Below are 115,343 nucleotides of genomic sequence, written 5' to 3' on the forward strand. Positions count from 1 at the left end.
TCTCAAAGGCTTGAAGTCACTGGATCCCCGCCTTCGCGGGGATGACAGCAGTTATTCAAACCCTCCCTAGAAGGATTGCAAAGGCAGAGCCGCATAACGGGCGTCGTGTATCGTCTGCCCTCGTCCGGAAAGGCCGCGCACGCCGCGATGAGTACCTACGCACTGCAGTCTGTCTTCCATCCCGCGTCAGTTGCGGTCGTCGGCGCGAGTCCGCGCGCTCGGTCCTTGGGGCGACTGGTGCTGCAGCAGTTGCGTGCAGGTGGTTTCGCGGGGCCGATCGGCCTGGTCAATCCGCGTTACGCATCGATCGACGGCATTGAAGCGTCGCCATCGCTGGCGGCGCTGCCGTTCGTGCCGGAGCTTGTTGTGATCGCCGTCCCGCCGACGGACGTGGCGGGCGCTGCGGAAGCCGCAGCACGCGCGGGGGCAAAAGCCGCGATCGTGCTGACGCGCGACATGGGTACCGGCGTGGGTTCCCACAACGCCGCGCTGGCCGAAGTCGCGCGTGCCCGCGGGCTGCGTATCGTCGGTCCGAACTGTCTCGGTGTGATTGCGCCGCACGCGAAGTTGTTCGCGAGCTTCGCAGCGCACGCGCCGATCCCCGGCGACCTTGCGTTGATCTCGCAGTCCGGCGCGGTCGCTGCGGGCATGATCGAGTGGAGCCGGCCGCGTGGGATCGGTTTCTCAGCCGTGGCCTCGCTGGGCGATGCGCTCGATGTCGATTTCGCCGATCTGCTCGACTACTTCGCGACCGACCGGCACACCCGCGCCATCCTGCTATATGTCGAACGCGTGCGCGATGCGCGCAAGTTCCTGTCCGCAGCCCGCGCGGCCGCACGCGCGAAGCCGGTCGTCGTCGTCAAGCCGGGCCGCCATGCGCGACGAGACACGGCGGCGATCACCCACGCTGCAGCACTGGCAGCGCCGGATGCTGTCTACGACGCCGCGTTCCGGCGCGCGGGGCTGCTGCGCGTGTACGCGCTCGACGAGCTGTTCGCCGCCGCAGAGACGCTGTCGCATCTCGGCAGCCTGGCGGGCAACCGCCTCGCGGTGATGACCAACGGCATCGGGGTGGGCATGCTCGCGCTCGATCGCCTGGTCGATCTGGGCGGTACCCGCGCCTCGCTGTCCGAGGCGACGGTCGGTACGCTCGATGGCGCATTCCCACGTGGCTGGTCGCGTCGCAACGCAGTGGACATGCTCGGCGATGCGGACGGCAGCCGATATACGGCCGCGCTGGATGCGCTGCTCGAGGACCGCGAGAACGATGCGGTGCTGGTGATGCAGGTCCCCACCGTACTGTCGAATCCCGACGAGGTGGCGGATGCGGTCGTACGCACCGTGCAGGCCCGTCCGCGCACCAGCACGCGCAAGCCGGTGCTTGCGGTCTGGCATGGCGATCAGCCCGATGCCCGCAAGAAGCTCGGGGATGCCGGCATTCCGGTCTACGACAGCGAAGCCGACGCCGTGCGCGGCTTTATGTATCTCGCGCGTCATCACGAAGCGCAACGTGCATTGATGGAAACGCCGCCGAGCCTGCCGGATGACTTCATCGTCGACCTGCCGGCGGCGCGCGCGGTCGTCGAGGCGGCCCTGGCATCGGGCAGACGTCTGCTCGACCCAGTCGCCACTGCACGCCTGCTCGGGGCCTACGGCATTCCGTTGGCCGAGGTCTCGCGTGCTGCCGACGCAGACGAAGCGGTTACCGCCGCGGACCTGCTCTTCGCGCGCGGCGAAGCGGTCGCAGTGAAGATCGATGCGGCCGACATCGCACACAAATCCGATGTCGACGGCGTGCGCTTGAATCTGACGACGCCGCAGGCCGTACGCCAGGCCGCCGAGGATATCCTGCAGCGCGCACGCACCCTGCAGCCCGATGCGCAGATCGACGGTGTGACGGTGCATGCAATGGTGGTGCGGCCCAAGGCGCGGGAGCTCATCGCCGGCATCGCCGACGATCCGACCTTCGGTCCGGTGATCGTGTTCGGCCGCGGTGGCACGGCGGTCGATGTCATCGACGACAAGGCGTTGATGCTGCCGCCCCTCGACCTGCGCCTCGCACACGAACTGATCGGGCGCACACGCGCGTCGCGCATTCTCAAGGCGTACCGCGATGTGCCGGCTGCCGACGAACGTGCGGTCGCGCTATTGCTGGTCAAGCTCGCGCAAATGGCAGCCGACATTCCGGAGCTTCTGGAACTCGACATCAACCCGCTGCTCGCCGACCGCGACGGGGTGATCGCAGTCGATGCGCGCATCGCGCTCGCGCCGGTCAAGCGTCTGCACAAGGGCCGGGGCCATCCACGCTTCGCGATCTTTCCCTATCCGGTGGAGTGGGAACGCACGATCACGCTGTCGAACGGCAACACGGCCTTCGTACGACCGGTGCGCCCGGAAGACGAGGCGATGTTCCGGCGCTTCTTCGAACAGGTCAGCACCGAGGATCTACGGCTGCGGTTCTTCAGCGCGGTACGGCATTTCAGTCACGAGTTCATCGCACGTCTGACCCAGCTCGACTACGCGCGTTCGATCGCATTGGCGGCGATCGATCCCGCCACGGGCGAGATGCTAGGCGCAGTGCGTCTGCTCGCCGATGCGAACTACGACACCGGCGAATACGGGATCATGGTGCGTTCCGATCTCAAGGGCGCCGGCCTCGGCTGGCGGCTCATGGGCATCATGATCGAGTACGCCCGCTGGCAAGGGCTGCACGTCGTCGAGGGCCAGGTGCTGCGCGAGAACACGACGATGCTGACGATGTGCCGCCAGCTGGGGTTCTCGGTGACCACCGACCCCGACGACGCCACGGTCGCGATCGTGCGCCTGCCTGTCGAGAACCACGACGCCTGAATCGCGTCAGCTGCCCTCGCGGCCGGAACCGGACTGCTTGCCGCCGCCATCCTGCTTGTTGACCGTGGCCGCGATCCGCTCGGCGTCTTCCTACGACCGACCCTTGTCGCGTTCCGACGCTTCCACGTGTTCAGCCTGTCGCTTCTGCTTGTCCGTGTAGGACGATTTTGTCACCGCGGCTCATGACGCTGCTCCTATCGATGGGAGCGGAAAGCCTGCGCCCGCGACCGTGAGCGACGGGTCGAATCCGCGTGCAGACAGCGTGGATCGGGCGCAGTCACTGCGACGGAAGCGACGATAATGCAGCAGTGCGCAAGATCCTTCACATCGACATGGACGCGTTCTACGCTTCGGTCGAGCAGCGCGACGATCCCGCGCTGCGCGGGCGACCGGTGGTCGTCGCCTGGCGCGGCGCGCGTTCGGTGGTCTGCGCGGCGTCCTATGAGGCGCGTCCGTTCGGCGTGCGCTCGGCGATGCCCGCCGTCACCGCCGAACGGCTGTGTCCGGATGCGGTGTTCGTGCCGCCGGATTTCGCCCGCTACAAGGCCGTGTCGCGACAGGTGCGCGAGATATTCCACGCGCATACCGATCTGGTGCAGCCGTTGTCGCTGGACGAGGCCTATCTCGACGTCACCGACCCGAAGATTCCCTCGCCCAGTGCGACGGCGACCGCGCAGGCGATCCGCGCGCAGATCCGCGAGGCGACGCAGCTGACCGCCTCGGCCGGCGTGGCGCCGAACAAGTTCATCGCCAAGATCGCCTCGGACTGGAACAAGCCCGATGGCCTGTACGTGGTGAAGCCCACGCAGATCGATGCGTTCCTGCTGCCGCTCAAGGTCGGCCTGATTCCCGGCGTCGGCAAGGTCATGGAGAAGAAGCTGGCCGAGCTCGGCGTGGCGACGGTGGGCGATCTGCGCGGGCTGTCGCGCGAGACGCTCGAACGGCGCTTCGGCACGTTCGGCGTGCGTCTGCACCAGCGCGCACTCGGCATCGACGATCGACCGGTGGAGCCGGACCAGCCGGTGCAGTCGATCTCGTCGGAGGACACGTTCGAGAGCGACCTGCCGCTCGAAGCGCTCGCACCAATGATCGAGCGTCTCGCGGAAAAGACATGGGCGGCGACGCGCAAGACCGCGCGCGTGGGCCGCACCGTGGTGCTGAAGCTCAAGACCTCGCAGTTCCGCATCCTCACGCGCAGCTTCACGCCGGATGCGCCGCCTGCATCGCAGGCGGAGCTGACGCGGATCGCACTGGCGCTGCGTGAGCGCGTGGAACTGCCTTCGTCGACGCGGTATCGGCTGGTCGGCGTGGGTATCGGCGGGTTTCGCGAGCCGGATGAGTTGCCGGTGCAGGCGGGGTTGTTCGAGGGGTGAGCGCGATTAGTTTTGAATTGTCAGCGACCTTCCGCCCTCACCCGACGCGCTTTGCGCGTCGACCCCGGATCGAGTCCGGGGCAGGCTCTCTCCCGGAGGGAGAGGTGCCAATCAAAGGCGGGTCCCGCGCGCTGCCTCGCATACGCCGACGCCCTGGCCTCTTCTGCGATGCCTCTAGCTGCGCTCAGCCGATCACACGCTTGAACGGCGGCAGCGCATCGAGAATGCGTTTGCCGTAGCGGCGGTTGAGCAGGCGCGAGTCGAGGATCACCACGCGGCCGGTATCGGTCGAGGTGCGGATCAGGCGGCCGGCGAACTGGGTCAGCGTGCGCAGCGCGTGCGGGATCGCGATCAGGTTGAACGGGTTCTGTCCGCGCGCTTCCAGCCATTCGCCGAGCGTCGCGGTCTGCGGATCGGTCGGCACCGCGAACGGGACCTGGGTGATCACGACCGTCGTGCAGGCCTCGCCCGGCAGATCGAGACCTTCGCCGAACGAGTTGAGGCCGAACAGCACCGAGCCCTTGCCGGCGGCGACGCGTTCGAGATGCGCGGCGACGACCTGCGACTTGTTGCCGCTGCTCTGCACCTGGATCGCCTCGCGGCGCGAAGCCGGCATCAGTTCGGCGACCTTCTCCATCTTCCAGCGTGACGTGAAGAGCACCATGCTGCCCTTCTTCCAGTCGAGCTCGCGCGCCAGCCATTCGGCGACGGCCTTCGGATGCCCTTCGCGGTCATCGGGCGCCACGGGGAACTGCGGCACCACCAGCTGCGCCTGATTTGGCAGGTCGAACGGGGACGGCAACGACGCCGTCTCGGCATGGTGGGGCAGACCGGTGTCGATCGCGAACGACTGGAAATCGCCGCCACCAGTCAGCGTCGCCGAGGTCATGACGACGGAATCGATCTCCTTCCACAGCAGCGAGCGCAGCACGTGCGCAGCCGAGACCGGCGAGCAGTGCAGGGCGAGATCGCCATCGCGCGTGGCGGTCACCCAGCGCGCCATCGGCGGCGCGCCCTCGCGGTCCTCGCGGCGCCAGCCGGCCCACAGCTCATGCTGCTGCTCAACCATCTCCAGCGCCATGCCGAGGCTGCGCTGCAGTTTCTCGCGCGCAGGATCCTCCTGCTTGGTGCGTGCCACCGCCTGCTGCGCGGCGTGCACCCAGTTGAACAGTGCGCGCGTGTCTTCGCCCAGGGTCTCGATCGCAGGCGCCCAGTCGTCGGGCAGACGGCCGAGCGGTGCGCGCCACATCGGGTCGCGATCGCCGGGCTCGGGTTGCCAGGTGCGATCGACATCCAGCTGGAAGGCCTTGAGTCCCTTCGACACGCGCGCGGCGAGTTCGATCGCTTCGTTCGGCAGCAAGGTGCCGATACGTTCCTTGTCGACCAGCCGGTAGCTGCCCGCGATCAGGATCTGCATGCGGCTGGTGCGCTTGGCCATATCGGCCAACGGCAGGCGCGCCGCGCCCTGGTCGATCGCGACATTCGCCACGTGGTGGCCTTCGTCGAGCACCAGCAGCATCTCGCCGGGCGGCGCCAGCAACGGCTGGCCGTTCTCGATGTCGCCCATCGCCAGCGACGACAGCAGCAGCGCGTGATTGGTCACCACGATCTGCGCCTCGCGCACGGTCGTGCGCACCTTCAGCACCGGGCATTGCTGGGCGAAGCTGCAACGGCGCCCGGCGCAACTCGAGGCGGGCGTCGTGATGCGCGTGCGCAGCGCAGGCGAGACCGGCTCGGGTGCGGTGTCGAGATCGCCGTCCCATTGCCGGTCCGCATGCGCTTCGAGCAGACGCCGCGCGGCGTCGACCTCGTGTGGCGCGAGCGGGCGGTCGTAGAGCTGGCGCTCGTAGTCGCCACCTTCGTCCGGCCCTGCACCGTCGAGCAGCATCGTGCCCTGGCTGTGCTCGGCGTGGAGCTCGGCGGCGTTGCGCGTGCACAGATACCGCGTGCGGCCCTTGGCCAGCGCGACCCGGGCTTCGAGTCCGGTCGCGGCAAGAAATGCGGGGATGTCGCGTTCGAACAGCTGTGACTGCAGCGCCACGGTGCCGGTGCTGATCACCAGCTTCTTCTTCGTCGCCAGCGCGATCGGCACGCCGGCGGTCAGATACGCGAGCGACTTGCCGACGCCGGTCGGCGCTTCGGCGATGCCGATGCCGCCCGAAGTTGCGAGCGCGCGCGAGACGAGCCCGATCATCGCGCTCTGCGATCGGCGCGTGCTGAAGCCCGGCGTGTTCGCCTGCAGCTTCGCGTACGCGGCGCGGATGTCGGCCTTGAGCGCGTCGTTCAACGCGCGCGGCGGCGCGTCGGCCGCGGTCGTGGCCGGCGAGTTGGAGTCGGAATCGCCCATGCGCCCATTGTCCCACGCCGCGTCGCGCGGACCGCGATCGGGATGCTGAACGCCGCGGGCGTGTTGGTCGGCGCCGCGCTTACGCAAACGTGTCGCGCCTGTGCGATCAGGGCTTTAACGACGTCCTGGACACCGAAGCATCGCCGTCGCTGCGCGGCGCATCCTCCAGCATCACCAGCCGCTGGCCCGCCAGGCGGTACTCGAGCGCCGCCTGGATCGACTGCAGTTCGCGCACATGGGTGCACAGAACATCGGCCTGCGCTTGGAGCGCGGCGCTGCGGGCCTCGATCTTGCGGTCGAGATCGGCTTCCATGCGTTCCGCGCGTGCGTCCATGCGGCCGGCGCGACCGGTAAAGACCTGCCACATGACGCTGCGGCCGAGGCTGCCGGTCATGCGTTCGGCCGCGTCCTCGATGCGCGATTCAAAGCCCTCGCCGAACACGTCCTGGTCCCAGCGCCCGGTGCCGAGCGTGGTGTCGATGTAACCGAGCGTGGCGGCGCGATGGCGCTCGACCTGGCGCACCTTGCGCGCGCTGCCGGTCATCACTTCCACAACGCCGGCGAGTGCATCGAATGCGAGGTCCGTGCTCTCGCGTGCGACCGACGTGACCTGCGGCATCAGCGTGCGCGCCCCCGATTCCAGCTTGCGCAGCCGCGCCGCATCGGCAGTGCTGACGGTCTGCACGGCGCGGTCCACGCTGAGCGTCCCGTCGTGGAAGAAAATCTCCTTCGGCGTGCCGCTGTCGCGATAGAGCCACACGCCGCCGGTATCGACGAGCACGTTGTACGGCGTGGAGATCTCGCACTGGTCGGAGGACAGCCGCGTTGCGGTTTCGTCGTCGGCAGCGAGGACCGGCATCGATGCAATGAGAAGGCAGGCGGCAAGCGCGGCGTCAGAGAAGCGCATGGGCATTGGTCCGGATTGCATGGGCGGGAGCATCGGGCCAACCGCAGATGGAATCGCGTGCTTGAAGTCACGATTGCCCGCCCGTGCCCGCCAACGATGCCGACGGGTCATTCGATGCCGCGAACGTCGTGGATCGGATGCGTCTCGATGCGACCGTAGCGGTCGATCACGGCCTGCACGTCCGGGCGTGCCAGAAAGCGCGCCCGATGCTGGCGCGGGATCACCTCGCCCGGCGATGGTGGCAGGACCCGGTAGGTCTGCGCCCAGTCGAGCAATGCCTGGCGGCTGGCGGGCGCCTCGAGCAGACCCGGCAGCGCGGCGGCGGCCGGGTCGAGATCGCCACTCACGAGCAATGCGTCGAGATACACCTGCGGTGCGTCCGTTTGACCCAGCGCCAACTGCGCCAGGGCGATATCTGCCATGTCGCTATCGCCCTGCTGGATGGCGGCACGGAACCGGACGCTCTCCTCCACCATCCGACCGTAGCCGGTGATGTCGTGGCCCACGCGTTCGATGGCCTCCAATGCCTCGTCAGGCTGGCCCAGCATCGTATGTAGCGCTCCCAGATTGAGGACCTGGCTGACGTTGAGGCCACCTCCTTCGCGCAGCTCAGACGCGACGGTCAGGGCGGCCACGGCTTCTTCGTCGCGGCCCAGTCGCCGAAGCGCGATCGCGCGGTTGTTGTGGACCCAGACCGCGTCTTTGGAATCGCTGAACGTGCCGAGATCCGCCAGCACGGCATCGGCGGTCGCCAGGGCGTCTTCCGCGCGCCCGGTCATCAGCAGGGCGGTGATGAGCGTGGTTTGCAGCTCGAGACGGTCCGGTTGCTCGAGAGTGCTGTGTCGAGCGGCTTCCACATAGGCCTCGGCGGCGGACGCGACGTCGAACCGTGGATCGTCGCGGTCCACGATGGCATCGAATCGACGGTCGGTCCGCAACCGGACGATGTCCATCGGCTGACGAACGCGCGCAATGGCGGCGCGCGCGCCAGGCGCGTCCTGACGTTCCAGCCGCAGCAGCGCAAGCTCGGTCCACGCGGGGTCCGCACCGAGCCCGCCGTATGTCCAGTTCGCGTCGAACAGCGCATCGAGCAGGGCCAGACGTGCATCGTCGTTCGCACGCTCGAGGAAGATCGGATGGACGATCAGGCTTTGCGGCAGGTCGTCGGCCATGTCCGGCCATGCCGTGAGCAGATGTCGCAGCGCCTCAGCAGATGCATCCGCATTGCCGAGATTGCTCTGGAGCGACGCGAGTCGATACCAGTCGTCGATCTCGTCCTGGCGCAGGCGCAGTGCCGCCTGCGTCTGACGCAGCGCAGTCTGCAACTGTCCCGATTCGATCGCGACACCGGCGGCCTGATGCAGGATGGCGTGACGCACCTCCGGCGCCAGCGCCTCGAATTCCGGTCGTTCGATCGCGCGCGTGAACGCCTGGCTCGCGGCGAAGACATCGCCGGCGTTCTGGTCTTCCAGGCCCTTTTCCAGAAGCGATTCGAAACTGCGGGCATGCAGCTCGGCCTCGCCCTGTATCGCGGATCCCGCAGGTTCGACGCTTGCGCGCGTGGGCACCGATGCCGGCACCGAGAATGCGAGAGCGGCGAGCAGCAGACATGCAGCAGAGCGCTTGATCATTGGACATTCCGTGTCGTGTGCGCCGAGCATCGTGCAGCGGGACACGGGACGCAAGTCAACGTAGGCCGCGTCGCCGTCCGCCGGCCTTCAGGCGCTTCTGGAAGTCGTCCGCGATGTCGGCCAGCGTCACTGATGCCAGCCGCGCGCGCAGCAGGGCTTCGGCGTCGGCCATCGCGTCGGTGAGGTGGGCGTTGACGGCTTTTTCCACCAGACAGTCCGGATCGTCGTTGGCCAGGCCGAACGCGAACGGGGCCGGGGACCCCAGCGCCGTGTGGATGTCGAGCAGGCTGATCCCGGCGAGCGGAGTCGCCAGCGACCAGCCACCGCCGTGGCCCTTGTCGGAGCGCACGTAGCCATGGTCACGCAGCCCGGCCATCGTCCGGCGCACGACGACGGGATTGGTGCCCAGCATCACCGCGATCTCATCCGAGGTCGCGCGGCCGTCGGCCTCCGCCAGATGGATCAGGACGTGGAGCATGCGGCTGAGGCGGCTGTCGGGGCGCATGGGATGGACGGCGGAACGGGCCGCCACGATAACGCAGACGCATCTCGACACTTATGCAGTTGCATGATGCCGCTCGCCGGGCCATCATGAAACAATTGAAGTGGCGTGAGGTGGATGATGCGATATGACGCAGTGATCGTCGGTGGCGGCAGCGCCGGTCTGTCGACGGCGCAGGCATTGGCGCGTGCCCGGCGCCGGGTGCTGGTCGTCGACGCCGGGCAGCCGCGCAACCGGTTCGCGGCCGCGGTGCACAACGTGTTCGGCCATGACGACACGCCGCCGGCAACGCTGCTGGCAAAGGGGCGCGCGGAACTGCTGCGCTATCCCACTGCGTCAGTCATCGCGGGCGAGGCCATCGACGCTGACGCGGATGCGGACGGGTTCTCGCTTGCACTTGCGGATGGACAGACGCTCCAGACCCGCATGCAGATCCTGGCGGGCGGCGTGCGCGATGTGCTGCCACCGCTCGACGGTCTGCAGCCGCGCTGGGGGCGCAGCGCGCTGCATTGCCCTTACTGCCATGGGTTCGAGGTGGCCGGGCGTGCGCTCGGCGTGTTCGCAGGCGATGCGATGGGTCTGCATCGCGCGTTGATGCTGCCCGACTGGGGGCCGACGACCTGTTTCCTCGAAGACGGATTCGAGCCCGATGCCGACGATGCGCGCAAGCTCGCGAACCGTGGCGTGACCCTGGAACGCGTGCCGGTCGTCGAACTGCTCGGTACCGCGCCCGCGCTCGACGGCGTGCGTCTGGCCGACGGCCGCCGTATCGCGATCGAGGCGCTGTTCGTCGGCGGGCGTGTCGAACTGCTCGACGGTCTGGCCGACAGGCTCGGCTGCGCACAAGACATCGGCCCGCTTGGGCCGCATCTGCGCGTGGATGCGTTCAAGCAGACGAGCGTGCCGGGTGTGTTCGCGGCCGGTGATCTGAGCCAGGCGATGCACAGCGTGCCGTTCGCGGTGGCCTCGGGCCTGCTCGCCGGCGTGGGCGCACACCAGGCCTTGATCGCGGCCGACGCGGCCTGAGCGCGGATTTCATCGCGGGTTGCAGCGCCGCGTCGATACTCGAACGATGCATCGCATCCTCTGCCTGTTATTCGCTTCGCTGCTTGCCTGCGCCGCTTCCGTCGCGCCGGCGTCCGCGCAAACGCCGGACCCCGCACGCGACAACGCGCTTGAAGCCGTCCTCGAAGACGCCTCCTCGATGGCACCGCTGCGCACGGTACTGGTCGCGCGAGACGGGGCGCTGATCGCCGAGCGGGGCTATCGCGGCGCGTCGACCACGCGCCCGGCGAACATCAAGTCGGCTTCGAAGACGGTGATGTCGGCGCTTGTCGGCATCGCGATCGAGCGCGGTCTGCTCGACGGCGTGGACCAGCCGATCGCACCGTTGCTGGCCGATCGGCTGCCGCCCGATCCCGATCCGCGGCTGGCCCAGGTCACCATCGGCCATCTGTTGTCGATGCAGGCCGGCCTGCAGTCCACGTCGGGCCGCAGCTACGGGCGCTGGGTCGCACAACGCGACTGGGTACGCGCCGCGCTTGCGCAGCCGTTCGTCGATGCGCCGGGCGGCGGCATGATCTATTCGACCGGCTCGACGCATTTGCTGTCGGCGGTGCTCGCCAAGGTCGGCGGCAAGCCGGTGCGCACGCTCGCACGCGAGTGGCTCGGTCCGCAGGCGGGTTTTTCGATCGCGTCCTGGGATACCGATCCGCAGGGTCTGCATTTTGGTGGCAACCAGATGGCGATGACGCCGCGTTCGCTGCTCACGTTCGGCGAGCTCTATCGCAACCACGGACGCGCGGCATCGGGCGCGCAGTTGATTCCGGCCACCTGGATCGCGCAATCGTGGGTGACGCGCACGCGCTCGGTCTACACCGGCGACGGCTATGGCTACGGCTGGTTCGCGCGGCGGATCGGCGGGCACGATGTGCGCTTCGCCTGGGGCCACGGCGGACAGATGCTCTACATCGTGCCGTCGTTGAACCTCACGGTGGCGATGACCTCGGACGAAACCACCGTCGCCGGCTCGGGCCACCTCGCGCAGCTGCATGCGCTGCTGGGCCGGATCATCGAAAGCCAGACGGCCTAGCGCCTGCGGGTCGTCGAAGCAGGCGCATGGCAACGGCTTGTCACCCATGCGGTGCGGTCGGCATGGCACGTGGCATAGCGTTGACGCAGATGCCGGCTGATGCAGCTCGACAGGCCGCGACCCGCGCGCGCCGCGGCGCAGGCGGCGGTGAACAGTCGCGGGCCGATGTCCTGCCGGCGATAGTCGTAGACCGCGCCGTCCACGAACTCGACCGACAGCGTGTCGCCGGTGATCGCCCATGCGCGTACGCCGCTGCCGCCGTGGCGGTTGCGGTAAGGCTGCAGGCGGCACACAGGATTGGCCATCGTGACGGCGGACCGGCGACAGTCGCCGCGGCGATCAGGCCGCGGTCTGGATCGCGGCGTTCGCCGACTCCACGCTCGCCGCGAGCTCGTGCTGGCGGAACGGCTTGCTGAGGATCGTCAGGCCCGGATCGAAGTCGGCCATGCTGGTGTAACCGGACACGATCACGATCGCCGTCTCCGGCAGCCGCGCGCGCACGTTACGCGCGAGCTCGGCGCCGGTCATGCCGGGCATGAGGTGGTCGGTGACCAGCACGGCGGGCATCAGGCCGTCGTCGAGCGCACGCAGCGCTTCTTCGGCGGAACTGGCCTCGACGATGCGGTAGCCCATGTCCTCGAGCGCATCGGAGGTGCACATGCGCACCGAGTCCTCGTCGTCGACCACGAGCGCTGTGCCGCGGTTGTCCCCTGTGATCTCCACTGTCGTGTCCTCGTCGTCGGCTGTGGCGCCGGCGCGTGCGCCCACCGGCAGCCAGAGATGGATGGTGGTGCCCGTGCCGGGTGTGCTGTCGATCGTCAGGCAGCCGCCGAGCTGCGAGGCCAGGCCATGCGCCATCGACAATCCCAGCCCGGTGCCCTTGCCGATCCCCTTGGTGGAGAAAAACGGCTCCACCGCGCGCTGGCGCGTCTGCTCGTCCATGCCGCATCCGGTGTCGGCGACCGACACCACAACGTAAGGGCCCGGCGCGATGCGATCGTCGTCGTAGACACGTGCATTGCGTGCGGCGAGCGTCAGCGTGCCGCCTTCTGGCATGGCGTCGCAGGCGTTGACGCTGAGATTGAGGATCGCCATTTCCAGCTGGTTCGGATCCGCGACCGCGGGCAACAGATCGTCGGCGATGTCGAGCACCAGCCGCACCCGCGGACTGCTCGAGCTGTCGACCAGTTCGGCCATGCCCGAAACCAGCGTGGCGACGTCGACATCCAGCGTCTGCAGCGGCTGGCGGCGCGCGAACGACAGCAGGCGTTGCACGAGGGTCGCGGCGCGGTCGGCGGACTGGCGAGCGATCCCGATCATGCGCGCACGGCGCTCGGCGCGTGCGTCGGGATCGGCGGCCAGATCGAGCGCGGTAACGATGGGTGTGAGCAGGTTGTTGAAGTCGTGGGCGACGCCGCCGGTGAGCTGGCCGATCGCTTCGAGCTTCTGCGACTGGCGCAGCGCCTCCTCGGCGTTGCGGCGCTCGGTGGTGTCGATCGCCTCGGGCACCACGGCGATGATGCGGCCGTCCTCATGGATCGGCCGCAGCGACAGATCGTGACAACGTCGTCCGCCGGGCAGCGTCAGCTGGATCTCGTCGCGCACCGTTTCGCCGGCCGCTGCCCGGGCGAACATCGCCCGGATCCGCGCAGGCATGCCGGGCGTCGCGCTGAACCACGGCGTATCCCACAGGAACATGCCGATCAGGTCATCGAAGCGCGCGCCGACCGCGTCCAGCACCGGCCGGTTGGCGTCGGTAACGATGCCGTCGGGCGTGCACATGCCCTGCAGCTGGTAGCTGGTTTCGAACAGCGTGCGCAGTTGCGCCTGCGAGCGCGCGAGCGCGTCGGCGGCGGCATTGATGTCGGTGACGTCGCGCGCGCTGCAGTAGTAGCGCCCGCCTTCCGGCGTCGCGACCCAGGACAGGGTGCGCAGCCCGCCGGCGCGCGTGCGCCAGCGGTTCTCGAAGCGCAGCACCGGCTTGCCGTCGCGCAGCGTTTCGAGCACCGAGCGGGTCACGGCATGGTCGTCCGCGCTGACATGTTCCAGCCAGCCGTGCCCGATGAGCGCATCGGTTGGCCAGCCCAGCACGTGTTCCCAAGCCGGGTTGACGGTCTCGATGATGCCGTCCGGATCCACGACCGCGAGCAGATCGGGCGTGACCTGCCAGGTCAGCGAGCGTTCGCGCGCGCGTTCGATGACCTGCCGCTCCAGGTCACTGTTGAGGCTGCGCAGTTCGGCTTCGCGCGCCTGCAATGCCAGGTCCGAAAGATGACGCGCGGTCACGTCGACGCCCTGGACGAAAATGCCCACGACCTCGTGGCCGTCGTTGATCGGCTGGAAGACGAAATCGACATAGCGCTCGGCCGACGCGGCGCCGGGCGTGGTCTGCACGATGTACTGCGCGCTGTCGGCGGAGAACGCCTGCCCGCTGCGATAGACCTGGTCGAGCAACGTCAGATAGCCCTGGCGCACCGCATCAGGCAGCACATCCACCACCCGTTTTCCCACCACGTTGCCGCGGTCGCCGATCAGGCTCATGTAGGCCGGGTTGACGTGGGCGAACACGTGCTCGGGGCCGGTCAGCATCGCCATGAAGGTCGGCGCCTGGTCGAACATGCGGCCCAGTTGGGCCACGTCGGCCTTGAGCCGGCGCTCGTTCTTGACCTTGCGGGTGACGTCGGTGGTGATGTTGAGCAGGCCGACGATCCGGTCGTGCTCGTCGCGCACCGGCGAGTACGAGAAGGTCCAGTAGGTCTCTTCGGGAAACCCGTTGCGCTGCATCGTCAGCGGCATGTCTTCGTGGAGCGTGGGCGTGCCGGCGAAGACGCTGTCGACGAGCGGACGGATCTCGTCCCAGACATCGGACCAGACCACCCGCAGTGGCCGGCCGAGGGCGAACGGTTCCTTGGCGCCCAGATGCGGCGCATAGGCATCGTTGTAGAACAGCGTCAGCTCAGGCCCCCAGCACAGGCACATCGCGAAGCGCGACTCCAGCATCAGCCCCAGCGCGGTGCGCAGTGACTGCGGCCAGCCGGCGATCGGCCCCAACGGCGTGGCAGACCAGTCGTGGGCCGCGATGCGGTGCGCGATCGCGCTCGCGCCGGGCAGAAATTCGAGCTGGGCGGGGTGCGCGTGGGACGTCACAACGGGCGCGGGCGGGTTCGGGACGGCGCATCCTGCCACAGGGGGTCGTGGTGGAGGCATGAGGACATCAGGCCAGGCGTGTCTGCAGCGCGGCGGCATTGCGCACCGCATGTCCCGCAGCCGTGTTGTCGAACACGACCCAGGCCTCGGCAGGTCCGGCGCGCACGGCGGCGGCGATCGCATCGAGTGCATCGGCGTCGTAGTCGCTGTAGTAGATCTTCGGATGGCCGTGCCAGCGCCAGTAGGCGAACCGGGCACTGCCGCCGGGCCGCGCATCGTCACCGTGGCGCGCCGGATCCGCCGCGACGCGGGCAACGCCATGGCGCGCCAGCAACGCATCGGCCTGCGCTGCGAGCCAGCTGGCGTGCCGCGCTTCACAGGCCACGCGTCCGGGCCAGCGCCGCGCCAGCATCGCGAAGAACGTGGCTGCAGTCCGGGCGTCGAAGGCGAGGCTCGGTGGCAACTGCACCAGCACGCACGCCAGCCGGTCGCCGAGACCGCCGGCTGCCTCGAAGAAGGTGTCCAGCAACGCGCCGCAGCCGGCGAGGCGTGCCTCGTGGGTGATCGCCCTCGGCAGCTTGATCGAGAAGCGGAAGTCCGGCGGCACGCTGTCGGCCCATCGCGCATAGGTCGCCGCGCGGTGGGGTCTGTAGAACGAGGAGTTGATCTCGACCGTGTCGAAACGTGTTGCGTAGCGGGCGAGCATGCTGTCGCCCGCGCCGAACAGTGATGCATCACGTGACGCGATCGACCAGCCCGCGCAGCCGATCCGGATCATCTCTCGCCACGCTTGGGCTTCGGGTATGGCTGGGCCTGCAGCACGCGCGCCAGATGCACGGCGTTGGACGCGATCGTCGCGATGGTGTCGGCCACCTTGTCCGGCGTCTTCTTCAGATCCTTGTAGTCGACCGACCCCATGGCCTCGCCTACCCAGTACGGCGGGCTGGCGCCGGGAATCGTGAAGCCGACATCGGTCAGGCCCTGATAGAGCTGGGCGCAGACGTGATGGGCGCCGTCCTCGTTGCCGACCACAGCGGCCACCGCGACCTTGCCGAAGGTCGGATACACACCGTCGTCGTCGATCTCGCCCAGCACCGCGTCCAGCCGTTCGAGCACGCGCTGGGCCATGCTCGACGCCTGGCCCATCCAGATCGGCGTGGCGACGACCAGGATCTCCGCGTCCATGATCCGTCTGCGCAGCGCCGGCCACTGGTCGCCATTCCCCTCGTCGGCGCTGACCCCCGGCCTGACGTCGTAATCGGCAACACGGGCGCTGCTGGTCCTTGCGCCATGTCCTGCCATCGCCTCGAGCAACTGGCCGAGCAGCTTCTGGGTCGAGGACGGGGTATCGTCGGATTTGAGGGTGCAGTTCAGGCCGAAAGCAGTGATGGACATGCGCAGGCTCGTCACGACAGGAAGTTGCGCACTGTCAAAGCCACTGCGTCCAGCGCCCGTCATCGCCGCGCGTTCAGTTCTCGGTCGCTGAACCGTCCACATGCCCCGCAACGCTGTGATCGACGGGTGGCGGTGACGCCAATGCTGCAATGCACAATAATTCGGGGTCCTGTTCCGGAGACCGGCCATGGCCACCGCACCGGCGCTTCCCGATCGCCGCACCCGCACCCTGATCCTGTTCGCGCTGGCGATGGGCGGTTTCGCGATCGGCACCAGCGAATTCGCGATGATGGGGCTGATGCCGAATCTGACGCGCGGCTTCGGTGTCGACGAACCGGCGGTCGGTCATCTGATCAGCAGCTACGCGATCGGCGTCGTCGTCGGCGCACCGCTGCTTGCGATTCTCGGCGCGCGTCTGCCGCGTCGTCGCCTGCTGCTGGCGCTGATGGGCTTCTACGCGCTCGGCAATCTGGCCACGGCGCTTGCGCCCAATTACGCGACGATGCTGGTCGCGCGTTTCGTCGCCGGTCTGCCGCATGGTGCGTATTTCGGCGTGGCGATGCTCGTGGCCGCATCGATCAGCCCGCCCGCGCAGCGCGGCGCCGCGGTCAGTCGCGTGCTGCTGGGCCTGTCGATCGCGATCCTCGTCGGCAATCCGATGGCAACCTGGCTCGGCCAGCAACTGAGCTGGCGCTGGACGTTCGCGCTGGTGTCGGTGCTGTCGCTGCTGACCGTGGTGCTGGTCGCGCGCTTCCTCGCCGCCGATCCCGCCGAGCCGGCGCAGACGCCGATGCGCGAACTGCGCGCGTTCAATACCTCCCAGGTCTGGTATGCATTGCTGATCGGCGCGGTCGGTTTCGCCGGCATGTTCTGTGTTTTCAGTTATCTGGCCCCGACGCTGATCAACGTCACCCGCGTGGCCGAATCCTGGATCCCAGTGGCGCTGGCGGCGTTCGGCGTTGGCGCGATCCTCGGCAACATCGCCGGTGGCTGGCTGGTCGATCGCCTGCAGTTCCGCGCGGTCCCGGTGATCCTCGGCTGGTCGCTGCTGGTACTGCTGCTGTTCCCGCTGGCGACCGCGGCGCCGTGGTCGATCCTGCCGGCGATCGTCGCGGTCGGCACGATGGGCGCGCTCGCCCCGGTGCTGCAGACGCGACTGATGGATGTCGCCGGCGATGCGCAGACACTCGCCGCCGCGTCCAACCATGCGGCATTCAATACCGCCAACGCACTCGGCCCATGGCTCGGCGGCATCGCGATCAGCGCCGGACTGGGCTGGACGTCGACCGGTTATGTCGGCGCCGCGACCGCCGCTGCGGGGCTGATGATCTACGCATGGGCGCGTCGCGCCGAACGTCGCCGTCGATGCGCAGCACCGTCGGCCTGTTGACGCGCGAACGCAACACCTTCACGTCGGTCCATCGCCGCGCTGTCGACACTGCGCGCTGATTCCTGACGGGAGTGCGACATGGCCACACGCAGCAGCAAGGGCGCGAAGGACGCGCAGACGATCGCGAAACTGATCGAGGACATCGACATCACGATGTTCACCACCGTGGGTCCGGGCGGCTATCTGGTCAGCCGGCCGCTGTCGACGCAGAAGGCGCAGTTCGACGGCGAGCGGGTGTGGTTCTTCGTTGCCTCCGACAGCCCGAAGGTCGCCGAGATCGCGCGCAATTCCAAGGTCAACCTCGCGTACGCGTCCAAGGGCCGCAACACCTACGTGTCGGTCACCGGCGACGCCTATGTCAACGAGGATCCGGCGAAGATCGAAGCGTTCTGGAACGATGCGCTCAAGGCCTACTTTCCGCGCGGCGTCAACGATCCCAAGCTCACCCTGATCGAAGTGCAGGCGCACACCGCCGAGTACTGGGACGGCCCGGGCTCGCTGATCGGCAAGGCCATCGCATTCGCGGTCGCGCGCGTGACCAAGCGCGAAGAAGTCATGGGCGAGAACCGCATCGTCAAGCTGCGCGGCCCGAACAAGACCTCGAAGCTGCCGCCGTCGCACGCCGATGCACGTGGCGGTGCGAAGAAAGCCGCGAAGAAGACTACGCAGAAGGCGGCCAGCAAGACCGCGGCCGCGAAGCCGGCTGCGAAGCAGGCGACGGCCGCGAAGAAGGCCGCGACCCAGCGCACCGCAAAGACCGGCAAGCGCGCAGTGAAGAAGACCGCCGCGCGAAGCTGAGTCGCAGACCCGCTCCGATCGCGATCCGGTGTGCCGCGGCCCTGCCGCCGCGGCACACTACGCCGCCCGATCTTCGAGTCCTGTCATGGCCGCGCACGAGCACGAATTCGATCCTGACGACAACTTTTCCTTCGGCGCACCCGAGCGCGACGACGGCGAAGAAGAAGCGCATGACGGCGATCTGGAAGCGATCGCGTGGCAGTGGCTGCTGCGCATCAATCCGGGTGATGAAGACGCCGCGACCCAGCAATTCCAGGCCTTCCGCGAGACGCTGGGCGACGACGATGCACAGGATGCCGTGCAGGCCGCGCTCGAGTCGGCGACCGACTGGCGCGCGAGTTTCCGCGTGCCCGAGGACGAGCGCGCGACCCTGATCGACGCAATCGACACACTGGCCGAGCGCTTCCGCGTCGAACTCGATTGGGGCGTTGAAGACCCGACCGACGAAGTCGCACTGGCCGGCGCGTCTACCCACGCCCTGCTCGACACCGCCTACGACCAGCTGCGCGTGGCCGGCTACACACTGTGGACCTGGGATACGGGCGACGACACCGTCGCCGGTGTCATGGCCCCGCGCGACGATGACGAAGGCATGCGTGTCATCGGCCACGCACTCGGACTGGACGTGCGTCCCGGCGCTGGCTGAACGAATGGCTGAACGCGCGGCTTGAACACGCCGTTCGCAGATTCCCTGCTACGGTGCGGCTGTCCGTCGCCGCATGGGAGGGTGCCATGGACAGCCGAACCGTCTACACCACGTGGGGCTGCGCCTTGTCGCTGGCCGCCGCATGCATGGCGCCGGCCTGGGCCACGAGCCCGGATGCGAGCGCCGAACCGCCGCGTGCGGTGCTCGATGGAGATCAACGGGCCGCATGGCTGGAGCCGATCCCCACCGACCGCCCGATCCGTCGCATGTCGGCGCTGAAGACCGAATACCGCCGTATCCGCGAACTCCGCCGCGAACAGATGCAGCCGGAGTACGAACGTCGCATGGCGATGTCGGGCGAAGAAGCGGCGGAGGCGTGGCGGGAAGAAACGCTGAAGAACGTCGCCCAGCGCGACCTGCGCGATCTGCGGGCGCGATTGGAACGCTGAAGCGTCAAGCGTCTCGAGAGCGCTGGGACACGGACGGCCCTTGCATCACCCGGTGGTCAGCGCTGGATATCCGGCGCCCCATCCGTAGCACCTGACTGCGCGACCGCCGCATTCGCATCCGCGTGATCCTTCGCATCGGCATCGAGGCCGGCGTCGGCATCGTTCTTGCCGGGTGACAGCGCCAGTTCGACGAGGATCGGAAAGTGATCCGAGCCGATGTCCGGCAGCCGCTGCATGCCGACCAGGGTGAAGTGCTGGCTGTGGAACAGGTGATCCAGCGGCCAGCGCAGGCCGGGCAGCTTGGCGTGGAAAGTGTTGTACATGCCGCGACCGATGCGCGGATCGAGCAGGCCGCTGAGCTTGCGGAACAGGCGCGTAGTGCGTGACCACGCCACGTCGTTGAGATCACCTGCGACGATCACCGGTAGCGTGGCGTCGTGGGCGGCGCGGCCGACGATCACGAGTTCCGCATCGCGGTCCACCGAACTGTCGGACTCGGTCGGGCTCGGCGGCCGTGGATGCAGCGCGTGCAGCGTGATGCGGCGGCCCCCATCGAGTTCCAGCGTGGCGTGAATCGACGGGATGTCGTCCTCGACCAGATAGCGGATCTCGGCGTCGTGCAGCGACAGCCGCGAGTACACGTGCATGCCGTACAGATTATCGAGCGGGCAGCGCATCACGTGCGGCAGCGCGTCGGTCAATACGTCCAGCCGCGCTTCCCACCATTCGTCGGTCTCGACTGCGATCAGCACGTCCGGCCGCTGCGCGCGTACCACGTTGATCAGCGGATCCGCATTACGGTTGGTGGTCAGCACGTTGCTGGCCATCAGCCGGATCCGGGTCTGCGCGTCCGCCGGCGCATCCTCCACCTCGACGCGCGCCATGCGCGTATACGGAATGATCCACCACGCCTGCCACAGCATGCAGGCCGCATTGATGACGACGATGGCGGTCGTCCAGGGATCGTCGATCGGATGGAAGACGAGCTGCAGCACCAGGATCAGCGCCGAAAGCAGCAGCAGCTGCAGGCGCGGGAAATCGAATCCGCGGATCCACCAGGCGCCGCTGCGGATGGTCGGCATCAGGGTCGCGACAACCAGCAACGCGGTGACTGCGGCGAACGTGAGGGTCAGCATCGTGGATTTGGGGTCGGCGGGAGGCGCACTATGAACACGCGCGCGCCGCAATCGTGTGAACCCGGGACGCGGCGTTGCACTGTGGCCGCTGGCTGCGTCCGCTTGTGGCTGCGACCATAGGCAACCGCCATCCGCAGCCGTCGGTACCCACTGGCGGCATTCTCCGCATGTCCCTGCGCTCGCGAATCGATCCTTTCACGCTGTTGCTGCTGGCCACCGTCGCGCTGGCGTCGCTGTTGCCGGTGCAGGGCCGTGCTGCGGCGGTCATGGACGTGGTGACGAATGTCGCGATCGCCGCGCTGTTCTTCCTGCACGGCGCGCGTCTGTCGCGTGCAGCGATCGTCGCCGGCGCGCTGCACTGGCGCCTGCACCTGACGATTCTCGCGTGCACGTTCGCGCTGTTTCCGCTGATCGGCCTGCTGGGCAAGCCGCTGTCGGGCTGGCTGCTGACCCCCGAGCTCTACGTCGGCGTGCTGTTTTTGTGCGCGCTGCCGTCGACGGTGCAGTCGTCGATCGCGTTCACCTCGATGGCTGGCGGGAATGTGCCCGCCGCAGTCTGCAGCGCATCGCTTTCGAGCCTGCTCGGCGTGGCGATGACGCCGCTGCTGATGGCGTTGCTGGTCGGCAGCGCGGGCGGTGGGATGGCGCATCCGCTCACCGCCGTCGGCAAGATCATGCTGCTCCTGCTGCTGCCGTTCGTGGCCGGACACCTGCTGCGTCCCTACGTGGGCGGCTGGGTCGAACGCCGGCGGGCGGTGCTGCGCTGGACCGACCAGGGCACGATCCTGCTGGTGGTCTACACCGCCTTCAGCGCCTCCGTGGTCGAAGGCCTGTGGCGCGACACGCCGGTGTGGACGCTGCTCGCGGTCGCTGCGGTGTGCGCCGTGCTGCTCGGGATCGCGATGCCGCTGATCGCATGGATCGCGCGACGTCTCGGATTCGACCGGGCCGACGAGATCGCGATCGTGTTCTGCGGCTCGAAGAAAAGCCTGGCCACCGGCCTGCCCATGGCCAAGGTGATGTTCGCCAGTGGCGGGCTGGGTGCGATCGTGTTGCCGGTGATGATCTACCACCAGATCCAGCTGATCGTCTGCGCGGTGGTCGCGCGACGCTACGCTGAAGGCGCACCGCCGGACGCGGATGCGCGATGAGCTGAAGCCTTCGCGCACTGCGTTCGAAGCCCGCCCCCGCCTGCGGGGGAGGGTTGGGTGGGGGCGAACGACTCGATCGAGCAAGCAATGGGCGCGTGCGCCGAGCTTCGTGCCTGACGGTGCGTCCACTTGGACGTACGGTTTGCCCCCTTCCCGATTTCCACCCGTATGGGGCGCAATGCCCCCGCGCGCGGAGGAAGGAGCGGCTTACCGCAGACGTATGTATTCGGCGTGTTCCCGCACTCAGCGGTTCAGCGCACCCATGCCCGCCGCCGGGTAGCGCGTGCCCGACGCCGCGTCGGGCGGGAAGATCGCATCGATGCGCGCCAGATCGTCTTCGGTGAGATGAATGTCGAGCGCGGCGATGTTTTCGTCGAGGAAGCCGATGCGCTTGGTGCCCGGAATCGGCACCAGATCGTCGCCCTGCGACAGCACCCAGGCGAGTGCGAGCTGACCCGGCGTGACGCCGTAGTCCTGCGCGATCGCCTGTACCGATTCGACCAGCGCCAGATTGCGGTCGAAGTTCTCGCCCTGGAAACGTGGCGAATGGCGGCGGTAGTCGTCCTCGTCGAAGTCCTCGATGTTGCGGATGGTGCCGGTCAGGAAGCCGCGGCCCAGCGGCGAATACGGCACGAAGCCCACGCCGAGTTCGCGACAGGCGGTGAGGGTGTCGTTGGTTTCCGGATCGCGCGACCACAGCGAGTACTCGCTCTGCAGCGCGGCGATCGCGTGCACCTTGGCCGCGCGTCGCAACGTGTCGGCCGAGGCTTCCGACAGGCCCAGATGCCGCACCTTGCCCTGTTCGACCAGTCGCGCCATCGCGCCCACGGTGTCCTCGATCGGCACCTCGGGATCCACGCGATGCTGGTAGTACAGATCGATGGTCTCGATGTTGAGCCGCTTGAGGCTCGCCTCGCAGGCCTGCTGGACGTACGCGGGCGAGCCGTTGATGCCGCGTGCGTGCGGATCGGACGGATCGAGCTGGATGCCGAACTTGGTCGCGATGAACACATCATCGCGGCGACCGTCGATCGCGCGGCCGACCAGCGTTTCGTTGGTGTGCGGGCCGTACATGTCGGCGGTGTCGAGCAGGGTGATGCCCTGGTCGAGCGCGTGCTTGATGACGGCAATCGCGTCGGCATCGCTGCCGCGGCCGCCATAGAACGCGCTCATGCCCATGCAGCCGAGTCCGATCGCCGAGACGGTGGGGCCGCCGAGGCCGAGGGTGCGGGTCTTCATCGCGGTACTCCGTCGTGAATGCGAGGGCTCACTGTGCATGGCCCGATGGCAAGCCGGTGTCGAGGTCCGCTTCGACAGTCGTCTCCGAGTCTGTTTCAGCACCCGGCGACTGCGTGCTCGCGTGGGCCACCGGCGCGACCGCATGGATGGCGGCGCGGCGCGCGTCGCCGTCGGTGACCTCGTTGCGCACGCGCGGCAGTGCCTGCGGATGGTGCGCGTCGAGGAAGGCCAGCATGCCTTCGCGTACCGCGCAGCGCAGGTCGAAGAGTTCGCCGGAATTGCGCGCGCTGACCAGCAGGCGCACTTCGATGGTGTGCTTGTCGGTCTCGGTGATCTGGGTCACGCAGACGCGGCGGTCCCAGCGTGGATCGGCCTCGCAGATGCGCTGCAGTTCTTCGCGGATCGCCGGGATCGGCGCGCGGTGGTCGAGCCACAGGAACACCGTGCCCAGCAGCTGCGCACTGGTGCGGGTCCAGTTCTGGAAGGGGTTCGAGATGAACCACTGCAGCGGCACCACCAGGCGCCGTTCGTCCCAGATGCGGACGACGACATAGGTCGAGGTGATCTCCTCGATGCGGCCCCATTCGCCTTCGACGATCACCACATCGTCGAGACGGATCGGCTGCGCCAGCGCGATCTGCAGGCCGGCGATCAGGTTGCCGAATACCGGCTGCGCGGCGACGCCGGCGATCAGCCCGATGATGCCGGCCGAGGCCAGCAGGCCCGCACCGATCTGGCGCACCTGCGGGAAGGTCATCAGTGCTAATGCCACGCCCACCAGGACCACGCCGGCCTGGATCACGCGGCTGATCACCCGTGCCTGGGTCTGGATGCGGCGCGCGGCAAGGTTGTCCTCCACGTCCACCGGATGCTCGAGCAGGATGCGTTCCTCGACCGCGCCGACCGCACGCGCGGCCAGCCAGGTCAGGCACAACATGCCGCCGATCGCGATCCAGTGGCGCAGCTGGCCGAGCAGGTCCGGATCGATCGGCGTGGCGTTGAGCGCCAGCGACAGGAACAACAGCGGAAGGGCGACCGCCGCGGGCACCGCGACCACATGCGCGATGCGCGCGCGCATTTGCTCACGTGCGCGGCGACTTGCCGCCCGGGCAAGAGCACGCAGACTCCAGTGGACAGCGATGCCGAGGATCAGCGCGACCAGCAACGGCCACGCGATGGCAGCGAGATGGGTCCATTCAGAGCGCATGGCAGTCTCGTCGACGGCGGGTCAGTGTGCGACCGGACCGGTCCACACACTGTTAATCCGCGCGGCGCAGCGTGTGTATGTAGGAGCGCGCTTGCGCGCGATGGGATCGCGATGCAGCCAGATCGCGCGCAAGCGCGCTCCTACATACCCGGCGATGTCTATAGGCGGCTCTTACAAAACGCTCAGCGCAGCCAGGCTGCCGCGAGTGCAATGCAGACCAGAGTGATCGCAGCAATCACGCCGGCGCGGCGCAGGTGGCGGTGCATCATCGGGTCGAGTCTCCGCGTGCGCTCATACGAGATTGAACCGCTCCGAGTACAGGCGGTCCGACGGCACGCCGCGTGCGACGAGTTCGGGTTCGACCGCGTTGGCCAGCGCGTCCGGGCCGCAGACATAGACCGGCAGCGCGGCGAGGTCGGCCGGCAACCGCCGGTCGATGAGGTCGCCATCGACATGCCCGGTCTCCCCGTCCCAGCCATCGGGCGCATCTTCGAGCACGTGGATCACGGTCAGCGGCAGTTCTTCTGCAAGCACGGTCAGCTCGTCGCGGTACAGCACCTCGTCCCACTCCGGATTACCGTAGACCAGCCACAGCGGCGCGGTCGCGCCGCGATCGCGCGCGGTGCGCAGCATGCTCATGATCGGGGTGATGCCGACACCGCCGGCAATGAAGATCGCGCCGTCCGGACACAGCGCCGGCTGGTAAACGAACTCGCCGTACGGTCCTTCGACGAAGGCCCGTGTGCCCGGCGACAACGTGCCCACGCGCTGGGTGAAATCACCGAGCGGCTTGATCGTGAATTCGAGCGTCGTGTCGTCGGCGCTGGAACTGATCGAGAACGGATGCTGCTGCAGTCGCCATGGCGTGTCGCCGATCGTGATCCACGCGTACTGGCCCGGGCGGAAGTCTAGCCCGTCGTGCCCAGCCGGCAGCAGGCGGAGCATGTGGCTGCCGTCGCGCGCGGTCTCGACCGACTGCACCGTCCACGGACGTCGCGCGAGGCGCCACGGGCGCAGCACGCGTTGTTCGAGCACGACGTAGATCGACGCGCCGACGGCCAGCAGCAGTCCAGCCTTTTTCCATAGTGGCGCGGTGTAGTGGTCGACCATCAACGCATGGCCCAGGCCGATTGCCACGACCATCAACGCGAGCGCGCCGTGCAGTGCCCGCCAGTGTTCGTACTGCAGGCCGAACGACAGTCGCCACAACGAGGTCATTGCCAGCCACGTCACCGCGAGCAGCGCGCCCCACAGCGGTGTTGCGCGCACCCAGTCCTCGCGTGGATCCAGATAGTCGAGGAGCCGCGCATCGCCGAGGAACATCGTCAGTGGATGCGCCAGCACCAGCGCCCAGCCGAGCAGGCCGGTCTGGCGATGGAACTGCAGCACGTCGTCTTGGCCGAGGCCCTTGGCGAACCAGCGCTGGCGGCCCGAAGTCAGCGCCTGCGCCGACAGCACGCCGAGTCCCAGCAGGCCGAGCATCGCGCCGGTTTCGACAATACGGTCGCGCACCGCGGGTGGATTGCCCGACAGCGCGATCGCCATCGGCAGCAAGGCCATCGCCATCCAAGCGAGCAGCCACAGCAGCAGACGCCGCCAGCGGGTGTTCATACTGCCGGTCCATCGGTCGCGCCGTGCTGCACGTTGCGCAGCAGTGCCACGACGAGGCACATGCCGACGACCAGGTACGGCAGTCCGCTCGGCACCCACATCAGCAGACCCGCGAGCTGCTGGTCGCGTAGCGCATCCAGGCCGGCCAGCAGCGCGCGGTCGGTGTAGGCCGGATACAGCAGCCGCGGCGAGAACGTCAGCATCGCGCCGAGAAACCCCATCAGCACCATCGCCGTGACCAGCGCGACGAACCCGCCGGCCGCGCCGCCGTCGCGCGTGCGCAGCCGATGCAGCACCGCACTCCAGAACCACAGGCCGGCCAGCAGCGCGCTCGCGAGCATCGCCCGGTGCAGTGATTCGCTGGCCAGCGTCGCCGCGGTCGCGGCCGGCAGATGCCACAGCCACATCGTCGTGACATGCACGAGCGTCGCCGCGCCGAGCTGGCGGTGTGCAAGCCTGACGGCGGGCGCGAAGACGCGGCCGAGCGTTGAAGCGACCGCCGAAGGCAGCGCGTGGGACGCCACCGCCCAGGGCCGCGCGATCAGCAGCAGTGGCGGTGCCCAGGCGAGCAGGGTCATGTGCTGGGCGACATGCGCCGACAGCGCATAGGCCGCGTACGTGTCCAGCGGCCAGACGAGGGCCAGGCCCAGCGCACTCATGCCGGCGGCGAAGGCGAGCGGCCCTCGCACGCCATGCGCGGGGCCGGAGGATGCTTCGCGCAGGCGGACCAGGCCGGCGAGGTACAGCCCCACTGCAGCTGACATGGGCAGCAGGGACCACACCGACAACGTCCATGCGTAGCCGAGCGGTGGCGGGGGGCCTTCCGGCATTGCCGCAGCGGCCGTCGATGCGGCCAGCAGGGACGCCAGGCCGGCGGTGATCTGGACCAGGGAAGCGACGCGCGACATGCAGCCGACCCTAGCAGCCGGGGGCTGGATATCGCGTCGAGGTGGCCAAGGCCCCACACGGATTTGATGCGTGCCCGCGTACGCTGCGCGATTCGACGATTCGTGGAGCGCCGGTGTACTTCTGGCTCAAGGTCCTGCACATCCTGGCGATGACGATCTGGTTCGCCGGCCTGTTCTTCCTGCCGCGCCTGTTCGTCGCGCGGCATCGTCGCGAGATCGATTCCGATCCCGCCTACTGGAACCCGGTCACCAACACCCTGTTCTTCCGGATCATGACCCCGGCCGCGCTGGTGACGATCACTCTGGGCGGCATCCTGATCGCCTGGAATCCGAGTGGCGCGTGGCTGGTGCTCAAGCTCGTCGTCGTCGCCGGCGCGGTGCTGCTGCATCTGTACATGGGCCTGCTGCTCTACGAACTGGGCCACGACCGCTGCCGGCATGGGCCGACGTTCTTCCGGGTGATCGGATGGATCCCGCTGGTGTTGCTGCTGCTGATCGCCGGGCTGACGGGAGCCAAGCCGCAGACGCTGGGCGATCTGCCGGCGCCGCCGTCGCGCAATGTGGATGTGGAGGATGTGGTGCCGGGGCTGGAGGATGGCGCCGCGAGGCCGTAGTGCTTTGCTCCGCCTTTGCTCCGCCTTGGCTCTGCTTTGCTTGTGATTCGCTCTGGTACTTCTTAAAACGGAAGGCGCTACACAGCTGCCTACCCGGAGGGCACCGCCCATGGATGGGCGGCGTTTTCCGACTGAGGCAGGATGCCGAGTCGGAAAATCGTGCGCACTTACAAGCCGCGGGCTTCGGACGTGTCGGGGAGACGTTTTTCTTTGGTTCCGTTTCTTTGACTCGCATCTTCGATGCTCCCCCTTCGGGTCGGCTGCGCCGTTCGCGCTGCGCGCGTGGGCGTCCACCAAAAGAAATGAACTCGGCCGCGTCAGCGGACGAAAGCGTGTGATCTTGGTCTTACGCCTGCGGCGAGCGGCAACGTCAAACGCTTCCACTCGCCTTGCGGCGAGCGGGTTCATTTCTTTTGCTGGCCCAAAAGAAACGGAACCAAAGAAAAGGGCCAGCCCCGACAAAGCTAATCCGGCGATTCACTCGTTCCGGGATTTTTCGACTCGCCATCCTGGCTCGGTCGAAAAACGCCGCACATCCATGTGCGGCGCCCGATGGGTCTGCGCACATGTGCGATTTCGTTACGCACTTCAAATGCGGAAAGCGAACGGCAGACGCAAACGCAAGCCCTACTCCGCCGGCGGCTTCTCCACCGCATCGCGCCCATTCTGCGCGTCGGTTTCCCCGTCCCCATACACACCCACGCCATGCCGGAAGCTCAGCGTGCCGCCGAGCCAGCCGGCCACGCCCACGAGTACCGCCATCGTCGCCGACGACAGCAGCCCCCACGGCCACACGGCTTCGGCGTGGCCGGGCAGGCGCAACCAGACGCCGAGTGCGGCCATCGCCAGCACCATCACCGCGACGATGAAGTGGTTCCAGGCCGAGACATGCCGGCGCACGACGCGGATCGACATCATGTCGATCGTGCCGACGATGCCGGCGAGCACGCCGAAGCCGAGCCCGCCGACGTTGAGCCAGAACGAAAGTTCTGCCCAGAACGGCGCCCCCAGCCACAGAAAGAGCACGTCGGTGATCACGACCATCGACAGGAAGGCGATGGGGAACGTCACCAGCATCGGGTGGATGGGGTGCTTGGCGATCGCCAGCACGCTCTCCACGGTGTGGCTCTGGGTGTCGGGAACCGGTTGTTTGAGATCGTCGCGCATGGATGTCTGGCGCCTCAGGCGCAGGTCGGGAGCATCGCCAGCGGCGAAGCGGTGAACACGACGCCGAGCGCGGACACCGCCGCGCCCAGAAGGGTCAGTGTCACCAGGAAAGAGCGTCGTTCGTGGTCGGCGCGGCCTGTCTCGTCACTGACCTGCAAGGCGCGACGGATATGCCAAGCACGCCGGGCTTCGAACGCGATCGCGGCGAGGATGACCGCAGTCAGCGCCCACAGCACCCACGTCATGAGTTCCAGCCCGCCCAGGCGCTCACGCCACAGCTGCTGCGCGCAGGCCAGGCCCTGCAGGCTGTAGAGGGCGACAAAGTGCAGCGCCCACAGGGCGTAGGGCACGCTCATGCGGGTCAGGGTCATACGCGCTGGCTGGTTCATACCCACCTCGGGAACAGGTGCAGCACCGCCCAGGTGACCACGCCGATGCCGACGGTGTAGCGCCAGAAGCCGGCGGCGATCCGTGACTCGAGGCTGCGGACCGCGTCGACGTAACCGTGATGGATACGCAGTGCGGCGAAGCCGCCGATCAGCAGTGCCACGCACACATGCACCGCGTGGAAACCCGCCAGCGTCCACGCCACCGACGCATAGGCATGCACCTGGGGCGCGCCGACCGCGGTCCACATCGCCGGCAGATGCACCGCGAGGAACGCGGCGCCGCCAACGAGCGCCACGCCCTGCCACATGATCGCCGTGCGCAGCCGGCCGGCCGCCAGCGCTGCAGGCCCGCGCCAGGCCGCGATCAGCGGCAGCGCCAGCAGGGAAAGCGCAGTCAGGGCCGGCGTCCACGCCATCACTGTCGCACCGCCCGCCGGCCAGGCCGGCGCGTTGAGCCATAGATAGAAATAGGCGAACGCCAGGGAGGCGAACAGCGAGCCGTCGATCAGCAACGTGCCGACCAGCGCCCACCAGCCCGGCGCATTGCGCGCCGATGCCTGTGTGGGCAGGCGCAGGCCCGGCGCGATTTCGATCTCGGTCGGCGCATGGCGGTCACCGGTGGTCCAGGCCCAGTGCAGGAACAGACCGAGCAGCGGGACCAGCATCAGGATCGACAGCCAGTACTGTGAACTGATGAAGCCGGCCAGCAGCACGGCGATCGTGGCCGCGGCCAGGATCGGCAGCCAGGTGGACGTGGAGATGCGGATCACCTGTTCCGGGCGGCCGGACTGGATGCCGGTGCCGAGCATTTCGCGGCGGTCGTCGTGTGCTTCGCCCAGCAGGCCATCGGTGCGCCGTGTGGCCTCGACCACCTCCGGGTTGTCCCACAGCGGATAGCGGCTCTCGATCTGCGGCACCGAAGCGAAGTTGTAGGTCGGCACCGGCGTCGGCACCGCCCATTCCAGCGTGCCGGCCTGCCACGGATTCTCGACGCCGCGGCGACCGAGCAGGAAACACAGCGCCACGTCGATCAGGATCGCGATCACACCGACCGCCATCACGAAGCCCGCCGCGGTCGACAGCAGGTTGAGCCAGTGCACGCCGAGTTCCATCGCATAGGTGTCCACGCGGCGCGGCATGCCGACCATGCCGGTCACGTGCATCGGCAGGAACGCGAGGTTGAAGCCGATGAACACCAGCCAGAACCCGCTGCGGCTCAGCGATTCGCTCGGCATGCGACCGCTGGCCAGCGGCAGCCAGTAATACAGGCCGGCGAACAGCGGGAACATCAGCCCGCCGATCAGCACGTAGTGCAGGTGGGCGACGACGAAATGGGTGTCGTGCACCTGCCAGTTGAACGGCACGAAGGCCAGCATCACGCCGGTGAGGCCGCCACAGACGAACACCACGAAGAAGCCGATGATGTAGAGCATCGGCACGCGCAGCCACGGCTTGCCGGCCCACAGTGTGGCCAGCCACGCGAAGATCTGGATGCCGGTCGGGATCGCCACCATCATGCTGGCGGCGCTGAAGAACGCCAGCGCGAGCAGCGGAATGCCGACCGCGAACATGTGGTGGACCCACAGCCCGAAACTGAGGAAGCCTGTCGCCACCAGCGCCAGCACGATCCAGGTGTAGCCGACGATCGGCCGACGCGCGAACGTCGACACCACCATCGACACCACGCCGGCGGCGGGCAGGAAGATGATGTAGACCTCGGGGTGGCCGAACAGCCAGAACAGGTGCTGCCACAGCAATGGATCGCCGCCGCGTGCGACCTCGAAGAATGCGAAGTCGAACGCGCGCTGGATCTCGAGCAGGATGCTGGCCAGGATCAGCGGCGGGAAGCCGAAGGCGATCATAAGGGCGGTGACCAGCATCGCCCAGACGAACAGCGGCATCCGCCGCAGGTCCATGCCCGGCGCGCGGGTGATCAGCACCGCGGTGATCATCTCCACCGACGCGACCACGGCCGCGATCTCGGCGAAGGTCACGCCGATCAGCCAGAAATCCGCGCCCTTGCCCGGGGAATAGGTCGAATCGCTCAGCGGCGTGTACATGAACCAGCCGGTGTCGGGCACGCTGCCGAAGATGAAACTCGAATACAGGAACAGGCCGCCGAACAGGTAGCACCAGTAGCCGAACGCCGACAGCCGCGGGAACGGCAGGTCGCGCGCGCCGATCATCTTCGGCACCAGATACATGCCGAAGCCGCCCATGATCGGCACCGCGAACAGGAACATCATCGTCGTGCCATGCATGGTCACGAACTGCGCGTAGCGCTGCGGATCCAGCACTTCCAGCCCCGGCCAGGCGAGTTGCAGGCGCATGAACATCGACAGCAGGCCACCGACCAGCAGGAAGGCGAAACCGGTGACGATGAAGCGCATCGACACCGTGGAGTGGTTGACCGCGGTCAGCTGGCCGACAATGCCCGGGCCGTTGGCCCACACACGTGTCAGTCGTGCGAGGCGGTCTGCATGGCGCAGGTGATCGCCGGGCGTGGGGATGGTGTGGTCGGGTGTTGCGGGGCTCACAGCACATCCTCCGAAGCACCATGGCGCGGCGGCGCGCGGCCGGCGGGCGCATGCGCAGATGGCGGTTCGTCCGCAGGCCGGGCGTCACGCTCGGCGAGCCAACCGGGCAGCGCTGCTGGATTGATCACGCGGACCGGAAACAGCATGCGTGCGTGTTCCAGCCCACAGAATTCCGCGCACTGGCCGCGCATCGGCGTGTCGCGGTCGGCGCGCAGCCGCAGCGTGTTGATACGGCCGGGAATCGCATCGACCTTGCCGCCCAGCCGCGGAATCCAGAAGCTGTGGATCACGTCTTCGCTGGTGATGCGGAACTCGATCATCTGCCCCAGCGGCATCGCCAGTTCGTCGATGCTCTCGCCGATCACCTGGTCGTTGCCGTCGCGGTAGCGGAAGTGCCATTGCCACTGGCGCGCGGTGACTTCGATCACCGCATCGGGTTCGCTGCCCACGCCGGTCACGCGCGCGCTGGTCAGCGTGCCGTAGATCAGTAGCGCCGCGACGACGACCAGCGGCAGTGCTACGCCGCCCCACAGGATCAGGCGCTCGGGACGTCGCGGCCCCGCGCCCGCATCGCGCCGGCGCAGGGTGTGCCACAGCAACAGGAGCACACCCACCCAGACCACGGTGAACAGGCCCGTCATCAACCAGCTTCCGCGGGCGATCTCGGCGGCGGCGGGACCCGCGGGATCGAGCATGGATTGCGGACCGGCGCAGGCGCTGAACAGCACCGCGAATGCGGCGGCAAGCAGGGCGCCGGAGCGTCGGCGATCTCGTATCGGCATGTCGATTGGTGCGGCCCCAGTGTCCATGTACACGGGCGGCCGGTCGGCGAGCCCTCGAAATACGCTACCGATGGACGCGGCCACATTCTGTGAATGCGCCGGCACGACGTGGGCCTCGCGCCGTGCTCACACAGCGCGGATCAGCGCGTCCGGCAGTCTCAGGGCCTGAGACGTTTGACAGGCACAGTAGGCGCGTGAATCTGACCGACAAGCTCGCGATCCTCGCCGACGCCGCCAAGTACGACGCCTCCTGCGCGTCGAGCGGCGCGAACAAGCGCGACTCGTCGAAGACCGGCGGAATCGGCAGTACCGAGGGTATGGGCATCTGCCATTCGTATACGCCCGACGGCCGTTGTGTGTCGTTGCTGAAGATCCTGCTCACGAACTTCTGCGTGTTCGACTGCGCGTACTGCGTCAACCGCGTTTCGAGCAACGTACGCCGCGCGCGCTTCACGCCTGAGGAGGTCGTGACGCTGACGCTGGATTTCTACAAGCGCAACTACATCGAAGGCCTGTTCCTCTCCAGCGGCATCATCCGCAGCGGCGATTACACGATGGAGCAGATGGTCGAAGTCGCGCGCAGCCTGCGCGAGGACCACCGCTTCGCCGGCTACATCCATCTCAAGACGATTCCCGACGCCGCGCCGGAACTGCTGGCCGCAGCCGGTCGCTATGCCGATCGCCTGAGCATCAACATCGAACTGCCCACCGAGGCCGGCATGTCGGCGCTGGCGCCGGAGAAGACCCACGCCGGCATCCACGGCGCGATGGGCGAACTCAAATGGCGTATCGACGAGGACAAGGACGCGCGTCGGGTGAAACGGCAGGGCGTCACCGTGCGCCGCGCCAAGGCCCCGCGGTTCGCGCCGGCGGGGCAGAGCACGCAAATGATCGTCGGCGCCGACGATGCCAATGACCGCAGCATCCTGGAAACCAGCAACCGCATGTACGGCACCTACCGGATGCGGCGGGTGTACTACTCGGCTTTCAGCCCGATTCCGGATGCGTCTAAAAACCTGCCGCTGCAGTCGCCGCCGCTGCTGCGCGAGCATCGCCTCTACCAGGCCGACTGGCTGCTGCGCTTCTACGGCTTCGACGTCGACGAGATCACGCCCGATGCGGCGAATGCGGAGGACGTGGACGCCGAAACGCCGGGCATGCTCGATCTCGACGTCGATCCCAAGCTGGCCTGGGCGCTGCGCAATCCGACACGCTTCCCCGTCGACATCAACCGCGCGCCGCGGGAGATGCTGCTGCGCGTACCGGGTCTGGGCACGCGCAACGTCGAGCGCATCATTTCCGCGCGCCCGCACGGCGCGCTGCGCCTCGACGATCTCGCCCGTCTGCGTGTGCCGCTGAAAAAGATCATGCCGTTCGTGATCACGCCGGGCCATCACCCACGCCAGCGCCTCGACGATCCCGCGCGCCTGCGCAGCGAACTCGCACCGCAGCCGCGGCAGGCGAGTCTGTTCTGATGACAGAGCGGCTTTGTGTAGGAGCGCGCTTGCGCGCGACGGAGCGTTCCTGGTGACGCCGCATCGCGCGCAAGCGCGCTCCTACACGTACGCGGTGCCGATGACGTGCCCGGCATGAATCGCCACACCGTCGACCCGCTGGTCGCCGCCCACGTCGACCCGCCTTGGGATCCAGCCGTCTGGCGCGCCGCCTCGCGTGCGGCGTTGCGCGCCGGTGTCGCACCAGAGCGCATCGACTGGAGTGGCGGCATTCAGGGCTCGCTGCTCGGTGGCAGCGATCTCGCCTTGTTGCCGGCGGAGCGTCCCGCGCCCCGCGTGCCGGCAGAATTCCTTGCCCTCGCCAACGCCGTGCTCTGCCACCGCGCGGAAGACCGCCACGGCCTGCTCTATCGCATGCTCTGGCGCATTGCCGAAGGCGAGCGCGCATTGCTGCAGCGCGCGTCCGATCCCGACGTGCACCGCGCCAACACAATGGCGCAGGCGGTGCGCCGCGACAGCCACAAGATGAAGGCCTTCGTGCGCTTCCGCGAGGTGCCTGGCGACGACGAGCACTACATCGCCTGGTTCGAGCCCGACCACCACATCGTCGACCGCGTGGCGCCGTTCTTCGCGCGCCGGTTTGCCGGCATGCGCTGGGCGATCGTGACCCCCTACCGCACGGCGATGTGGGACGGCGAGGCGCTCGCGTTCGCCGATGGTGGCGCACGCGCCGATGCGCCCACCGAAGACGCGCGCGAGGATCTCTGGCGCACCTATTACGCGAACATCTTCAATCCGGCGCGGCTCAACACCACGATGATGCGCAGCGAGATGCCGCAGAAATACTGGAAGCATCTGCCGGAAGCCGCGCTGCTGCCCGGACTCGTCCGCGACGCCGGCCTGCGCGTACGCGAGATGGCCGAGCGCGAGCATCAAGCGCCGCGTCGCCGCATTCCCGCAGCGCCGACGCCCGCGCCTGTGGTGGCCGGCACGCTTGAAGCGCTGCGCGACTCGGCGCGCGATTGCCGGCGGTGCCCGTTGTGGCAACCGTCGACGCAGACCGTGTTCGGCGAAGGACCTTCGACCGCGCGCACGATGATCGTCGGCGAGCAGCCGGGCGATGAGGAAGACCTGTCCGGACGCCCGTTCGTCGGCCCGGCGGGGCGCCTGTTCTCGCGCGCGCTGGATGAGCTCGGCATCGACCGCAACACGCTCTACCTGACCAATGCGGTCAAGCATTTCCGCTTCGAGCCGCGCGGCAAGCGTCGTCTGCACAAGCGGCCGGACGTGGCGCATATCGACGCCTGCAACGGCTGGTTGCGCGCGGAGATCGCGCAAGTGCAGCCCGAGCGCATCGTCTGTCTCGGCGCGAGCGCGGCGCGGGCGGTGCTGGGTCCCGGCGTGCGCCTGACCGAAGAACGCGGCATCTGGCGCACGCGCGAGGATGGCGTGCGTGCGTTCGCGACCGTGCATCCGTCATGGGTGCTGCGACAGGGCGAACCCGCTGCCCAGGACGCGGCCTACACGGGGTTCGTCGACGATCTGCGCCGGTTGGTCGAGACCTGACACGTTGTGTGCGCCGCGCGGCTGAACAGGGCGCGTCGGTGTTCACTTCTGCTTCGCGGCAGGCGACCAAGACTCGCCGCACACCCATGCGAGGAGTTTCCCCGATGAAGCAGTCGACTGCTGTCCGTGGCCTGGTTCTGGCCCTGTCCCTGGCTGCGGGCGCCGCCGTCGCGCAGGACGCGATGACCAGCACCCAGGTGCGCGCCGCGCTGACCGAAGGCGGGTACACCGAGATCACCGATGTCGAGTTCAAGGACGGCGTGTGGAAAGCCGACGTCAAGGACGCCAACGGCAGCAAGATCGATGTGCGTCTGGACCCGGCGACCGGCCGCATTTATCCGGAGAATGCCGGTGCGACCAGCCTCGGCGAAGCGGATATCCGCGCCAAGCTGACGGCGGCGGGCTATACCCGCATCGATGACGTCAAGTTCGATGACGGCATGTGGGAGGCCGAGGCCGACAACGCCCAGGGCGTGCGTATGGATCTCAAGCTCGATCCGGAGGACGGCCGCGTCGTCAGCGAATCGCGCGACTGATCTCTGCGCGCCTCGTGATATCGGAACGCCCGGCTTCGGCCGGGCGTTCTGCTGTCTGGATCCCGCAGGTGACGCCTCAGTCGCGTGCGTGGTCCGGAATCGGCACGTCGTGCGGCATCTCGTCGCGCACGCAGTTCGCCGCGTCCTTGGGCGCTTCGGCATTCGTGTCCACGCAGCGCGCGGCGATCATCGCCCAGCGCGAAACCGCATCTTCGCGCGCGGTCAGCGCATCGGTTTCGACCATCCAGCGCGCGATCCCGACCAGCTGTGCGCGTTCGTCGAGCGAGGACACCGCATCGATCGCCGCGGTGCTGACGATGAAGCTGTGGGCGAAGGCCGCGGTCGTGCGTTCGGTCGACGTGTCCGGCTCGGCGATGCCACCGGGCGCCTCCAGCAACGCATGCAGGCGGATCGCCTCGCGCGCCTTCAGATCGCCGGCCGACCCGATGCTCATGCGCAGCAGTACGGTGGCGCTCAGTGCGCCGATGAAGATGCCGATCATCAACACGAACACCGCGCCGACCAGCAGCGGGCCGCGCGGACGCGGGGCATCGATGTCGTCATGGGAATTCTGGTGCACGCGAACACTCCGTCGCCGACCGGTTGCCGGGGGCGGCATAGGCTAGCGCAGCGCGGACGCGATGCGGCGCCCGAGGGTGCGACCGATCAGCGCAGCCAGCCCGCCAGTTCCTCGCGGCTCAGGCGGCCGTCGCGGTTGCTGTCGATCGCGTTGAATTCCGCGTCGAGCGCCGGATGCGTCTTGGCTTCGGTGCGGCTGATGTAGCCGTCGCCGTCCACGTCGAGTGCGGCGAAGTCGACGCGGTACTGGTCGCCCAGCGCCGAACGCGGCTCGTAGGAGCGGACGATGATCTGCGGGCCGTCGTCGCGATCCATCGTGACCACGCCGGTCTGGCGGCCGGACTGCGACGACAGTTCGGGTTGCGCGTCGACCTGCTGCAGCGGCGAGGTCGTGACCTGGGCGAAGGCGGGCAGCGCCGCGGCGAGCGCGAGCAGGCCGGCAGCCGTGGATGTGCGGATCATGGAACCCCCTGTCATGTGTCTGAGGCCACAGGGTCGCAACGCGCCCCCGCACGACGCATGAACGCAGCGGCGCCGGCTTCAGCGCTGGCGCAGGCGCAGCAGGGCGGTCTGGATCGTCAGCACCACACCGATACCGAGCGCGACCCACGCGGAGGTCACCGCGCCCGTCAGTGGCCATTCGGTCTGCTTGAACCAGACCGCGAACAGGCCCCACAGCGCGATCGCCAGATAGGCGATGTTGCCGCGCATGCGCAGGTTGAGCACCAGCAGCACGACGGCCGAGATCGCCCACAGCGCGAGGCTCCAGCCGAGCATGCGGCTGGTCGACAGCAGCTCGTAGGCGACGATCGTCTGCGCGACGTTGAGGAACGCCGCCAGCGACAGCCAGCCGGCGTGGATCGACAGCGCCAGCCACGCCAGACGGTAGCGCCTCGCATTGCCCGCGGTCGACAGCTGCACCGCGCACCAGGCCAGCGCCATCAGCGCGCCGAAGATCACCACAACGCAGGCCCAGAACAGTCCAGCGGAGAACAGCGGCATCCAGATCGCGGTGAGGAAGAATCCGAGCGCGGTGGCGGGCGCGATGCGGCCCAGCAGCGGTTCGGTACGGCGTGCGCCTGTGGTCTGCCAGATCGCGTAGAGGAGATCGAGCAAGAAGATCAGTCCCCAGACCGAGAACGCATACCCAGCCGCGACGAGCAGGGTGGGATAGCGGTCGGAAATCGTGCCCTGGTCGGGACCGAACGCGCCGGTCTGCGACAGCCAGGCGATGACCGGCATCGCGATCGAACACAGCAGGACGAGCAGGCGCATGGCGGTGTTTTCCGGCGGGGAACCGGCGCGGATGCTCGCACCGGGGGCGTGAGGGTGTCGTGGGAGGTCCTCGCAAGCCCCTCTCCCGCTCGGGTCAGGAGGGACGCTTGCGAGCCACTGGCTCGCGTGTCTACGAACGCCCTCGCGCTGGCGCGAGGGCCGGGGTGAGGGCGCTTTGGGCGCGGCGCGATCAGCGTGCGCAAATCGAGCGCGCACCGCGTTGGTCAGCAGCGCGTCTGCAATCTTCAGGATCAAATCCGCCGAGACCTGCAAGCGATGCTTCGCCAACACGTGCCGCGAACGTCATTCCCTCACCCCACCACCTGCTTTGCAGGTGGTCCTCCCCTCTCCCAACGGGAGAGGGACGTCGGTGCTTTCCGCCGAAGGCGGAAAGAGATTTACATGCCGCTATGCCGCAACAGGGCCGCGATATCCGGATCGCGCCCGCGGAACGCGCGGAAGTTCTCGATCGCATCACGGCTGCCGCCGCGCGACAGCACTTCGTCGCGGAAGCGTCCGCCGGTCACCGACAGCTGATCGGTGGACTCCTCGAACGCCGCATACGCATCCGCGCTCAACACTTCGGCCCACTTGTAGCTGTAGTAGCCGGCCGCGTAACCGCCGGCGAAGATGTGGCTGAACTGGTTGGGGAAGCGGTGCCAGTCGGGGATGCGGGTCACCGCGACCTCGTCGCGTACGCGCGTAAGCAGGGCCTGCACGTCGTCCCGGCTGGCGTCGAAGTCCGAATGCAGCAGCATGTCGAACAGCGAGAACTCGATCTGCCGCAGCGTCTGCAGGCCGCTCTGGAAATTGCGCGCGGCCAGCATGCGGTCGAAGAGTTCGCGCGGCAGCGGCTCTCCGGTGTCGACATGCGCGGTCATCGCCTGCACGCGCTCCCATTCCCAGCAGAAGTTCTCCATGAACTGGCTGGGCAGTTCCACCGCGTCCCATTCCACGCCGTTGATGCCGGCGATCGGCAGCGAGTCCACCTGGGTCAGCAGTTGATGCAGGCCGTGGCCCATCTCGTGGAACAGCGTGGTGACTTCACCGTGGGTGAAGGTCGCCGGGCGGCCGCCGGTGCCGCGGCCGAAATTGCAGACCAGATAGACCACCGGCGTCTGCACACCGTCGGCGGTCGCGCGCCGGTTGCGGCAATCGTCCATCCAAGCCCCGCCGCGCTTGCCTTCGCGGGCGTAGAGATCGAGATAGAACTGGCCCACCAGCGTGCCGTCGGCATCGGTCAGGCGGTAGAAGCGCGCGTCTTCGTGCCAGACCGGCGCCTGGTCGCGTTCGACACGCAGCCCGTACAGCGACTGGATCACGTCGAACAGGCCGGCCAGCACGCGGTCTTCGGTGAAGTAGCGCTTCACCGTCTGCGCCGAGTAGTCATAGCGCGCCTGGCGCAGACGGTCGCTGGCGAACGACATGTCCCAGGGCTCGAGCGTGGGGATGCCGAGCTGCTCGCGTGCGAACGCTGCGAGTGCTTCGAGATCCTCTTCGGCATGCGGTCGGGCGCGCGCGGCGAGATCACGCAGGAAGGCCAGCACCGCGTCGGGGGCGGTGGCCATCTTGGTGGCCAGCGACAGCTCGGCGTAGTTCGCGTGGCCCAGCAGGCGCGCCTGCTCGTCGCGCAGCGTGAGGATGCGGCCGATCAGCGGTCCGTTATCGAGCGCTTCAGGGCCGGACTCCGACGCGCGCAGGCCGTAGGCACGATAGAAGCGCTCGCGCAACGCGCGGTTGGTCGCGTAGGTCTGGATCGGCAGATAGGACGGCATCTGCAGGGTGAGCTTCCAGCCCGGCCGCTCGTCGCGTTCGGCCGCCGCGCGTGCGGCCGCCAGGGTTTCTTCGGGCAGCCCGTCGAGTTCGGCCAGGTCCTCCACGTACACCGCGAACGCGTCCGTCGCATCCAGCACGTGCTCGGAAAACTCGGACGACAGCTTCGCCAGTGCCTGCTGGATCTCCGAAAACCGCGCGCGCTCGGCATCTGCCAGCGCGGCGCCGCCAAGCCGGAAATCGCGCAACGCATGGGCGAGCACGCGGCGCTGCAGCACATCCAGCCCCAGTGCGTCGGCCTGGTCGGACAGCGCCTGGTAGGCGGTGAACAACGCCTGGTCCTGCCCCAGCGCGCTGAAGAACCCCGTCACCTTGGGCAGCGCGGTGTTGTAGGCCTCACGCATCGCCGGCGTGTTGACCACGGCATTGAGATGGCCCACCTGGTTCCAGGCGCGGCCCAGGCGCTGGGTCGCGTCTTCCAGTGGTGCGATCACGTTGTCCCAGGTGACCGGCTGCGCCCGGCCGGCCAGGGCCAGTGCTGTTTCGGCTTCGACGACGAGCGCGTCGATCGCGGGCTGCACGTGGGCCGGCTCGATCTCATCGAAGCGCGGCAGGCCGGATTGATCCAGCAGCGGGTTGTCCATCGAACGATCCATCAGCATGCGAAGGGGGCCGATTCTAGGCGGGGGGCTGCATGGCCGGTGTCGATGCGCCACGCCGCCGCTTCGGCGCTATCGTGGCGGCCTCGCTCCGGCGCCGCGCCGTTCCGCAATGCATTCGATCGAAGTCGTCCTGGTAATGCTGCTGGCCGTGGTGGCGGGCGGTTACCTGACCCGCGTGATGCCGCGTTGGCTGCCGCTGCCATTGCCCCTGGTGCAGATCGCGCTGGGCGCGACGATCGCCGGTGTGTTCGGCCGCGGCGTGACCCTTGATCCGCACCTGTTCTTCGTGCTGTTCCTGCCGCCGCTGCTGTTCCTCGACGGCTGGCGCATTCCCAAGAGCGGCCTGTTCCGCGACCGCGGGCTGATCCTGCAACTGGCGCTGGGGCTGGTGGTGTTCACGGTGATCGGCGCGGGCCTGCTGATCCACTGGATGATCCCGGTGATGCCGCTGGCGGTCGCGTTCGCGCTGGCGGCGATCCTGTCGCCGACAGATCCGGTCGCGGTGTCGTCGATCGCCGCACGCGCGCCGATTCCCAAGCGCGTGATGCACATCCTGGAAGGCGAATCGTTGCTCAACGACGCGTCCGGTCTGGTGTGTTTCCGCTTCGCCGTCGCCGCGGCGCTGACCGGCACGTTCTCGCTGATGTCGGCCTCGCTGACCTTCCTGTGGCTGGCGCTGGCGGGCGTCGCGGTCGGCGCGCTGCTGACGATCGGCGTCAACCGCGGCCACGCGCTGGTCTCGCGCGTGTTCGGCGAGGAGGCCGGCACGCCGATCCTGATCAGCCTGCTGACCCCGTTCGGCGCCTATCTGCTGGCCGAGCAGATCGGCGCCTCGGGCATCCTCGCCGCAGTCGCGGCCGGCGTGACGATGAGCTACGTCGAACTCAGCGGTCGCGCGCTGGCGACCACGCGCGTGCAGCGCGCCGCGGTCTGGGACACGGTGCAGTTCTCGCTCAACGGCATCATCTTCGTGCTGCTGGGCGAGCAGTTGCCGTGGATCGTCGAGCGCGCGGTGCAATCGGTGCGCGAGGCCGGGCATGTCGATCCGTGGTGGCTGGCGGTGTTCGTCTTCGTGATCTACGGCGGCCTGTTCGCGCTGCGCTTCGCCTGGGTCTGGGTGTCGCTGAGGATCGGGCTGTATCGCAGCGGACGCCACGACACCCGACCGCGCATCCGACTGGTCGCGGCGATGTCGCTGGCCGGCGTGCGCGGCGCGATCACCCTGGCCGGCGTACTGACCCTGCCGCTGTTGCTCGACGACGGCACGCCGTTCCCGACCCGGGATCTGGCGATCTTCCTCGCCGCCGCGGTGATCATCCTGTCGCTGCTGCTGGGCAGCTTCGTGCTGCCGCGCCTGCTGCGCGGATTGGAAGTGCCCGAGGAAGACGAGGATGACCGCGAGCTCGATCGGGCCCGCCACGAAGCGGCGGTCGCGGCGGTGGCCGCGGTCGAACGCGCCCAGCACGCCCTGCCGGCGGCACAGGCCAATCCCGACCTCTACGCCAGTGCCGCGGTCCGGGTGATGGCGCTATACGAGGAGCGGCTGCGCCGTGACGGCGCGCTGGGCGTGGACGCCGCCGAACTGCGCCGCGCCGACGAGGCCGAGCGCGCGCTGCGCCTGGCCGGCGTGCACGCCGAGCGCGAACGCATCTATGCGCTCGCACGGCACCGCGAAATCTCCGACGAGGTCGCCCGCAAGCTGGTGCGTGATCTGGATCTGATGGAAGCGCGGTATCGCTAGGTCGAGCCCGCACGTGTACCGGGGCGGGTTGGGTGGTGGCGAACCGTCAGATAGGAGCGTGCGCGGGCGCTGTCCTGCTTGAATCAGATGTTTCGGCGGTCCTGTGGTGCGCCCCCATCCAACCTTCCCCCGCATGCGGGGACAGGCTTCAAAGCACACTCAACCCGGCTGCCAGTCGAACGCCAAGGTCTCGTCGCGCGCGAAGCGCTGCAGATGGTTCTCGATGACCTGCTGGTAGCGCTCGCTGTCGTCGGCCGTGGGCTGGGTCAGCACGATCCGCAGCGTGTCGTCCTCGACAAAGAAGTCGGCGCCGTTTTCTTCGCCCTGGAAGGGGATGAACGCGTGACCGCCTTCGTCGTCGCGGGTGATCTCGAACTTGTGCCGCCAGTGATTGCACAGCGTGCGCAGCAGGCGCGGGGCGTCGTTGGACGTGGTGGTCGCGGTGGTGGTGATCGACATGGGGGGACTCCTGCGGGCGGCGCGTCGCCGCGCTCGCGAGCATAGGCGCGCGGCCGCGCGTCGTGAACCCCGGCGCGCCGACGCAGTGTTGCAAGCGGAATGCCGCACACTGGGCGACCCGTTTTCACGCAGGTGATCCATGGCCGATTCCGCCGCGCCGCGCGCGTTCCCCTGGCCGGTCGTGCTGTTCGATCTAGACGGCACCCTGGTCGACAGCGCGTCCGACATTGCCGAGGCAGTTAACCGCCTGCTGGCCGAGCTCGGCCATGCGCAGGTCGACGAAGCCACGGTACGCAGCTGGATCGGCGACGGCGCCCGCCAGCTGATCACCTCGGCGCTGCAGCACGCCGGCGAGACGCAGACGGTTGATGCGGTGATGCCGCGCTTCCTGCGGCATTACGAAGACTGCCTGCTGCTCGATCCGCAGGTGTATCCCGGGGTGCAATCGACGCTGCAGGCGCTGCAGGCCGCGGGTGTACACATGGCGGTGTGCACCAACAAGCCCGCGCAGTTCGTGCCGCCGCTGCTCGAGGCGCTGGGCATCGACGGCTATTTCGACGCGGCGCTCGGCGCCGGCGACCTGCCCGAGCGCAAGCCGCATCCGCTGCCGCTGCTGCATCTGGCCGAAGGCTTCGGCGTCGACATCGCACAGTGCCTGATGGTTGGCGATTCGGTCGCCGATGCCGGCGCGGCGATCGCGGCCGGCGCCCCGCTGGTGCTGGTCGCCTACGGCTATCGGCGCGATTTCGATCTGCATGGCTGCGGTGCGCGTGCGGTGATCGATCGGTTCGACCAGCTGCTCGAACTGCGCTGACGGCGCCGACCCCCGGATCCCTGTAGGAGCGCGCTCGCGCGCGATGGCCGGTTGCGTGATCGTCGCATCGCGCGCAAGCGCGCTCCTACAAAAAGCACCTGCCGCAATCGCGGCGGGTGTCAAAGCCCCAGCCGCGCCCGCACCTCGGCTGCGATCCGCGCGGTTTCGCGCAAAGGCGTGACGTCGAACGCAGGCACCGCGTCCTCGAATTGCCGGGCGCGTCCATCGGCGAACAGTCCATCGACAAAGCGCTGCGGCGCGCCCTCGAGTGGCCCGGGCGCGAACACGAACACCGGCGCGTGCGTCGCGCAGGCCTCGGAGAGCATGTTGACCGAGTCCGACGAGCACACGATGCGGTCGGCCCAGCCGAGCATCCCGGCATACGGATTCGCGCCGTCGCGCTGCTCCGCCCACACGCAGCCGGCATGTCCCGCATAGCGCGCACGCAACGCATCACGCACGCCTGGCGATGTTCGCCGCGAACCGGTCAGCAGCAGGCTGCCGCCCTCGCGCGCGACGATCGCGTCGAGCCGATCGGCGAGCGCGTTGAACGCGGCGACGTCGAAACGCCCGTGCCGCGAATCGCCGCCGAGCAGCACCGCGATGCGCGGGCCGGGCAGGGCGCCGAGCGCCGGATGCGCCTCGCGCGCGCTCGCCAGCCACACGTCGTCGACCGGGTGCAGGCTGCCGCGTGCGACCAGCACGTTGTCACCACGCAGGGCGTCGTGTTCGGGGACGACGACGAGATCCCAGTGCCGCGGATCGATGCGCGGATCGAGGATCTGCACCGTGCGTGCGCCGCGTCGACCGGCCAGCCGGGTCGCGAGCGCCGCCTGTCGGCCGCAGCCGATGGCGATGTCCGGGGCCGTGTCGAGCCGCGCGGCGTAGGCGTCGCCGAAGGCCTGGCCTGCGCCGGGCAGACGCCGCGGCGCGGCCCATCGCCACGGCGCGCGGGGCTCCAGATGCAGCACTTCGGTGTTCGATGACAACGCGGCCGCCAGCGCTTCGGCCTGGCGCGCGTTGCCGGCGCGCCCATCGCTGAGCGCCCAGATCCGTCCGCAATCCCGTTCTTCGCCTGGTCGACGTTCCACGTATGTGATCATCCGTTCTGCGCCGTCCCACGCGCCGCGCCGCCGCAGGACTCTACACTGCGGCCCTGCCTGGCCCCATCCGATCCGAGGTTGCCCGATGACCGATGTTCTGCCCGATGCCGCGCTCGACCAGCTGTTCCGCACCGCCCGCACCTACAACGGCTTCAGCGGCGAGATCAGCGACGACACGTTGCGCCAGCTCTACGATCTGCTGAAGTTCGCGCCGACGTCGGCCAATTCGTCGCCCGCGCGTTTCGTGTTCGTGAAATCGGCGCAGGGCAAGGCGAAGCTCGGTGCAGCGTTGAGCGAAGGCAACTATGAGAAGACGATGTCGGCGCCGGTCACCGTGATCGTGGCCCACGACGAGGACTTCCACGAGAAGCTGCCGTTCCTGTTCCCGCACACCGATGCCAAGAGCTGGTTCGACGGCCCGCGCGAGAACCGCGAAGTGCCGGCGTTCCGCAACGGCAGCCTGCAGGGCGCGTATCTGATCATGGCCGCACGTGCGCTGGGTCTCGATACCGGTGCGATGTCGGGCTTCGACAACGCCAAGGTGGACGAGGCGTTCTTCGCCGGCACCGCGATCAAGTCGAACTTTCTGATCAATCTCGGCACCGGCGATGCGTCGACGATCTTCCCGCGTTCGCCGCGCCTGCCGTTCGACGAAGCCGCGCGCATCGTCTGAAGGTTTTCCACTGCGCGGTCCTTCCGACTGCGCGGCCTCCACCCACCTGTTCGAGGATCCGCCATGCGTACCGCCCACCTGCTGCTCCCGCTTGCCGCCGCCCTTGCCCTCGCCGCCTGCGCCCAGCAGGACCCGGCGCCGGCGGATACGACCGCGGCCGCTGCATCCACGCCCGCGCAGCCGGCGTCGGAAGCGATGGCCGAAACCGCGCCGACCGCCGAGGCCATTGCCGGTGTGTCGGGCACCTACGTGCTCGACCCCAAGCACACCGACGTGATCGCGCAATGGAACCACTTCGGTTTCTCCAACCCGATCGCGCATTTCGGCGACGTCTCCGGCCAGATCGTCTACGACGCCGAGAACGTCGGCGCCTCGTCGGTCGAAGTCACCCTGCCGCTGTCGGGCCTGAACTCGCACGTCGGTGATTTCGACGAGCACCTGCGCAGCGCCGATTTCTTCGACGCCGCCAAGTTTCCGAATGCCACGTTCAAGAGCACCGCGGTCGAAAGCGCCGGCACCAACAAGCTCAAGGTCACCGGCGACCTGACCATCAAGGACATCACCAAGCCGGTGGTGCTCGACGTCACCATCAACAAGTTCGGCGAACAGCCGATGGCCAAGCGCGCCGCCGCGGGCTTCGATGCCGTGGCCCAGCTCAAGCGCAGCGATTTCGGCGTCGGCATGGCCGCGCCCAACGTGAGCGACGAGGTCGAGCTGCGTATCACCACGGAAGCCATCGTCGCCGAGGGCGATGCGCCGGCCGCGCCTGCCGCGCAGTAAGATTCCGCGTCACGACGCCGGCGCCCGGGTCTCCCGGCGCCGGCGTTTTCGTTTCCGCGTTCCGGATCTGCCCTCATGAAAGTCCATCGTTCCGCCGACCAGCGCGGCCGCAACATGCACGGCACGCGCACGCGCCTGTGCACGTTCTCCAGCGGCGATTTCCACGATCCCGACTGGCTGGGCTTCGGGGCGCTGCGCCAGCTCAACGAAGAACAGCTGCCGCCCGGCGCGACCGTGCCGGCGCAGCGCGTGGCGAACATGGAGCTGCTGACGCTGGTGCTCGACGGCACGCTGATGCGCGATGGCGTCCCGTTCGACGCCGGCGCACTGGTGTGGACCGGTGCCGGCCATGGCAGTGACACGCCGGTCGAAACCGCGGGTGCCGAGGGTGCGCGCGTGCTGCGCATCGCGATCCAGCCGGACCGCGTCAATCTGCCGCCCGCCACCGGCGTTACGCGGGTTGCCAGCGAGGCGGGATGGACGCTGCTGGCCGCGCCCGACGGCGCTGAAAACAGTCTGCCGATCCGCCAGCAGGCCTGGCTGCGGCATGCGCGACTGGCGCCGGGTGCGCGCCTGGATCTTGCACTCGATGCAGGCCAGCGCCACTGGCTGCAGGTCCTGCACGGCGGCGTGGCCGTCGACGGTCAGCTGCTGGCGGCCGGCGATGCGCTGGGCTGGCACTCTGATGCAATCGCCACCGCTCTGGTCGCCGCATCCGGTGGCGCCGTCTTGCTGCTGATCACCCTACCGGGCTGAGCCCGCCTGCACGGCCGCGCGTTAGAATGGCGGCCTCCACGCCGATGAAACCCGCCGTCATGACCGCAGCCCCGACGCAAGCCAACGCCGCCCAGCGCTACGAAGTGCGCCGCGCCGACCTGCCGCTGAGCTGCCCACTGCCGTCGATGGCGCTGTGGAACTCGCATCCGCGCGTCTATCTGCCGATCGAAGCCGAGAACGGCGAGTCCGACTGCCCGTACTGCGGCGCGCACTTCGTTCTCGTCGACTGACCACGGCGCGCTGCGCGCCCGCATGCGTCGACCGCTGACCGTCATCCAGTTGCTGCCCGCGTTGTCGTCGGGCGGCGTCGAGCGTTCCACGATCGAGATCGCGCAGGCGCTGGCCGAGGCAGGCCATCGCGCGATCATCGTCTCCGCTGGCGGACGCCTCGTGCCCGCGTTGGAGGCGACCGGGGCCACCCACGTGACCCTCGACATCGGTGCGAAATCGCTGAGGGTGCTGCGTCATGTGCGCACGCTGCGCCGCCTGTTCGCCGAGTCCGGCGCCGACATCGTGCATGCCCGTTCGCGACTACCGGCGTGGATCGGCTGGTGGGCCCTGCGTGGCATGCCCGACGCGCGTCGTCCGCATTTCGTCACCACGATGCACGGGCTCAATTCGCCGTCGCGCTACAGCGCGATCATGGCGCGCGGCGAGCGGGTGATCTGCGTATCGGACACCGTGCGCGATTATCTGCTGCAGCACTATCCGGCCACGCCCCGCGAGCGCCTGCGGGTGATCCCGCGCGGGATCGACCCGACGAAATTTCCGGCCACGCCGCAGCCGAATCCTGCTGCGCGCGCCGAGGTCGCCGCGCGCTGGCCCGCGCTCGGTGGCGACGGCCCGCTGTTGCTGCTGCCCGGCCGCGGCACGCGACTCAAAGGCCACCACGACGCGATCGCGCTGCTCGCCGATCTGCGCGCCGAAGGCCTCGATGCGCGTCTGTGGATGCCCGGCGCGCGCGAGGCGGGACGCGAGGCCTATCTCGATGAACTCGTACGCGCGGCTGACGCCGCCGGCTGCGGCGACGCGCTGGCGATGACCGAGCCCACCGCTGCGATCGCGCAGGCCTACGCCGCCAGCGACCTGGTACTGCAGCTCTCGCGCAAGCCCGAGGCCTTCGGTCGTACCGTGCTCGAAGCGTTGTCGTGCGCGCGTCCGGTCGTCGGCTGGGCGCATGGCGGGGTCGGCGAACTGCTCGCACACCTGCAGCACGAAGGCGCGGTGGCGCCGTTCGACCGCGCCGCGCTGGCGCGCGCCGCACGCGCGCTGGTCACGCGAGCGCCGGCGCGAGCCGGTACGATGCCCGACACGCTGCGTGCGATGCAGGAGGCGACCCTCGCGGTCTATGACGAGTTCGACGACGACAACTGAAACCGCGACCGGCGCGCGTGCGCCGCGCCCCGTCGGCTGGCGCTGGGCGCCGCACTGGGTGCTGGCGTTCGTGATCCTGTGGCCCGCACCCGGCTATGCCGAGGGCGTGATGGTGCTGGGCGCGCTGGCCGCAATCATCCATCTGGTCGGCGCGCGTTTCCGCGGCGGCGCCGCGCTGCTCAGCGCGCCGGCATGGGCGCTGACCAGCGTGCTGTTCTTCGCCTACTGGCTGCCGCAGCTGATCTCGGCAGTGGACTCGGTCGATGTCGGACGCGCACTGCGCGAGGCCCTGGTCGATCTGCGCTATCTCCCGTTCCTGTGGCTGGTGGCGTCTGCCGTCGCGACACGTCGTGGCCGGCGCATCACGCTCGGTGGCCTCGCGGTGATCGTCGCGGTGTGGACGATCGACGGCCTGTGCGAAGTCGTGTTCGGCACCAGTCCGCTGTTCTTCGGCATTGACCATCTCAAGCAACTGATCAGTAGCCGACCGATGTGCACGGTCGAACAGATCGCACGCGCCGACCGTCTCGGCGGCGTCCTCGGGCCCTGCAATCTCAAGCTCGGCGTGGTGCTGGCTAGCCTGTCGCCATTCGGCCTGTACTGGGCCGGTCGCCGCTTCGGTGCGAGCGGCTGGGTGATCGCGAGCGCGGCGATCGGCATCGTCCTGCTGTTCGCCGGTTCGCGTGCGTCGTGGCTGACCTATGCGCTGGTGCTGCTGTTCTCCGGCTGGCGCCTGCTCGGCTGGCGCCGCCTGCTGGCGGTGTTCGCCGCGGGCCTCGTGGTCGCGGTGGTCGCGGCCGTGAGTTCGCCACAGGTCCGCGAGCGCATCGAGCGCACCGCGATGGGCCTGTCGGCCGATGAGGCCGGCGTCGACAACGCCCTGTCGGGCCGCGCCCGCATCTGGGACGCGGCGCTGTGCATGGTCCGTGAGAATCCGATCAACGGCGTGGGCGCACGCGGCTTCCGCGAAGCCTTCCCCGGCTGCGATCCGCGTCCGGACGAGATGGCCGCCTGGGGCGACGGCCCCGCGTTCCACGCCCACCAGATCGTGCTCGAGATCGGCAGTGAAACCGGACTCATCGGCCTGCTGATGTGGCTGGCCGGCGTGGCCATGGCCTGGCGGGCCTGGCGCTTCGCCTCGCCCGAAGCCCGGGAGCAGGCGCGTCCGGCGATGCTCGCACTCGCGGTCACCGTGTTCCCGCTCAACACGCATCTCGCGTTCTATTCGACCTTCTGGGGCGGCTTCACCCTGCTGCTGTCGGCCCTGTATGCCGGCAGCCTGCTGGCGCGCGTGGAACCGGTGCAGCCGCAGGACGGCGTGCTGCGCTGACGTCAACGCGCGGCGGGTCGAGCCCCTCTCCCTCCGGGAGAGGGGTTGGGGTGAGGGCGTTCTCTAAAGCTGACCGCGCAACCCCCCTGCCTCATCCGACGCGTCCGCGCGTCGACCCCGGATCGGGTCCGGGGCAGGCGCTCTCCCGGAGGGAGAGGTGCCTGGAGACCGTTGACGCCGCGTGCGGAGCGCAGCCCAGTCGAATCTCGGAGCGCTGCAAGGCACCGGCGGACCGACATCTGGATTCGCGAAATCCTCGCCTAGTACAGCGACTCACCATCGGGCTGGCGCTTGAAGCGCCGGTGGATCCACAGGTACTGGTCGGGCGCCGCGCGGGCCATGTTCTCGATGCCGGCCATGACCGTCGCGGTGTCCACGGTCGCGTCCGACGTCGGATAGGGCTCGGGCGCCGGGGACAGCGTCAGCGTGTAGCCGCCGTCGTCGCGACGCACATGCCGGTAGAACATCACCGCGGCGCCGGACAGGCGCGCGAGCGAATGGGTCGAAGTCAGGCTGTGCGCAGCACGGCCGAAGAACGGCACGTAGACCGCATCGCCGCCGCTGGGATCCTGGTCGGGCGCGTACCACAGCAGACCGCCGCGCTTGAGATGTCGCACCACGCCGCGGACGTCGCGCTTGGGGAACATCGCCGCGGCGTAGCGCGCACGCCCGCGGCGCACCGCCCATTCCATCGCCGCTTCCGAATGCGGGCGATACATGCCGGCCAGCGGAACGTAGTCGCACATCAGACGGCCGCAGACTTCGAGCGTGGTGAAGTGCCCGGACACGACGATCACGCCACGCCCCGCCGCGCGCACGGCTTCGACATGTTCGACGCCTTCAACGATCAGCCCGCGCTGCAGCGGTGCGATCGAGCCCCACCAGGCACGTGCGAATTCGAACAGGCCGATGCCCAGCGCATGGAAATGCCGACGCAGCAGCGCGTCTCGCGCCGGCGCGTCGAGTTCCGGAAAACACAGTTCGAGATTGCGCGCGGCCACGCGGCGACGGCTCGCCAGCGCGATGCGCAAGGCGTTGCCGAGACCGCGACCGAGCGCGCGTTGCAGCGGCCATGGAATCCGCGCAGCGAGCGCCATCAGGCCGATGCCGATCCAAGCGGGCCAGTGGCGGGGTGCGAGCGGCGGGCGTGGACGGAGAGGAGGGGCGGACGACATGAGGTCATTGTAGAAGCTGTGCGTCGCAGGCCGGCTGCTGGTCATCGGGCAACGCATTCCGCGCAGTGAGGCCTGCGTCCGCCTTCTGGGGTGGCAGAGCTGCTTTCGAATCCCGAATCCCGGCTCTATGGCATCCGCTATCCTGTGCGGATGCCGGCCGACACCACAGAACGACTGCTGCGCGGCCTCTATTCGGCCGTGCTCGTCGTGCTTGCGCCGATCACGGTCTATCATCTGATCTGGCGCGGGTTCCGGCAGTCGGCCTATCTGCTGCGCTGGGACGAGCGCTACGGCATCTACCGCACGCCGCCGCTGACGGCGCCGGTGTGGGTGCACGCGGTGTCGGTCGGCGAGGTCAATGCGGCGGCGCCGCTGATCAATGCATTGCTCACCCGCGATCCCGCGCGTCGCCTGCTGGTCACCACCATCACCCCGACCGGCTCGGAGCGCGTGCGCGCGCTGTGGGGCGATCGCGTCGAGCACGTCTATCTGCCTTACGACCTGTCGGGCGCGGTGCGGCGATTCCTGCGCCATTTCCGCCCGCAGATCGGCCTGATCGTCGAGACCGAGTTGTGGCCGAACCTGCTGTTCTGCTGCCGTGATGCCGGCGTGCCCACGGTGATCGTCAACGCACGGCTGTCGGCGCGTTCGCTGCGTGGCTATCGCGTGCTGCGGCCGCTGGTGGCGCGCGCGCTGCGCACGGTGCGGCGGGTTGCGACGCAGTCTGCCGACGACGGCAAGCGCTTCGTGAAACTGGGCGCGTTGCGTGATGCGGTGATCGACACCGGCAACCTGAAATTCGACATCACCCCCGACGAGGCGAAGATCGCCAGGCTGGTTGCGGACTTCCGCGGATACGCCGGCGCGCGCCCGGTGTGGATCGCCGCCAGCACGCATCCCGAAGAGGAAGCGGCGGTCGTCGGCATCCATCGCCGCTTGCGTACGCGTTGGCCGGACCTGCTGCTGATCTGGGCGCCGCGCCATCCCGAGCGATTCCGCAGCGCGATGCAGCTGGGCGTCGACGCCGGCTGGCGCGTGGCGACGCGCGCGCTGACCACCTGGCCCGATGCCGGCGACGACGTCTTCGTGCTCGACACGCTCGGCGAACTCGGTCTGTTCTTCGCCTGCGCCGATGTCGCCTTCGTCGGCGGCAGCCTGCAGGACATCGGCGGCCACAACCTGCTCGAGCCGGCCGCGGTCGGCACGCCGGTGGTCACCGGTCCGCATCTGCAGAACTTCACCGACATCGCCAAGCAGCTGGGGCGCGCGGACGCGTTGCGCATCGGCGCGGATGCGGACGCGGTGCACGACCACATCGCGGCCTTGCTCGACGATGCCGACGCGCGACACGCGATGGCCGAGGCCGGGCGCGCGCTTGTCGCCAACGGCCGCGGCGCGCTGGCGCGCACGCTGGCACTGATCGAGCCGGACCTGCCGGTGCCGGATACGAAAACGGCGCGGATCCTGCGATCCGCGCCGTCGTCGAACTGAAATCCCGGAACGCTTACTGGGGCGGCGGCGTGGCCGCACCCGTCCCGGTCGACGCGCCGACGCTGTTGACGTCGACGGTCAGCTGGCGGTTCACGTCCTGCAGGTTGCCGATGTCCAGCGTGCCCGCGGCCTGCTCGAGCAGCAAACGGCTCTGCAGGAAGTTGTACTTGGCGAAGGCATAAGCCTGACGCGCCGAGAACAGGTTCTGCTGGTTGATCAACACGTCGATCACGGTACGCGTCCCGACTTCCAGACCGACCTGCGAGGCCTCGTAAGCGCTGTTGGCCGAGACCAGTGCGAGACGGCGTGCCTCGACCTCGGTGATGCCGGCGACGAGGTTCTGGTAGGCGCTGCGGGTATTGCGCTCGATCGCGCGGCGCTGGGCTTCGTACTGGTCGGCGGTGATGTCGCGCTGGGCGATCGACTGGCGCACCAGCGACTGCGTACGGCCGCCGCTGAAGATCGGCACGGTCAGCGTCAGGTTGATGCTGTTGGTTTCGCCGTTGCGGCCTAGCGTGCCCTGATTCGTTTCGCCCCAGCTGTCGCTTCTGCCGTAGCTGGCGCCAAGATCGAGCGTCGGCAGATGGGCCGACTTCGCCGCGGTCACGCCGTACTCGGACGCGGTCACCTGGTAGCGCAACGCCTGCAGCTGAGGGTTCTGCTCGATGGCAGTCGCAACCCACGCTTCCGCGTCGCGGCCTTCCGGCAGTTGCGGGGTGAAATCGTCAGGCAGGCCGCGCAGGTCGCGGATTTCCGAACCGGTGATTTCGGCCAGGGCCTGGTAGGCATCCTGCAGCGCGTTGCGCTGGACGATCGTGTTCGCGCGGGCGCCGTCGTACTGCGCGCGGGCTTCGTGCACGTCGGTGATCGGCGCCAGGCCCACTTCGAGGCGCTTGTCGGCGAAATCGAACTGGCGCTTGAACGCGGCCTCGGCGGCTTCGGCAGCGGCCAGGGTTTCGGTCGCCACCAGCACGTCAAAATACGCCGCGGCGGTGCGCGTGATCAGCGAATCGTTGTCGGCGTCGAGCTGAAAGTCGGCCGCCGTGCTCAACGCGCGCTGCGAACGCAGCGTTGAGACTTGGCCCCAGTCGAACAGCACTTGGCCCGCATTGATGCCGTAGCTGCGCGTGCGTCCGCGGCCGGAAAACCCGGCGACGCGGCTGTCGCTCAGCGAGGCGCTGCCGTTGATCTGCGGCAGCAGGTTGGCGCGGGCCTGGACCGCGCCCTCCTTGGTCGACAGGCGCTGCGATTCGGCGATCGACAGCGTCGGATCATTGGTGCGGGCCAACTCGTAGGTCTGGACGAGGTCGGCGGCCAGCAGCGGGCTGGACGTCAGCGCGAGCGCAAGCGACAGGAACAGGGGGCGGCGGAACATGGAGGGATCCTTGGACGATCAGAGAGTGAACTGCGGCACCGGCGCGGCGCCTGCGAGGTAGGTGAGCCCGGTCTCGAACAACGATTCGATGCGCGTCGCGTTGACAGCGTCGCCTTCGCGATGGACCAGCACGGCTTCCATGGCAGGCGCGCGGCCGCGGACGATGAACATCCGGCCCCCGGGACGCAGCCACTGCACGAAGCGCTCGGGAATCACGTCGACGGCGCCACAGACGCAGATCGCGTCGAAGCGGCGGTCGGTGTTCCACGCGAACGCATCGGCGGCGACCACCTCGACATTGGCGATGCCCTGCGCCTGCAGACGGCCGCGGGCGGCGTCGGCGAGGTCGTCGTGGCGTTCCAGGCTGACAACGTCACGGGCGAGATAGCCCATGCACGCAGCTAGATAACCGCTGCCGGTGCCGATCTGCAGCACCTCGTCGCCCTGTTCGAGCTTCAGCGCCTGCAGCGCACGGCCTTCGACCACGGGCTTGAGCATCAGCTCGCCGTGGCCGAGCGGGAGCTCGAGGTCGGCATAGGCCAGCGCGCGGCGCGGCTCGGCGACGAATGCTTCGCGCGGCACGCGAGAGATCGTCTCCAGCACGCGCGCATCGAGCACGTCCCAGGGCCGGACCTGTTGTTCCACCATCGCCGCACGGGCCTTGGCGTAGTCGATCATCATTGTTGCGGGTTCCTTCGTTCGCCAGCCCGCAATTCTAGCGGTGCGGGCGCGGGTTCATCATCGCGGGGGTGTGGCAGTCGACGCAGTGCCGGAAGTCACCGGCCCAGACGGCACGCGGGCGGCCCATGTGACAGTGTTCAGCGACGCCCGTAGGCGCGCAGGAACATGTCCACCGACGCGTCCAGGTGTGCGCGCCGTTGCGCGGCACAATTGCCGGCTTCGTCGCAGTCGAACACCATCCGCTGGTGCAGATCGCCCTTGAGCAGCACGAAGAACTGCGCCGCGGCGGTCGGCACCAGGGCTTCGTCGATGTCGAGATCGCCGGTTTCGATCCGGCGCCGCAGCAGCGTCGCAAAGGCAGACTGCACGCGCTCGGGGCCGCCCTTCCAGAAACGCTGCGGCAGGCGCTTTTCGACCATCTGCGGCGTGCAGAGCAGGCGGTGGCCGGCGACGGCCTCGGGCGAGGACACCATCGTGAAGAAGGCTTCGGCCACTTCCAGCAGGCGCTGGCGCAGCGGCGTCGACGGCGACGGCTCGAACACCGAATCGGGCATCTGCTGTTCGCAATAACGCGCTGCGGCCTCGGTGAACAGGGTGTCCTTGTCGCCGAAGTGACTGTAGACGGTCAGCTTGGACACGCCGGCCTCGGCCGCGATCTGGTCCATGCTGACGCCTTCGTAGCCCTGTTGCAGGAACATGCGCTCCGCGGCTTCGAGAATCGCCGCGCGCTTGGCCAGATCCTTCGGGCGGCCAGGGCCGGCCGTGGCCTTCTCGGGCATCGGAACGGGGGTCAGCGTGGACGGGCGCGTCGACATGGCCGGTAATACTATACCAATGAGTTCTGAAAATATAGGATACGCCTCCGTATCCCTTTCGCTGGACGGTCGCCATGCGCCGCCTGACCCTGCTTCTCCCCGCGCGCCGTGGCCTGCCGTTGATCATCGTCTGCGCGCTCGCCCTGGCTGCCTGCGGCGACCGCCACGTGCCCGAGCCGGCCGCGCGTCCGGTCCTGGTGGTCACGCCTGCGGCGTCCGGCGACAGCGGCGCTTCCGCATTCCCGGGCGAGATCCGTGCCCGTGAGGAAAGCGCGCTGGCGTTCCAGGTGAGTGGTCAGCTGCTGCGACGCGATGTCGATGCGGGCGCGCACGTGCGCCGCGGCCAGGTGCTGGCCGAGATCGATCCCGGTGACCTGCGATTGCAGCAGCAGTCGGCCCAGGCGCAGGTCGCTTCGGCCGAGGCCGAGTACGCCCGCACCCGGACCGATCGCGCGCGGTACGCCGCACTCGTCGACCAGCAGCTGATCAGCCGCTCGCAGATGGACGCGCAGGACGCGGCCTACACCGCTGCGCAATCGCAGCTGCGCGCCGCGCGCGCGCAGGCGGATGTCGCCGGCAATCAGGCGGGCTATACCCAGCTGCGTGCGCCGCGCGACGGCCTCATCGCCAGTCGCGAGGCCGAAGCCGGGCAGGTGGTCGCGGCGGGCCAGGCGATCTTCATGCTCGCCGGTGACGACGGCCGCGAAGTCGCGATCGCTCTGCCGGAGTCACGCATCGCCGCGTTCGCGATCGGCCAGCCGGCGCAGATCGAATTGTGGAATCGCCCGGGCGTGCGCGTACCGGGCACGATCCGCGAGATCGCTGCGGCCGCCGATCCGCAGGCGCGCACCTACGCCGCGCGCGTGGCGATCGCCGACGATGCGGTTGAAGGCCTCGAACTTGGCCAGAGCGCACGCGTGTATCTCGCCGCTGCAACGCCGGAGACGGCGCTGCAGGTGCCGCTGACCGCGATCCAGCCGGGCGTGGATGGGGCAAAGGCGGTTTGGGTTGTCGATCGCGCCGAAGGCACATTGCGTTCGGTGCCGGTCGAGACCGGAGCGTATGGCGCGCGCAGTGTGCCTGTGCTGTCGGGCCTGGCGCCCGACGCGCTGGTGGTCGCCGCCGGCGGGCATCTGCTGCGCGAAGGGCAGCGGGTGACGCCGGTGGATCGCGAGAACCGGCCTGTGCAGTTGCAGGCGGCGAAGCCGGCAGCAGTGAAATGAAGCATGCCGCCATCGCAAGCCGGTCCAGCTCGGGGCAATCACACCTCCCCTGCCTGCGGGGGAGGACGGGTGGGGGCGGGTACCCGCCGCGGCGTCCTTGTAGGAGCGCGCTTGCGCGCGACGCCTTCTGCGGGACCGCCACATCGCGCGCGAGCGCGCTCCTACAGGGCGTGTGCTCATGACCCGCTTCAACCTCTCCGAATGGGCGCTCGGCAACCGCACGCTGGTGCTCTACGTGATGCTGGTCGTCGCGATTGCCGGCATCTTCTCCTACGGCCGTCTCGGCCAGTCCGAGGATCCTCCCTTCACCTTCAAGGCGATGGTCATCCAGACCCAGTGGCCGGGCGCGACCGCCGAGCAGGTGTCGCAGCAGGTCACCGAGCGCATCGAGCGCAAGCTGATGGAAACCGGCGACTACGAGTTCGTACGTTCGTATTCGCGGCCCGGCGAATCGCAGGTGATCTTCTTTGCCCGCGATTCGATGCGCTCGAGCGAAATTCCCGATCTCTGGTACCAGGTACGCAAGAAGGTCGCCGATCTGCGGCCGTCGCTGCCGCAGGACATCGTCGGCCCGTTCTTCAACGATGAGTTCGGTGACACCTTCGGCAATATCTACGCGTTGACCGGCGAGGGTTTCGACTACGCGATCAAGAAGGACTACGCCGACCGCATCCAACGCGAACTGCAACTGGTCAGCGATGTCGGCAAGGTCGAACTGGTCGGCCTGCAGGACGAGAAGGTCTGGATCGAAGTCAGCAATACACGGCTGGCGACGCTCGGCATTCCGATGGCCGCCGTGCAGCAGGCATTGTCGGAACAGAACGCGCTGGTGCCCGCGGGCTTCTTCGAGACCGACAGTGCCCGCGTGCAGCTGCGCGTCGACGGCGCGTTCGAATCGGTCGATGCGATCCGCGATTTCCCGATCCGCGCCGGCGACCGCACCGTGCGTCTGGGCGACATCGCGACCGTCGAACGCGGCTTTGCCGACCCCGCCGCGCCGCGCATGCGTTTCATGGGCGAGGACGCGATCGGCATCGCGGTGGCGATGCACGACGGTGGCGACATCCTCAGGCTCGGCAAGCAACTGGAAACCGAGTTCGCGCGGCTGCAGGAAACACTGCCGGCCGGCATGGAACTGCGCAAGGTGTCCGACCAGCCGCGCGCGGTGCGCGATTCGGTCGGTGAGTTCGTCAAGGTGCTCGCCGAGGCGGTGATCATCGTGCTGCTGGTGAGTTTCGTGTCGCTGGGCTTCCGTACCGGACTCGTGGTCGCGGTGTCGATCCCGCTGGTGCTGGCGATGACGTTCATCGCGATGGACCAGTTCAACATCGGCCTGCACAAGATCTCGCTCGGCGCGCTGGTGCTCGCGCTGGGGTTGATGGTCGACGACGCGATCATCGCGGTGGAGATGATGGCCATCCGCATGGAGCAGGGCGACAGCCGGCTCGCGGCAGCGAGCTACGCGTGGACACATACCGCGTTCCCGATGCTGACCGGCACCCTGGTCACCGCGGCTGGTTTCCTGCCGATCGCGACTGCGGCATCGAGTACCGGCGAGTACACGCGCTCGCTGTTCGAGGTGGTGACGATCGCGCTGGTGGTGTCGTGGATCGCCGCGGTGCTGTTCATTCCGCTGCTGGGCGAGAAGATGCTGCCCGATCTGGCCAATCCGCAGCCGCCGCGTCCCGGCTCGCTGCCAGCGCGCTGGCGCGACACGCGCGCGCGCGCGGCAGACCGCTGGCCGGCCTTCGCGTTTGCGCTGGCGCCCAGGGATCCGCACGCGCACGACCACGATCCCTACCAGCGCCCGTTCTACCGGCGCTTCCGCGGCCTGCTGGACTGGTCGCTGACCCATCGCTGGATCGTCATCGGTGTGACGGTGGCCCTGTTCGTCGCGTCGCTGCTGCTGTTCCGCTTCGTGCCGCAGCAGTTCTTCCCCGATTCGACGCGGCTGGAACTGATGGTCGATGTCGAACTCGCCGAAGGCAGTTCCTTGCGCGCCACCGAGGCTGCTGCCGCGCGCCTGGACGCGCTGCTGGAAGACCGCGAAGGCGTCGACAACCGCGTGGTCTACGTGGGCACCGGCTCACCGCGGTTCTATCTGCCGCTTGACCAGCAATTGCCGCAGGCCAACTTCGCCCAGTTCGTCGTGACCACGACCGACGTCGAGGCACGCGAGCGCATCCGCATCTGGCTGACCGACGAGGTGGCACCGACGTTCCCTGATCTGCAGCTGCGCGTGACGCGGCTCGAGACCGGTCCGCCGGTGGGTTATCCGGTGCAGCTGCGCGTGTCGGGCGAGCACGTCGAGCGCGTACGCGGTATTGCCGATGCGATCGCCGAACAGGTGCGGGCGAATCCGAACGTCGCCAACGTCAATCTGGACTGGGACGAACCCTCCCGCATCGTGCGGCTGGTCGTCGACCAGGAACGCGCGCGCGTGCTCGGCGTGAGTTCGCAAAATCTTGCGCAGTTTCTGTCGAGTTCCCTGTCGGGTCTGCAGATCAGCACCTATCGCGAGGGCAACGAACTGATCGGCATCGTCATGCGCGGGCCGGATGACGAACGCGGCCAGCTCGACATGCTCGAGAGCCTCGCGATTCCGACGTCGAACGGGCAATCGGTGCCGCTGGGGCAGGTCGCGCGGCTGGAGTCGACGTTCGAGGACGGCATCATCTGGCACCGCGACCGCCTGCCGACGATCACCGTGCGCGCCGACATCCGCGGTGACGTGACGCCGCCGACGGTGGTGGCGCAGATCCTGCCGGCGCTTGACGGCATCCGCGAGTCGATGCCGGACGGCTACCGCCTGGAGACCGGCGGCACCGTCGAGGATTCGGGCAAAGGCCAGGATTCGATCAAGGCCGGCTTGCCGCTGTTCCTGTTGGTCGTGGTGTCGCTACTGATGCTGCAGCTGCGCAGCTTTTCGCGCACGGCGCTGGTACTGCTGACCGCGCCGCTGGGCATGATCGGCGTGACCCTGTTCCTGCTGGTGTTCCGGGTGCCGTTCGGCTTCGTCGCGATGCTCGGCACGATCGCGCTGGCCGGCATGATCATGCGCAACTCGATCATCCTGGTCGACCAGATCGAGCAGGACATCGCGGCCGGCCACGCGCGCTGGGACGCGGTGATCGATGCCACCGTGCGCCGCTTCCGCCCGATCGTGCTGACCGCACTCGCCGCGATCCTGGCGATGATTCCGCTGTCGCGCAGCGTGTTCTTCGGCCCGATGGCGGTCGCCATCATGGGCGGTCTCACCGTCGCGACGCTGCTGACACTGACCTTTCTGCCGGCCCTGTATGCGGCGTGGTTCAAGGTGCGCAAGGACGAATCGCCGCCGGGCGCGTGACCTGCGCGCCGGCGCAGGCGGTCAGGGCAGCCAGAGCTTCTCCAGATCCCGCAGGCCCCAGTCGCACGGCGCCTCGGATTGCACGATGTGGTCGTCGCAGCCGGCAAACGACAGGTCGAGATCCCGGATCAGCACGCGCGCCTTGCGGCGCGCGCAATGGAACACCCGCACGCGCGGCTTCAGCAAAGCTGCCGGCGCCTGCTCGATCACGACCGCCAGCTGCTGCGACTGCAGACGTACCAGCGTACCGATCGGATAGATGCCCACACTCTTGACGAAGGCCTGGAAGATCACCGGGTCGAAATGCCCGCTCCACGACGCCATACGTTTCAGCGACTCCGCCGGACACCAGCCGCGTTTGTAGGGCCGGTCGGACGTGATCGCATCATAGACATCGCATACCGCTGCCATTCGCGCCATCTGCGAGATGCCGTCGCCACTCAGGCCGTGCGGATAACCGCTGCCGTCCATCTTCTCGTGATGATGCAGGACGATGTCCAGCGCCGCGGCATGATCCATGCCGCTCTCGACCAGCAGGCGATGGCCGTCTTCGGGATGGCTGCGCATCACGCCTTGCTCTTCGTCGGTGAGGCTGCCGGCCTTGTTGAGCACATGCGCGGGTGTCACCGCCTTGCCCATGTCGTGCAGCAGCCCGCCCTTGGCAGCCGCGTGGACGGCGTCCTCCGGCAGGCCGAGGCGCCCGGCCAGCGTGGCCATCAGGCCGGCCACGGCCATCGAATGCAGATAGGTGTAGGCGTCTGCCGTCTTCAGTCGCGCCAGGCTGACCAGTGCGTGCGGGTTGCGCAGCACCGAGTCGCACAACGCGTCGATCAACGGCGTGGCCACATCGGTATCCACAACGCGGCCGAGGCGCGCTTCGCCGAACATCGCCTCCACCAGTGCCCGGCCGGACTCCAGCAGCTGGCGGGCGTTCCTGACCTCCGTCTCGAAGCTGGTGGCCGGCGAAGCCGTCCCGGCCGCGCGAAGGGCGGCTGGCGCAGGCGCGGTGAGCAGCGACGGGTCTGGGGGTGATGCGGGCGGGGCAGTCACGTCCTTGCGTGGGCAGGCCGGGTCTGCGGGCGGGCTCGACGCCGACTCCGCAGGCACAAGCCCCAGTTCGACATCGATCACCAGTTCAGGCACGCCGCTGGCGCGGATCCGTGCGACCGCCTCGGCATCCGCGATGAACGAGCGACGCCAGAACGGAGAGTCCAGCCAGGCGCCCGCCACGCGATGGACATACATTCCCGGAAGAAGCTGGTCGGCGCGGATCGTGCGATGCATCGGGCGGCGGCTCGTTGGCGGAGGCGGGGCGCGGGGCGACGTGTCAGGCGGCGTCGATCGCACACACGTGCACGCGCGGCGGATGCCGGCGTGTCCTCCACACTGTCGGCTGGGCATGCTGCGACTTGAGCGGATTGCATGCCGTTCGTCGGACGGGCCGGCGCAGGCGCTGGCATGCGCTCGGCCTGGGCCTGTCATGCGACGGGCCGCCGCGCAAGGCGCGCGTTCGCGGCCGCTGCGGGGTGGGGTCTAGTCGCCGAGCATCGCCAGATTGCGCACCGCGCCCTTGTCGGCGCTGGTCGCGAGCAGCGCGTAGGCCTTGAGCGCCGCGGTGACCTTGCGCGGACGCGCCTGCGCAGGCTTCCAGCCGAGCGCGTCCTGCGCGTTGCGACGTGCGGCCAGTTCGACGTCGTCGACCAGCAGGTCGATACGCCGTTGCGGAATGTCGATCCGGATGCGGTCGCCATCGCGCACCAGGCCGATCGTGCCGCCGGCCGCCGCTTCCGGTGATGCATGGCCGATCGACAGGCCCGAGGTGCCGCCGGAGAAACGCCCGTCGGTCAGCAGCGCGCAGTGCTTGCCGAGGCCTTTCGACTTCAGGTAACTCGTCGGATACAGCATTTCCTGCATGCCTGGACCGCCCTTCGGGCCTTCGTAGCGGATCACCACCACCTCGCCCGCCTGCACCTCGTCGGCGAGGATGCCCTTCACCGCGGCGTCCTGGCTTTCGAAGACTTTCGCGCTGCCTTCGAATACGTGGATCGACACGTCCACGCCCGCGGTCTTGACCACGCAGCCATCGGGCGCGAGGTTGCCGCGCAGCACGGCGAGGCCACCTTCCTGCGAATACGCATGTGCGACATCGCGGATGCAGCCGCCGGCGCGATCATCGTCGAGCGTGTCCCAGCGCGTGGCCTGGCTGAAGGCGGTCTGCGTGGGAATGCCGGCGGGGCCAGCCTTGAAGAATGTGCGCACGGCCTCGTCACCGGTCACGGTGATGTCCCAGCGCGCGATGGCATCGGCCAGCGTGCGGCTGTGCACGGTGGGCTGGTCGACATGCAGCAGGCCGCCGCGCGCGAGTTCGCCGAGGATCGAGACGATGCCGCCGGCGCGATGCACGTCTTCCATGTGATAGGTCTGGATGTTGGGCGCGACCTTGCACAGCTGCGGCACGCGCCGTGACAGGCGGTCGATATCGTGCAGATCGAAGGCGACCTCGGCCTCCTGCGCCGCGGCGAGCAGATGCAGGATGGTGTTGGTCGAACCGCCCATCGCGATGTCGAGGGTCATCGCGTTCTCGAACGCCTCGAAGGTCGCGATGCCGCGCGGCAATGCGGTCGGATCTTCGGCGCCGTACCAGCGATGGCAGAGTTCGACGACGGTGCGCGCGGCCTGCAGGAACAGCTGCTCGCGATCGGCGTGTGTCGCCAGCATCGACCCGTTGCCGGGCAATGCGAGGCCCAGTGCTTCGGTCAGGCAGTTCATCGAGTTGGCAGTGAACATGCCGCTGCACGAGCCGCAGGTCGGGCACGCACTGCGCTCGTAGGCAGCGACCTTCTCGTCGGACGCGTCCGGATCGGCGGCGACGACCATCGCATCGACGAGGTCCAGCCCGTGCTCGGCGAGCGCCGTCTTGCCGGCTTCCATCGGCCCGCCGGACACGAACACCACGGGGATGTTCAGGCGCATCGCTGCCATCAGCATGCCGGGGGTGATCTTGTCGCAGTTGGAGATGCACACCAGCGCGTCGGCGCAGTGCGCGTTGACCATGTATTCGACGGAGTCGGCGATGATCTCGCGGCTCGGCAACGAATACAGCATGCCGTCGTGGCCCATCGCGATGCCGTCGTCGACGGCGATGGTGTTGAACTCCTTCGCCACGCCGCCGACGCGCTCGATCTCGCGCGCGACCAGCTGGCCGATGTCCTTGAGATGCACGTGACCCGGCACGAACTGGGTGAACGAATTCGCGACCGCGACGATCGGCTTGTGGAAGTCGTCGTCCTGCATGCCGGTCGCGCGCCACAGCGCGCGGGCGCCGGCCATGTTGCGGCCGTGGGTGGAGGTTCTGGAACGGTACTCGGGCATCGATGACTCGCAGGTGCGGCGGGCGCGGGGCTGGCGGCGTGTGTGACGGTGGTTGTAGGCGATCGAACGCGGCGGCGTGGCGCCACGCCGCGTCGATCCATCTCGCTATCCGGCGATCCGTGCGGGCGTCGCGATACGCGCGAGCACCGCAGCGGCGGCCTCGCGTGTCGAGATCGCAGTGCCGTCGGACGCCAGGTCGGCCGTGAACACGCCGGCCTCCAGCGCGTCGTCGACGGCGTGTTCGATGCATGCCGCTTCCTGCGACAGGCCCAGCGAGTAACGCAGCAGCAGCGCAGCGCTGAGGATGGTGCCGTAGGGATTGGCGATGCCCTTGCCTGCGATATCCGGCGCCGAGCCGTGGATCGGCTCGTACATCCCGACGCAGCCTTCGCCCAGTGATGCGGACGGCAGCAGGCCCAGCGAGCCGGCCAGCATCGAGGCCTCGTCGGTGAGGATGTCGCCGAACATATTTTCGGTCACGATCACATCGTAGGCGCGCGGCTTCGACAGCAGATGCATTGCCATCGAATCGACCAGCTGGTGTTCGATCGTGATGTCGGGGAACTCGTCGCGCGCGATGCGGCTGGCGACATCGCGCCACAGCCGCGAGGTCTCGAGCACGTTGGCCTTGTCGACGGAGGTCACGTGGCCGCGGCGGCCGCGCGCGAGCAGGCACGCGCGGCGCACCACGCGTTCGATCTCCGGCACCGTGTAGGTGCACAGGTCGCTGGCGGACTCGGCAGTGCGGGTGCGCTCGCCGAAGTAGATACCGCCGGTCAGCTCGCGCACCACCAGCAGATCGACGCCGGCCAGCAGATGCGGCTTGATCGGCGAGGCGCCCATCGCGGCCGGATGCGGCTTGGTCGGGCGCAGGTTCGCGTACAGGCCCAGCGCCTTGCGGATCGCCAGCAGGCCCTGTTCGGGGCGCACGCTGGCGTTCGGATCGGACCACTTCGGACCGCCCACCGCGCCCAGCAGCACCGCGTCGGCATCGCGCGCGGCGGCCAGGGTCTCGTCGGGCAGCGGCTTGCCGGTGGCGTCGATCGCGGCGCCGCCGATCAGGTGTTCGTGCAGCGAAAACTGATGGCCGAAGCGCTGCGCGACCGCCTGCAGCACATCGACCGCGGCCGCGGTCACCTCTGGGCCGATGCCGTCTCCGGGCAGAACGACGATGTCAGCGTGCATGGTGGGTGTCCTCGTAGTGGCGGATATCGGCGTCACGCGCCAGCAGAAAGCCCATTTCGTCGACGCCCTCGAGCAGGCAGGTGCGTGCGAACGCGTCGAGCGGGAAGGCGTGGACGGTGCCGTCCGGTGTGCGCAGCTCACGGGCGACGATGTCGAACGTCAGTATGTCGTCGGGCCGCGTCATCAGGTCCTGCACCACCGCTTCGGGCAGCACGACCGGCAGCACACCGTTCTTCAAGGCGTTGCCCCGGAAGATGTCGGCGATCTCGCTGCTGACCACGACCTGCAGGCCCAGATCGCGCAGCGCCCACGGCGCATGTTCGCGCGAGGACCCGCAGCCGAAGTTGCGGCCCGCCAGCAGCACCGCGCGTCCGGCGTTGTGTGGCTGGTTGAAGGCGAAGTCCGGATTCGCGCTGCCGTCCTCGCGCCAGCGCCAGTCGTTGAATGCGAAACGGCCGAGACCCTTGCGTTCGGTCGTCGACAGAAAGCGCGCGGGAATGATCTGGTCGGTATCGATATTGGTCTGCGCCAGCACCACGCTGGCCGAACGCACCGGAAACTCGGGGATGTGATCGGCGGACATCAGGCCACCTCCCGGCGGTCGTCGAACAGTTCGCGGGGATCGGCCACGACACCGCGCACCGCAGCCCAGGCCGCGGTCGTCGGCGAGGCCAACAGCGTGCGCGCGCCGGGGCCCTGGCGGCCTTCGAAGTTGCGGTTGCTGGTGCTCACGGCCAGCTGGCCGGGCGCCACCAGATCGCCGTTCATCGCGATGCACATCGAGCAGCCCGGCTCGCGCCATTCGGCGCCGGCGTCGCGGACGATGCGGTCGATGCCTTCGGCCTCGGCCTCGCGCTTGACGATCTCCGAACCCGGCACCACCAGCATGCGCACGCCCGCCGACACGTGGCGGCCGCGCAGCACGTCGGCGACTTCGCGCATGTCACGCAGGCGGCCGTTGGTGCACGAACCGACAAACACCACATCGACCGGCATGCCGGCCAGCGACTGTCCGGCGACGACGCGCATGTAGTCCTGGCCCTTCTGCTCGGCCGCATCGGTCGCGGCCGGTACCGGCATGTCGACGCCGATCGCGGTGCCCGGATGCGTGCCCCAGGTCAGCGTGGGGCGGATGTCGGCCGCATCGATCCGCACTTCGGCATCGAAGCGCGCGCCGTCGTCGCTGCGCAGTGCGCGCCAGCGGGCGACCGCAGCTTCGAACTCGGCCCCCTTGGGGCCGCGCGGCGTGCGCGCGATCCACTCGAACGTGGTGTCGTCGGGGGCGACCATGCCCGCGCGCGCGCCCGCTTCGATCGACATGTTGCACAGGGTCATGCGCTGCTCCATGTCCATCGCCTCGATGGTGGAACCGCGGTACTCGATGACATGGCCGGTGCCGCCGTTGACGCCGATGACGCCGATCGCGTGCAGGGTCACGTCCTTGGCGCCGACGCCGGGCGCGAGCGTGCCGTCGACGGTGATCGACATCGTCCTGGGCCGCCGCTGCAGCAGGCATTGCGTCGCCAGCACATTGCCGACCTCGCTGGTGCCGATCCCGAACGCCAGCGCGCCGAACGCGCCGTGCGTGGAGGTGTGGCTGTCGCCGCAGACGATGGTCATGCCGGGCAGGGTGAAGCCCTGTTCGGGTGCGATCACGTGGACGATGCCGCGCTGGTCGGAGGCCATGTCGAACAGCTCGATGCCGAACTGCGCGCAGTTCGCCGCCAGCATCTCGACCTGCGCGCGCGCGGCGTCGTTGGTGTAGGGCAGACGGCCATCGGCATCGGCCGGCAGGGTCGGCGTGGAGTGGTCCATCGTCGCCTTGGTGCGGTCCGGCCGTCGCGGAACAAGTCCGCGCGCGCGCAGCTCGGTGAAGGCCTGCGGCGAGGTGACTTCGTGGATCAGGTGCAGGTCGATGTACAGCACCGCGGGCGCGGCCTCGGACTCGGGCGTCACGATATGCGCGTCCCACAGTTTGTCGAACAGGGTGCGTGGCTTGGTGGCGGTCATTGCTGGCTCTTGATTTCGTGTAGGAGCGCGCTTGCGCGCGATGGGCACTCGCGGGACAGCGTCATCGCGCGCGAGCGCGCTCCTACGGAAAGAATGATCAGGCGTGCGCGGCCTGCGTCGCCTGAATCGCGCGCGCGCCACGCAGGATACGGTTGGCGACATCCAGCCATGCCAGCGCACTGGCTTCTATGATGTCGCGGCTGGTGCCGGTGCCTTCGTGGATGTCCTCGCCATGACGCACGCTGACGCTGGCTTCGCCACGCGCATCGCGCCCCATGCCGACGCTGTGGACCTGGTAGCTCTCCAGTGCCAACTCGACGCCGGTCGCGGCGGCCAGTGCGGCGAACAGCGCATCGACCGGGCCGTCGCCCAGCGCGCTTTCGTTGACCTTGCCGCCTTCGGGATCGGACAGCTCGACCTGCGCACTGGCGCGCTGGCCGCGGTCGCTGACGGTCATCGACGCCAGCCGCCAGCCCTGGCCGTCGACGTCGCCGTGCATCAGTGCTTCCAGATCGTCGTCCTCGACCACGCGCTGGCGCTCGCACAGATCCTTGAACGCGGCGAAGACCTGTTCCAGCTGCGCCTCTTCCAGCGTGTAACCCAGCGCGCGCAGGCGATGGCCGACCGCGGCGCGACCACTGTGGCGGCCCAGCACCAGCTTCGAATCGGGCCAGCCGACGTCGGAGGGATTCATGATTTCGTAGGTGCCGCGGTGGCGCAGCATGCCGTGCTGATGAATGCCGGATTCGTGCGCGAATGCGTTCTCGCCGACGATGGCCTTGTTGCGCTGGACCGCCATGCCGGTCAGGCGGCGCAGCAGCTGTGAGGTCGGGACCAGGCGGCGCGTGTCGATTTGCGTGTCCAGGTTGTAGAACGCGTTGCGTACTTTGAGCGCCATCGCCAGTTCTTCGACCGCGCAGTTGCCGGCGCGCTCGCCGATCCCGTTGATGGTGCACTCGACCTGGCGCGCGCCGCCTTCGATGGCGGCCAGCGAGTTGGCGACGGCCAGGCCCAGGTCGTTGTGGCAGTGCGCGCTGAAGATCACGTCACGGGCGCCAGGGATGGTGTCGATCAGGCGCTGGAACAGCGCGCGGGTTTCCTCGGGCGTCGCATAGCCCAGTGTGTCGGGTACGTTGATCGTGGTCGCGCCGTTGGCGATCGCGACGGCGATCACCTCGGCCAGGAAGTCGTCTTCGGTACGGGTCGCATCTTCGGCCGAGAACTCGATATCGCCGATCAGCCGGCGCGCATGCGCGACGCTGGTCGCGGTCATGTCCAGCACCTGCTGCCGGCTCATGCGCAGCTTGTGCTCGCGGTGCAGCGGGCTGGTCGAGATGAAGACGTGCAGGCGCGGATTCGCAGTGCCGTCGAGCGCACGCGCCGAAGCCTCGATATCGGCGGGCAGGCAACGCGACAGCACCGCCAGCGTGGGACGCCGGACTTCGCGCGCGATCAGGCGCGCCGCCTCGCGGTCGGATTCGGAACTGGCCGGAAAACCGGTCTCGATGATGTCGACGCCCAGCGCATCGAGCGCGCGCGCCATCACCACCTTCTGCTGCGGGCTCATGCTGCAGCCGGGTGACTGCTCGCCGTCGCGCAGGGTGGTGTCGAAAATTCGGATGGTGTCGGAGGTGGTCATGCGGGAAGTTCCTCGGCAATGGCGTGTGGCGTGCGTTCGGTGCGGGCGATCAGCGCGCGTCGAAGTCGCGGTTCGCCGCCACCCAGCGGCGCGTGTGCGGACAGGTCGTTGCGGCGACGGGGCGTCGCCATGTGCGCGGCGGGTGCGACCGCTGCAATGGCCGGCACCTCGGTCGCGGTTTCGCGCAGGCGACGACGCGGTTTGCGCGGGGCGCGTGGACGCACGTCCGACAGCAGCCGCGCCAGCACGCCGGCATCGACGTTGCCACCCGACACCACCGCGACCTTGCGTTTGCCGGCGACGCGCCGGCCGGCAGCCAGTGCCAGCGCGCCGGCGCCTTCGGCGATTACGTGTTCCTCCAGCGCCAGACGCACCAGCGTTTCGCGCAGTTCGGCCTCGCGTACGATGACCACGTCATCGAGCAGATCGGCCAGCAGCGCGCGCGTCAGCAGTCCCGGGTCCTTGACCCGCACGCCATCGGCCAGCGTCGCCACGGGCGAGAACGGCGAATGATCGCCGCGCAGCACGCGCGCCATCGCATCCACACCTTCGACCTGCGCGCCGACGATGCGCACGCCCTGCGATTTCAACGCCAGGGCGACGCCCGAAGCCAGACCGCCGCCGCCGATCGGCACGATGACCACATCCGGCATCAGCACCGATGCGATCTCCAGTCCGACCGTCCCCTGGCCGGCGATCACGTCGATGTCGTCGAACGCCGACAGCAGGCGAAAGCCGTTCTGCGTGGCCAGTTCGGCCGCGAAGGCCTTGGCTTCGTCGTAGGTCTCGCCATGCAGGCGCACGGTCGCGCCCCAGTGGGCGACGCCGGCGATCTTGGTCTCGGGTGCGTTCTTCGGCATCACCGTGATCGCCGGCACGCCCAGCCGGTACGCGGCCCAGGCCAGCCCCTGCGCGTGATTGCCGGCCGACGCGGTGATCACCGTGCGATCGTCGCCGCGCTCGCGCGCGGCCATCAGTGCATTCAATGCGCCGCGCACCTTGTAGGAGCCGGTGCGCTGCAGGTTTTCCAGCTTCAGCCAGCAGCCGAAGCGCTCGGCGTAATGCATGGGCGTCACGTCGAGATGGCGGCGCAACCGCGCCTGCGCCGCCAGTACGTCACTGGCGGTCGCGCGCGGGGCGCGGCTTACGTCGGGCTCGGACATGCTCAGACCGCCGTCAGCCAGCCGCGCTGGTGCTCGGCCTCGCCACGCACCACGCGCGCGTACAGCGCGGCCAGTTCACGGGTAATCGGATTGTCGCCATAGCTGCGGTCCTCGACGCCATGCACGGGCGCCACTTCGGCGGCGGTGCCGCAGGCGAAGACTTCGTCGGCGTCGTACAGCTCCTCCACGGTGACCGCGCGCGATTCGGCGCCGCTCAGCGTGAGCAGCGTGTCGCGGGTGATGCCCGGCAACGCATCGCGATGCTGGACCGCGGTGACGCGTCCGGCCTTGACGATGAAGACGTTGGCGCCGGTGCACTCGACGACGAAACCCGCGGCATCGGTGAACAGCGCTTCGTCGAAACCGCGCGACTTGCTCTCGCGCTTGGCCAGGATCGAATTGACGTAGGCGCCGCACAGCTTCAGCGGCGGCAGCGAGTCGGCGGGATTGCGGCGCCACTTGCTGATGCCCAGCCGCGCGCGGCTGCCGCCCAGATGCACCTGGGTCGCGGTGGTCGCGACCATCAGATGTTCGGTGTGGCCTTCCACATCCAGGCCGAAGCCACCCTCGCCGAACCACGCCAGCGGGCGGATGTAGGCATCGCGGTGGCCGTTCGCGCGCAGCGTCGTCAGCACGGCCTCGGTGGCCTGCGCCGGATCGAAGTGCATGCCCAGCAGCGCCGCACCTTCGCGCATGCGTGCCATGTGCTCAGGCAGACGAAACACCGCGGCGCCACCGGCGGTCGCGTAGCTGCGGATGCCTTCGAACACGCCGCTGCCATAGTGCATCGCATGCGTGGTCAGGCCGGCCTGCAGCGCGTCGATGTCGCACAGCGCGCCGTCGAACCAGGCCTGCGGACGCGTGGGCGCGGTGATGTCTGCGATCGATGGTGCTTGCGCCGGTGCGGCCTCGGCGATGACGTTCAACGACACGGCGAGACCTCCACCGACAGGCAGTCGTAGAGCTTGGCCAGCTGCCCCTGCAATGCGATCGCGGCGCGATCGCCCTCGACGGTCATGCGCAGGTTCCAGTGGTCGCTGCCCTCGTGCGCGTCGCCCTCGAAGGACACCGGGCGGAAGCCGCGGCGTTCGGTCGTGCCCAGCACGCGCACCAGCGCACCTTCGGCGCGGCGCAGGGTCATCTCAAACTGGTAACGCATGGCTCGATTCCTTGGCGGACGTGGCGGCGACGGGTTCGGCGGCGGGGGCAACGGATGCGCCGATGTCGAGCGAGGTGGCCTCGTCGGCATCCATCATCTGCGCGTTGTTGTGGTTGGGCGGCACCAGCGGCCAGACATTGGCGGCGGTGTCGATGGCGACGTGCAGCAGCGCCGGGCCGTCGGCGGCCAGCAGCGCGACCAGTGCGGCTTCGACATCCGCGGCCTTGTCGACCGACAGCGCCTGGATACCGAACGCGCGTGCGACCTGCGCGAAGTCCGGGTTGTCGGACAGGTCGATCTCGGAATAGCGGCGCTCGAAGAACAGTTCCTGCCACTGGCGCACCATGCCCAGCGCCTGGTTGTCGAGCAGGATGATCTTCACCGGCACGCGATAGCGCTTCAGCGTCGCCAGCTCCTGCACGTTCATCAGGAATGAGCCGTCGCCGCTGACGCAGACCACGCGCCGCGTCGGGTCTTCCATCTGCGCGCCGATCGCGGCCGGCAGGCCGAAGCCCATCGCGCCCAACGCACCGCTGGTCAGGTGCTTGCGCGGATGGTCGAAGCGCCAGTGCTGCGCGACCCACATCTGGTGCTGGCCGACATCGCAGGCGACGACGGCGTCGGGCGCCAGTTCACTCATGCGCTTGAGCAGCGCGGGGGCGAAGACCTTGTCACCAGGCGCGTCGTAGCGCGCGGCGAACCGCTCGCGGCGCTGTGCACACAGCTCGCCCCACGCCGTGCGCGCCGCCGCGTGCCGGCCCTGCATCTGCGCCGCGCAGGGCGCGGCCAGGCGCGACAGGCTGGTGGCGATATCGCCGCAGACCGACACGTCGGCCGCCCGCAGCTTGCCGATCTCGCAGCTGTCGCCGTCCAGGTGCACGATGCGCGCCAGCGGCGCGAACTCGGCCAGCTTGCCGGTCGCGCGGTCGTCGAAGCGCGCACCGACGACGATCAGCAGATCCGATTCCTGCACCGCCAGGTTCGCCGCGCGGCTGCCGTGCATGCCGATCATGCCGAGGTTGGCCGGATGCGTCGGCGGCAGGGCGCCCAGGGCGCGTAGGGTCAGCACGGTCGGGATCCGGGTCAGGTCGGCGAACTCGCGGAACGCGTCCAGTGCATCGCCCAGGATGATGCCGCCGCCGCCGTAGACCACCGGCCGTTCGGCTTGCGAAATCAGCGCCGCCGCTTCGTGCAGCGCGTGGTCGGCGCAGGCCGGCATGGTGTCGGCGAATGATGGAATGTGTGCGCCCAGATGCGCGGCGTCGCCGATCTGCACGTCCTTGGGCAGGTCGATCAGCACCGGGCCGGGACGACCGGAACGTGCAATGCGGAATGCTTCGGAGACGACATTCGGCAGTTCGTCGACGCTGCGCAGCAGGAAGCTGTGCTTGACGATCGGCAGGGTCATGCCGAACACGTCCAGTTCCTGAAATGCATCGGTGCCCATCAGCGGCGTTGCCACCTGGCCGGTGATCACGACCATCGGCACCGAGTCCAGCATCGCATCGGCGATGCCGGTGACCAGGTTCGAGGCGCCCGGGCCGGACGTCGCCACGCAGACACCGACGCGCCCGCTGGCACGCGCGAACCCGTTCGCGGCGAACGCCGCGCCCTGTTCGTGACGGACCAGCACGTGCTTCAACGCGGCGCCGTGCAGCGCGTCGTAGAACGGCATGATCGCACCGCCCGGATAGCCGAAGATCGTGTCGACCCCCTCGGCTTCCAGCGCCTGCACAAGCCAGCGGGCGCCGTTCATCAGGCGGCCTCGCTCTGCGGTTGTGCCGGCGCGCCGGTCTGCTCGCCCAGCCAGGTCATCTTGGCGCGCAGTTCGCGGCCGACCTTCTCGATCGGATGGTCCTTGTCGGCTTGCTGGAACTTCTTGTAGTTCGGCAGGCCGGCGTCGTATTCGGCCTGCCAGTTGCGGGTGAAGGTGCCGTTCTGGATGTCGGTCAGAACATCCTTCATGCGTGCTTTCACTGACGCATCGATGACACGCGGGCCACTGACGAAGTCGCCGTACTGCGCGGTTTCGGAGATGAACTCCAGCATCCGGGTGATGCCGCCTTCGTAGAACAGGTCGACGATCAGCTTCAGTTCGTGCAGCACTTCGTAGTACGCGATCTCCGGCTGGTAGCCGGCCTCGACCAGTGTCTCGAAGCCGGCCTGCACCAGCGACGACGCGCCGCCGCACAGCACGGCCTGCTCGCCGAACAGATCGGTCTCGGTCTCTTCCTTGAACGTGGTCTTGATGATGTTCGCGCGCGCGCCGCCCAGACCGGCGGCATACGCCAGCGCCAGCTGCTCGCTCTTGCCGCTCGGATCCTGATGCACGGCGTAGATGCACGGCACGCCGCGGCCGATCTCGTATTCGCGCCGCACCAGCGCGCCCGGGCCCTTGGGCGCGACCAGCACGACATCCAGATCCGCGCGCGGCGCGATCATGTCGAAGTGCACGTTGAGGCCGTGCGCGAACAGCAGGCAGGCGCCCTGCTTCATGTGCGGCGCCAGCACGTCGGCATACAGCTGCTTCTGCACCATGTCCGGCGTCAGCACCGCGACCAGGTCGGCGTCGGCGACCGCGTCGGCAGGCGTCTTGACGGTGAAGCCGTCGGCCTTCGCCTTCTGTTCGGTTGGGCCGCCTGGACGCAGGCCGACGACGACGTCGAAGCCGGAATCGCGCAGGTTCAGCGCGTGGGCGCGGCCCTGGCTGCCGTAGCCGACGATCGCGATGGAGGGATTGGCATTGCTCATGGGTGGTGGTGTCCGATCTGCGGGTGGAAAGGGGAGGGCGGGCAGTTCACGCAGCGATGCGTGTGGCCCGGATGTGGAAACGGCCGGCGGTCGAGGGCGTCGCCCCGTCCCAACCGGCCGTCCGATGCACCGCGATGGCGGTGGCGGATGCGGGATCGCCGCTCGTGTCCTGACACGAGGTCGCCATACGCGCCGCGCTTTGCGACGTCGCGTGCGGTGTCGTGCGGGCATGGGCGGGACTGTTGTACATGGCGGACTCGAAGAAAAAGGGAAGGTCAGGTCTGGAAGGCGGGCCAAACAAAAACCCCGTGCCTCTCGGCACGGGGTTTAGGTTCTTTCGACCTTGGGTTTCGTCTTTGTTACACGAACCCCATCCCCGCGCCTGACCGGACGGTAATAAGGAGTACGAGAAGGAGAAGGGCCGAAGTGAGCGCGGCAGGCAGATGCGACTCGCCCGCCCGGAGGCGTGCGGCGATTGCGGTCTGCGAGGGGGTGTTGCGCTGCGTCATGGGGCCGAGAAAAACACGCCCGTGACAGACGTGTCAACAGTTACTTCGACAACGATTTGCCCGCCGGGCGCTTGCGATGCCGTTGGCGCAACAGTTTGAGTGCGGCGGCTTCCCACTGGCGTTCGCCGCGTGCGTCGCCTGCCGCGCGCTGCAATCCGCCATCGCGCCAGGCCGCGTAGAGCACCGGATCGATGTAGGCCTTGCGACACACTGCGACGGTGTTGCCGAGCGCATCGGCGACATCGGCGATGACGATCTTCTCCTGCGTCGCCAGTGCGCGCTCGCTGGGCTCGCCACCTGTCCGGCCTTCCGGCAAGGGCATTGCCGCGAACCGGCGGAACGCCATCAACGTGCCGCCCCAGGTGCGGAAATCCTTGGCGGTGAACGGGCCGCCCATCGCGTCGCGCAGGTAGTCGTTGACCATGCCCGAGTCGATCCCGTGACGCTGGCCGTCATCGTCCAGGTACTGGAACAGCGTCTGGCCGGGCAGTTGCTGCACTTTGCGCACCAGCGCCGTCAGTTTTGCATCGTCGAGTTCGATTTCATGTTCCTGCCCGCTCTTGCCACGGAATTTCAGGCGTGCACGGCCGCCGCGCACCAGTTCGAAATGGCGGTTGCGCAAGGTCGTCAGTCCGAACGAGCCGTTGCTGCGCGTGTAGCTGTCGTTGCCGACACGCACGAAGGTCTGCGCCATCAACGACACGACGATCGCCAGTACCTTGTCGCGCGGCATGCCCGGTAATTTCAGATCGCGTCCCAATACGCGGCGCAGGCGCGGCAACGCGCTCGCAAACGCGACGATGCGATCGAACTTGCCGTCGCCGCGCACCTCGCTCCAGTCCGGGTGGTAGCGGTACTGCTTGCGTCCGCGCGCGTCACGACCCGTGGCCTGGAGGTGCCCGTTATCGATCGCGCAGATCCACACGTCGCGATAGGCCGGCGGAATCGCCAGCCTGCGTACGCGCTCGAGCGTCGCGCGGTCGCGCACGGGTTTGCCGTCGGGATCGCGATAGCTGAATCCCTTGCCCGCGCGGCGCCGGCTCAGGCCCGGCAGCTCATCGCTGACCCAGCGCAGGCCTGCCAGGCGCGCGGCGCGCACGTTGTCGTCATCTTTCAGGGATCTGCCGGGCTGCTTCATGAGCGGCTGATAACAAGCGCCGGATCAGCAGATCGTGAACAGGATGCGCTTCACCCCTTCGGCACGTGGGGGTTCGCACACTCGCCCCACACCACTTGCACAAGGAACGCCGCCATGAAGACGATGCACAGGACCCTGTTGGGCGCCGCGATCGCCGGCACGATGTTGATTGCGGGCACGGCCGTCGCGCAGGAAACGCAGGAGCGTGCCGACCGCACCGTTGCCGCGCAGTCCGACTCGGACCAGCCGGTGTCCGATACGTGGATCACGACCAAGGTCAAGGCCGACCTGCTCGCATCGAGCGATGTCGCCGGCCTCGACATCAGTGTGGAAACTACCAACGGCACCGTGAGCCTGTCGGGCGATGTCGAATCGCAGGCGCAGATCGATCGCGCCAAGGCGATCGCCGCCGAGATCGAGGGCGTGACCAACGTGGATGCCCAGCAGTTGAAGCTCAAGCCGGGCATGTAACGCGCTCGCAGTCGCGATGCGTATCCGACGCCTCCCGTGCGCTAGACATGGGGGGCGTTTTTGATTGTGTGATCGCCGTGTTCGGGTCCTGCAGAAGGCGTTGGTGTTCCAGCGCGACCTGACGTTTCGCAGCGAGGATGCCGGGCGTCGGCATGGGCCGTCGCGGCAGACCGTACGGGCTCCGCGCCCGAAAGATGCATCAAGGTGCGTGTATGGGGCGGCCGGCCATGAGACCAAGGCGCGCCTGCCGCTAACGTGACAGGCGTTTGCCCATCCGCCCGCGCAGGCTGAGTGTGGTCACCAGCAGGCACGGCAGGAAGGTCAGCGTCACCACTGTCGAGCACGCCAGACCTGCGAGCACGATGACGCCCAGGCCGCGGTAGAGCTCGGTGCCGGCGCCGGGAATCAGCACCAGCGGCGCCAGGCCGAAGATCGTCGTGCACGTCGACATCAGGATCGGGCGCAGGCGGATGCGCACGGCGTCGGCCACCGCCTGCACCGCGTCGGCGCCATCCTCCTCGATCCGCGCGAATGCTTCCGACACGACGAGGATCGGGTTGTTCACGACCGTGCCCAGCAGCACCAGGAAGCCGAGCAGGGTGATCATGTCGAACGGCTGCGAGATGCCGCCAAGCCCCAGCATCCCGAGCACGCTGCCGACGCCATTGAGCAGCGCGAGGCCCAGGATGCCGCCGGCGATGCCCAGCGGCACCGTCGCCATCACGTACAGCGGCCGGCCCCAGTGGCGGAAAATCGCGACCAGCAGCAGGTACGACAGCAGCAGCGCGATCGCGAAATTGCCGGCCACCGCCTCGCGGGTCGCGGTCAGCTGGTCGCTGGCGCCCGAGATCTCCATCGACACGTCCTGCGGCAGCTCGCCGTCGGCGGCCATCGCCTCCAGCAGGTCGCGGGTGACGGTGGCCACGCCGGTTTCCAGCGCCACCTCGCGCGGCGGCACGATGTTGAGGGTGACCGTGCGTCGGCCGTCGAGGCGACGGATGCTGTCGGTGTTCGCGGTTTCGTTGAAATCGGCCAGCGCCGACACCGGCAGCACCGCGCCCGACGGCGTCGCCACCGGCAGGTCGCGCAGGCGTTCCAGCCGCTGGTTGCTGCCGGCGCTGCTGAACAGGTACACGTCGACCTTGTCGTCGCCGAGGATCAGTTCGTCGACGTAGGCGCCGTCACTGAGCGCGGCGACCGAGAAGCCGAAACTGTCTGCATCCAGGCCGGTCTCCGCCAGCCGCTCCCAGCGCGGTGCGAGTTCCACCAGCGGCTGGTCGAGGCTCAGCGAGGTGGGGTCGGAGTTGATGCGCGCGCCGTCGAACAGGCCCTGCGCGCGCTCGTAGGCGACGCCGGCCACGGCGTACAGCTCGTCGAGGTCGACGCCGGAGATGTCGACGTTGATGCTGCGCGTGCCGCCGTCGTTGCTGGAGATGATGGAGCCGCGCGACGAGAACGCGCGCATGCCGGGGTAGGCCGTGAAGCGCGCGTCCAGCGCGTCCATCACCGCGTCGATGTCGGACGGCTCCTTGGGCTCGGTGATGATGCGCAGGCCCTGCGGGTTCACCGACAGGTTGAAGTACGCCAGCGCCGGCATGTCGGTGTCGCCGTCGGCGAATGTCTCCGGCGGCTCGTCGAGGTGCGGCAGCAGGCCGTCGCTGATCTCGCGCGCGATGCCCTCCATCTCGGTCAGGTTGTAGCCGGCCGGCGCGATCAGCTGCGAGAACGTTTTTGGCTCCTCGCCTTCGGGCAGGTACTCCGCGGGCGGGGTCAGCAGCCACAGCACCAGTGCGGCGGCGGCGACCGTGCCGGCGAGGACCAGGGTCCGGCGCACGGGCGCCGCGGTCAGCGACGAGATGCGCGCCGCCCAGCGGTCGAAGAACGCGGCGCCCGGGACCTCGGCGTCGCGGTCCGCGGTCGCCAGCCGCGCGCCCAGTGCCGGCACCACCGTCACCGCGATCAGCATCGACGCGAAGATCGACGCCGAGATCGCGATCGCGATGTCGGAGTACAGCTGCCCGGCCTCCTCCTCGATCAGCAGGATCGGCGCGAATACCAGGATCGTGGTCAGCGTCGACGCCAGCACCGCCTTCCAGACTCGCTGCACGCCCTCGACCGCGGCCTCGAAGCGCTCCAGCCCACGTCGCCGTGCCTGATCGATGCTCTCCAGCACCACGATGGTGTTGTCGACGGTCATGCCGATCGCGAACGCGACGCCGGCCATCGAGATCACGTTGAGCGTGCGCCCGGCGACCAGCAGGCCGACGAAGGCGGCGATGGTGCAGATCGGGATCGCGATCACGCCGGTGAGCGTGGCCCGGCCCGAGCGCAGGAACGCGAACATCACCAGCGTCGCCAGCAGCGCGCCCAGCGCGAGGTTGGTCCAGACGTTGGCTACCGAGTCCTCGACGTAGCGCACGTCGTCGCTGGACAGCGTCATCTCCAGCCCCAGCGGACCGAGCAGCTCGGCGTTAATGCGTTCGACCTCGGGCAGCGCGGCGTACTTGATGTTGATGACGTTGGAGCCGGGCTCGCGGCGGATCGACAGGCTCAGTGCCGGCTGGCCGTTGTTGAACGACAGGTCGCGGCGCTCGAAGTGGTCGAGGGTCACGGTGCCGACGTCGGCCAGCCGCACCAGCGTGCCCTCGCGCTCGGCGATCACCAGCTGGTCGACCGCGTCGACCTCGGTGAAGCGGCCCACGGTGCGCACCAGGTAGCGGCGCTTGCCGGCATCGAGGTCGCCGGCGGAGCTGTCGACGTTGCGCAGCCGCATCGCGTCGCGCACGTCGGCCATCGACAGGCCGCGCTCGGCCAGCCGCGTCGGGTCGACCTCGATGCGCACCTGGCGCTCGCTGCCGCCGCCGACCTCGACCAGCGCCACGCCGTCGACGCGCTCCATGCGCGGGCGCACGTAGTCCTCGACGTAGTCGCGCATCATGTCGAGGTCGAGGTCGAGCGCGCTGTCGGCGCGTTTGCCGATGCGGAAGTACATGAAGGCGTTGTCGGAGAACGAGCTGGTGGTCAGCGCCGGGTCGTCGACGTTTTCCGGGTAGCCGGAGACCTGGCTCAGCGCGTTGTTGGTGCGGATGAGTGCTTCGTTGATGTCGACGCCGAACGGGAACTCCAGCTCGATCGTCGCCCGCCCGGTGGTCGCGGTGGAGACCATGCGCGCGAGGTTGGGCAGCGTGCGCAGGTACTGCTCCTGCTCGATCACGATCTCCTTCTCGACGTCCTGCGGCGTCGCGCCCGGCCAGCGGGTGTCGACCGAGATCGTGCGCACCTCGAGGTCGGGGATCATCTGCACCGGCACCCGCAGCGCGGACGCGATGCCCATCACGCAGACGATCAGCACCGCGACCGTGATCAGGGTGCCCTGGCGCAGGACCGGCGCGAAGCCCACCGTCTAGCGCTCCGGCGCCACGCGCACCGGCTGGCCGTCGACCAGCGCCTCGTTGCCGCGGACCACCACGCGCTCGCCTGCCGACAGGCCTTCGCTGATCGCCACCTCGTCGCCCTGGTCGCGCAGCACGCGCACCGTGCGCTGGCGCGCGACCAGCGTGTCGGGCTTGACCTCGGGGGGCGACGCGGCGTCGTCGCCATTGCCATCGCCGCCTTGCGACGCCTTCCCATCACCCGCCTGTGCGTTCGCCGCGTCGTCGTCTTCGTCGGCACCAGCACCGGTGCCTGCCGATGCGGGTGACTCGGCATCACTGTCCGAGCTCGCGCCCGCCGCTTCCACCACGAACAGGCTGTAGCTGCCGTCGGGCTGGCGCAGCAGCGCGTCGCGCGACACCGCCAGCGCCGGCTCGCGCGCCGGCAGCGAGACCTCCGCGCGCGCCGACGTGCCCGGCAGCAGCCGGTCCTGCGGGTCGTCGACCAGCAGCCGCAGCAGGAACGTGCGGGCGCCGGCGTCGGTGACCGGCACGCGCGCGCCGATCGTCGCGCGCAGCGTCTCGCCGCCCAGCGCGTCGGCGTACACCTGCACGTCCGCGTCGTCGCCGAGATCGGCGTAGCGTTCCTGCGGCACCTGCACGTCCAAACGCACACGGTCGGTCGCCACCAGCGACAGAACGGGCGTGCCGCGCTGCACCCATTCCCCGGCTTCGGCCAGCTTCTCGGCGACGACGCCGTCGAACGGGGCGGGCAGGACGTGGCGTTCGACCAGTTCGGCCTGTTCGCGTTCGCTGGCACGCGCCGAATCCAGCGCGGCCCGCGCCAGTCGCAGCTCCGACTCGCGTGCATCGATCTGGCTGGCCGCGATGAACTGGCCTTCGCCCAGCCGCTGCGCCTCGGTGAACAGGCGTTCGGCTTCCTGCGCGGCTGCGTCCGCTTCGGCCACCTGTGCGCGCACGCGGGCCAGTGCCTGTCGACCCACGGCCGGATCCAGCTCGACCAGCGCCTGCCCGGCAGTCACGCGGTCGCCTGCGTCGACATGGACCCGCGCGACCAGGCCGTCGACGCGCGGGGACAGGCGTGCGTCGCGCTCCGCGGTGAGCGTACCGGTCAGGGAAAAGCGTTCGCCGAACGTTGCGGGTTGCGCCACGGCCACGGTCACCTGGGCCGCTGCGTCATCGCCCGAAGCGTCGTCGGACCCGGTGTCGCAGGCGGTCAGCAGCACGAAGGCGGCGGAGAGAATCCCGGCTCTGGCGGTCATGACATCCTGAGGGTGGCGGTCGGGCGTGACACGAGGTCAGCTTTCACCATACGTGGATGGGCGGCGTCCGGATCCCTCTCCGCTGCACCCAGCGTCCGTGCAGAGCGAATGCCGCGCCTCCGGCCACAGGTCAACGCTGCGGGCGATCGCCGACGCATCGCGCGCGAGCCACTCGCAACCGGGGTGGCTCGCGGCGTGGATGTCGCGCGGCAATTCAGTCGTCGCGAACCAGCAAGCGCGCCCGCAGGGCGGTGTAGTCGACCGGCAGGACTTCAGATTCGGCCGGTCGCGCGAGGCAGGCGGCCAGCGTGTCCGGCAACGCGATCGTGTGACCGATCAACGGCTCGACGATCGACTCGAACTTCGCCGCGTGTGCCGTCGCGACGACCGCCCAGTCCCGTGAGTCGCCAGCCGCACGGTGCGCTTCCAGTACATGCAGCGCGGTCGCGGTGTGCGGGCAGGCGACGATGCCGTGGCGCGCAGGTGCAGCCGCAATGGTGTCGCGGATCGTCGCGTCGTCGACGGCGGTGGCCTGCAGCGCAGCACGCAGCGCGGCATCGCTATCGAACCAGTGACGCAGACGTTCGGCATTGCTCGGCGCGCCGACATCCATCGCGTTCGCCAACGTGGCGCGCGTCGCCTGCGGCGCGTAATCCGCGCCGGCGAGAAAACGCGGCAGGGTGTCGTTGGCGTTGCAGGCCAGATGCAGGTCACCAAGCGGCGCGCCCATTCGCTTGGCAACGAGCGCCGCGCAAGCGTTGCCGAGATTCCCGGTCGGCACGATCACGTGCAGCAGGCGGCCGGTCCTCGCGTGGTGCTGCGCCGCCGCATGCGCGTAATACGCAGCCTGCGGCAGCAGCCGTCCGAGGCTGATGCTGTTGGCCGAACCCAGCGGGCACTCCGCACGCAGGCCCGCGTCGGACAGGGCCTGCTTGGCGAGGCGCTGGCAATCGTCGAACGTGCCGGCGAGGCGGAAGGCGCGCACGTTGTCGCCCCAGCATTCGAGGCCGTGCGCCTGGCGGGGCGACACCTTGCCGTCGGGATACAGGATCGCGACGCGGAATCCCGGACGCCGGTGGAACGCGGCGGCCACGGCGGCGCCGGTATCGCCCGAGGTCGCGACGACGATCGTGGTGTCCGGCGCTTCAGGGGCGCGCAGCGCGCCCAGTGCGGCGGCGAGGAAGCGCGCGGCGTAATCCTTGAATGCCGCGGTCGGTCCGTGGAACAGTTCGAGCAACTGGTCGCCGGCGCCGCGCAAAGGGCGCAATGGCGCGTCGAACGCGAACGCCTCGGCGCACAGCGCGGGCAGCCGCGCACGCAGCGCCGAGGCGGCGAGATACGGTGCGAGGACCGCTTCGGCGGTCTCCGCCAGCGTGGCGCGCGGCGTCACCAGCTCGACCTGCGGCAGGTCGACCGGCACGTACAGGCCACCATCGGGCGCAAGACCCGCGACCAGTGCCACATCGAAGGGTGTGGGCGGCACGCCGCCCCGGGTGCTGACGAACTTCATGCGCCGGCGCCGGGTTGAACAGCGGCGATGACGTCCGCACGTGGGCCAGCGACCGGCGAGACATAGGCCTGCGCGTCGATGCCTGCATCGATAAAGCCTGCGCGCATTGCAGGGGCAGCCTGCTCGGCCGCCGCGCGCGAGTCGAACCACGCGAACACGCTGGGCCCGCCGCCGGAGATGCTGGCGCCGAGCGCGCCGTGCGCCAGCGCCGCGGCCTTGACCGCAGCGAAGCCGGGGATCAGCGGCGCGCGTCGCGGTTCGACCAGCACATCATGCAGGCCGGCGCGGACCAGTTCGCGATCGCCGCGCTGCAGACCGGTCAGGAACAGCGCGAGATGGGTGCTGTGCAGCACCACGTCGTGCAACGCGTATGGCTCTGCCAGCACAGCGCGCGAACGTCGCGTTTCCAGCACCTGCTCGGGATGCACGACGACCGCGTGTAGCCAGTCGGGGACATCGAGTGCAATGAGTCGATCGGCGGTCGACAGCGTCACCCCGCCCAGCAGCATCGGTGCCACGTTGTCGCCGTGGCGCGCGCCCGACGCAACCGATTCGCCATCGAGTGCGAATGGGTACAAGGCCTCGCGCGACAACGGTGCATCGAGCAGCGCATTTGCCGCGACGAGGGCGGCGACGCAGGACGCCGCCGAGCCGCCGAGCCCAGAGCCGAGCGGAATACCCTTCTCCAGTGTCAGCGCGAAGCCGAATGGCAGCGACAGCGCGGCGCGCAGCGACTGCAATGCACGCCCGGCGGTGTTGTCGGCCGCGGTCAGCGGCAGACGATCGGCACCTTCCACAACGCCGCTGATCGACTCGATGCGCACTTCGGGCGTGTCGATGCGGCGGACCTGGGCGATGTCGCGCGGGCCCTCGATGACGTGGCCCAGCACGTCGAAACCGACACCGATGTTGCCGACGCTCGCGGGCGCGAATGCGCGTGCGGATGTGCTGCGGCCGCTCATGCGTGTCGCCAGCCGGTGCGTGCGCCGAGCGCGTGGGCGATCGCGAGCACGTCGCCGAACACGCCGGCGGCGGTCACCTGCGGGCCGGCCCCGGGGCCCTGCACGACCAGCGGATTCTCGGCGTAGCGGGCGGTGGTGAACTGGACAAGGTTGTCGGTCAGACGTGTGTGCATGCACGCATGATCGGCGGGAAGTGCACGGACGCCAACACTGGCGTCCCCGCCGGCCTCGAGCCGGGCGATATGGCGCAGGCCGCGCCCTTGCGCGCGGGCGGCGTCCAGACGCGCCTGCATCGGCGTGTCGAGTTCGGACAGGCGCTGCAGGAACTCGTCGAGCGGCAGCTCGCGCAGCGCTTCGGGCACCAGGCTTTCCACGGCGACATCAGCCAGCGACAGCGGGCGGCCGGCTTCGCGCGCGAGGATCACCAGCTTGCGGGCGACGTCGAGACCGGACAGATCGTCGCGTGGATCAGGCTCGGTATAGCCGAGCGCGCGCGCTTCACGGACCAGGTCGGAGAACGGGCGGCTGCCGTCGAAACTGTTGAACAGCCATGCCAGCGTGCCCGACAGCATGCCGTCGATCGCTTGCAGGGTGTCGCCGGTATCGAGCAGATTGCGCAGCGTCACGATGACCGGCAGGCCGGCGCCCACCGTGGCCTCGTACATGAAGCGGCTGTGCCCGGTGACGCGCGCCTCGACGATCCGCGCATAACGCGTCCAGTCGCCACTGCCGGCGTGCTTGTTCGGGGTAACCACATGGATGCCGGCGGCGAGCCAGTCTTCGTACTTCGCGGCCACGGCGTCACTGGCGCTGCAGTCGACGATCATCGCGTGCGGCAGGTGGTCGGCGCGGACGTGCGCGGCGAAGGCGTCGAGATCGCAGGCGTCGGCGTGGTCGCCGAGCAGGGCGCCTGCGGTATCCGGATCGAGCGCGGCATCGCCCAGATGCATGCGCCGGCTGCTGGCGATCGCCCGCAGGCGCAGGTCGACACCGGCGCGCGCGCGCAGCGCCGGGATCACCTCGGACAATTGCGCCAGTAGCGCGCGGCCCACGTTGCCAGGCCCGATCACGCCGACCGACACCGTCTGCGGCGACAGCCAGAACGCAGCGTGCGCGGCGCGCAATGCGCGGGTGGCGTCGTCCTGCGCGATCGCGACCGAGATGTTGCGTTCACTCGCGCCCTGGGCGATCGCGCGGATGTTGACCCGGGCCTGGGCAAGGCCATCGAACAGCCGCGCGGCGACGCCCTGGCTGCCGACCATGCCGTCGCCGACGGCGGCCAGCACGCACAGGCCGGTCTCCAGGCGCACGCCTTCGACCTGGCCGCCGGCGATCGCATCTGCGAACGCGTCTTCGATGGCCGCACGTCCACGCGCCGCCTCGGGCGCGCGCACCACGCAGCAGATCGAATGCTCCGACGAGCCCTGCGAGATCATCGTCACCGACACCCCCGCCGCGTGCAGCGCCGCGAACAGGGTTTCGGCCACGCCGGGCACGCCGGCCATGCCGCTGCCGGTGAGTTCCAGCACCGCCATGTCGTCGACGATGCTCAGGCCCTTGACCGGCGAGCGTGCGGTCTCGCCTTGCGCATCAATGCGTGTACCGCGTGTGGATGGCGCCAGGGCGTTGCGGATCGACAGCGGGATGCCGCGTGCCTGCAACGGCGCGATGGTGCGCGGATGCAGCACCTTGGCGCCGAAGTAGGCGAGTTCGCAGGCCTCGGCATACGACAGTGCGCTCAGGCAGACGGCGTCGGGCACAAGTCGCGGATCGGCCGACAGCACGCCGTCCACATCGGTCCAGATGGTCACCGCGTCTGCATCGAACAGATCCGCCAGCAACGTGGCCGAGTGGTCACTGCCGTTGCGACCGAGGGTGGTCGCGTGTCCGTCCGGCGTGCGCGCCACGAAGCCGGTGGCGACCACATGCGCCTGCGGATGGCGCGCGCGCCATCCGGCCAGACACTTCAGGCTGGCCTCGCGGTCGACATGCATGCCGATCTCGCTGCCATGCACGACCAGGACGTCACGCGCATCCAGACGGGCCCAGCCCGCAGGCTCGCCGCCGAGCGCGGCGTGCATCAGCCAGGCGCTGCACAGCTCGCCATGCCCCCAGATGCGTTCGGACAGCCGCAGCGCGGCGTCTTCTGTGGCGAACGCCAGTGCCCCCAGGTCCGCGTGCAGCGCTGCAGCCTCGGCGTCCAACCGCGCGATCAGGGTTCCGGTGTCGGTGCCTGCGATCGCGTGCGCCGCCTCGTGGTGACGGGCCTGCAGTGCCCGCCAACCCGGCGTCCAGTCACCGCCGCCGCGCGCAACTGCGGCCAGGGCGACCAGCGCGTCGGTGACGCCGCGCATGGCAGACACCACGACCACGCTGGCGCCGCCGGCGAGCGGTGCGGCCAGGCGCGCGGCCGCAGCGATACGGCCGGCATCAGCCAGGCTGGTGCCGCCGAACTTGTGCAGCTGCAGGCGGGAAAGCGGGTTGGACTGGGGTAGCGACGGGACAGCGGACATCGTGGGCTCCTTGGGTCGAGGCCCCGCATCGCGTTCCGGGTCAGGCGGCAGCGCCGCACCCGGATCGGGTGCGGAGCGGCGTGCTGGATCAGTTGGACACGCCCGTCCACACCCGTGTTCGGGTGGTACCGGTCGTAATGGTGAGGGTGGTCTGCGCCGCCGCATGCCGACACGCCTCGGCCGCCGGGACGGCGGTGATCTGCAGGCGAGTGGTTGCGCGGCGCATCGGTCGAGCATCCACCCCGATGGTGCGGCGCGTCAAGCGCGCCGCTCAACATGGCGCGCGCGCGGCCGCTAACGGATCACGGGGCGCGGGAGTGGATGATGGCGGAGTCGACGGACATGCAGGGCGGGACACAAGGCGATGCGACGTGCACGGCATTGCCGGATGCGCCGGTCGCGCTGCTGCGTCTCGACGCGGCGGGGCACCTGCTCGACGCGAACCGCGTGGCCATCGACATGCTGGCCCTCGCGCCTGGAATGCTCGACGGCCAGACCCTGGGGGTGCCCTGGGGCATGCCGCTCGAAGCGCTGCGCGGCCACGATGGTGTGTGGGTCGCGCCCGGTGCCGATCCCGCGGCGCGGGTGCGCTACCAGGCCGATCCGGATCGCGGCGGCTGGATCCTCTCGCTGCCGCATGCCGAAACCGCCGCGCTGCTGCGCGAGACCGCAGCACTGCACGCGGCGGCCGGAGATGCCTCGGCACCATTCGGCCTGCAGCCACTGATGCAGGAGCTGGAAGGCGGCCGCGCCGCGCATCGTTTGCTCGACGGCATCGGCGACCTACTCACGCGCTGCGATCTCGATCTGGCCGCGCTGGCGGACGTGCAAGACGATGCCCCGCATGTGCGGCGGCTGTCGGCAGGCTTCGGCAACCTGGCCGAGGCGATCCGTCAGGCGGTGGCCCTGTCGGTCGGCATCGCCGATGAGGTGCCGCACCTGGTCAGCGAGAACGATGATCTCGTCCGCCAGTCGCAAGCACAGCTGGCGGCACTGGAGTCGGTGCTGGGCGCAAGCCGGCGGCTGCTGGCGGATCTGCAGGCGGTGGCGGGTGAATTGCAGGCGGTGCGCGACGTGGCTGGAAACGCCGACGAGCGCGCCCGCGCCGGCATCGAGGCCGCGCGCGCGCTGGCCGAATCGATGGCCGCGGTGCAGCAGCGTTCGGCCCGTGCCACCGAGGTCATCGAGGTCATCGACACCGTTGCCTTCCAGACCAACATCCTGTCGATCAACGCCAGCATCGAAGCCGCGCATGCCGGCGAAGCGGGACGCGGCTTTGCCGTGGTCGCCAGCGAGATCCGCCGACTGGCGGACCAGGCTGCCAGCGCGGCGCGGGACGTGCGCGGCATCATCGGCGAGACGGTGGCCGCGCTCGGTGCAGGTGCCGCGTCGGCGCAACACACCGGTCAGGTGCTCGACGGCATCGGCGACCTGCTGGGCGGAGCCGGTCGCGCGATGGCGTCGGTCGCCCGCCGCATCGATGCGCAGAGCGGAGAGATCGCAGCGATCGACCAGGCGGTCGAGCAGGTGGTCGGCCTGGGGCGCAGCAACCTCGAGCATGCGTCCCACGTCGCCGAACGCAGCGAAGCCCTGGGCCGCAACGCTGCCACGCTGCACGACGGCGTCGGCCTGTTCCGGCTGCCCGCCGATCCGATGCGTACGCCCCGGCACGCCTGCGTTCTGGCGCTGGCGCAGGACGCGGCTTCGGCCATCGGCGAGGCCCTGAACCAGGCGGTGGCCCGGCGCGAGATCGACCTGGCCGCGCTGTTCTCCCGCGAGTACGAGCCGATTCCCGGCGTGAGTCCGGCCAAATACCGCAGCGCCTTCGATACCCTCTGCGACAGTGTGCTGCCGCCGCTGCAGGAACCGGTCGCGGGCGCACATGCCTGGATCGTCTTCGCAATCTGCGCCAATCCCGACGGGTATGTGCCCACCCACAACCAGCGCTTCTGCCAAGCGCTGACCGGCGATCACGCGCGCGACCTCGTCGGCAACCGGACCAAGCGCATCTTCGACGATCGCGTCGGACGCAGCGTCGGCGCGCACACCGACCCCTGGCGCCTGCAGGTGTATCGCCGCGACACCGGCCAGATCATGTTCGACCTGTCGGTGCCGGTGTACGTGCGCGGCCGGCACTGGGGCGGGTTCCGCGTCGGCTATACGTTGGAGTAGGCGGAGGGCCCGCGACGGCCTGTGCGCCTCGGGGATCAGCGCAGCTATGCGCGGCCGTTTCGGAGCGCGCGCAGATGCATGCACGTCAGCGTGCCACGCTCCCGCAGCCTGGCGACAAAACGCCGCATGCAGTTGCGCGGTGCTCAAGCCACCGCTGAAAGCGCAGGCGAGGCCTGCGTCGGGCGCAGGATCACCAGGTCGAACACGGAGCGGCCGCTTCGCTTTAAAGCTTAGGCGGACAGAACGCGTGCCTTCGTCTGTCGGTGCGTTGACAGGTGCAGTTGCCGGCGGACATGCGATTGCCGGAGGAGCCGACCGGAGTCTTGAGTGGGCGGGCGACGAAGCTGCGCGCAACCCGGGGTGGCATCGGGATGCAATTGTCGGCGCGTCGTCCGTCTGCAGAATGTGCGGGAACACCTGCGTGGAACTCGGCCGTCACAGCCGGCGCAAACGCATGTCGCGCGTCTGTCCGCGGTTGGGGCCAAGGCGTTTTTCGTGCTCTAATCCGCGGCGAAGCGGGGGTACCGGCGGTTGCCGGTTGAGACAGTCCCTTCGAACCTGATCCGGTTGATACCGGCGTAGGGAAGCTTCGCAGAACCCGCCGCAAAACCGTCTTGTCGCATGCGCAATGCGGCTGTCGTCGCGCCGGGTCCGCGCCGCCGCTTCGTCCGCGAGAAGGAGAGCCCGCTTCGGGTTCCCGTCGCCACCACAGGACGAATGCCATGAATGCCGTGCCTTCCACGTTGCTGCAGCAGACCGACCAGCTGTCCGAATCGGTCACGCGTCCGATCCCGGGCTCGCGCAAGATCCACGTCGAAGGCTCGCGCCCGGACCTGCGCGTGGCGATGCGCGAGATCGTGCAGACGCGTACACCGACGCTGTTCGGCGGCGAGGAGAATCCGCCGATCACGGTCTACGATCCGTCCGGCCCGTACACCGATCCTGACGTCACCATCGATCTCGCCGCGGGCCTGGCGCCCTTGCGCGCGCGCTGGATCGAGGAGCGCGGCGATACCGAGGCACTGCCGGCCCTGAGTTCGATGTTCGGTCGCGGCCGCGAGCACGACCCCAAGCTCGACCATGTCCGCTTCCCCGGGCGTGCGCTGCCGCGCGTGGCGAAGGCAGGCGCCAACGTGACCCAGATGCACTACGCACGGCGCGGCATCGTGACCCCGGAGATGGAATACGTTGCGATCCGCGAGAACCAGCGCCTGGACCTGGTGCGCGACGCATTGCTGCGCCAGCAGCACCCGGGCGAGGCCTTCGGCGCGCACATCCAGCAGGTGATCACGCCGGAATTCGTGCGCGATGAGATCGCCCGCGGCCGCGCGATCCTGCCCAACAACATCAACCACCCCGAAAGCGAGCCGATGATCATCGGCCGCAACTTCCTGACCAAGATCAACGCCAACATCGGCAACAGCGCGGTGTCGTCGGGCATCGCCGAGGAGGTGGAAAAGCTGGTGTGGTCGATCCGCTGGGGCGGCGACACGGTGATGGACCTGTCGACCGGCAAGCACATCCACGAAACGCGTGAGTGGATCATCCGCAACTCGCCGGTGCCGATCGGCACCGTGCCGATCTACCAGGCGCTGGAGAAGGTCGACGGCCGCGCCGAGGAACTGACCTGGGAGATCTTCCGCGACACGCTGATCGAGCAGGCTGAGCAGGGCGTCGACTACTTCACGATCCACGCCGGCGTGCTGCTGCGCTATGTGCCGCTCACGGCCAAGCGGGTGACCGGCATCGTCTCACGCGGTGGTTCGATCATGGCCAAATGGTGCCTGGCGCATCACCGCGAGAGCTTCCTCTACACGCACTTCGAGGACATCTGCGAGATCATGAAGGCCTACGACGTGGCCTTCTCGCTCGGCGATGGCCTGCGCCCGGGCTGCATCGCCGACGCCAACGACGCCGCGCAGTTCGGCGAGCTGGAAACGCTCGGCGAGCTGACCAAGATCGCGTGGAAGCACGACATCCAGACCATGATCGAGGGCCCTGGTCACGTGCCGATGCAGCTGATCAAGGAGAACATGGACAAGCAGTTGGTCGAGTGCGGCGAAGCGCCGTTCTACACGCTGGGCCCGCTGACGACCGACATCGCCCCGGGCTACGACCACATCACCAGCGCGATCGGCGCGGCGATGATCGGCTGGTACGGCTGCGCGATGCTCTGCTACGTGACGCCGAAGGAGCACCTGGGCCTGCCGAACCGCGAGGACGTGCGCGACGGGATCATGGCCTACAAAATCGCCGCGCATGCCGCCGATCTGGCCAAGGGCCACCCGGGCGCGCAGGTGCGCGACAACGCGCTCAGCAAGGCGCGTTTCGAGTTCCGCTGGCAGGACCAGTTCCATCTCGGTCTGGATCCGGAAAAGGCCGAAGCCTTCCACGACGAGACCCTGCCCAAGGACGCGCACAAGGCGGCCCACTTCTGCTCGATGTGCGGCCCGCACTTCTGTTCGATGAAGATCACCCAGGACGTGCGCGACTATGCGGCGGGGCAGGGCGTCGAGGCGGCCCAGGCGATCGAGGCCGGCATGGCGGAGAAGTCTGCCGAATTCCGCGCGCAGGGCGCCGAAGTCTACCGCCCAGGCTGAACGCGGCGACGGCCGGATGAACCGTTGGGCGCGTCGTCGCATCCGCGCGACGCTGCGCCGCGTATGTTCAGTATCGGTATCGGGACAGCGCGTCACGATCCGCCAGACAACAGGGAGATCCGAAATGAAGACTTCGACGCCCCGCGTCGCCGCCTGGCTCGTGGCGCTGTGCGGCATTGCGCTGCTCGCCGGCTGCGCCACCGGGCCCCGTATCACCACCGAAGCCGATCCGCGCGCGGACTTCTCGGCCTACCGCACCTGGTCCTTCTACACGCCGCTGGCGATCGAAAAGGAAGGCTATGAGACCCAGACCAGCGAGATCGCCAAGGTGGCGGTTCGCGCCGAGATGGAGCGTCGCGGCTATCGCTACAGCGAAACCAATCCAGACCTGTGGGTGAACATCAACGCCTACATGGAGCGTCGCACCGACGTCAGCAGCTATCCGACGGTCGACTACGCTTACTACTACAGCTATCGCGCCCGCGGCTACTTCGCGGTGCCGTACTGGAACGAGCGCACCAGCGTGTACCGTTACACCGAGGGCACGATGAACATCGACTTGGTCGATGCGCGCGCGAAGCGTCTGGTGTGGGAAGGCATCGCGGTCGGCCGCGTCGCCAACAACACGCCGGATCAACGGGCCCAGCGCATCAATTCGACGATCGCCGAGATCTTCGCGAACTATCCGCATCAGGCCGGTGCACGCGCGCAGGCGATGTAAGCCGGACGGGTTACTGCAACGACGAAAAAGCGGGCCTCGCGGCCCGCTTTTTTTTGTATGTCCGATGCGGGTTTCATGGCGCGTCGGTGCGGTCCGCGCCCAGGTCCTGCGCGAGCCGCTGCAGCCATCCGCGCCAGGTAGCGCCATCGCGCGTCGGGTCGTATTCGCTGCCCAGTGCCGCAATCCGGCTGCCCAATGCATCCTCGTCGAGTCCCTCGCCGAGCAAGGCCTCGGCTTCTGCGCGTGCCCGCGCTACCTGCTCTGAAGCCTCGCTCTGACGGTAATACGCGACTACCTCGTCTGGCGTGCCGTGTTCCATCGCCCAATCCTGGTGGAAGTAGGCAGCGAAGAAATTTTCCAGCGTCGGGTAGGCGCTCATCGGTAAGAACACTCGTCAAGGCTTGTTCGGATATCCGGTGACGATTCTATAGCCGATATCGAGCTGGTTCGAACGCTCCAGGACCAGGCGAACGGAGAACACGTCGACCGCGCGGGTGTCGCCACGGCTGACCGAGATGCCGGTGCTGGCATCGAAGGTGGTGTCGATGACGAGGCGGTTGCCAGCACTTCCGTCTGCCCAGGCGTCCACGCGGGACTGGTGATCGGCAATCGTGGCGGAGACGAAGCGCTCGGCTTCCGGTAGGTCGCGAAAGCTCGACGCGGCACTGATGTTCTCGCGGCTCACCCGATCGAGCAGCCACTGCTCGCTCTTGCCCACATGCCGCTCGATCAGATGTCCACCGACATCCTCGTGGGCCTCAAGGCCCCCACCGGGCACTTCTGTGGGGGTGCCGGGGCCTTCCGGCGATCCGACATCGTCAAGCCATGTTTCGATCCTGGCGACCGTGGCCTCCACCGCATCCTGCTCGACGCGGGACAGCGATTGCGAGGGCAACGCGGCGAGCGCGTCGCGGATGTTCCCGAACATCGGCGAGAGCTCGTCGGCGAATACCGGGCTGCGCTCGGCCAATGCCAACGCATCTCCCGTCTCGGCGAGAAAGCCCTCAATGTCGCCGGCATCGAGCCGAGCGGAGATGTGGCGGTCGATCGCGTCCCGTGTCGCAGCCTGGCTGCCGAGCGGGGGGCTTTGCTCAGCGCTGGTGGATGGCCCCGGCGCGGTGGAGACGTGGGTCGCGATTGCATCCATCAGCGCGGTGTCCTGTCATGGGAGCGCGTGACACTAGACGGGCGCCGGCTTGAGAACAGCCTCGGGCTGACCCGAGGTCGGGATGATTGCCATGACCTGTGCCACGGGCGCTATGCGCAATCCGGCGTCAGGCTGCACTTCATTCAGCCTGCCTTGGCTAACCTCGCCGCCTGCCTGTTGGTGCCCAGATGTCAGATCCGATGCCCTCCGACGTGCCGACGCCCCTGCGTCTTCGCGTGGGCGATGGCACGGTTGACCTCGCCACGCGCGAGATCCTGATGCCCGGCGCGCGCGGCTCCCGCCGTGTTACGCCGAAGGCGATCGGCGTGCTGCGGATGCTGGCGCGCGTGCCCGGCACCGTGGCCGGCCGCAACGAGTTGCTTGCCGAGGTATGGCGCGACACCTTGCCGACCGACGACGTGCTGACGCAAGCCATTACCCAGCTGCGCAAGGCGTTTGGCGCCGGAACAGCGGGGCCTGAGGCGGGCAAGCGATACATTGAGACGATCGCCAAGGGCGGCTATCGGCTCAACGTGCCGGTCGAGGTGCTGGCATCCGATCCGGCGCCGGTGATGCCGGCTGCCGGAGGATTGACGACCGACCCTGCTTTTGCAGCGGTGGGGGCGGCCTCCAAGTCGCCGGAGCCCGCAGGGCGCCCTCGCAACGCCATCATCGTGCAGCGCGGTCTATGGCTGCTCGTCACGGCGGTGCTGGCGCTCTTTTCGCTGGTTGTGGGTGGACTCTGGGTCACATGGGGGTCGGCGGAGTTTCTGAACCAGTCCGCCGAAGGTGCTCCAGGTCCCGCGCCGGTCAGCCGGCCTTATCGACTCATTACCAGTGCGACCGGCTTCGCGCTGTCGCCTTCCCTGTCGCCCGATGCATCCATGGTGGCCTATTCCGCATCGGGTACCGGCAACACGGTCCAGCAGTCGGCGATACTCGTGCAGACCACGTCGAGCGCGGCGCCGCGCCCGCTGTCTCGCCCGCCGCCGGGCGCGGTCGACGATCTCCCGGCCTGGTCTCCCGACGGCCGCGAAATCGCATTCGCGCGCTGGGAAATTGACGGCGCCTGTCGCGTGCTGCTGATCTCTGCGAACGGGGTTGGCGACGAGCGTGAAATCGCGCGCTGCGATGCAAGCGATCTGTTGAGCTTCGACTGGCTGCCCAACGGCAGCGGTCTGCTGTTTGGCACGATGACAGGTGACGGAAGCAAGACGCGTCTGCGTATCCTCGATCCGGTCGGTGGTCGCTGGCGCAATCTGGACTATGCGGGCGCGCCGGGCGACATCGACTTTGCGCCGCAGGTCTCACCGGACGGTCGGTGGATCGGCTTTATCCGCAATCCGCAGATGGGTGACCTGTGGCGCGTGCCGGTCGAGGGCGGTACCCCTGAACAGGTGACGCGCCTGAATGCCGAAATGCGCGGCTGGTCCTGGGCGCCAGATGGCAAGGCGATGGTGTTCGGCCTGCGGGTCGATAGCGAAGCACGTCTCTATCGCGCCGACATCGACAGCGGGGCGGTCGTCGATCTGGGCATCGAGGATGCGCAGATGCCGTCTGTATCGGCGCGCACCGGCATGATGGCCTTCGTGCACAGGCGGCCGCAGTTCGGCATCTACCGGGTCGACTGGTCAAGCGGCGAATGGGATCGCCTGTTCACCTCCTATGGTCGCGACTCGCAGCCGACATTGGCGCCGGATGGCGAGCAGATGGTGTTCACATCCGATCGGGCTGGACGCTTCGAGCTGTGGTGGGCGCGGCTTGGTGCGCCTGACTCGCTACGGCCCATTGAGGGTGTCCGGCCCGACACTCGGCAGGCGCCTTCGTGGTCTCCAGATGGTCGGAGTTTTCTGGTAACAGGGCTGGATGCTTTCAACGCGCCCATGATCCTGGAGGTCGAGCCTGCAAGCGGCCGCATCGTCAAGCTCGACGTGCCGGGCAGCCGCCCGGCGCAAGCGGTTTACGGCCCCGAAGGCACCTTGTTCGTGGTTGAGGAGGAGCGCGAGCTCGGTGGTACCTCCTTGGTCGCCTATGCGCGTGCGACCTGGGAACCACAGGGGCATATTGAGGGCGTGTCGCAGGCGCAGTTCGACCACGCGCGCGGGCGTGTGCTTTACACGCGCCTCGATGCCAACGGACTCTGGGAGGCATCGCCCACGCTGGAGGAAGCCGGCATCACACGCCTGAGTGAAAAGGTGCCTTCGCGCTGGCGCTATCGTGGCTGGTCGCTGGCCCCTGACGGCCGTATTGCCTATCTCGACGCTACCCCTGCCTGTTGGACGCGGTTGTCACGTTACCGGATCGAAAACGATCGATTGGCCGCGGATGGCGAAGAATGCATCGACCCGGTTACTCGGAGCGCCACCAACGGTTTCTCGTTCGACGGCACCTCCTCTTACGTCTCTCTTGCATCAGAAGACGGCAGTGGGATCGGATTCATGCGCCTTCCAGAAGACAGGTCGCAACAAGATTCGCTTCTGAAGTGGTTGATATCCATCAGAAAAAAAATATCGTAAGTTCTTCGGAAGTTCTTTCGCCACGATTTCGGCAAAGTCTAGGCGCTATTTCAGGCAATTGCAGCGCCAACCCGTCACAACGGTCGCTTCCAGAAAGCGAACAGGGTGCCGGATGTCGAACTGTCTTTGGGCTGTGCGTGGTCAGATGCTTGCATTCGAAAGTCTGGAGCAGACCGCGCAATGCATCGGAACATCCCGACTGGGCGGGGTGCAGGTCTCGGCACCGGTGTTCAATCTTTGGATCCAGGTGCGCGGTGATGGCTGGATCGAGTCACGCGAAGGTCGCTTCCGGATGCGTCGAGGTGACTGGATGGCGTTCGAGAAGGAATCCTCGCCTCTGTTCCAGAGCGGGCCGCAGGGTCTCTGCATCGGCGTCGCGCTGGATGCCAGCGCGCTCGACGCCCTGCAGGCATTGAGTGACGGCAGTCTGTATGCAGGGCGTGGACGCTTGCCAACGCGTGAGGTACGCACGCTGTTGCGCCTGTGGCGCGAGGCCGCCCAAGCCGATGGCGATGCACTTTCAGTGCGTCCTCTGTTGTTGCAGCTTGCCCATGTCCAGCGCGATCTCGCTGCGCGCGTGCGGCGCTGCCCTGGACGCTCGCGTAGCCGCAAACGGCAGGTGTTCGGCCGTATGCAGCGTGCGCGCCTGTATCTAGAGGGCAACGCTGACCGTGTGGTCCGGATCAGCGAACTGGCCGACCTCACCAGCTTCTCCAGCTGGTACTTCTCCAAGGCTTTCCACGCGCTCTACGACGAAAGTCCGCAAGCGTTGTCAGTGCGCCTGCGTCTGGAACGCGCGGCGCAGTTGCTGCGTACCACTTCCATGATGGTGGGCGAGGTGGCGGCCGCGAGCGGCTTCGACAACTGCTGCAGCTTTGCGCGTGCGTTCAAGAGCCATCACGGCGTTCCGGCAAGCCGGTATCGGAGCAACCAGCGCCGATCCAGCGGGCTGACAACCAACGAAGCGTACGCCTCGGCTTAACATCAAGCCGTGACAGGCGTCGCCTACCGAAGCGAGTAAACGCTTAAACGCCAGATTCGGCACAGGCAGCGAGTGGCACCAGCAAGGCAGTGGAGGTCGTTCCAGACGTAACGTGCCGATGGCGTTTTAACGCCTCAGTAACGCACACACTCTGGAGAGAGAACTTTGAAGAACCTTCGCACTCCCGCACTGCGGAAGGCCCTGCTGCCGGCCGCGATCCTCGCGGCTGTGGTCCCAGTGGTCACGTTCGCGCAGGAGCAGTCCGCGAGCGGCACCACTGAACTCGACCGTATCCAGGTCACCGGCTCGCGCATCCGTTCGGTCGAAACCGAAACTGCGCAGCCCGTTTTCATCATGAATCGCGCGCAGATCGAAGAGCAGGGCTTCCAGTCCGTCTCCGATATTCTGCAGAACATTTCGGCCGCTGGCAGCCCGTCGTTCAGTCGCTCGTCGGTGCTCGCATCCAATGAGAGTGCCGGCGGCTCGTACATTGATCTTCGCAACCTTGGCCCTAGCCGCACGCTGATCCTGCTCGACGGCAGGCGCCTCGGCATGAACGCAGAAGGTCTGCAGGACGTCGCTTCGATTCCGTCGTCCATCGTGGAGCGGATCGAAATCTTGAAGGACGGCGCGTCAACCATCTATGGTTCCGACGCGATCGCCGGCGTGGTCAACATCATCACGCGCAAGAACTTCGACGGTGCAGAAGCCAACGCGTATTACGGTCAGAACAGCCAGGGTGACGGCGCGGTCACCAGTGGTGACTTCACCATCGGTTCCACTGGCGAGCGGAGCTCACTGCTCTTCAGCGCCCAGTACTCGAAGGAAGATCCGGTCTGGGCGAAGGACCGCGCGTATAGCCGCACCGGCCGTGGCCCGTTCCATCCAACCTCCGGCAGCAGCGTGGTCAGCCAGTGGGGCACCATTTCCAATGGTCCCGCGTACATCATCGGTTATGACGATGATGGCGAGCCGATCACCGATACCCTCTACACGCTGGATCGCGGTGGCAACTCGCGTGACTTCGGCGACTTCCATGAGACCGATGGCAACGACACGGCGAACTCGAACGAGCAGATGATGCTCAAGAGCGGCATGGAGCGTCGTTCGGCGTACATGCAAGGCCGCTTTGACTTCACCGACAACGTCTCCTTTGTCGCCGACGCGCTGTACAACAGCCGCGAGACCGAGGTTCAGGTCGCGGGCTACCCCTACCAGAGCGAAGCCTGGGGGACGCCTCTTAGCGTCGACAGCTACTACAATCCGCTGGGGAACCAGAGTGACTTCGCGACCCCGCAGGACACCGAGTTCTTCCGCCGGGGCTGGGAAGTGCCACGCGTCACCAACAACAAGTTGACGACCTATCGCTTCTCGGCAGCATTCGAGGGCGCATTCGAAGTGGGCGAACGCTTCTTCGATTGGAGCGTCGGCTACATGTACAACAAGAACGAAGGTTCGAAGGTCGGCTATGGCGACTTCAACCTGATTAATACGGCCGCCGCCCTGGGGCCGTCGTTCTTGAATGCGGATGGTGTGGTGCAGTGTGGTACAGCAGCCAATCCGATTGCCCTCGGCGTCAGCCCCGGCCAGTGCACGCCTTGGAACCCGCTCGGCAACTTTGGTGAAGGTGGAGCGAACACGCTCTCCGACCAGGATGTCCAGAACTTCCTGTTCTCGCGCAACCAGTCGTTGTCGGAATCCGAAACGCAGGTCTTCTCTGCCGATATCTCGGGCCTGATCGTTGAACTTCCGGCCGGTCCGCTCGGCTTCGCTGCCGGTATCGAACATCGCAAGGAATCGGCGCTCTACTCCCCGGACGCGATGATGCAGAACGGCACCACGACCTCCAACGCGGCTGGCCTGACCCAAGGTCAGTACGATCTTAACGAGGCATACCTCGAGCTCAACATTCCGATCATCTCGGATGTGCCGTTCGCCCAAGAACTGACCTTCAATGTTGCAGGTCGTTATTCCGACTACAGCACCTTCGGTGATACGACGAACCTCAAGGGTGGCTTCACCTGGAAGCCGATCGATGAGGTCCTGGTTCGCGGTAACTACGGCGAGGGTTTCCGCGCGCCGGTGATCGGTGATCTGTACGGTGGTCTTGCGGGCACGTACGAGTACTACACCGATCCTTGTGACACGCTTTTCGGTAATGCGACCGTCAACGCCGGTACGGCAGCGCGTTGTGCTGCAGATGCCTCGATTCCCGCTGGCTACCGCCAGATTCAGCAGGGCGGCCGCCCGGCTACCGAGCCTGACTCGCAGTCCAATGCGATGTTCATGACGGGTGCCAATCCGGAGCTGCTCCCGGAGACCGCGGTCACCAAGACCTTGGGTATCGTGTACAGCCCGAGCTACGTCGAAGGCCTCGACATCTCGCTCGACTGGTGGAACGTGCGAATCGAACAGTCGATCCGCTCGGATGCGCTGACGCTGATCCTCGACGATTGCTACCAGCGCGGCATCGCGTCGCGTTGCGACAACTTCACGCGCGACGCGGCCACCGGCGAAATCGTCGATGCGCAGTGGGGCATGCTGAACTCCGGTTGGCTTGAGACCGAGGGCTACGACCTGGCGGTGAACTATCGTCTGCCCGAGACCGCCTACGGCCGTTTCGGCGTGAACTGGCAGACCACCTACACCTCGTTCCTCAACGAGCAGGTCGATGACACCGGCGCGAACCCGACGCAGGTCTACACCGGCTTCGGCGGCAACTTCCGGATCCGCTCGAACCTGCAGATGACGTGGGACTACGGCGACTTCGGTGCCACCTGGGGCATGCGTTATTTCTCGAGCATCAAGGAGAACTGCGCGTATGACTTCACCGGTGGTCCTGAGTGCAGTCTGCCGAACCACATCGCACCGGATACTGGCGCGCAGCCGCTAAATCAGACGGGCTCCAATACGTTTAACGACGTGCAGGTGCGCTACCGCGCTCCGTGGAATGCCACGATCTCGGTAGGTGCGAACAACGTGTTTGATCGCCAGGGTCAGGTGCTGTACTCGCAGCCGAACAGCCAGTACTCGTACTACGGCGGCTTCGACATCGGCCGCATGGTCTACATGAAGTACCAGCAGCGCTTCTGATCCATCGAAGTCATGCGTGATCCGCTACGGCCCCGACAGGGGCCGTAGTTTTTTGTGGCTACGCTCTCAGCAAGAGCTTGATCTACACCACAAAAAAGGCCGCCCAAGGGCGGCCTTATCTATTTCGGCACTTCGCGGTCTCAGCGACTCAAGCCTTTTCATCAGTTGACCGCCTGACGGTATGCAAAAGCGCTACAGCTTCAACCCGACCAAACCGTGGAAAAGTCGCGGTGTTCCACGCGGCTAACTGCATTGATGCGCAACCGCATGCCCGGTGCGCCCGGACCGTCAAGAACCCCACATCGATGTGGCGAGCGCTGTCGCGCCGTACAACTGCGTGTTCGATCTCGATGTTGCGGTCTTCGTCGAGCGCTTTTATCCGGCCCTCAGCCCATGCAAATCGAATATCGAGCGTGCGGCGCCTCGCGCGCAATGCAGCGGGAGCGAAACTCCCGTCAGGCCGCCGGCGCCTCTTCGACACCCCGCAGGCGCTCGGCATGCGCGCGCCAGCCGGCGAGCTTGTCGAGAACGCCGGTGTGCTGGAGATAGTCCTCGCGGATGGCTTCACCTGCGGCAAGCGCGGTCGCGACATGGACCGCGCCTGTGATCCAGAAGCTGCGTGTACCCGCGCGGACCGGATCACGCTGGAACGCCACGGCCTCGATGATCGGCATCGGCAAACCCCAGAGACCGAGCAGATAGGCGCCGGCCTCGGTGTGGCCCGGCGCATCGGCCAGCTGCGTTTCGATGGGTGCGCGTTCGTCGCGCACACCCGGCAGGAGCAGGCCAATGTCGGCGAGCAGGGCAGCGGTGGCGCCGAGCTCCGCACTGGAGTCGGGCAACATGCGGCGGGCGAGCTGCGAGGCCAGAAGCGCGCGCTGCTGCATCGCCGGGCGGTCTAGATCGCTGCGCGCAGGGCTTGCAAAGACTTCGCTGGCGAGCACCAGGTCACGCATCGTCGCCATGCCCAGCCGGGTGACCGCCGAACGCAGGTCGGTGATGGTGCGCCCGGCGGAGAAGTACGCCGAGTTGCACAACTGCAGGACCTTCGCGGCGATCGCAGGATCACCCGCGATCAGCTGCGCGACGTCGTTGGCGTTGCTGTCTTCGTCGGATTCGAGTGCGTGCGCCAGCGCCAGATAGGTCTGCGGCGGTGACGGGAGCTTCTCGATCTTGCCGATGCGTTCGCGCAGGTCCGGGTTGTCGAGCAGCTCGCGCAGTTCCTCCAGGCTCCCGATGGCTTCCAGCAATTGGGCCTCGCCCACCGGCAGCGGCAGGAAACGGTGCGCCAGCGACAGCACGCGCGCGGGCGGTTGACCCCCGAAGACGGCAATGCGCGAGGTTTCAGGGCGCAGCGTGCGGATCTGACCGAGCAGCGTGGCGACAGGCATGTCCGGCAGTGTCGGTGCGACCACCACGACATCCTGCGGCGCGTCGGTGATCAAGGCCGTGGCGGCCATGCCGTCGGCGGCGCGCTGGACCTGCCAGCTGTCATCCATGTCGGATACGAGAGAGACGAGGTCGGATGGCAGGCTGTCTTCGCCGCCCACGAACAAAATACGCACGGTAGAAATCCCCTGATCGCCGCGGCCCCCGTTGGCTGGGGTCGGCTCGTGACGAGAGTAGCAACCACGCCGCGCGGGTATCGGCGGCGTGGCGCAAACTGTGACAGCGGCGACGCAATCGCGACGCTTATTCGGCCGCGTAGGCCGCGATCGCGTCGTTGAGCAGCGCCTTGGCTTCGGCTGCATCGCCCCAGCCGCTGATCTTCACCCACTTGCCCTTCTCGAGATCCTTGTAGTGCTCGAAGAAGTGGCCGATGCGCTCGAGCCAATGGGCCGACACCTTGTCGAGATCGTCGACGTGGGCGTAGCCGCCAAACACCTTGTCGATCGGCACGGCGAGAATCTTCTCATCGCTGCCCGCCTCGTCGGTCATCTTCAGCACGCCGACCGGGCGGCAGCGGATGACCGAGCCGGGGATCAACGGCAGCGGCAGCACGACCAGCACGTCGGCCGGGTCGCCATCGCCGCAGACGGTGTTCGGAACGTAGCCGTAGTTGCAGGGGTAGCGCATCGGCGTGGAGAGGATACGGTCGACGAAGATCGCGCCGCTTTCCTTGTCCACCTCGTATTTGACCGGCTCGGCGTCCTTGGGGATTTCGATGATGACGTTGATTTCGTCCGGCGGGTTCTTGCCGGTGGAGACGGAGCCCAGGCCCATAGCGATGCACTTCCAGTGGTCGATAAGAACCGCCATTTTACGGCCAACCATGTTGCGGCGCAGCGGTGGTCGAGGAGATGGTTTCCGATGCAACGGCGAAGGGCGCGTTGGACCAAGGGTACGCCCCAGTATGGTCAGGCCATACGGGGGCGTACATATGGACTCCGACTTTCGCTGACGCAGGCCCGTTCCGATGACCACGCTCGATTCGTTGTCCCCGACCGCCACCGCCGCGCAAGGCTACTGGCAAAATCCGCTGGCCCCAACGCATACCCATGACCACGAGGGTCCTGCCGCGGGCGGCGTTGACGACCATGCCGACCCCGTGGGGCTGGGAGAAGGCCCGGAGGTGTCCACACTCGATGCGCCTGAGCGTGCGCCCAACGGCGCGATCGGCATCGACGGCGGCAGCAACAACACCACCGGCCGCACCACCAGCAGCACGCCCGACGGCAAGCCGATCGCGATTGATCCGCTGCACAGCGATGCCCAGGTGGACGTCACCCGCGAACGCACTCAGGCACAGGGCTACATCAGCCGCGACCAGGTGGTGTTCACCACCGGCACCGGCGACGACGACGTCGGCGTCACCCAGCGCGATGACGGCACGCTGGATGTCTCCGTCAACGGCGAAAGCTACGAAGTCCGTCTGGCCGAGGGCCAGGAACTCACCCTGCGCACCGGCCCCGGCAACGACACCATCCAGGTGGCGCCGAACGTCAAGGTCAACGTCGTGGTCGATGCCGGTGACGGCAACAACGACATCAACGTGGAGGGCGACGGCGACAACCGCATCAGCAGCGGCGATGGCGACGACACCATCCGTGCGACGGGCGACGGCCGCAACGACATCCACACCATCGGGGGCACCAACGAGATCTTCGGCGGCAGCGGCGTCAACGTGATCTACGGCGGCGACGGCAGTGACACCATCCACGCAGGCTCCGGCACCAACTACATCGAAGGCGGGCGGGGCGCCGACGTGATCAACGGAGGCGGCACATTCGACATCCTCTCGGCTGGCGGCGGCGATGACGTGGTCAATGTCGGCGAGGGCCGCACGACGGTCTATGCCGGCGCGGGTGGCGACACGATCGAGGGCGCGAACGCGCAGACTACCGTCTACTCGGAGGTCAGTAACATCGTCAACGCGGCGACGGGTGCACGCCCGACCGTGGTCAATGTCGAGATCGACAACACCGTGGGCGATCGCGGCGTGCGCGTGCAGGGCTCCGAAGCTTTCGTGCAGCGCATGCAGTCCGAGCTGGATTTCCTGCGCGCTTCGCCGAACGGGCAGCAGATGATGGCCGAGTTCGACAAGGCGGCCGAGGCGAAGGGCAACACCGTGACGATCCAGGAGCTGTCGAACGAGGACAACGGCTACGCCCAGACCTTCAGCAATGATGCCGACATCATCAATGGCCGCGCGGGCGCCGGCGGTGACGTGACCATCAGCTACAACCCGTCCTTCCACATGGACGCGTTCCCGGCGCCGTCGGTGGTCCTGTTCCACGAGATGTCGCATGCCTACAACGGTGTCAACGGCACCTTCCTGCAGGGCACGTATCGCGGTGAGGGACCGGACAATGGCCGCGTGCCCAACGCCGAGCGACAGGCTGTGGGACTGGAGAGCAGCGCCACGCCGTATGATTTCGATGGTAGCGGTCCGATCACCCACAACCCGATCCATCTGACCGAGAACGGCATCCGTCGCGAACTGGGCATGCCCGACCGTCCGAGCTACGCGCTCTGATAGATATGCGGCAACCGCACGGGGCGGTGCATGCGTGCACCGCCCTTTGTCTATTGAGGCGCCTGTAGCAGCCCTCACGACTTGTCTCCAGGAGTCGCCGTGCCGACGAATCACCATCCGCGTGCTGTCGTCCGCGCGCTACTCTCACATCAGCAGGACAATGCTGTGATGCGAAGCGCCGTTGCCGTCGCATGCCTCGCCTGTGTCTTGCTGCCGGCGCCAGCGGTGTCCAGCGATGCACCACGTGATGTTTCGAGGTCTGCGATGCTCCCCAGCGATTCCGCGCGTGCCCACGTCGATGGCAAAGGTGTTGCACTGGAAGCGGTGCTCGCGCGCGAAGGCGAGGGCGTGCGCGTCGACTACCGCATCCGGAACACCGGCACGGTGCCGCTGGTCGTCTTCGACCGCGGCGATCGCCACGCCGTGCTGACGCGTCGCCAGCCATCCGGCGCTGTCGGTGTGCCGGCACTGCGCGAGCATGCCGGCATGCGCGCGACGCTTTCGCATGTTGCGCGTGCGCTGCCGACGCCTGCACCGACCGTCCCGCCGACGCCGCTCGCACGTCGCATCGCGCCGGGCGCGCATGTCGATGCCAGCTTCGGCTTTTCCAACTGGTTCGCGTCGACGCCAGCGCTGGTGCAATGGTGCGTCGGCATCGGCATCGCGGACGATGCGCGTCTGTTCTCGTCCGACGACAGTGGCGACGTAGAGGTCTGGCAGGCCGACTTCGGCTATGCCGACGACCAGCAGGTGCTGTGTACGCCGTGGTTCGACATGGCGAACGGGACGTTCGAGAGATAGGTGCGTGAGAGAAATGGAACTGTGACGTTCCCGACGCATACCTGCGTGCATCGCCGCCGATCGCCGGCGATGATTCCGGCTCAGGCTTCGTAGGATGGGTAGAGCGCAGCGGCACCCATCGGTGCATCGATCAATGGACGCAAGGTTCGGGAACCACGCGTGCTTGTCTGGTGCGGCATCTGCGGCAGCCCCCAACCCCTCTCCCGAAGGAGAGGGGCCAGATGCACTGCGAAGTGAGGCGCTCAGTTAGAGCAGCGGCACCAGAAGCAACGCGACGATATTGATGATCTTGATCAAGGGATTGATCGCCGGCCCCGCGGTGTCCTTGTAGGGATCGCCGACGGTGTCGCCGGTCACTGCAGCCTTGTGCGCTTCGCTGCCCTTGCCGCCGAAGTGGCCGTCCTCGATGTACTTCTTCGCGTTGTCCCAGGCGCCGCCGCCGGTCGTCATCGAAATCGCGACGAACAGGCCGGTGACGATGGTGCCGATCAGCAGGCCGCCGAGCGCGCGGATGCCGGCGCCCGGTCCCATCAGGGCGTTCATGCCGAGCGCGACGACGACCGGTACCAGCACCGGCAGCAGCGAGGGCACGATCATTTCCTTGATCGCCGATTTGGTCAGCATGTCGACGGCGCGCGAGTAGTCGGGCTTCGCGGTACCGGCCATGATCCCGGGAATCTCGCGGAACTGGCGACGGACCTCCTCGACGACTGCACCGGCCGCCCGACCCACTGCTTCCATCGCCATCGCGCCGAACAGGTAGGGAATCAGGCCGCCGATGAAGAGGCCGATGATGACCGCGGGATCCGCGAGATCGAAGCGGAACTCGGTGCCCGGGTACTTCGCTTCGAGGTTGTGGGTGAAGTCGGCGAACAGCACCAGCGCTGCGAGCGCGGCCGAGCCGATCGCGTACCCCTTCGTCACTGCCTTGGTCGTGTTGCCCACCGCGTCGAGCGGATCGGTGACATCGCGGACTTCCGACGGCAGTTCCGCCATCTCGGCGATGCCGCCGGCGTTGTCGGTGATCGGCCCATACGCGTCGAGCGCGACGATCATGCCGGCCATCGACAGCATCGCCGTCGCCGCGATCGCGATGCCGTACAGGCCCGCGAACGAGAAGCACGCCCAGATCGCGAAACAGACCGCGATTACCGGCATCGCGGTCGACTTCATCGACACGCCGAGGCCGGCGATGATGTTGGTGCCGTGGCCGGTCGTCGATGCCTGCGCGATGTGACGCACCGGTGCGTACTGCGTGCCGGTGTAGTACTCGGTGATCCAGACGATCGCGCCGGTCAGCACCAGTCCGATCAGCGCGCACCAGTAGAGGTTGGTCGCGCCGTGCACGTTGTCGGCCATCAGCTGCTGGGTGATTGGCCAGAACAATGCGGCGGCGATCACGCCCGAGACGATGACGCCTTTGTACAGCGCCCCCATGATCGAACCGCCTTCCTTCACCTTGACGAAGAACGTGCCGACGATCGACGCCAGGATCGACGCGCCACCGAGCACCAGCGGATACAGCACGCCGTTCGCGCCGACGGTCGACGCCATCAGGAAGCCGAGCAGCATCGTCGCGATCACGGTCACCGCGTAGGTCTCGAACAGATCCGCCGCCATGCCCGCGCAGTCGCCGACGTTGTCGCCGACGTTGTCGGCAATCACCGCCGGGTTGCGCGGGTCGTCTTCGGGAATACCGGCTTCGACCTTGCCCACCAGGTCCGCGCCGACATCGGCGCCCTTGGTGAAGATGCCGCCGCCCAGGCGCGCGAAGATCGAGATCAAGGAACTGCCGAAGGCCAGGCCCACCAGCGCATGCAGCGCGGCTTCGTTTGCGATGCCGAAGCGCGGCAGCAGCATCCAGTACCCGGCCACGCCGAGCAGCCCCAGGCCGACGACCAGCATGCCGGTGATCGCGCCGCCGCGGAACGCGACATCCATTGCCGGACCGATCCCGCGACGCGCGGCTTCCGCTGTGCGCACGTTGGCCTTCACCGACACGTTCATGCCGATATAGCCCGCCGCGCCGGACAGCACCGCGCCGAGCAGGAAGCCGATGCCGGTGGCCCAGCCCAGGAATACACCGATCAGTACGAACAGCACGGCGCCGACGATCGAGATCGTCAGATATTGTCGATTGAGGTATGCGCGGGCGCCTTCCTGGATCGCGCCTGCGATCTCCTGCATCCGTGCGTTGCCGGCAGGTTGCCGGTTGATCCAGCTGGCGGAAATCACGCCGTAGAGAATCGCGATGGCGGCACAACCCAGTGCCAGCCATAAACCGTGTTGCTCGAGCATGGAAACCCCTCCCAGAGTCGGTATGCCAAGACGGACAGCGGTGATGCGGTGATGCGCGCCGACTATCGCACAGCCCGTGGGGGGCGGCATGCCGGCAGAGGCGCGCCTCGCCGCGAGCGTCGTCAGCGGTTGCTCAAGAGGCCTGGCCAGCGATCGTCAGCGATAGCATGCCGTCGGCGTCGTTGCGTATATGCACTGGCGTATCGAAGGTCTGCGACAGCAGGGCGTCGGTCAAAACGACGTCGCGTGGTCCATCGGCGAGCACGCGGCCCGCACGCAGCAGGACCACGTGGCCGATCTCGGGGACCAGTTCTTCGAGGTGATGCGTGACCAGCACCAGCGTGGTGCCGGCGCGTGCGATCCTGCCGATCTGCGTCATCAGGCGGGCGCGCGCGACGACATCGAGTCCGCTCGAGGGCTCGTCGAGCAGAAGTGCGACCGGTGCGTGGAACAGCGCACGCGCCAGCAACACACGCCGCGCTTCGCCTGCCGAGAGAGTGGCGTAGCGACGCTCGGCGAGATGCACCGTCTGCATCTGCTGCAGCGCCGCGAGTGCCCGCCTATGCAGCATGGGATCCACCGCATTGCCGTCGGCGATCGCGCCCAGCGTCGCGCCGACGACCACCGCGTGCACGGTCAACGACGGCAGGCTGCGCAGGTCTTCGTGCAGTCGCTGGGTCACGATACCGAGACGGCCTCGCAGATCGCGCACGTCCCACAGGTGCCGACCCAGCACGCACACCGGTGCGCGGCCGTCTTCATGCGCCAACGGATGCAGTTCGCGGGTCAGCAGCTGGATCAATGTGGATTTGCCGCTGCCGTTTGCGCCGAGGATCGCGGTATGTCGACCCATGGGAATCGTCAGATCAAGCGCATCCAGGACCACGTGCCCATCGCGCCGCACCGTTGCGCGGTCCAGCTCGAGCAGGCAGGCTCGACTTCGATTCATGCCGATGCGCGCCGCGCCGTTGCATGAATGCGAGCTGCGGGGTGAGTCTGAATCGTGGGGGCGTCCATACGTGGTCGGAGGGATGGAAAGGGGGTGGGGATGCCGCCATGATGCATGGGTCCACGACTTTTCGACGCGCTCATGTCCTCTACGATTCTCGAGTTCCTGTCCGGTGGCCTGCTGCAGTTCGGCTGGGTCGCGATGCTGGTCTATCTGCTGGTCGCCACGCAGTTGACGATCTTCGCCGTCACCCTGTATCTGCATCGCAGCCAGGCGCATCGCGGCGTGGATTTCCATCCGGTGATCGCACACTTCTTCCGGTTCTGGACGTGGTTGACCACGTCGATGATCACGCGCGAGTGGGTGGCGATCCATCGCAAGCACCACGCCAAGTGCGAGACCGAGGACGATCCGCACAGCCCGCGCTTCAAGGGCATCAAGACCGTGTTCTGGCAGGGCGTGGAGCTGTATCGCGAGGCGCGCGGTATGCGCGCCGACATCGAGCAGTACGGCAAGGGCGCGCCCAACGACTGGATCGAGCGCAAGCTCTATACGCCGTGGGCGACCTTCGGCCCGACCCTGCTGCTGTTCGTCAGCTTCGCGCTGTTCGGCTTCAAGGGCATCGCGGTGTGGGCGATCCAGATGGCGTGGATTCCGTTCTGGGCAGCGGGCGTCGTCAACGGCCTCGGCCACTGGTGGGGCTACCGCAATTTCGAGACCACCGACACCGCGACCAACCTCACCCCGTGGGGCGTGTGGATCGGTGGCGAAGAGCTGCACAATAACCATCATGCGTTCCCCAGCTCGGCGAAGTTCGCGCTGCGCAAGTGGGAGTTCGACATCGGCTGGGCGGTCATCAAAGGTCTGGAATCGGTGCGTCTGGCGAAGGTGCTGCGCGTCGCGCCGTCGCTCGACATCCGTCCCAACATCCACGTGCCAGATACCGACACCATGCGCGCCCTGCTCGCGCATCGTTTCCAGGCGATGACCGACTACCAGCGCAACGTGCTCAAGCCGGCGTTGCGCGAGGAAGCGCAGGCGGCAGGTGCGCGGCTGCGCAAGCTGTTGCCGCGTCAGCTGCGCAAGGGCCTGGTCGACGATGGCCGGTGGTTGCAACCCGATGCGCGTCAGGAGTTGCAGCAGTGGGTCGAGCAGCGACCGCGCATCCGCACGCTGGTCGAGCATCGCGCACGCCTGACGGCGCTGCTCGAAGCGCGTTCGCAGAACGCCAGCGATGCATTGCAGAACCTGCAGGCGTGGTGCCGCGAAGCCGAGGCGAGTGGGATCCGCGCGCTGCAGGAGTATTCGGCCAGGCTCAAGGGGTATTCGCTGCAGAGCGCGCACGCCTGAAACCGCGCGCCGTGATCGCGACAGAAAGGCCGGTCCGGCAACGGATCGGCCGCGCCGCATGCGCGCTGTTCGCGATTGTCGTCACGACGGGCGCCGGTGCGCAGGTCACGCGCACGGTCGAGTATCTCGACCACATGGACACCGACGGAGATGGCCGCGTCTCACTCGCCGAGTACCAGGCGTGGATGCGTTACGGCTTCGACCACATGGACCGTAACGGCGATGGCGTGCTGACGGCCGATGAGCTTCCGGGCGGCAAAGGGCGGCCGGTGACGCTGTCCGAACACATGGCCAAGCTCGCGGCGACGTTCAACCGGCAGGACACTAACCGCGACGGTTATCTCGACGCGCGCGAGCTCGCGGCGCCGCCGCAGAAGTAGCCGCGTCCTGCAGTGGATCGGGTCGGGGCGCGCTGCAGAACGCGTTGTAGGCGGGGCAGGTCGAGCAAGCCGCGCATCGCCAGCCATGATTGGGACGTGCGGTTCTCAATTCGCACGGCGTGGATGCATTGATGCCCGTCTGACGCGGCGTTCTCGCCCCGGATACACCTGTGCCCGGCCAAACTTCGGCGTGGTTCCGCTTCGCTCGATCCACTTACGAACGAACGTCTGCGCGATGTCGTCGCGGCGTCCACGTGGCCGGAGCTGGCGTTGCTATCCTCGGACGGTGATCGATCGGATCCGCTTCAGGGAAGAAGACATGACGCATCTCGTGCACCTGCGCCGCGCCGTCGGCTGGTTCCTGGTCGCGCTGCTCGCCACCGTGGTGCTGATGAACCTGATCGGGCTCTTGAGTCCGTTCTGGGGCCACTGGCGTCATCCCGGCGATGCCGCGCAGTCGCGGGCATTGCTGGATGCGGCGGCGCCGTGGGCCGCAGGACTGTCGCTGTTGTTCGTGCTGCCGGCCTGGCATCTGTCGCATACGTTGGTATCGTTAGTCGCGCGCGGGGTCGTGCTGACGATGGGCTCGCTCGTCGTCGTCGCAGACCTGCTGATGCTGTGGGCTGCGCACGGCATCGACGATCCCATCGTTGCGCGACTGGTGGCGACCCTTGCAGCGGGCTATCCCTTCACTGCGTTCGTCGTCTTCATCTGGCTGGTCTGGCGCGCGCTGCGCGTCGCAGCGCAGCAGCAGGCCGCGCCGGGCGCACTCTGATCGCGCCCTGTCGCATCCGTTTCATGCCAGCGGCATTCCCGTTCGATCCAGCCCAGCCGAGTTCGCGACGTAAGCGCTTGCCGCGGACGCGGCTGTTGGAGCCGAACGAATAACGCGCGTGACCTTCGCCCCAGACCTGCGCGGCCTGGTCGACGGTCCACGATTCAACCGGGCCGAGCCCGATTCGGGTTGCGATCGCCACGCCAAGTTCCGCATACGAGGCTTCGCCGTTCTCGACGAAATAGGACGTGCCAGACGACACGCCTGGTCTCTGCTCGTCGACGACACGCGCAACGTCTACCAACCGGTGCATGCGGTGTACGACCGCATTTCCGGCGTGTCCTCGCGGATTCGCGCCTTCGTGGATTTCATCGCCGACGCACTCACCAGGGATCCTGCGGCCTGAGGCGATTGCAGGTCAGCGGCCACAGGCCGCGCGCAGCACCGGGTCGTTCTCATCGAGTGATTGCCAGTTGGCGTTCGCCAGCGCGCCATCGTCGGAGAACACCACTTGGTCGAGCAGGTCGGCGCGGCGGTGCCCGGCGCAGTCGAACATCGCGCCGAACTGCCGCGTGGGTTGCCAGCGACCGGCCAGCAGCACGTTGGTGAGCACCATGTCCGGATGGGCGGGATTGCGCTTGTCGAAGCGCTGGTCGATCGCGATCAGGCGATTGGTCAGCGGGACGACGTAGGTCCACGGGCGATACCAGGAGCGGGTCTGGTTGGTCGAGGCAATCACGATGCCGTCGGGATACGCCGAGGTCGTGCGTTCGAGCCACGAGTACTCAAGCCAGATCGCCATCGCCAGCATGCCTGCGCCGGCAGCGGCGGGCACCGTCCAGCCCGGCAGGCGTTTGCCGACGAGGAAGTTGAGCATCATGGCGATGCCGGCGAGCCCGAGGCCCCCGGAGATGATGGCAATGAATTCGAGCAGCATGGAAGACGTTTCCGGCAACGGGCGAAGGCGCCCACGATTATCGAACAGTCCCGGGTGCGCACGCATGGCGCAGGCCCGGAAACGAAACGGCCCGCCCCCGGAGGGGCGGGCCGCGTCACGTCAGGATCGCATTGCGGTCAGTGATCGATCGCCGCGCCTGCACCGCGCGGAACGCGGATGTCTTCGACCATGTGCTCGATGTGCGCCGGCACCGGTGCGGTCATCTTCATCGTGATGTAGGCGGCGATGAAGTTCAGCAGCGCGCCGATCGCGCCGAAGCCCAGCGGCGAGATGCCGAACAGCCAGTTATCAGGCGAGTCGGCGAGCATGTTCGTGCCCGGGATGAAGAACCAGCCCTTATAGGTGAACAGGTACACGCTGGTGGACGCCAGACCGACCACCATGCCCACCACCGCGCCGGTGGAGTTCATCTTCTTGGAGAAGATGCCCATCATGATCGCCGGGAACAGCGAGCTTGCCGCGAGTCCGAACGCGAACGCCACGGTCTGGGCCGCGAATCCGGGCGGATTCATGCCCAGCCAGGTGGCCACCACGATCGCCACTGCCATCGAGACGCGTGCGGCCAGAAGCTCGCCCTTGTCGCTGATGTCAGGCTTGAACGTGCGTTTGATCAGGTCATGACTCACTGCCGACGAGATCGCCAGCAGCAGACCCGCCGCCGTCGACAGCGCCGCTGCCAGGCCACCGGCCGCGATCAGAGCGATCACCCAGCCGGGCAAGCCTGCGATCTCCGGATTCGCCAGCACCAGGATGTCCTGGTTGAAGGTGACCATCTCGTTGCCCTGCCAGCCGCGCTCGGCCGCCACCGCTGCAAACTCGGGGCTGGCTTCGTTGTAGGACTGGATCATGCCGTCGCCGTTCTTGTCCTCGAACGCCAGCAGGCCGGTCTTCTCCCAGTTGTGCATCCAGTCCGGGCGCGCGTCATAGGAAAGCGACGGCGCCTGGGTGCCTTCGGGGTAGATCGTCGTCATGATGTTCAGACGCGCCATCGCGCCCACGGCCGGGGCCACGGTGTAGAGCAGGGCGATGAACACCAGCGCCCAGCCCGCCGACTTGCGGGCATCGGACACCTTGGGCACGGTGAAGAAGCGGATGATCACGTGCGGCAGGCCCGCGGTGCCGATCATCAGCGACAGCGTGAAGAGCGTCATGTTGAGGGTGGAGTCGTGCAGGCCGGTGTAATCGTTGAAGCCCAGGTCCACCAGGATCTGGTCGAGCCTGGCCAGCAGCGGCATGCCCGATTCGGTGTGGGTGGAGAACAGGCCCAGCTGCGGGATCGCATTGCCGGTCAGCTGCATCGAGATGAACACCGCCGGGATGGTGTAGGCGATGATCAGCACGATGTACTGCGCCACCTGGGTGTAGGTGATGCCCTTCATGCCGCCCAGTACGGCGTACACGAACACCACGCCCGATGCGATCAGCAGACCGGTGTTGGTGTCGACCTCAAGGAAGCGCGAGAACGCCACGCCGGCGCCGGTCATCTGCCCGATCACGTAGGTGATCGAAATCATCAGAAGCGATGCCACCGCCACCAGACGGGCCGTGCGGCTGTAGTAACGGTCGCCGATGAAGTCGGGCACGGTGAAACGGCCGAACTTGCGCAGGTACGGTGCCAGCAGCATCGCCAGCAGCACGTAGCCACCGGTCCAGCCCATCAGATAGGCGGAGTTGCCGTAGCCGACGAAGGCGATCAGGCCCGCCATCGAGATGAAAGAGGCCGCCGACATCCAGTCAGCAGCGATCGCCATGCCGTTGGTGACCGGGTGGACGCTGCGGCCGGCTGCGTAGAACTCGGATGTGGACGCGGCGCGTGCCCAGATCGCGATGCCGATGTAAACCAGGAACGAGCCGCCGACGAAGATGAGGTTGAGAGTGAACTGATCCATGGCGGCCCCTTATTTCTCGTCCACGTCGTACTCGCGATCGAGCCGGTTCATGTACCAGGTGTAGAAAACGATGATCGCGATGAAGGACAGGATCGAACCCTGCTGCGCGAACCAGAAGCCGAGATCCGTGCCCCCGATGCGGATGCCGCTGAGCAGCGGGCGCAGGAGGATGCCGAATCCGTACGACACCAGCGCCCAGATCCCCATGCAGATGAAGATGATTTTGAGGTTGGCCTTCCAGTAGTTACTTGCGGTCTTGTCTAGCATGTGCCGTCCCTCCTCGGTCGGGATGTGGAGCCGTCGGTTCGATGCGGTTGCGGTATTTCATATGCAGGTGTCGTCGTGGACATGCGTCGCTTCCCCGGTGTGTCTGTAACGTCGACTGCGACTGTCTCCGGGCGTTACACCCGTGACATCGTCATGCGATGCGGCGTGGATGACGCCGGCGATCGCCGGCGCCATGGGTCACGTCAGAACGAGTAGCGGGCCATCGTGTGCAGACGCATCAGCTCGCCGTCGGCGCCGGATTCGAGCGTGCGCTCGCCCCAGATCGCCTCGACGCCGAAGTCCAGCTTCGGCACCGGCGACCAGATCACGTTGGCGTGCACCGAATGCACCTTGCGGGTCACGCCCAGCCCCGTCCACGCCGTGTCGTTGTCCCACTGCGACTGCGCGTAGAACAGGTTGCCGCGGACCGCGGGGGTGAATACCTGGCGCAGGCCGACATAACCGGCCCAGCCACCCAGCGCGTCGAGGTTGCCGGCCGAATCGATCATGGCGTCCTGCTGGATCGTGGCCAGACCGATGTAGCGGCCGATGCCGTCGCCGCCGCTGACCTGGTAGCGGATGTCGGTGCTCTCGCCGAGCTTGACCAGGCCGCTGACCGTCGCGCCGTAGCCGGTGTCGGTGCTCTCGGCGCCGGCGACGGGTTCGTACTTCAGCTGGCGCGCCATGCCGGCGAAGCTGACATGGCCCCAGTCGCCCTTGTGGGTGTAGCGGGCGATGACGTCGGGAATCGCGCTGTTGTCGCCAGCGATGACGCGTGCTGGCGCAGGGCCACCCGCACCGCCGAAGGGCTGCACCGTGGTCTCCGGGCTTTCGACCGAGATCGCCCATGGGCCGTTGGTGTAGCGCAGCTGCGGCTGGCGCACGAACACCACCGCATCGGTCGGGCCGACGAAGTCGACCGCGTCGAGCAGCGCGTTGGTGTCCATGAAGTTCGACCAGGTCTGGCCGACCAGCCAGTTGTTGTAGGTCAGGTAGGCGTGGCGCAGCGTCGCGCCGTAGGTGTTGGTCGCCGCCGAGTTGCCGAGCGCGCCGCCGAAGAAGTCGAGTTCGACGCGCGCGCCGAGCTTGTCGCCGGAATCGAGCACCGTGCTGGCGTCGAACCACAGGCGCGAGAACTTCAGGTGCGCATCGGAATAGGTGTCCGGACCGTCGCCGCCGACCGGGATCGCGCCGGGCACGTAGAAATCGCGGCCCGCGGTGCCCTTGGCAATGTCGCCGTCGGTGGTCTTGGTGACCAGGCCATCGGTGCGGATCATGCCGCCGACGGTGAACTTGGTGCCCGGATTGGCGCCCGGTGTGATCGTCGTTGCCTGGATCGGCGCGGCCGCGCCGGTGCCGGTGGCCACGGCCGGCGCGACGGGCTGGGCCGCCTGCGCAGTCCGCACTTCGGTCACGACGGTGTCGGTCTGCTGCTGTTGCGTCACCAGCTGCTGGACCATGGCCTCGAGCTGGGCGACGCGAGCTTCGAGCTCACGTTCCTTGGCGGTCTGCGCGAACGCAGCGCCGGGCAGGGTGAGCGCGGCAAGCACGGCGGCAGCCAGCAGGCGCGGACGCGCCTTGGTCATCTGGTTCATCAGTTCCCCTCCCACGGGTCTACAGAAAAGCGGTCGCGCACACGGGCATCGACCGGTCCACAGCGGAGACTGCACGGATGTGGACCCCGCGCCCATTCGCCATTGGTCGATACTCCCCAACACGGTCTGGGCGGTTAGACGAAGGTCTAGGCGCCAGCGGCGGCGGATCCGGCACACTGGGCGGACGCGTCTGAAGGAGGATCCACCATGTCCCATTCCGCAGAAACCTATCCGGCACCGGCCGGTTTCGCCGGCCCTGCCACCATCACCGCCGAGGCCTACGCGCGCGATTACGCGCGCTCGGTGCAGGATCCGGACGCGTTCTGGGGTGAGGCCGCCAAGCGCCTCGACTGGTTCAAGGCGCCGACAAAGATCCGCAACGTCAGCTACGACCTGCAGGATTTCCGCATCCGCTGGTTCGAGGACGGCGAGCTCAACGTCAGCGTCAACTGCATCGACCGGCATCTCGCCAGCAAGGGCGACAAGACCGCGCTGATTTGGGAGGCCGACGGTCCGGACACCCAGGCGCTGCACGTCACCTACAACGATCTGCACGCGCGCGTCTGCAAGCTCGCCAACGCGCTGCGCAACCTCGGCGTGGGCAAGGGCGACCGGGTCACCATCTATCTGCCGATGATCGTCGAGGCGGCCGTGGCGATGCTGGCCTGCGCGCGCATCGGCGCGGTGCATTGCGTGGTGTTTGGCGGGTTCTCGGCGAACTCGATCGCCGACCGCGTGAGCGACTGCGGCAGCAAACTGATCATCACCGCCGACGAAGGCCTGCGCGGCGGCAAGAAGGTGCCGCTCAAAGCGAACGTCGACGCGGCGCTGAAGCTGCCCGGCACCAACACCGTGGAAACCGTGCTGGTCGTGCGCCACACCGGCGGCGCGGTCGACATGCAGATGCCGCGCGACCGCTGGTACGACGCCGTCGTCGACGACCAGCCCGCCACCTGCGAACCCGAGCGCATGAACGCGGAAGATCCGCTGTTCATCCTCTACACCTCCGGCTCGACCGGCAAGCCCAAGGGCGTGCTGCACACGACGGGAGGCTATCTGCTGTTCGCCAGCTACACCCACGAGGCGATCTTCGACCTGCGCGACAGCGACGTGTACTGGTGCACTGCCGATGTCGGCTGGGTCACCGGCCACAGCTACATCGTCTATGGCCCGCTGGCGAACGCGGCGACCTCGCTGATCTTCGAAGGCGTGCCGAACTATCCCGACGCCTCGCGCTTCTGGCAGGTCATCGACAAGCACCAGGTGACGATCTTCTACACCGCGCCCACCGCGATCCGCGCGCTGATGCGCGAGGGCGAGGCGCTGGTCAAGTCGACCTCACGCAGCTCGCTGCGGCTGCTCGGCAGCGTCGGTGAGCCGATCAATCCCGAAGCCTGGCGCTGGTATTACGAAGTGGTCGGCGATTCGCGTTGCCCGATCGTCGACACCTGGTGGCAGACCGAGACAGGCGGCATCCTGATCTCCCCGCTGCCCGGCGCGATCGACGCGAAGCCCGGTTCGGCGACCAAGCCGTTCTTCGGCGTGCAGCCGGCGCTGGTCGATGCCAACGGCGCCGTGCTCGAAGGCGCGGCCGAAGGCAATCTGGTCATCACCGATTCCTGGCCCGGCCAGATGCGCAGTGTCTACGGCGACCACCAGCGTTTCATCGACACGTATTTCAAGGCCTATCCCGGCAGCTACTTCACCGGCGACGGCTGCCGCCGCGACGAGGACGGTTACTACTGGATCACCGGCCGCGTCGACGACGTCATCAACGTCAGCGGTCACCGCATCGGCACGGCGGAGCTGGAAAGCGCGCTGGTGCTGCATCCCAAGGTGGCCGAGGCCGCGGTCGTCGGGTTTCCGCACGACATCAAGGGCCAGGGCATCTACGCCTACGTCACCCTCAAGGATGGCGTGGAGTACAGCGAGGAACTGCGCAAGGAACTGGTCAAGCATGTGCGCAGCGAGATCGGCCCGACCGCATCGCCTGATCACATCCAATGGGCGCCGGGTCTGCCGAAGACACGCTCGGGCAAGATCATGCGTCGCATCCTGCGCAAGATCGCCGAGAACGCGCCCGACCAGCTCGGCGACACCAGCACGCTGGCCGATCCGTCCGTCGTCGACTCACTGGTCAAGGAGCGGTACATCCCCTAGGGATGACTCTGGAGCGGTGAGGCTCCGGCGCCATCGAGAAAACGCGACGCTGTTCTGCGCCACGCCGGCCTGATCGCCGGCGGGGCGTAGCGTCCGCCGCGCACCCGGTCCCGACGGCCGACGCACATTACCCGCGCCGCACTATCGACGAGGGGCGCATTCCATCTTCCAAGGCATCACCCGCGCCAATGACCACCCTGCTGATTGCCGACGACCACCCGCTGTTCCGCGAGGCTCTGCGCGGTGCGATTTCCCGCGCCGTGCCGAACGCACGCCTGCGTGAAGCGCACAACGTGGATGCGCTCTACGCGATGGTCGAATCGGAGCCCGATGCCGACCTGTTGATGCTCGACCTCAACATGCCCGGTGTGCACGGCTTCAGCGCGCTGGTGCACCTGCGTGCGC

The 115,343-nt window shown here is 67.9% G+C and carries 92 protein-coding genes, 2 pseudogenes and 1 riboswitch (1 of these 95 running past the window's edge); of the genes and pseudogenes, 39 read left to right on the top strand and 55 right to left on the bottom strand.

The annotated features are described in order from the left end of the window. The first annotated feature begins 147 nt into the window (after window positions 1-147). Complete coding sequence (locus tag J2W68_RS11545) at window positions 148-2,850, top strand: bifunctional acetate--CoA ligase family protein/GNAT family N-acetyltransferase (RefSeq protein WP_310236021.1); 2,703 nt, start codon at window positions 148-150, stop codon at window positions 2,848-2,850. A gap of 11 nt (window positions 2,851-2,861) precedes the next feature. Here the strand turns inward: J2W68_RS11545 and J2W68_RS11550 are convergent. Then, window positions 2,862-3,034, bottom strand: a pseudogene (locus tag J2W68_RS11550) (HupB); the annotation flags it as partial. A gap of 124 nt (window positions 3,035-3,158) precedes the next feature. Here J2W68_RS11550 and dinB point away from each other — a divergent pair. Then, window positions 3,159-4,223 carry a DNA polymerase IV gene (gene dinB / locus J2W68_RS11555; protein WP_310236023.1) on the top strand — a complete coding sequence of 355 codons (1,065 nt, stop codon included), beginning with the start codon at window positions 3,159-3,161 and terminating at the stop codon, window positions 4,221-4,223. Between the two features lie 184 nt (window positions 4,224-4,407). Here dinB and dinG read toward each other — a convergent pair whose 3' ends face one another. The 4 genes from dinG to J2W68_RS11575 form a co-directional block, all read right to left on the bottom strand. After that, window positions 4,408-6,570 (bottom strand): ATP-dependent DNA helicase DinG, encoded by a 2,163-nt coding sequence (gene dinG / locus J2W68_RS11560; RefSeq protein WP_310236025.1) that lies wholly within the window; start codon window positions 6,568-6,570, stop codon window positions 4,408-4,410. Between the two features lie 106 nt (window positions 6,571-6,676). Then, entirely contained in the window at window positions 6,677-7,483 is an 807-nt protein-coding gene (locus J2W68_RS11565; RefSeq protein WP_430539721.1) for a DUF2884 family protein, read from the bottom strand. Between the two features lie 101 nt (window positions 7,484-7,584). Beyond that, window positions 7,585-9,108, bottom strand: coding sequence for a tetratricopeptide repeat protein (locus tag J2W68_RS11570; RefSeq protein ID WP_310236030.1), 1,524 nt, complete (start codon window positions 9,106-9,108; stop codon window positions 7,585-7,587). A 55-nt stretch (window positions 9,109-9,163) separates the two neighbouring features. Then, a complete protein-coding gene (locus J2W68_RS11575) occupies window positions 9,164-9,613 on the bottom strand; it encodes an Rrf2 family transcriptional regulator (RefSeq protein WP_310236033.1) in 450 nt (149 codons plus the stop codon). Between the two features lie 117 nt (window positions 9,614-9,730). Between J2W68_RS11575 and J2W68_RS11580 the strand changes: the two genes are divergently transcribed. Together J2W68_RS11580 and J2W68_RS11585 are read left to right on the top strand one after the other, a co-directional pair. Beyond that, on the top strand, window positions 9,731-10,636 hold the full coding sequence (locus J2W68_RS11580) for an NAD(P)/FAD-dependent oxidoreductase (RefSeq protein WP_310236034.1): 906 nt from the start codon (window positions 9,731-9,733) through the stop codon (window positions 10,634-10,636). Between the two features lie 46 nt (window positions 10,637-10,682). After that, window positions 10,683-11,702, top strand: coding sequence for a serine hydrolase domain-containing protein (locus J2W68_RS11585; protein ID WP_310236036.1), 1,020 nt, complete (start codon window positions 10,683-10,685; stop codon window positions 11,700-11,702). Here J2W68_RS11585 and J2W68_RS11590 read toward each other — a convergent pair. The 4 genes from J2W68_RS11590 to J2W68_RS11605 all read right to left on the bottom strand — a co-directional run bounded on the left by J2W68_RS11590 (window position 11,699) and on the right by J2W68_RS11605 (window position 16,244). Further along, on the bottom strand, window positions 11,699-12,007 hold the full coding sequence (locus J2W68_RS11590) for a hypothetical protein (RefSeq protein WP_310236038.1): 309 nt from the start codon (window positions 12,005-12,007) through the stop codon (window positions 11,699-11,701). The genes J2W68_RS11585 and J2W68_RS11590 overlap by 4 nt on opposite strands. A gap of 34 nt (window positions 12,008-12,041) precedes the next feature. Further along, window positions 12,042-14,849 carry a PAS domain-containing protein gene (locus J2W68_RS11595; RefSeq protein WP_310236042.1) on the bottom strand — a complete coding sequence of 936 codons (2,808 nt, stop codon included), beginning with the start codon at window positions 14,847-14,849 and terminating at the stop codon, window positions 12,042-12,044. 67 nt (window positions 14,850-14,916) lie between these two features. Then, window positions 14,917-15,627 carry a DUF72 domain-containing protein gene (locus J2W68_RS11600; protein WP_310236045.1) on the bottom strand — a complete coding sequence of 237 codons (711 nt, stop codon included), beginning with the start codon at window positions 15,625-15,627 and terminating at the stop codon, window positions 14,917-14,919. Further along, window positions 15,624-16,244, bottom strand: coding sequence for a flavodoxin family protein (locus J2W68_RS11605; protein WP_310236048.1), 621 nt, complete (start codon window positions 16,242-16,244; stop codon window positions 15,624-15,626). The genes J2W68_RS11600 and J2W68_RS11605 overlap by 4 nt, the downstream gene beginning before the upstream one ends. A gap of 187 nt (window positions 16,245-16,431) precedes the next feature. Here J2W68_RS11605 and J2W68_RS11610 point away from each other — a divergent pair, with 187 nt between their 5' ends. The 4 genes and pseudogenes from J2W68_RS11610 to J2W68_RS11625 all read left to right on the top strand — a co-directional run bounded on the left by J2W68_RS11610 (window position 16,432) and on the right by J2W68_RS11625 (window position 19,527). Then, on the top strand, window positions 16,432-17,634 hold the full coding sequence (locus tag J2W68_RS11610; RefSeq protein ID WP_310236051.1) for an MFS transporter: 1,203 nt from the start codon (window positions 16,432-16,434) through the stop codon (window positions 17,632-17,634). Between the two features lie 78 nt (window positions 17,635-17,712). Beyond that, a pseudogene (locus J2W68_RS11615) lies at window positions 17,713-18,219 on the top strand (pyridoxamine 5'-phosphate oxidase family protein); the annotation flags it as partial. A 298-nt stretch (window positions 18,220-18,517) separates the two neighbouring features. Then, window positions 18,518-19,078, top strand: coding sequence for a DUF6630 family protein (locus tag J2W68_RS11620; protein WP_310236052.1), 561 nt, complete (start codon window positions 18,518-18,520; stop codon window positions 19,076-19,078). An 86-nt stretch (window positions 19,079-19,164) separates the two neighbouring features. Then, window positions 19,165-19,527, top strand: coding sequence for a hypothetical protein (locus J2W68_RS11625; protein WP_310236055.1), 363 nt, complete (start codon window positions 19,165-19,167; stop codon window positions 19,525-19,527). 56 nt (window positions 19,528-19,583) lie between these two features. Here the strand turns inward: J2W68_RS11625 and J2W68_RS11630 are convergent, their stop codons facing one another. Then, entirely contained in the window at window positions 19,584-20,663 is a 1,080-nt protein-coding gene (locus J2W68_RS11630; RefSeq protein ID WP_310236058.1) for an endonuclease/exonuclease/phosphatase family protein, read from the bottom strand. A gap of 167 nt (window positions 20,664-20,830) precedes the next feature. Here J2W68_RS11630 and J2W68_RS11635 point away from each other — a divergent pair, with 167 nt between their 5' ends. After that, window positions 20,831-21,814: a bile acid:sodium symporter family protein gene (locus tag J2W68_RS11635; protein WP_430539722.1), complete on the top strand. Its 984-nt coding sequence runs from the start codon at window positions 20,831-20,833 to the stop codon at window positions 21,812-21,814. A gap of 243 nt (window positions 21,815-22,057) precedes the next feature. On the opposite strand, the gene J2W68_RS11640 is transcribed toward J2W68_RS11635, so the two are convergent. From J2W68_RS11640 to J2W68_RS11655, 4 genes are all read right to left on the bottom strand, one after another. Beyond that, on the bottom strand, window positions 22,058-23,053 hold the full coding sequence (locus J2W68_RS11640; RefSeq protein ID WP_310236061.1) for an aldo/keto reductase: 996 nt from the start codon (window positions 23,051-23,053) through the stop codon (window positions 22,058-22,060). A 28-nt stretch (window positions 23,054-23,081) separates the two neighbouring features. Further along, window positions 23,082-24,260: a mechanosensitive ion channel family protein gene (locus tag J2W68_RS11645; RefSeq protein WP_310236063.1), complete on the bottom strand. Its 1,179-nt coding sequence runs from the start codon at window positions 24,258-24,260 to the stop codon at window positions 23,082-23,084. Between the two features lie 291 nt (window positions 24,261-24,551). Next, complete coding sequence (locus J2W68_RS11650) at window positions 24,552-25,871, bottom strand: ferredoxin reductase family protein (RefSeq protein WP_310236065.1); 1,320 nt, start codon at window positions 25,869-25,871, stop codon at window positions 24,552-24,554. Then, a complete protein-coding gene (locus tag J2W68_RS11655) occupies window positions 25,868-26,779 on the bottom strand; it encodes a cytochrome c oxidase assembly protein (RefSeq protein WP_310236067.1) in 912 nt (303 codons plus the stop codon). The genes J2W68_RS11650 and J2W68_RS11655 overlap by 4 nt, the downstream gene beginning before the upstream one ends. 113 nt (window positions 26,780-26,892) lie before the next feature. On the opposite strand from J2W68_RS11655, the gene J2W68_RS11660 reads away from it, so the two are divergent. After that, a complete protein-coding gene (locus tag J2W68_RS11660) occupies window positions 26,893-27,393 on the top strand; it encodes a CopD family protein (protein WP_310236069.1) in 501 nt (166 codons plus the stop codon). Window positions 27,394-28,020: 627 nt separating this feature from the next. Here the strand turns inward: J2W68_RS11660 and J2W68_RS11665 are convergent. Genes J2W68_RS11665 through J2W68_RS11680 form a run of 4 tightly spaced genes read right to left on the bottom strand, consistent with a single transcriptional unit; the run spans window position 28,021 to window position 32,268 of the window. Further along, window positions 28,021-28,560 carry a DUF2231 domain-containing protein gene (locus J2W68_RS11665; protein WP_310236072.1) on the bottom strand — a complete coding sequence of 180 codons (540 nt, stop codon included), beginning with the start codon at window positions 28,558-28,560 and terminating at the stop codon, window positions 28,021-28,023. 14 nt (window positions 28,561-28,574) lie between these two features. Next, the gene (locus tag J2W68_RS11670; protein WP_310236075.1) at window positions 28,575-28,931 is read right to left on the bottom strand and encodes a hypothetical protein; all 357 of its coding nucleotides are present in this window, start codon (window positions 28,929-28,931) and stop codon (window positions 28,575-28,577) included. Between the two features lie 14 nt (window positions 28,932-28,945). Then, entirely contained in the window at window positions 28,946-31,486 is a 2,541-nt protein-coding gene (ctaD, locus tag J2W68_RS11675; RefSeq protein WP_310236078.1) for a cytochrome c oxidase subunit I, read from the bottom strand. Beyond that, a complete protein-coding gene (locus tag J2W68_RS11680) occupies window positions 31,483-32,268 on the bottom strand; it encodes a cytochrome c oxidase subunit II (RefSeq protein WP_310236079.1) in 786 nt (261 codons plus the stop codon). The genes ctaD and J2W68_RS11680 overlap by 4 nt, the downstream gene beginning before the upstream one ends. A 194-nt stretch (window positions 32,269-32,462) precedes the next feature. Here J2W68_RS11680 and J2W68_RS11685 point away from each other — a divergent pair, with 194 nt between their 5' ends. From J2W68_RS11685 to J2W68_RS11695, 3 genes are all read left to right on the top strand, one after another. Next, window positions 32,463-33,743, top strand: a complete 1,281-nt coding sequence (locus J2W68_RS11685; RefSeq protein ID WP_310236083.1) for a putative DNA modification/repair radical SAM protein — start codon at window positions 32,463-32,465, stop codon at window positions 33,741-33,743. Between the two features lie 138 nt (window positions 33,744-33,881). After that, window positions 33,882-35,288, top strand: a complete 1,407-nt coding sequence (locus J2W68_RS11690) for a UdgX family uracil-DNA binding protein (RefSeq protein WP_310236304.1) — start codon at window positions 33,882-33,884, stop codon at window positions 35,286-35,288. Between the two features lie 104 nt (window positions 35,289-35,392). Further along, window positions 35,393-35,824, top strand: a complete 432-nt coding sequence (locus tag J2W68_RS11695; protein WP_310236085.1) for a PepSY domain-containing protein — start codon at window positions 35,393-35,395, stop codon at window positions 35,822-35,824. 76 nt (window positions 35,825-35,900) lie between these two features. Here the strand turns inward: J2W68_RS11695 and J2W68_RS11700 are convergent, their stop codons facing one another. The 4 genes from J2W68_RS11700 to J2W68_RS11715 form a co-directional block, all read right to left on the bottom strand. Further along, on the bottom strand, window positions 35,901-36,404 hold the full coding sequence (locus J2W68_RS11700; protein ID WP_310236087.1) for a hypothetical protein: 504 nt from the start codon (window positions 36,402-36,404) through the stop codon (window positions 35,901-35,903). Window positions 36,405-36,490: 86 nt separating this feature from the next. Then, on the bottom strand, window positions 36,491-36,865 hold the full coding sequence (locus J2W68_RS11705; protein WP_310236090.1) for an EF-hand domain-containing protein: 375 nt from the start codon (window positions 36,863-36,865) through the stop codon (window positions 36,491-36,493). Window positions 36,866-36,943: 78 nt separating this feature from the next. Next, complete coding sequence (locus J2W68_RS11710; protein ID WP_310236092.1) at window positions 36,944-37,678, bottom strand: hypothetical protein; 735 nt, start codon at window positions 37,676-37,678, stop codon at window positions 36,944-36,946. Between the two features lie 398 nt (window positions 37,679-38,076). After that, window positions 38,077-40,095: a M3 family metallopeptidase gene (locus tag J2W68_RS11715; RefSeq protein WP_310236095.1), complete on the bottom strand. Its 2,019-nt coding sequence runs from the start codon at window positions 40,093-40,095 to the stop codon at window positions 38,077-38,079. 127 nt (window positions 40,096-40,222) lie between these two features. On the opposite strand from J2W68_RS11715, the gene J2W68_RS11720 reads away from it, so the two are divergent. After that, the gene (locus J2W68_RS11720) at window positions 40,223-41,854 is read left to right on the top strand and encodes a Na+/H+ antiporter (protein ID WP_310236097.1); all 1,632 of its coding nucleotides are present in this window, start codon (window positions 40,223-40,225) and stop codon (window positions 41,852-41,854) included. 159 nt (window positions 41,855-42,013) lie between these two features. Here J2W68_RS11720 and J2W68_RS11725 read toward each other — a convergent pair whose 3' ends face one another. Beyond that, complete coding sequence (locus J2W68_RS11725) at window positions 42,014-42,313, bottom strand: DUF2218 domain-containing protein (RefSeq protein ID WP_310153078.1); 300 nt, start codon at window positions 42,311-42,313, stop codon at window positions 42,014-42,016. 139 nt (window positions 42,314-42,452) lie between these two features. On the opposite strand from J2W68_RS11725, the gene gph reads away from it, so the two are divergent. Beyond that, complete coding sequence (gene gph, locus J2W68_RS11730) at window positions 42,453-43,127, top strand: phosphoglycolate phosphatase (RefSeq protein ID WP_310236100.1); 675 nt, start codon at window positions 42,453-42,455, stop codon at window positions 43,125-43,127. 119 nt (window positions 43,128-43,246) lie between these two features. On the opposite strand, the gene J2W68_RS11735 is transcribed toward gph, so the two are convergent. Continuing rightward, entirely contained in the window at window positions 43,247-44,218 is a 972-nt protein-coding gene (locus J2W68_RS11735) for a mitochondrial fission ELM1 family protein (RefSeq protein ID WP_310236103.1), read from the bottom strand. A gap of 97 nt (window positions 44,219-44,315) precedes the next feature. Between J2W68_RS11735 and J2W68_RS11740 the strand changes: the two genes are divergently transcribed. The 6 genes from J2W68_RS11740 (at window position 44,316) to J2W68_RS11765 (ending at window position 49,164) form a co-directional block, all read left to right on the top strand. After that, window positions 44,316-44,903, top strand: coding sequence for a malonic semialdehyde reductase (locus tag J2W68_RS11740; protein ID WP_310236106.1), 588 nt, complete (start codon window positions 44,316-44,318; stop codon window positions 44,901-44,903). 63 nt (window positions 44,904-44,966) lie between these two features. After that, window positions 44,967-45,683, top strand: a complete 717-nt coding sequence (locus tag J2W68_RS11745; protein WP_310236107.1) for a YceI family protein — start codon at window positions 44,967-44,969, stop codon at window positions 45,681-45,683. 75 nt (window positions 45,684-45,758) lie between these two features. Then, window positions 45,759-46,439, top strand: coding sequence for a hypothetical protein (locus tag J2W68_RS11750; protein ID WP_310236108.1), 681 nt, complete (start codon window positions 45,759-45,761; stop codon window positions 46,437-46,439). Window positions 46,440-46,498: 59 nt separating this feature from the next. After that, window positions 46,499-46,690 carry a zinc-finger domain-containing protein gene (locus J2W68_RS11755; protein WP_159682038.1) on the top strand — a complete coding sequence of 64 codons (192 nt, stop codon included), beginning with the start codon at window positions 46,499-46,501 and terminating at the stop codon, window positions 46,688-46,690. A gap of 22 nt (window positions 46,691-46,712) precedes the next feature. Next, entirely contained in the window at window positions 46,713-47,834 is a 1,122-nt protein-coding gene (locus tag J2W68_RS11760) for a glycosyltransferase (RefSeq protein ID WP_310236110.1), read from the top strand. Then, window positions 47,809-49,164 (top strand): O-antigen ligase family protein, encoded by a 1,356-nt coding sequence (locus J2W68_RS11765; protein ID WP_310236112.1) that lies wholly within the window; start codon window positions 47,809-47,811, stop codon window positions 49,162-49,164. Before J2W68_RS11760 ends, J2W68_RS11765 begins: the two co-directional genes overlap by 26 nt. A gap of 260 nt (window positions 49,165-49,424) precedes the next feature. On the opposite strand, the gene lpxL is transcribed toward J2W68_RS11765, so the two are convergent. After that, window positions 49,425-50,339 (bottom strand): LpxL/LpxP family Kdo(2)-lipid IV(A) lauroyl/palmitoleoyl acyltransferase, encoded by a 915-nt coding sequence (gene lpxL / locus J2W68_RS11770; protein WP_310236113.1) that lies wholly within the window; start codon window positions 50,337-50,339, stop codon window positions 49,425-49,427. Between the two features lie 150 nt (window positions 50,340-50,489). Here lpxL and waaA point away from each other — a divergent pair, with 150 nt between their 5' ends. Continuing rightward, window positions 50,490-51,830 (top strand): lipid IV(A) 3-deoxy-D-manno-octulosonic acid transferase, encoded by a 1,341-nt coding sequence (waaA, locus tag J2W68_RS11775; RefSeq protein WP_310236115.1) that lies wholly within the window; start codon window positions 50,490-50,492, stop codon window positions 51,828-51,830. Between the two features lie 13 nt (window positions 51,831-51,843). Here the strand turns inward: waaA and J2W68_RS11780 are convergent, their stop codons facing one another. The 3 genes from J2W68_RS11780 to J2W68_RS11790 all read right to left on the bottom strand — a co-directional run bounded on the left by J2W68_RS11780 (window position 51,844) and on the right by J2W68_RS11790 (window position 54,665). Continuing rightward, the gene (locus J2W68_RS11780; RefSeq protein WP_310236118.1) at window positions 51,844-53,205 is read right to left on the bottom strand and encodes a TolC family outer membrane protein; all 1,362 of its coding nucleotides are present in this window, start codon (window positions 53,203-53,205) and stop codon (window positions 51,844-51,846) included. Window positions 53,206-53,223: 18 nt separating this feature from the next. Next, the gene (locus J2W68_RS11785) at window positions 53,224-53,886 is read right to left on the bottom strand and encodes a protein-L-isoaspartate O-methyltransferase family protein (RefSeq protein ID WP_310236121.1); all 663 of its coding nucleotides are present in this window, start codon (window positions 53,884-53,886) and stop codon (window positions 53,224-53,226) included. 137 nt (window positions 53,887-54,023) lie between these two features. Next, complete coding sequence (locus tag J2W68_RS11790; protein WP_310236125.1) at window positions 54,024-54,665, bottom strand: TetR/AcrR family transcriptional regulator; 642 nt, start codon at window positions 54,663-54,665, stop codon at window positions 54,024-54,026. A gap of 110 nt (window positions 54,666-54,775) precedes the next feature. Between J2W68_RS11790 and J2W68_RS11795 the strand changes: the two genes are divergently transcribed. Both J2W68_RS11795 and J2W68_RS11800 read left to right on the top strand, forming a co-directional pair. After that, window positions 54,776-55,924, top strand: coding sequence for an efflux RND transporter periplasmic adaptor subunit (locus J2W68_RS11795; protein ID WP_310236127.1), 1,149 nt, complete (start codon window positions 54,776-54,778; stop codon window positions 55,922-55,924). A 178-nt stretch (window positions 55,925-56,102) separates the two neighbouring features. Then, entirely contained in the window at window positions 56,103-59,273 is a 3,171-nt protein-coding gene (locus J2W68_RS11800) for an efflux RND transporter permease subunit (RefSeq protein ID WP_310236129.1), read from the top strand. 21 nt (window positions 59,274-59,294) lie between these two features. Here the strand turns inward: J2W68_RS11800 and J2W68_RS11805 are convergent, their stop codons facing one another. From J2W68_RS11805 to J2W68_RS11860, 12 genes are all read right to left on the bottom strand, one after another. After that, a complete protein-coding gene (locus tag J2W68_RS11805; protein WP_310236131.1) occupies window positions 59,295-60,557 on the bottom strand; it encodes an HD-GYP domain-containing protein in 1,263 nt (420 codons plus the stop codon). Window positions 60,558-60,806: 249 nt separating this feature from the next. Further along, window positions 60,807-62,645: a dihydroxy-acid dehydratase gene (gene ilvD, locus J2W68_RS11810; RefSeq protein WP_310236133.1), complete on the bottom strand. Its 1,839-nt coding sequence runs from the start codon at window positions 62,643-62,645 to the stop codon at window positions 60,807-60,809. A gap of 105 nt (window positions 62,646-62,750) precedes the next feature. Continuing rightward, complete coding sequence (leuB, locus tag J2W68_RS11815; protein ID WP_310236135.1) at window positions 62,751-63,830, bottom strand: 3-isopropylmalate dehydrogenase; 1,080 nt, start codon at window positions 63,828-63,830, stop codon at window positions 62,751-62,753. Beyond that, window positions 63,820-64,413, bottom strand: coding sequence for a 3-isopropylmalate dehydratase small subunit (gene leuD / locus J2W68_RS11820; RefSeq protein WP_310236137.1), 594 nt, complete (start codon window positions 64,411-64,413; stop codon window positions 63,820-63,822). The genes leuB and leuD overlap by 11 nt, the downstream gene beginning before the upstream one ends. Beyond that, on the bottom strand, window positions 64,413-65,840 hold the full coding sequence (gene leuC / locus J2W68_RS11825) for a 3-isopropylmalate dehydratase large subunit (protein WP_310236139.1): 1,428 nt from the start codon (window positions 65,838-65,840) through the stop codon (window positions 64,413-64,415). Before leuC ends, leuD begins: the two co-directional genes overlap by 1 nt. 97 nt (window positions 65,841-65,937) lie before the next feature. Continuing rightward, window positions 65,938-67,479 carry a 2-isopropylmalate synthase gene (locus J2W68_RS11830; RefSeq protein ID WP_310236141.1) on the bottom strand — a complete coding sequence of 514 codons (1,542 nt, stop codon included), beginning with the start codon at window positions 67,477-67,479 and terminating at the stop codon, window positions 65,938-65,940. Continuing rightward, window positions 67,476-68,642, bottom strand: a complete 1,167-nt coding sequence (locus tag J2W68_RS11835; RefSeq protein ID WP_310236143.1) for a threonine dehydratase — start codon at window positions 68,640-68,642, stop codon at window positions 67,476-67,478. Before J2W68_RS11835 ends, J2W68_RS11830 begins: the two co-directional genes overlap by 4 nt. Before the next feature lie 2 nt (window positions 68,643-68,644). Continuing rightward, window positions 68,645-69,574 (bottom strand): aminotransferase class IV, encoded by a 930-nt coding sequence (locus J2W68_RS11840; protein ID WP_310236145.1) that lies wholly within the window; start codon window positions 69,572-69,574, stop codon window positions 68,645-68,647. After that, on the bottom strand, window positions 69,565-69,801 hold the full coding sequence (locus tag J2W68_RS11845; protein WP_310236147.1) for an ACT domain-containing protein: 237 nt from the start codon (window positions 69,799-69,801) through the stop codon (window positions 69,565-69,567). The genes J2W68_RS11840 and J2W68_RS11845 overlap by 10 nt, the downstream gene beginning before the upstream one ends. Further along, window positions 69,785-71,557 (bottom strand): acetolactate synthase 2 catalytic subunit, encoded by a 1,773-nt coding sequence (ilvG, locus tag J2W68_RS11850; RefSeq protein ID WP_310236149.1) that lies wholly within the window; start codon window positions 71,555-71,557, stop codon window positions 69,785-69,787. Before ilvG ends, J2W68_RS11845 begins: the two co-directional genes overlap by 17 nt. Further along, a complete protein-coding gene (ilvC, locus tag J2W68_RS11855) occupies window positions 71,557-72,552 on the bottom strand; it encodes a ketol-acid reductoisomerase (protein ID WP_310236151.1) in 996 nt (331 codons plus the stop codon). Before ilvC ends, ilvG begins: the two co-directional genes overlap by 1 nt. Window positions 72,553-73,101: 549 nt before the next feature. Continuing rightward, window positions 73,102-74,199: a DNA topoisomerase IB gene (locus J2W68_RS11860; protein ID WP_310236153.1), complete on the bottom strand. Its 1,098-nt coding sequence runs from the start codon at window positions 74,197-74,199 to the stop codon at window positions 73,102-73,104. Between the two features lie 114 nt (window positions 74,200-74,313). Here J2W68_RS11860 and J2W68_RS11865 point away from each other — a divergent pair, with 114 nt between their 5' ends. Next, a complete protein-coding gene (locus J2W68_RS11865) occupies window positions 74,314-74,670 on the top strand; it encodes a BON domain-containing protein (RefSeq protein WP_430539723.1) in 357 nt (118 codons plus the stop codon). Window positions 74,671-74,920: 250 nt separating this feature from the next. Here the strand turns inward: J2W68_RS11865 and J2W68_RS11870 are convergent, their stop codons facing one another. From J2W68_RS11870 to thrA, 5 genes are all read right to left on the bottom strand, one after another. Beyond that, window positions 74,921-78,070 carry an efflux RND transporter permease subunit gene (locus tag J2W68_RS11870; protein WP_310236155.1) on the bottom strand — a complete coding sequence of 1,050 codons (3,150 nt, stop codon included), beginning with the start codon at window positions 78,068-78,070 and terminating at the stop codon, window positions 74,921-74,923. Window positions 78,071-78,073: 3 nt separating this feature from the next. After that, complete coding sequence (locus J2W68_RS11875) at window positions 78,074-79,324, bottom strand: efflux RND transporter periplasmic adaptor subunit (RefSeq protein WP_310236157.1); 1,251 nt, start codon at window positions 79,322-79,324, stop codon at window positions 78,074-78,076. Between the two features lie 214 nt (window positions 79,325-79,538). Continuing rightward, window positions 79,539-80,834 (bottom strand): threonine synthase, encoded by a 1,296-nt coding sequence (gene thrC / locus J2W68_RS11880; protein ID WP_310236159.1) that lies wholly within the window; start codon window positions 80,832-80,834, stop codon window positions 79,539-79,541. Next, complete coding sequence (locus tag J2W68_RS11885; RefSeq protein WP_310236161.1) at window positions 80,831-81,796, bottom strand: homoserine kinase; 966 nt, start codon at window positions 81,794-81,796, stop codon at window positions 80,831-80,833. The genes thrC and J2W68_RS11885 overlap by 4 nt, the downstream gene beginning before the upstream one ends. Further along, on the bottom strand, window positions 81,793-84,309 hold the full coding sequence (thrA, locus tag J2W68_RS11890; protein ID WP_310236163.1) for a bifunctional aspartate kinase/homoserine dehydrogenase I: 2,517 nt from the start codon (window positions 84,307-84,309) through the stop codon (window positions 81,793-81,795). Before thrA ends, J2W68_RS11885 begins: the two co-directional genes overlap by 4 nt. A gap of 324 nt (window positions 84,310-84,633) precedes the next feature. Here thrA and J2W68_RS11895 point away from each other — a divergent pair, with 324 nt between their 5' ends. From J2W68_RS11895 to J2W68_RS11905, 3 genes are all read left to right on the top strand, one after another. Next, entirely contained in the window at window positions 84,634-86,481 is a 1,848-nt protein-coding gene (locus J2W68_RS11895) for a methyl-accepting chemotaxis protein (protein WP_310236165.1), read from the top strand. Between the two features lie 507 nt (window positions 86,482-86,988). Further along, a riboswitch (TPP riboswitch) is annotated at window positions 86,989-87,084 on the top strand. Between the two features lie 119 nt (window positions 87,085-87,203). Beyond that, window positions 87,204-89,081: a phosphomethylpyrimidine synthase ThiC gene (gene thiC / locus J2W68_RS11900; protein ID WP_310236167.1), complete on the top strand. Its 1,878-nt coding sequence runs from the start codon at window positions 87,204-87,206 to the stop codon at window positions 89,079-89,081. 124 nt (window positions 89,082-89,205) lie between these two features. Further along, a complete protein-coding gene (locus J2W68_RS11905) occupies window positions 89,206-89,802 on the top strand; it encodes a DUF4136 domain-containing protein (RefSeq protein WP_310236169.1) in 597 nt (198 codons plus the stop codon). Between the two features lie 73 nt (window positions 89,803-89,875). On the opposite strand, the gene J2W68_RS11910 is transcribed toward J2W68_RS11905, so the two are convergent. Continuing rightward, window positions 89,876-90,181: a contact-dependent growth inhibition system immunity protein gene (locus J2W68_RS11910; protein WP_310236171.1), complete on the bottom strand. Its 306-nt coding sequence runs from the start codon at window positions 90,179-90,181 to the stop codon at window positions 89,876-89,878. A 15-nt stretch (window positions 90,182-90,196) separates the two neighbouring features. Beyond that, the gene (locus tag J2W68_RS11915) at window positions 90,197-90,949 is read right to left on the bottom strand and encodes an RNase A-like domain-containing protein (protein WP_310236173.1); all 753 of its coding nucleotides are present in this window, start codon (window positions 90,947-90,949) and stop codon (window positions 90,197-90,199) included. Between the two features lie 200 nt (window positions 90,950-91,149). Here J2W68_RS11915 and J2W68_RS11920 point away from each other — a divergent pair, with 200 nt between their 5' ends. From J2W68_RS11920 to J2W68_RS11930, 3 genes are all read left to right on the top strand, one after another. Next, complete coding sequence (locus tag J2W68_RS11920; RefSeq protein ID WP_310236175.1) at window positions 91,150-93,465, top strand: winged helix-turn-helix domain-containing protein; 2,316 nt, start codon at window positions 91,150-91,152, stop codon at window positions 93,463-93,465. Between the two features lie 112 nt (window positions 93,466-93,577). After that, entirely contained in the window at window positions 93,578-94,447 is an 870-nt protein-coding gene (locus J2W68_RS11925) for a helix-turn-helix domain-containing protein (RefSeq protein ID WP_310236308.1), read from the top strand. Between the two features lie 165 nt (window positions 94,448-94,612). After that, window positions 94,613-97,540 carry a TonB-dependent receptor plug domain-containing protein gene (locus J2W68_RS11930; RefSeq protein ID WP_310236177.1) on the top strand — a complete coding sequence of 976 codons (2,928 nt, stop codon included), beginning with the start codon at window positions 94,613-94,615 and terminating at the stop codon, window positions 97,538-97,540. A gap of 455 nt (window positions 97,541-97,995) precedes the next feature. On the opposite strand, the gene J2W68_RS11935 is transcribed toward J2W68_RS11930, so the two are convergent. Both J2W68_RS11935 and ppa read right to left on the bottom strand, forming a co-directional pair. Beyond that, entirely contained in the window at window positions 97,996-99,105 is a 1,110-nt protein-coding gene (locus J2W68_RS11935) for an HDOD domain-containing protein (RefSeq protein ID WP_310236179.1), read from the bottom strand. Between the two features lie 127 nt (window positions 99,106-99,232). Further along, window positions 99,233-99,763, bottom strand: coding sequence for an inorganic diphosphatase (ppa, locus tag J2W68_RS11940; RefSeq protein WP_310236181.1), 531 nt, complete (start codon window positions 99,761-99,763; stop codon window positions 99,233-99,235). A gap of 193 nt (window positions 99,764-99,956) precedes the next feature. On the opposite strand from ppa, the gene J2W68_RS11945 reads away from it, so the two are divergent. Together J2W68_RS11945 and J2W68_RS11950 are read left to right on the top strand one after the other, a co-directional pair. Continuing rightward, a complete protein-coding gene (locus J2W68_RS11945) occupies window positions 99,957-101,516 on the top strand; it encodes a M91 family zinc metallopeptidase (protein WP_310236183.1) in 1,560 nt (519 codons plus the stop codon). 264 nt (window positions 101,517-101,780) lie between these two features. Then, entirely contained in the window at window positions 101,781-102,317 is a 537-nt protein-coding gene (locus J2W68_RS11950) for a hypothetical protein (protein ID WP_310236185.1), read from the top strand. A 246-nt stretch (window positions 102,318-102,563) separates the two neighbouring features. Here J2W68_RS11950 and J2W68_RS11955 read toward each other — a convergent pair whose 3' ends face one another. Continuing rightward, on the bottom strand, window positions 102,564-104,615 hold the full coding sequence (locus tag J2W68_RS11955; RefSeq protein WP_310236187.1) for a sodium-translocating pyrophosphatase: 2,052 nt from the start codon (window positions 104,613-104,615) through the stop codon (window positions 102,564-102,566). Window positions 104,616-104,748: 133 nt separating this feature from the next. After that, window positions 104,749-105,564 (bottom strand): ABC transporter ATP-binding protein, encoded by an 816-nt coding sequence (locus tag J2W68_RS11960; RefSeq protein ID WP_310236188.1) that lies wholly within the window; start codon window positions 105,562-105,564, stop codon window positions 104,749-104,751. A gap of 141 nt (window positions 105,565-105,705) precedes the next feature. Here J2W68_RS11960 and J2W68_RS11965 point away from each other — a divergent pair, with 141 nt between their 5' ends. The 4 genes from J2W68_RS11965 to J2W68_RS11980 all read left to right on the top strand — a co-directional run bounded on the left by J2W68_RS11965 (window position 105,706) and on the right by J2W68_RS11980 (window position 108,475). Further along, on the top strand, window positions 105,706-106,914 hold the full coding sequence (locus J2W68_RS11965; protein ID WP_310236190.1) for a DesA family fatty acid desaturase: 1,209 nt from the start codon (window positions 105,706-105,708) through the stop codon (window positions 106,912-106,914). Window positions 106,915-106,928: 14 nt separating this feature from the next. Then, entirely contained in the window at window positions 106,929-107,294 is a 366-nt protein-coding gene (locus J2W68_RS11970) for an EF-hand domain-containing protein (protein WP_430539725.1), read from the top strand. 319 nt (window positions 107,295-107,613) lie between these two features. Next, complete coding sequence (locus tag J2W68_RS11975; protein ID WP_310236192.1) at window positions 107,614-108,069, top strand: hypothetical protein; 456 nt, start codon at window positions 107,614-107,616, stop codon at window positions 108,067-108,069. Between the two features lie 118 nt (window positions 108,070-108,187). Further along, on the top strand, window positions 108,188-108,475 hold the full coding sequence (locus tag J2W68_RS11980; protein ID WP_310236194.1) for a hypothetical protein: 288 nt from the start codon (window positions 108,188-108,190) through the stop codon (window positions 108,473-108,475). A 12-nt stretch (window positions 108,476-108,487) separates the two neighbouring features. Here J2W68_RS11980 and J2W68_RS11985 read toward each other — a convergent pair whose 3' ends face one another. The 4 genes from J2W68_RS11985 to J2W68_RS12000 all read right to left on the bottom strand — a co-directional run bounded on the left by J2W68_RS11985 (window position 108,488) and on the right by J2W68_RS12000 (window position 112,781). Next, the gene (locus J2W68_RS11985; protein WP_310236196.1) at window positions 108,488-109,006 is read right to left on the bottom strand and encodes a hypothetical protein; all 519 of its coding nucleotides are present in this window, start codon (window positions 109,004-109,006) and stop codon (window positions 108,488-108,490) included. Between the two features lie 137 nt (window positions 109,007-109,143). Further along, window positions 109,144-110,916: a sodium:solute symporter family protein gene (locus tag J2W68_RS11990; RefSeq protein ID WP_310236197.1), complete on the bottom strand. Its 1,773-nt coding sequence runs from the start codon at window positions 110,914-110,916 to the stop codon at window positions 109,144-109,146. A 9-nt stretch (window positions 110,917-110,925) separates the two neighbouring features. Beyond that, on the bottom strand, window positions 110,926-111,183 hold the full coding sequence (locus J2W68_RS11995; protein ID WP_101926248.1) for a DUF4212 domain-containing protein: 258 nt from the start codon (window positions 111,181-111,183) through the stop codon (window positions 110,926-110,928). A 203-nt stretch (window positions 111,184-111,386) separates the two neighbouring features. Continuing rightward, window positions 111,387-112,781, bottom strand: coding sequence for a DcaP family trimeric outer membrane transporter (locus tag J2W68_RS12000; RefSeq protein ID WP_430539726.1), 1,395 nt, complete (start codon window positions 112,779-112,781; stop codon window positions 111,387-111,389). Window positions 112,782-112,985: 204 nt separating this feature from the next. Between J2W68_RS12000 and acs the strand changes: the two genes are divergently transcribed. Beyond that, window positions 112,986-114,938: an acetate--CoA ligase gene (acs, locus tag J2W68_RS12005; RefSeq protein WP_430539724.1), complete on the top strand. Its 1,953-nt coding sequence runs from the start codon at window positions 112,986-112,988 to the stop codon at window positions 114,936-114,938. Window positions 114,939-115,126: 188 nt separating this feature from the next. Next, window positions 115,127-115,343: the 5' portion of a response regulator transcription factor gene (locus J2W68_RS12010; RefSeq protein WP_310236200.1), read on the top strand. It continues 449 nt past the right edge of the window; 217 of the gene's 666 nt are visible here — the first part of the coding sequence; its start codon is at window positions 115,127-115,129; its stop codon lies beyond the right edge, outside the window.

Origin of the sequence: Luteimonas terrae, from assembly GCF_031457535.1 — a bacterium.
In the GTDB taxonomy this organism is placed as follows: Bacteria; Pseudomonadota; Gammaproteobacteria; order Xanthomonadales; family Xanthomonadaceae; genus Luteimonas; species Luteimonas terrae_A.

Excerpts from the sequence above, each read along its gene's own strand:
- J2W68_RS11630 (WP_310236058.1), bottom strand. The coding sequence starts at position 20,663 with ATGCTGACCCTCACGTTCGCCGCAGTCACCGCGTTGCTGGTTGTCGCG.
- J2W68_RS11920 (WP_310236175.1), top strand. The coding sequence starts at position 91,150 with ATGCCCTCCGACGTGCCGACGCCCCTGCGTCTTCGCGTGGGCGATGGC.
- J2W68_RS11640 (WP_310236061.1), bottom strand. The coding sequence starts at position 23,053 with ATGAAGACCCGCACCCTCGGCCTCGGCGGCCCCACCGTCTCGGCGATC.
- J2W68_RS11830 (WP_310236141.1), bottom strand. The coding sequence starts at position 67,479 with ATGACCACCTCCGACACCATCCGAATTTTCGACACCACCCTGCGCGAC.
- J2W68_RS11835 (WP_310236143.1), bottom strand. The coding sequence starts at position 68,642 with ATGTCCGAGCCCGACGTAAGCCGCGCCCCGCGCGCGACCGCCAGTGAC.
- J2W68_RS11565 (WP_430539721.1), bottom strand. The coding sequence starts at position 7,483 with ATGCCCATGCGCTTCTCTGACGCCGCGCTTGCCGCCTGCCTTCTCATT.
- J2W68_RS11610 (WP_310236051.1), top strand. The coding sequence starts at position 16,432 with ATGGCCACCGCACCGGCGCTTCCCGATCGCCGCACCCGCACCCTGATC.
- ilvD (WP_310236133.1), bottom strand. The coding sequence starts at position 62,645 with ATGCCCGAGTACCGTTCCAGAACCTCCACCCACGGCCGCAACATGGCC.
- J2W68_RS11680 (WP_310236079.1), bottom strand. The coding sequence starts at position 32,268 with ATGCCGATACGAGATCGCCGACGCTCCGGCGCCCTGCTTGCCGCCGCA.
- J2W68_RS11605 (WP_310236048.1), bottom strand. The coding sequence starts at position 16,244 with ATGTCCATCACTGCTTTCGGCCTGAACTGCACCCTCAAATCCGACGAT.
- J2W68_RS11865 (WP_430539723.1), top strand. The coding sequence starts at position 74,314 with ATGAAGACGATGCACAGGACCCTGTTGGGCGCCGCGATCGCCGGCACG.
- J2W68_RS11950 (WP_310236185.1), top strand. The coding sequence starts at position 101,781 with ATGCTCCCCAGCGATTCCGCGCGTGCCCACGTCGATGGCAAAGGTGTT.
- J2W68_RS11750 (WP_310236108.1), top strand. The coding sequence starts at position 45,759 with ATGAAAGTCCATCGTTCCGCCGACCAGCGCGGCCGCAACATGCACGGC.
- J2W68_RS11915 (WP_310236173.1), bottom strand. The coding sequence starts at position 90,949 with ATGGATGCAATCGCGACCCACGTCTCCACCGCGCCGGGGCCATCCACC.
- J2W68_RS11650 (WP_310236065.1), bottom strand. The coding sequence starts at position 25,871 with ATGAACACCCGCTGGCGGCGTCTGCTGCTGTGGCTGCTCGCTTGGATG.
- J2W68_RS11665 (WP_310236072.1), bottom strand. The coding sequence starts at position 28,560 with ATGCGCGACGATCTCAAACAACCGGTTCCCGACACCCAGAGCCACACC.
- J2W68_RS11625 (WP_310236055.1), top strand. The coding sequence starts at position 19,165 with ATGGACAGCCGAACCGTCTACACCACGTGGGGCTGCGCCTTGTCGCTG.
- thiC (WP_310236167.1), top strand. The coding sequence starts at position 87,204 with ATGAATGCCGTGCCTTCCACGTTGCTGCAGCAGACCGACCAGCTGTCC.
- J2W68_RS11885 (WP_310236161.1), bottom strand. The coding sequence starts at position 81,796 with ATGAGCGGCCGCAGCACATCCGCACGCGCATTCGCGCCCGCGAGCGTC.
- leuC (WP_310236139.1), bottom strand. The coding sequence starts at position 65,840 with ATGACCGCCACCAAGCCACGCACCCTGTTCGACAAACTGTGGGACGCG.
- J2W68_RS11705 (WP_310236090.1), bottom strand. The coding sequence starts at position 36,865 with ATGATCCGCACATCCACGGCTGCCGGCCTGCTCGCGCTCGCCGCGGCG.
- ppa (WP_310236181.1), bottom strand. The coding sequence starts at position 99,763 with ATGGGCCTGGGCTCCGTCTCCACCGGCAAGAACCCGCCGGACGAAATC.
- J2W68_RS11860 (WP_310236153.1), bottom strand. The coding sequence starts at position 74,199 with ATGAAGCAGCCCGGCAGATCCCTGAAAGATGACGACAACGTGCGCGCC.
- J2W68_RS11715 (WP_310236095.1), bottom strand. The coding sequence starts at position 40,095 with ATGGACAACCCGCTGCTGGATCAATCCGGCCTGCCGCGCTTCGATGAG.
- J2W68_RS11725 (WP_310153078.1), bottom strand. The coding sequence starts at position 42,313 with ATGTCGATCACCACCACCGCGACCACCACGTCCAACGACGCCCCGCGC.
- J2W68_RS11960 (WP_310236188.1), bottom strand. The coding sequence starts at position 105,564 with ATGAATCGAAGTCGAGCCTGCCTGCTCGAGCTGGACCGCGCAACGGTG.
- thrC (WP_310236159.1), bottom strand. The coding sequence starts at position 80,834 with ATGAAGTTCGTCAGCACCCGGGGCGGCGTGCCGCCCACACCCTTCGAT.
- waaA (WP_310236115.1), top strand. The coding sequence starts at position 50,490 with ATGCCGGCCGACACCACAGAACGACTGCTGCGCGGCCTCTATTCGGCC.
- J2W68_RS11975 (WP_310236192.1), top strand. The coding sequence starts at position 107,614 with ATGACGCATCTCGTGCACCTGCGCCGCGCCGTCGGCTGGTTCCTGGTC.
- J2W68_RS11875 (WP_310236157.1), bottom strand. The coding sequence starts at position 79,324 with ATGACCGCCAGAGCCGGGATTCTCTCCGCCGCCTTCGTGCTGCTGACC.
- J2W68_RS11745 (WP_310236107.1), top strand. The coding sequence starts at position 44,967 with ATGCGTACCGCCCACCTGCTGCTCCCGCTTGCCGCCGCCCTTGCCCTC.
- J2W68_RS11655 (WP_310236067.1), bottom strand. The coding sequence starts at position 26,779 with ATGTCGCGCGTCGCTTCCCTGGTCCAGATCACCGCCGGCCTGGCGTCC.
- J2W68_RS11995 (WP_101926248.1), bottom strand. The coding sequence starts at position 111,183 with ATGCTAGACAAGACCGCAAGTAACTACTGGAAGGCCAACCTCAAAATC.
- ilvC (WP_310236151.1), bottom strand. The coding sequence starts at position 72,552 with ATGAGCAATGCCAATCCCTCCATCGCGATCGTCGGCTACGGCAGCCAG.
- J2W68_RS11670 (WP_310236075.1), bottom strand. The coding sequence starts at position 28,931 with ATGACCCTGACCCGCATGAGCGTGCCCTACGCCCTGTGGGCGCTGCAC.
- J2W68_RS11800 (WP_310236129.1), top strand. The coding sequence starts at position 56,103 with ATGACCCGCTTCAACCTCTCCGAATGGGCGCTCGGCAACCGCACGCTG.
- J2W68_RS11620 (WP_310236052.1), top strand. The coding sequence starts at position 18,518 with ATGGCCGCGCACGAGCACGAATTCGATCCTGACGACAACTTTTCCTTC.
- leuD (WP_310236137.1), bottom strand. The coding sequence starts at position 64,413 with ATGTCCGCCGATCACATCCCCGAGTTTCCGGTGCGTTCGGCCAGCGTG.
- J2W68_RS11760 (WP_310236110.1), top strand. The coding sequence starts at position 46,713 with ATGCGTCGACCGCTGACCGTCATCCAGTTGCTGCCCGCGTTGTCGTCG.
- J2W68_RS11925 (WP_310236308.1), top strand. The coding sequence starts at position 93,578 with ATGTCGAACTGTCTTTGGGCTGTGCGTGGTCAGATGCTTGCATTCGAA.
- acs (WP_430539724.1), top strand. The coding sequence starts at position 112,986 with ATGTCCCATTCCGCAGAAACCTATCCGGCACCGGCCGGTTTCGCCGGC.
- J2W68_RS11590 (WP_310236038.1), bottom strand. The coding sequence starts at position 12,007 with ATGGCCAATCCTGTGTGCCGCCTGCAGCCTTACCGCAACCGCCACGGC.
- J2W68_RS11765 (WP_310236112.1), top strand. The coding sequence starts at position 47,809 with ATGACGAGTTCGACGACGACAACTGAAACCGCGACCGGCGCGCGTGCG.
- J2W68_RS11695 (WP_310236085.1), top strand. The coding sequence starts at position 35,393 with ATGAAGCAGTCGACTGCTGTCCGTGGCCTGGTTCTGGCCCTGTCCCTG.
- J2W68_RS11570 (WP_310236030.1), bottom strand. The coding sequence starts at position 9,108 with ATGATCAAGCGCTCTGCTGCATGTCTGCTGCTCGCCGCTCTCGCATTC.
- J2W68_RS11945 (WP_310236183.1), top strand. The coding sequence starts at position 99,957 with ATGACCACGCTCGATTCGTTGTCCCCGACCGCCACCGCCGCGCAAGGC.
- J2W68_RS11990 (WP_310236197.1), bottom strand. The coding sequence starts at position 110,916 with ATGGATCAGTTCACTCTCAACCTCATCTTCGTCGGCGGCTCGTTCCTG.
- ilvG (WP_310236149.1), bottom strand. The coding sequence starts at position 71,557 with ATGAACGGCGCCCGCTGGCTTGTGCAGGCGCTGGAAGCCGAGGGGGTC.
- J2W68_RS11845 (WP_310236147.1), bottom strand. The coding sequence starts at position 69,801 with ATGCGTTACCAGTTTGAGATGACCCTGCGCCGCGCCGAAGGTGCGCTG.
- J2W68_RS11755 (WP_159682038.1), top strand. The coding sequence starts at position 46,499 with ATGACCGCAGCCCCGACGCAAGCCAACGCCGCCCAGCGCTACGAAGTG.
- thrA (WP_310236163.1), bottom strand. The coding sequence starts at position 84,309 with ATGTCCGCTGTCCCGTCGCTACCCCAGTCCAACCCGCTTTCCCGCCTG.
- J2W68_RS11585 (WP_310236036.1), top strand. The coding sequence starts at position 10,683 with ATGCATCGCATCCTCTGCCTGTTATTCGCTTCGCTGCTTGCCTGCGCC.
- J2W68_RS11740 (WP_310236106.1), top strand. The coding sequence starts at position 44,316 with ATGACCGATGTTCTGCCCGATGCCGCGCTCGACCAGCTGTTCCGCACC.
- gph (WP_310236100.1), top strand. The coding sequence starts at position 42,453 with ATGGCCGATTCCGCCGCGCCGCGCGCGTTCCCCTGGCCGGTCGTGCTG.
- lpxL (WP_310236113.1), bottom strand. The coding sequence starts at position 50,339 with ATGTCGTCCGCCCCTCCTCTCCGTCCACGCCCGCCGCTCGCACCCCGC.
- J2W68_RS11895 (WP_310236165.1), top strand. The coding sequence starts at position 84,634 with ATGGCGGAGTCGACGGACATGCAGGGCGGGACACAAGGCGATGCGACG.
- J2W68_RS11545 (WP_310236021.1), top strand. The coding sequence starts at position 148 with ATGAGTACCTACGCACTGCAGTCTGTCTTCCATCCCGCGTCAGTTGCG.
- J2W68_RS11785 (WP_310236121.1), bottom strand. The coding sequence starts at position 53,886 with ATGATGATCGACTACGCCAAGGCCCGTGCGGCGATGGTGGAACAACAG.
- J2W68_RS11905 (WP_310236169.1), top strand. The coding sequence starts at position 89,206 with ATGAAGACTTCGACGCCCCGCGTCGCCGCCTGGCTCGTGGCGCTGTGC.
- J2W68_RS11985 (WP_310236196.1), bottom strand. The coding sequence starts at position 109,006 with ATGCTGCTCGAATTCATTGCCATCATCTCCGGGGGCCTCGGGCTCGCC.
- J2W68_RS11805 (WP_310236131.1), bottom strand. The coding sequence starts at position 60,557 with ATGCATCGCACGATCCGCGCCGACCAGCTTCTTCCGGGAATGTATGTC.
- J2W68_RS11575 (WP_310236033.1), bottom strand. The coding sequence starts at position 9,613 with ATGCGCCCCGACAGCCGCCTCAGCCGCATGCTCCACGTCCTGATCCAT.
- J2W68_RS11710 (WP_310236092.1), bottom strand. The coding sequence starts at position 37,678 with ATGCGCCTGCTCGTCCTGCTGTGTTCGATCGCGATGCCGGTCATCGCC.
- J2W68_RS11955 (WP_310236187.1), bottom strand. The coding sequence starts at position 104,615 with ATGCTCGAGCAACACGGTTTATGGCTGGCACTGGGTTGTGCCGCCATC.
- J2W68_RS11600 (WP_310236045.1), bottom strand. The coding sequence starts at position 15,627 with ATGATCCGGATCGGCTGCGCGGGCTGGTCGATCGCGTCACGTGATGCA.
- J2W68_RS11780 (WP_310236118.1), bottom strand. The coding sequence starts at position 53,205 with ATGTTCCGCCGCCCCCTGTTCCTGTCGCTTGCGCTCGCGCTGACGTCC.
- leuB (WP_310236135.1), bottom strand. The coding sequence starts at position 63,830 with ATGCACGCTGACATCGTCGTTCTGCCCGGAGACGGCATCGGCCCAGAG.
- J2W68_RS11790 (WP_310236125.1), bottom strand. The coding sequence starts at position 54,665 with ATGCCCGAGAAGGCCACGGCCGGCCCTGGCCGCCCGAAGGATCTGGCC.
- J2W68_RS11720 (WP_310236097.1), top strand. The coding sequence starts at position 40,223 with ATGCATTCGATCGAAGTCGTCCTGGTAATGCTGCTGGCCGTGGTGGCG.
- J2W68_RS11580 (WP_310236034.1), top strand. The coding sequence starts at position 9,731 with ATGCGATATGACGCAGTGATCGTCGGTGGCGGCAGCGCCGGTCTGTCG.
- dinG (WP_310236025.1), bottom strand. The coding sequence starts at position 6,570 with ATGGGCGATTCCGACTCCAACTCGCCGGCCACGACCGCGGCCGACGCG.
- J2W68_RS11910 (WP_310236171.1), bottom strand. The coding sequence starts at position 90,181 with ATGAGCGCCTACCCGACGCTGGAAAATTTCTTCGCTGCCTACTTCCAC.
- J2W68_RS11795 (WP_310236127.1), top strand. The coding sequence starts at position 54,776 with ATGCGCCGCCTGACCCTGCTTCTCCCCGCGCGCCGTGGCCTGCCGTTG.
- J2W68_RS11965 (WP_310236190.1), top strand. The coding sequence starts at position 105,706 with ATGTCCTCTACGATTCTCGAGTTCCTGTCCGGTGGCCTGCTGCAGTTC.
- J2W68_RS11635 (WP_430539722.1), top strand. The coding sequence starts at position 20,831 with ATGTCCCTGCGCTCGCGAATCGATCCTTTCACGCTGTTGCTGCTGGCC.
- J2W68_RS11645 (WP_310236063.1), bottom strand. The coding sequence starts at position 24,260 with ATGCGCTCTGAATGGACCCATCTCGCTGCCATCGCGTGGCCGTTGCTG.